Source organism: Xanthobacter pollutisoli (assembly GCF_040044995.1).
GTDB lineage: Bacteria > Pseudomonadota > Alphaproteobacteria > Rhizobiales > Xanthobacteraceae > Xanthobacter.
Genome location: NZ_JBDZDP010000005.1, coordinates 168,979 through 281,065, shown reverse-complemented (window position 1 = coordinate 281,065; position 112,087 = coordinate 168,979). Strand labels below are relative to the sequence as shown.

104 protein-coding genes, 1 other RNA gene and 2 pseudogenes (2 of these 107 running past the window's edge) are annotated in these 112,087 nt (G+C 69.1%); 56 read left to right on the top strand and 51 right to left on the bottom strand.

The window, feature by feature from the left end; all coding sequences use genetic code 11:
- Positions 1-284, top strand: partial view of a hypothetical protein gene (locus tag ABLE93_RS13600; protein WP_348840355.1) — the 3' portion only. Its footprint begins 619 nt before the window's first position; only the last 284 of its 903 coding nucleotides appear in the window; its start codon lies off the left edge, out of view; the stop codon is at positions 282-284.
- Between the two features lie 61 nt (positions 285-345).
- On the opposite strand, the gene ABLE93_RS13595 is transcribed toward ABLE93_RS13600, so the two are convergent.
- The 3 genes from ABLE93_RS13595 to clpB all read right to left on the bottom strand — a co-directional run bounded on the left by ABLE93_RS13595 (position 346) and on the right by clpB (position 5,931).
- Complete coding sequence (locus tag ABLE93_RS13595) at positions 346-1,059, bottom strand: L,D-transpeptidase (RefSeq protein WP_348840354.1); 714 nt, start codon at positions 1,057-1,059, stop codon at positions 346-348.
- Between the two features lie 279 nt (positions 1,060-1,338).
- Positions 1,339-2,964 (bottom strand): SIR2 family NAD-dependent protein deacylase, encoded by a 1,626-nt coding sequence (locus ABLE93_RS13590; protein ID WP_348840353.1) that lies wholly within the window; start codon positions 2,962-2,964, stop codon positions 1,339-1,341.
- Between the two features lie 321 nt (positions 2,965-3,285).
- The gene (gene clpB, locus ABLE93_RS13585) at positions 3,286-5,931 is read right to left on the bottom strand and encodes an ATP-dependent chaperone ClpB (RefSeq protein ID WP_348840352.1); all 2,646 of its coding nucleotides are present in this window, start codon (positions 5,929-5,931) and stop codon (positions 3,286-3,288) included.
- Positions 5,932-6,308: 377 nt separating this feature from the next.
- On the opposite strand from clpB, the gene ABLE93_RS13580 reads away from it, so the two are divergent.
- The 6 genes from ABLE93_RS13580 (at position 6,309) to ABLE93_RS13555 (ending at position 10,750) form a co-directional block, all read left to right on the top strand.
- Entirely contained in the window at positions 6,309-7,103 is a 795-nt protein-coding gene (locus ABLE93_RS13580) for an MOSC domain-containing protein (RefSeq protein ID WP_348840351.1), read from the top strand.
- A 46-nt stretch (positions 7,104-7,149) separates the two neighbouring features.
- Complete coding sequence (locus tag ABLE93_RS13575; protein ID WP_348840349.1) at positions 7,150-7,545, top strand: lysozyme inhibitor LprI family protein; 396 nt, start codon at positions 7,150-7,152, stop codon at positions 7,543-7,545.
- Positions 7,546-7,592: 47 nt separating this feature from the next.
- Positions 7,593-8,336 (top strand): pyrimidine 5'-nucleotidase, encoded by a 744-nt coding sequence (locus ABLE93_RS13570; protein WP_348840348.1) that lies wholly within the window; start codon positions 7,593-7,595, stop codon positions 8,334-8,336.
- Positions 8,337-8,377: 41 nt separating this feature from the next.
- Positions 8,378-9,211: a GNAT family N-acetyltransferase gene (locus ABLE93_RS13565; RefSeq protein ID WP_348840347.1), complete on the top strand. Its 834-nt coding sequence runs from the start codon at positions 8,378-8,380 to the stop codon at positions 9,209-9,211.
- Between the two features lie 61 nt (positions 9,212-9,272).
- Positions 9,273-9,977, top strand: a complete 705-nt coding sequence (locus tag ABLE93_RS13560) for a TerB family tellurite resistance protein (RefSeq protein WP_348840346.1) — start codon at positions 9,273-9,275, stop codon at positions 9,975-9,977.
- Positions 9,977-10,750, top strand: coding sequence for an N-acetylmuramoyl-L-alanine amidase (locus ABLE93_RS13555; RefSeq protein ID WP_348840344.1), 774 nt, complete (start codon positions 9,977-9,979; stop codon positions 10,748-10,750). Before ABLE93_RS13560 ends, ABLE93_RS13555 begins: the two co-directional genes overlap by 1 nt.
- Positions 10,751-10,803: 53 nt before the next feature.
- On the opposite strand, the gene ABLE93_RS13550 is transcribed toward ABLE93_RS13555, so the two are convergent.
- From ABLE93_RS13550 to ABLE93_RS13500, 11 genes are all read right to left on the bottom strand, one after another.
- Positions 10,804-11,838, bottom strand: coding sequence for a KpsF/GutQ family sugar-phosphate isomerase (locus tag ABLE93_RS13550; RefSeq protein ID WP_348840343.1), 1,035 nt, complete (start codon positions 11,836-11,838; stop codon positions 10,804-10,806).
- Positions 11,839-11,920: 82 nt separating this feature from the next.
- Positions 11,921-12,535 carry an LbetaH domain-containing protein gene (locus tag ABLE93_RS13545; protein WP_348840342.1) on the bottom strand — a complete coding sequence of 205 codons (615 nt, stop codon included), beginning with the start codon at positions 12,533-12,535 and terminating at the stop codon, positions 11,921-11,923.
- The gene (locus tag ABLE93_RS13540) at positions 12,532-13,239 is read right to left on the bottom strand and encodes a DUF1045 domain-containing protein (protein ID WP_348840341.1); all 708 of its coding nucleotides are present in this window, start codon (positions 13,237-13,239) and stop codon (positions 12,532-12,534) included. Before ABLE93_RS13540 ends, ABLE93_RS13545 begins: the two co-directional genes overlap by 4 nt.
- Positions 13,240-13,261: 22 nt before the next feature.
- Complete coding sequence (locus ABLE93_RS13535) at positions 13,262-13,903, bottom strand: MBL fold metallo-hydrolase (protein WP_348840340.1); 642 nt, start codon at positions 13,901-13,903, stop codon at positions 13,262-13,264.
- Positions 13,904-13,935: 32 nt separating this feature from the next.
- Positions 13,936-14,766 (bottom strand): alpha/beta hydrolase, encoded by an 831-nt coding sequence (locus ABLE93_RS13530; RefSeq protein ID WP_348840339.1) that lies wholly within the window; start codon positions 14,764-14,766, stop codon positions 13,936-13,938.
- A gap of 41 nt (positions 14,767-14,807) precedes the next feature.
- The gene (locus tag ABLE93_RS13525; protein WP_348840374.1) at positions 14,808-16,151 is read right to left on the bottom strand and encodes a DUF3422 family protein; all 1,344 of its coding nucleotides are present in this window, start codon (positions 16,149-16,151) and stop codon (positions 14,808-14,810) included.
- Between the two features lie 103 nt (positions 16,152-16,254).
- On the bottom strand, positions 16,255-16,512 hold the full coding sequence (locus tag ABLE93_RS13520) for a GCG_CRPN prefix-to-repeats domain-containing protein (RefSeq protein ID WP_348840338.1): 258 nt from the start codon (positions 16,510-16,512) through the stop codon (positions 16,255-16,257).
- A 74-nt stretch (positions 16,513-16,586) separates the two neighbouring features.
- Positions 16,587-16,895 (bottom strand): GCG_CRPN prefix-to-repeats domain-containing protein, encoded by a 309-nt coding sequence (locus tag ABLE93_RS13515; protein ID WP_510183024.1) that lies wholly within the window; start codon positions 16,893-16,895, stop codon positions 16,587-16,589.
- Between the two features lie 40 nt (positions 16,896-16,935).
- The gene (locus ABLE93_RS13510; protein ID WP_348840336.1) at positions 16,936-17,442 is read right to left on the bottom strand and encodes a Spy/CpxP family protein refolding chaperone; all 507 of its coding nucleotides are present in this window, start codon (positions 17,440-17,442) and stop codon (positions 16,936-16,938) included.
- Positions 17,443-17,628: 186 nt separating this feature from the next.
- Entirely contained in the window at positions 17,629-20,175 is a 2,547-nt protein-coding gene (locus ABLE93_RS13505; RefSeq protein ID WP_348840335.1) for an ABC transporter permease, read from the bottom strand.
- Positions 20,175-20,909 carry an ABC transporter ATP-binding protein gene (locus ABLE93_RS13500; protein WP_348840333.1) on the bottom strand — a complete coding sequence of 245 codons (735 nt, stop codon included), beginning with the start codon at positions 20,907-20,909 and terminating at the stop codon, positions 20,175-20,177. Before ABLE93_RS13500 ends, ABLE93_RS13505 begins: the two co-directional genes overlap by 1 nt.
- A 94-nt stretch (positions 20,910-21,003) precedes the next feature.
- On the opposite strand from ABLE93_RS13500, the gene ABLE93_RS13495 reads away from it, so the two are divergent.
- Positions 21,004-21,633 carry an arylesterase gene (locus ABLE93_RS13495; RefSeq protein ID WP_510183019.1) on the top strand — a complete coding sequence of 210 codons (630 nt, stop codon included), beginning with the start codon at positions 21,004-21,006 and terminating at the stop codon, positions 21,631-21,633.
- A gap of 184 nt (positions 21,634-21,817) precedes the next feature.
- Positions 21,818-22,123 carry a hypothetical protein gene (locus ABLE93_RS13490; RefSeq protein WP_348840332.1) on the top strand — a complete coding sequence of 102 codons (306 nt, stop codon included), beginning with the start codon at positions 21,818-21,820 and terminating at the stop codon, positions 22,121-22,123.
- Positions 22,124-22,232: 109 nt separating this feature from the next.
- Here ABLE93_RS13490 and ABLE93_RS13485 read toward each other — a convergent pair whose 3' ends face one another.
- Positions 22,233-24,212 (bottom strand): c-type cytochrome, encoded by a 1,980-nt coding sequence (locus ABLE93_RS13485; protein ID WP_348840331.1) that lies wholly within the window; start codon positions 24,210-24,212, stop codon positions 22,233-22,235.
- Between the two features lie 160 nt (positions 24,213-24,372).
- Here ABLE93_RS13485 and ligA point away from each other — a divergent pair, with 160 nt between their 5' ends.
- From ligA to rnpB, 3 genes and pseudogenes are all read left to right on the top strand, one after another.
- Entirely contained in the window at positions 24,373-26,811 is a 2,439-nt protein-coding gene (gene ligA / locus ABLE93_RS13480; protein WP_348840330.1) for an NAD-dependent DNA ligase LigA, read from the top strand.
- 324 nt (positions 26,812-27,135) lie between these two features.
- Positions 27,136-27,357 (top strand): annotated as a pseudogene (locus ABLE93_RS13475) (BRCT domain-containing protein); the annotation flags it as partial.
- Positions 27,358-27,404: 47 nt separating this feature from the next.
- Positions 27,405-27,784, top strand: an RNA gene (gene rnpB / locus ABLE93_RS13470) — RNase P RNA component class A.
- Between the two features lie 12 nt (positions 27,785-27,796).
- Here the strand turns inward: rnpB and ABLE93_RS13465 are convergent.
- The 4 genes from ABLE93_RS13465 to ABLE93_RS13450 all read right to left on the bottom strand — a co-directional run bounded on the left by ABLE93_RS13465 (position 27,797) and on the right by ABLE93_RS13450 (position 31,997).
- Positions 27,797-28,333, bottom strand: coding sequence for a DUF3016 domain-containing protein (locus ABLE93_RS13465; RefSeq protein ID WP_348840329.1), 537 nt, complete (start codon positions 28,331-28,333; stop codon positions 27,797-27,799).
- Positions 28,334-28,361: 28 nt separating this feature from the next.
- On the bottom strand, positions 28,362-30,788 hold the full coding sequence (gene gyrB / locus ABLE93_RS13460; protein ID WP_348840328.1) for a DNA topoisomerase (ATP-hydrolyzing) subunit B: 2,427 nt from the start codon (positions 30,786-30,788) through the stop codon (positions 28,362-28,364).
- A 120-nt stretch (positions 30,789-30,908) separates the two neighbouring features.
- Positions 30,909-31,637: a 7-cyano-7-deazaguanine synthase QueC gene (gene queC, locus ABLE93_RS13455; protein ID WP_348840326.1), complete on the bottom strand. Its 729-nt coding sequence runs from the start codon at positions 31,635-31,637 to the stop codon at positions 30,909-30,911.
- 60 nt (positions 31,638-31,697) lie between these two features.
- Positions 31,698-31,997, bottom strand: a complete 300-nt coding sequence (locus tag ABLE93_RS13450; protein WP_348840325.1) for a BolA family protein — start codon at positions 31,995-31,997, stop codon at positions 31,698-31,700.
- Between the two features lie 203 nt (positions 31,998-32,200).
- Between ABLE93_RS13450 and ABLE93_RS13445 the strand changes: the two genes are divergently transcribed.
- The 6 genes and pseudogenes from ABLE93_RS13445 (at position 32,201) to ABLE93_RS13420 (ending at position 38,546) form a co-directional block, all read left to right on the top strand.
- Positions 32,201-32,824 carry a J domain-containing protein gene (locus tag ABLE93_RS13445; RefSeq protein ID WP_348840324.1) on the top strand — a complete coding sequence of 208 codons (624 nt, stop codon included), beginning with the start codon at positions 32,201-32,203 and terminating at the stop codon, positions 32,822-32,824.
- Positions 32,825-32,930: 106 nt separating this feature from the next.
- Positions 32,931-33,914, top strand: a complete 984-nt coding sequence (gene cobS / locus ABLE93_RS13440; protein WP_348840323.1) for a cobaltochelatase subunit CobS — start codon at positions 32,931-32,933, stop codon at positions 33,912-33,914.
- 100 nt (positions 33,915-34,014) lie between these two features.
- Positions 34,015-35,901, top strand: a complete 1,887-nt coding sequence (gene cobT, locus ABLE93_RS13435; RefSeq protein ID WP_348840322.1) for a cobaltochelatase subunit CobT — start codon at positions 34,015-34,017, stop codon at positions 35,899-35,901.
- On the top strand, positions 35,898-36,920 hold the full coding sequence (locus tag ABLE93_RS13430) for an esterase-like activity of phytase family protein (RefSeq protein WP_348840321.1): 1,023 nt from the start codon (positions 35,898-35,900) through the stop codon (positions 36,918-36,920). Before cobT ends, ABLE93_RS13430 begins: the two co-directional genes overlap by 4 nt.
- 176 nt (positions 36,921-37,096) lie before the next feature.
- Positions 37,097-38,074 (top strand): annotated as a pseudogene (locus ABLE93_RS13425) (SPFH domain-containing protein); the annotation flags it as partial.
- Positions 38,075-38,099: 25 nt separating this feature from the next.
- The gene (locus ABLE93_RS13420; RefSeq protein WP_510183023.1) at positions 38,100-38,546 is read left to right on the top strand and encodes an NfeD family protein; all 447 of its coding nucleotides are present in this window, start codon (positions 38,100-38,102) and stop codon (positions 38,544-38,546) included.
- 54 nt (positions 38,547-38,600) lie between these two features.
- Here the strand turns inward: ABLE93_RS13420 and ABLE93_RS13415 are convergent, their stop codons facing one another.
- The 5 genes from ABLE93_RS13415 to ABLE93_RS13395 form a co-directional block, all read right to left on the bottom strand.
- Positions 38,601-41,219 carry a TIGR02302 family protein gene (locus tag ABLE93_RS13415; RefSeq protein WP_348840320.1) on the bottom strand — a complete coding sequence of 873 codons (2,619 nt, stop codon included), beginning with the start codon at positions 41,217-41,219 and terminating at the stop codon, positions 38,601-38,603.
- Between the two features lie 122 nt (positions 41,220-41,341).
- Positions 41,342-42,139, bottom strand: coding sequence for an RluA family pseudouridine synthase (locus ABLE93_RS13410; RefSeq protein ID WP_348840319.1), 798 nt, complete (start codon positions 42,137-42,139; stop codon positions 41,342-41,344).
- A complete protein-coding gene (locus ABLE93_RS13405) occupies positions 42,099-42,671 on the bottom strand; it encodes an O-acetyl-ADP-ribose deacetylase (RefSeq protein ID WP_348840317.1) in 573 nt (190 codons plus the stop codon). Before ABLE93_RS13405 ends, ABLE93_RS13410 begins: the two co-directional genes overlap by 41 nt.
- A gap of 39 nt (positions 42,672-42,710) precedes the next feature.
- A complete protein-coding gene (locus ABLE93_RS13400) occupies positions 42,711-43,751 on the bottom strand; it encodes a patatin-like phospholipase family protein (RefSeq protein WP_348840316.1) in 1,041 nt (346 codons plus the stop codon).
- 25 nt (positions 43,752-43,776) lie between these two features.
- Complete coding sequence (locus tag ABLE93_RS13395; protein WP_348840315.1) at positions 43,777-44,559, bottom strand: 3-hydroxybutyrate dehydrogenase; 783 nt, start codon at positions 44,557-44,559, stop codon at positions 43,777-43,779.
- A gap of 189 nt (positions 44,560-44,748) precedes the next feature.
- Between ABLE93_RS13395 and ABLE93_RS13390 the strand changes: the two genes are divergently transcribed.
- The 3 genes from ABLE93_RS13390 to ABLE93_RS13380 all read left to right on the top strand — a co-directional run bounded on the left by ABLE93_RS13390 (position 44,749) and on the right by ABLE93_RS13380 (position 47,043).
- Positions 44,749-45,264: a Fur family transcriptional regulator gene (locus ABLE93_RS13390; RefSeq protein WP_348840314.1), complete on the top strand. Its 516-nt coding sequence runs from the start codon at positions 44,749-44,751 to the stop codon at positions 45,262-45,264.
- A 259-nt stretch (positions 45,265-45,523) separates the two neighbouring features.
- Positions 45,524-46,828: a flavodoxin-dependent (E)-4-hydroxy-3-methylbut-2-enyl-diphosphate synthase gene (gene ispG, locus ABLE93_RS13385; RefSeq protein ID WP_348840313.1), complete on the top strand. Its 1,305-nt coding sequence runs from the start codon at positions 45,524-45,526 to the stop codon at positions 46,826-46,828.
- 17 nt (positions 46,829-46,845) lie between these two features.
- Entirely contained in the window at positions 46,846-47,043 is a 198-nt protein-coding gene (locus ABLE93_RS13380; RefSeq protein ID WP_348840312.1) for a DUF1674 domain-containing protein, read from the top strand.
- A gap of 35 nt (positions 47,044-47,078) precedes the next feature.
- Here the strand turns inward: ABLE93_RS13380 and ABLE93_RS13375 are convergent, their stop codons facing one another.
- The gene (locus ABLE93_RS13375; protein ID WP_348840311.1) at positions 47,079-47,885 is read right to left on the bottom strand and encodes an undecaprenyl-diphosphate phosphatase; all 807 of its coding nucleotides are present in this window, start codon (positions 47,883-47,885) and stop codon (positions 47,079-47,081) included.
- Positions 47,886-48,233: 348 nt separating this feature from the next.
- Here ABLE93_RS13375 and ABLE93_RS13370 point away from each other — a divergent pair, with 348 nt between their 5' ends.
- The 10 genes from ABLE93_RS13370 to trmB all read left to right on the top strand — a co-directional run bounded on the left by ABLE93_RS13370 (position 48,234) and on the right by trmB (position 59,027).
- Entirely contained in the window at positions 48,234-48,923 is a 690-nt protein-coding gene (locus ABLE93_RS13370) for a glutathione S-transferase family protein (protein WP_348840371.1), read from the top strand.
- The gene (queG, locus tag ABLE93_RS13365) at positions 48,920-49,981 is read left to right on the top strand and encodes a tRNA epoxyqueuosine(34) reductase QueG (RefSeq protein ID WP_348840370.1); all 1,062 of its coding nucleotides are present in this window, start codon (positions 48,920-48,922) and stop codon (positions 49,979-49,981) included. Before ABLE93_RS13370 ends, queG begins: the two co-directional genes overlap by 4 nt.
- Before the next feature lie 672 nt (positions 49,982-50,653).
- The gene (gene miaB, locus ABLE93_RS13360) at positions 50,654-52,048 is read left to right on the top strand and encodes a tRNA (N6-isopentenyl adenosine(37)-C2)-methylthiotransferase MiaB (RefSeq protein WP_348840309.1); all 1,395 of its coding nucleotides are present in this window, start codon (positions 50,654-50,656) and stop codon (positions 52,046-52,048) included.
- Positions 52,049-52,140: 92 nt separating this feature from the next.
- Positions 52,141-53,184, top strand: a complete 1,044-nt coding sequence (locus ABLE93_RS13355) for a PhoH family protein (RefSeq protein ID WP_348840369.1) — start codon at positions 52,141-52,143, stop codon at positions 53,182-53,184.
- 120 nt (positions 53,185-53,304) lie between these two features.
- Positions 53,305-53,742 carry an rRNA maturation RNase YbeY gene (ybeY, locus tag ABLE93_RS13350; RefSeq protein ID WP_348840367.1) on the top strand — a complete coding sequence of 146 codons (438 nt, stop codon included), beginning with the start codon at positions 53,305-53,307 and terminating at the stop codon, positions 53,740-53,742.
- A gap of 23 nt (positions 53,743-53,765) precedes the next feature.
- Positions 53,766-54,785 (top strand): hemolysin family protein, encoded by a 1,020-nt coding sequence (locus tag ABLE93_RS13345; protein WP_348840308.1) that lies wholly within the window; start codon positions 53,766-53,768, stop codon positions 54,783-54,785.
- Positions 54,786-54,820: 35 nt separating this feature from the next.
- On the top strand, positions 54,821-56,413 hold the full coding sequence (gene lnt, locus ABLE93_RS13340) for an apolipoprotein N-acyltransferase (RefSeq protein ID WP_510183022.1): 1,593 nt from the start codon (positions 54,821-54,823) through the stop codon (positions 56,411-56,413).
- A gap of 99 nt (positions 56,414-56,512) precedes the next feature.
- On the top strand, positions 56,513-56,920 hold the full coding sequence (locus tag ABLE93_RS13335) for a helix-turn-helix domain-containing protein (RefSeq protein ID WP_348840305.1): 408 nt from the start codon (positions 56,513-56,515) through the stop codon (positions 56,918-56,920).
- Positions 56,921-57,027: 107 nt separating this feature from the next.
- Positions 57,028-58,221, top strand: coding sequence for a methionine adenosyltransferase (gene metK, locus ABLE93_RS13330; protein WP_348840304.1), 1,194 nt, complete (start codon positions 57,028-57,030; stop codon positions 58,219-58,221).
- 83 nt (positions 58,222-58,304) lie between these two features.
- Positions 58,305-59,027: a tRNA (guanine(46)-N(7))-methyltransferase TrmB gene (gene trmB / locus ABLE93_RS13325; protein ID WP_348840366.1), complete on the top strand. Its 723-nt coding sequence runs from the start codon at positions 58,305-58,307 to the stop codon at positions 59,025-59,027.
- Here trmB and ABLE93_RS13320 read toward each other — a convergent pair.
- From ABLE93_RS13320 to hemE, 9 genes are all read right to left on the bottom strand, one after another.
- Positions 58,988-59,851: an SDR family oxidoreductase gene (locus ABLE93_RS13320; RefSeq protein WP_348840303.1), complete on the bottom strand. Its 864-nt coding sequence runs from the start codon at positions 59,849-59,851 to the stop codon at positions 58,988-58,990. The two genes, trmB and ABLE93_RS13320, sit on opposite strands and share 40 nt — an antisense overlap.
- Positions 59,848-60,774: a lyso-ornithine lipid O-acyltransferase gene (gene olsA / locus ABLE93_RS13315; RefSeq protein ID WP_348840302.1), complete on the bottom strand. Its 927-nt coding sequence runs from the start codon at positions 60,772-60,774 to the stop codon at positions 59,848-59,850. Before olsA ends, ABLE93_RS13320 begins: the two co-directional genes overlap by 4 nt.
- Positions 60,771-61,154 (bottom strand): Fur family transcriptional regulator, encoded by a 384-nt coding sequence (locus ABLE93_RS13310; protein ID WP_510183021.1) that lies wholly within the window; start codon positions 61,152-61,154, stop codon positions 60,771-60,773. Before ABLE93_RS13310 ends, olsA begins: the two co-directional genes overlap by 4 nt.
- Before the next feature lie 141 nt (positions 61,155-61,295).
- Positions 61,296-61,772: a ribosomal protein S18-alanine N-acetyltransferase gene (gene rimI, locus ABLE93_RS13305; RefSeq protein WP_348840300.1), complete on the bottom strand. Its 477-nt coding sequence runs from the start codon at positions 61,770-61,772 to the stop codon at positions 61,296-61,298.
- On the bottom strand, positions 61,769-62,452 hold the full coding sequence (tsaB, locus tag ABLE93_RS13300; RefSeq protein WP_348840299.1) for a tRNA (adenosine(37)-N6)-threonylcarbamoyltransferase complex dimerization subunit type 1 TsaB: 684 nt from the start codon (positions 62,450-62,452) through the stop codon (positions 61,769-61,771). Before tsaB ends, rimI begins: the two co-directional genes overlap by 4 nt.
- 130 nt (positions 62,453-62,582) lie before the next feature.
- Positions 62,583-63,143, bottom strand: coding sequence for a NifU family protein (locus tag ABLE93_RS13295; protein WP_348840298.1), 561 nt, complete (start codon positions 63,141-63,143; stop codon positions 62,583-62,585).
- A 254-nt stretch (positions 63,144-63,397) separates the two neighbouring features.
- The gene (rho, locus tag ABLE93_RS13290; protein ID WP_348840297.1) at positions 63,398-64,669 is read right to left on the bottom strand and encodes a transcription termination factor Rho; all 1,272 of its coding nucleotides are present in this window, start codon (positions 64,667-64,669) and stop codon (positions 63,398-63,400) included.
- 251 nt (positions 64,670-64,920) lie between these two features.
- A complete protein-coding gene (gene hemJ / locus ABLE93_RS13285) occupies positions 64,921-65,346 on the bottom strand; it encodes a protoporphyrinogen oxidase HemJ (protein ID WP_348840296.1) in 426 nt (141 codons plus the stop codon).
- A gap of 22 nt (positions 65,347-65,368) precedes the next feature.
- Positions 65,369-66,430, bottom strand: a complete 1,062-nt coding sequence (hemE, locus tag ABLE93_RS13280; RefSeq protein WP_348840295.1) for a uroporphyrinogen decarboxylase — start codon at positions 66,428-66,430, stop codon at positions 65,369-65,371.
- Positions 66,431-66,768: 338 nt separating this feature from the next.
- On the opposite strand from hemE, the gene ABLE93_RS13275 reads away from it, so the two are divergent.
- From ABLE93_RS13275 to dnaQ, 5 genes are all read left to right on the top strand, one after another.
- Positions 66,769-67,620, top strand: coding sequence for a pyruvate, water dikinase regulatory protein (locus ABLE93_RS13275; protein ID WP_348840294.1), 852 nt, complete (start codon positions 66,769-66,771; stop codon positions 67,618-67,620).
- Positions 67,621-67,706: 86 nt separating this feature from the next.
- Positions 67,707-68,312 (top strand): Maf family protein, encoded by a 606-nt coding sequence (locus tag ABLE93_RS13270; protein ID WP_348840293.1) that lies wholly within the window; start codon positions 67,707-67,709, stop codon positions 68,310-68,312.
- Complete coding sequence (locus ABLE93_RS13265; RefSeq protein WP_348840292.1) at positions 68,309-69,157, top strand: shikimate dehydrogenase; 849 nt, start codon at positions 68,309-68,311, stop codon at positions 69,155-69,157. Before ABLE93_RS13270 ends, ABLE93_RS13265 begins: the two co-directional genes overlap by 4 nt.
- Before the next feature lie 6 nt (positions 69,158-69,163).
- On the top strand, positions 69,164-69,763 hold the full coding sequence (coaE, locus tag ABLE93_RS13260) for a dephospho-CoA kinase (protein WP_348840291.1): 600 nt from the start codon (positions 69,164-69,166) through the stop codon (positions 69,761-69,763).
- Between the two features lie 30 nt (positions 69,764-69,793).
- Positions 69,794-70,516 (top strand): DNA polymerase III subunit epsilon, encoded by a 723-nt coding sequence (dnaQ, locus tag ABLE93_RS13255; protein WP_348840290.1) that lies wholly within the window; start codon positions 69,794-69,796, stop codon positions 70,514-70,516.
- A 193-nt stretch (positions 70,517-70,709) separates the two neighbouring features.
- Here dnaQ and ABLE93_RS13250 read toward each other — a convergent pair whose 3' ends face one another.
- Complete coding sequence (locus tag ABLE93_RS13250; RefSeq protein WP_348840289.1) at positions 70,710-72,722, bottom strand: thioredoxin domain-containing protein; 2,013 nt, start codon at positions 72,720-72,722, stop codon at positions 70,710-70,712.
- 134 nt (positions 72,723-72,856) lie between these two features.
- Here ABLE93_RS13250 and mnmE point away from each other — a divergent pair, with 134 nt between their 5' ends.
- From mnmE to ABLE93_RS13225, 5 genes are all read left to right on the top strand, one after another.
- A complete protein-coding gene (gene mnmE, locus ABLE93_RS13245) occupies positions 72,857-74,152 on the top strand; it encodes a tRNA uridine-5-carboxymethylaminomethyl(34) synthesis GTPase MnmE (protein WP_348840288.1) in 1,296 nt (431 codons plus the stop codon).
- A gap of 105 nt (positions 74,153-74,257) precedes the next feature.
- Positions 74,258-76,138 (top strand): tRNA uridine-5-carboxymethylaminomethyl(34) synthesis enzyme MnmG, encoded by a 1,881-nt coding sequence (gene mnmG, locus ABLE93_RS13240; RefSeq protein WP_348840287.1) that lies wholly within the window; start codon positions 74,258-74,260, stop codon positions 76,136-76,138.
- A 27-nt stretch (positions 76,139-76,165) separates the two neighbouring features.
- A complete protein-coding gene (gene rsmG, locus ABLE93_RS13235; RefSeq protein ID WP_348840286.1) occupies positions 76,166-76,909 on the top strand; it encodes a 16S rRNA (guanine(527)-N(7))-methyltransferase RsmG in 744 nt (247 codons plus the stop codon).
- Entirely contained in the window at positions 76,906-77,784 is an 879-nt protein-coding gene (locus tag ABLE93_RS13230; RefSeq protein WP_348840285.1) for a ParA family protein, read from the top strand. Before rsmG ends, ABLE93_RS13230 begins: the two co-directional genes overlap by 4 nt.
- Before the next feature lie 33 nt (positions 77,785-77,817).
- Positions 77,818-78,729 (top strand): ParB/RepB/Spo0J family partition protein, encoded by a 912-nt coding sequence (locus ABLE93_RS13225; protein WP_348840284.1) that lies wholly within the window; start codon positions 77,818-77,820, stop codon positions 78,727-78,729.
- Between the two features lie 276 nt (positions 78,730-79,005).
- Here ABLE93_RS13225 and ABLE93_RS13220 read toward each other — a convergent pair whose 3' ends face one another.
- On the bottom strand, positions 79,006-79,470 hold the full coding sequence (locus ABLE93_RS13220; RefSeq protein ID WP_348840283.1) for a Ros/MucR family transcriptional regulator: 465 nt from the start codon (positions 79,468-79,470) through the stop codon (positions 79,006-79,008).
- A 708-nt stretch (positions 79,471-80,178) separates the two neighbouring features.
- Between ABLE93_RS13220 and recR the strand changes: the two genes are divergently transcribed.
- Positions 80,179-80,784 (top strand): recombination mediator RecR, encoded by a 606-nt coding sequence (recR, locus tag ABLE93_RS13215; RefSeq protein WP_348840282.1) that lies wholly within the window; start codon positions 80,179-80,181, stop codon positions 80,782-80,784.
- Between the two features lie 16 nt (positions 80,785-80,800).
- On the opposite strand, the gene ABLE93_RS13210 is transcribed toward recR, so the two are convergent.
- The 6 genes from ABLE93_RS13210 to murD all read right to left on the bottom strand — a co-directional run bounded on the left by ABLE93_RS13210 (position 80,801) and on the right by murD (position 89,274).
- Positions 80,801-81,550, bottom strand: coding sequence for an outer-membrane lipoprotein carrier protein LolA (locus ABLE93_RS13210; protein WP_348840281.1), 750 nt, complete (start codon positions 81,548-81,550; stop codon positions 80,801-80,803).
- A 204-nt stretch (positions 81,551-81,754) separates the two neighbouring features.
- Positions 81,755-84,253, bottom strand: coding sequence for an FtsK/SpoIIIE family DNA translocase (locus tag ABLE93_RS13205; protein WP_348840280.1), 2,499 nt, complete (start codon positions 84,251-84,253; stop codon positions 81,755-81,757).
- A gap of 16 nt (positions 84,254-84,269) precedes the next feature.
- Complete coding sequence (locus tag ABLE93_RS13200) at positions 84,270-85,487, bottom strand: aminotransferase class I/II-fold pyridoxal phosphate-dependent enzyme (RefSeq protein WP_348840279.1); 1,218 nt, start codon at positions 85,485-85,487, stop codon at positions 84,270-84,272.
- Between the two features lie 94 nt (positions 85,488-85,581).
- Entirely contained in the window at positions 85,582-86,559 is a 978-nt protein-coding gene (locus tag ABLE93_RS13195) for a bifunctional riboflavin kinase/FAD synthetase (RefSeq protein ID WP_348840278.1), read from the bottom strand.
- A 98-nt stretch (positions 86,560-86,657) separates the two neighbouring features.
- Positions 86,658-87,557: a TIGR01459 family HAD-type hydrolase gene (locus ABLE93_RS13190; RefSeq protein ID WP_348840277.1), complete on the bottom strand. Its 900-nt coding sequence runs from the start codon at positions 87,555-87,557 to the stop codon at positions 86,658-86,660.
- Between the two features lie 97 nt (positions 87,558-87,654).
- Positions 87,655-89,274: a UDP-N-acetylmuramoyl-L-alanine--D-glutamate ligase gene (murD, locus tag ABLE93_RS13185; RefSeq protein WP_348840275.1), complete on the bottom strand. Its 1,620-nt coding sequence runs from the start codon at positions 89,272-89,274 to the stop codon at positions 87,655-87,657.
- A gap of 179 nt (positions 89,275-89,453) precedes the next feature.
- Between murD and ABLE93_RS13180 the strand changes: the two genes are divergently transcribed.
- Both ABLE93_RS13180 and ABLE93_RS13175 read left to right on the top strand, forming a co-directional pair.
- Positions 89,454-89,669, top strand: a complete 216-nt coding sequence (locus tag ABLE93_RS13180) for a YgaP family membrane protein (protein ID WP_348840274.1) — start codon at positions 89,454-89,456, stop codon at positions 89,667-89,669.
- 159 nt (positions 89,670-89,828) lie between these two features.
- A complete protein-coding gene (locus tag ABLE93_RS13175) occupies positions 89,829-90,464 on the top strand; it encodes an O-methyltransferase (protein WP_348840273.1) in 636 nt (211 codons plus the stop codon).
- A 4-nt stretch (positions 90,465-90,468) separates the two neighbouring features.
- Here ABLE93_RS13175 and mraY read toward each other — a convergent pair whose 3' ends face one another.
- The 7 genes from mraY to ABLE93_RS13140 form a co-directional block, all read right to left on the bottom strand.
- Positions 90,469-91,554 (bottom strand): phospho-N-acetylmuramoyl-pentapeptide-transferase, encoded by a 1,086-nt coding sequence (mraY, locus tag ABLE93_RS13170; RefSeq protein ID WP_348840272.1) that lies wholly within the window; start codon positions 91,552-91,554, stop codon positions 90,469-90,471.
- Positions 91,555-91,643: 89 nt separating this feature from the next.
- Complete coding sequence (locus tag ABLE93_RS13165) at positions 91,644-93,089, bottom strand: UDP-N-acetylmuramoylalanyl-D-glutamyl-2,6-diaminopimelate--D-alanyl-D-alanine ligase (protein WP_348840271.1); 1,446 nt, start codon at positions 93,087-93,089, stop codon at positions 91,644-91,646.
- Positions 93,086-94,564, bottom strand: coding sequence for a UDP-N-acetylmuramoyl-L-alanyl-D-glutamate--2,6-diaminopimelate ligase (locus ABLE93_RS13160; protein WP_348840270.1), 1,479 nt, complete (start codon positions 94,562-94,564; stop codon positions 93,086-93,088). The genes ABLE93_RS13165 and ABLE93_RS13160 overlap by 4 nt, the downstream gene beginning before the upstream one ends.
- Positions 94,565-94,640: 76 nt before the next feature.
- Positions 94,641-96,587 (bottom strand): peptidoglycan D,D-transpeptidase FtsI family protein, encoded by a 1,947-nt coding sequence (locus tag ABLE93_RS13155; RefSeq protein ID WP_348840269.1) that lies wholly within the window; start codon positions 96,585-96,587, stop codon positions 94,641-94,643.
- Positions 96,588-96,597: 10 nt separating this feature from the next.
- Positions 96,598-97,209, bottom strand: coding sequence for a cell division protein FtsL (gene ftsL, locus ABLE93_RS13150; RefSeq protein WP_348840268.1), 612 nt, complete (start codon positions 97,207-97,209; stop codon positions 96,598-96,600).
- Between the two features lie 5 nt (positions 97,210-97,214).
- Positions 97,215-98,252, bottom strand: a complete 1,038-nt coding sequence (gene rsmH, locus ABLE93_RS13145) for a 16S rRNA (cytosine(1402)-N(4))-methyltransferase RsmH (protein WP_348840267.1) — start codon at positions 98,250-98,252, stop codon at positions 97,215-97,217.
- A complete protein-coding gene (locus ABLE93_RS13140; protein WP_348840266.1) occupies positions 98,249-98,722 on the bottom strand; it encodes a division/cell wall cluster transcriptional repressor MraZ in 474 nt (157 codons plus the stop codon). The genes rsmH and ABLE93_RS13140 overlap by 4 nt, the downstream gene beginning before the upstream one ends.
- A gap of 249 nt (positions 98,723-98,971) precedes the next feature.
- Between ABLE93_RS13140 and ABLE93_RS13135 the strand changes: the two genes are divergently transcribed.
- From ABLE93_RS13135 to ABLE93_RS13120, 4 genes are all read left to right on the top strand, one after another.
- The gene (locus ABLE93_RS13135; RefSeq protein WP_348840265.1) at positions 98,972-101,155 is read left to right on the top strand and encodes a CHASE2 domain-containing protein; all 2,184 of its coding nucleotides are present in this window, start codon (positions 98,972-98,974) and stop codon (positions 101,153-101,155) included.
- A 63-nt stretch (positions 101,156-101,218) separates the two neighbouring features.
- Positions 101,219-103,840 carry an ABC transporter transmembrane domain-containing protein gene (locus ABLE93_RS13130; protein ID WP_348840264.1) on the top strand — a complete coding sequence of 874 codons (2,622 nt, stop codon included), beginning with the start codon at positions 101,219-101,221 and terminating at the stop codon, positions 103,838-103,840.
- 23 nt (positions 103,841-103,863) lie between these two features.
- Positions 103,864-104,307, top strand: a complete 444-nt coding sequence (locus ABLE93_RS13125; protein ID WP_348840263.1) for a Crp/Fnr family transcriptional regulator — start codon at positions 103,864-103,866, stop codon at positions 104,305-104,307.
- A gap of 81 nt (positions 104,308-104,388) precedes the next feature.
- Positions 104,389-104,883: a hypothetical protein gene (locus ABLE93_RS13120; protein ID WP_348840262.1), complete on the top strand. Its 495-nt coding sequence runs from the start codon at positions 104,389-104,391 to the stop codon at positions 104,881-104,883.
- 15 nt (positions 104,884-104,898) lie between these two features.
- Here ABLE93_RS13120 and ABLE93_RS13115 read toward each other — a convergent pair whose 3' ends face one another.
- Together ABLE93_RS13115 and ABLE93_RS13110 are read right to left on the bottom strand one after the other, a co-directional pair.
- Complete coding sequence (locus ABLE93_RS13115) at positions 104,899-105,264, bottom strand: helix-turn-helix domain-containing protein (protein ID WP_348840261.1); 366 nt, start codon at positions 105,262-105,264, stop codon at positions 104,899-104,901.
- Positions 105,265-105,534: 270 nt separating this feature from the next.
- On the bottom strand, positions 105,535-106,314 hold the full coding sequence (locus ABLE93_RS13110; protein ID WP_348840260.1) for a DUF2076 domain-containing protein: 780 nt from the start codon (positions 106,312-106,314) through the stop codon (positions 105,535-105,537).
- A gap of 209 nt (positions 106,315-106,523) precedes the next feature.
- Here ABLE93_RS13110 and secB point away from each other — a divergent pair, with 209 nt between their 5' ends.
- The 8 genes from secB to pqqE all read left to right on the top strand — a co-directional run.
- Positions 106,524-107,003, top strand: a complete 480-nt coding sequence (gene secB / locus ABLE93_RS13105) for a protein-export chaperone SecB (protein WP_348840259.1) — start codon at positions 106,524-106,526, stop codon at positions 107,001-107,003.
- A gap of 144 nt (positions 107,004-107,147) precedes the next feature.
- A complete protein-coding gene (locus tag ABLE93_RS13100) occupies positions 107,148-108,764 on the top strand; it encodes a sensor histidine kinase (RefSeq protein WP_348840258.1) in 1,617 nt (538 codons plus the stop codon).
- A gap of 79 nt (positions 108,765-108,843) precedes the next feature.
- The gene (locus tag ABLE93_RS13095) at positions 108,844-109,539 is read left to right on the top strand and encodes a response regulator transcription factor (protein WP_348840257.1); all 696 of its coding nucleotides are present in this window, start codon (positions 108,844-108,846) and stop codon (positions 109,537-109,539) included.
- Between the two features lie 157 nt (positions 109,540-109,696).
- Positions 109,697-109,774, top strand: coding sequence for a pyrroloquinoline quinone precursor peptide PqqA (gene pqqA, locus ABLE93_RS13090; RefSeq protein WP_081437156.1), 78 nt, complete (start codon positions 109,697-109,699; stop codon positions 109,772-109,774).
- A 50-nt stretch (positions 109,775-109,824) separates the two neighbouring features.
- Entirely contained in the window at positions 109,825-110,724 is a 900-nt protein-coding gene (pqqB, locus tag ABLE93_RS13085) for a pyrroloquinoline quinone biosynthesis protein PqqB (RefSeq protein ID WP_348840256.1), read from the top strand.
- Entirely contained in the window at positions 110,721-111,545 is an 825-nt protein-coding gene (gene pqqC / locus ABLE93_RS13080) for a pyrroloquinoline-quinone synthase PqqC (protein ID WP_348840254.1), read from the top strand. The genes pqqB and pqqC overlap by 4 nt, the downstream gene beginning before the upstream one ends.
- A gap of 1 nt (position 111,546) precedes the next feature.
- Entirely contained in the window at positions 111,547-111,822 is a 276-nt protein-coding gene (gene pqqD / locus ABLE93_RS13075) for a pyrroloquinoline quinone biosynthesis peptide chaperone PqqD (RefSeq protein WP_348840253.1), read from the top strand.
- Positions 111,819-112,087, top strand: partial view of a pyrroloquinoline quinone biosynthesis protein PqqE gene (pqqE, locus tag ABLE93_RS13070; RefSeq protein ID WP_348840252.1) — the 5' portion only. 907 nt of this gene lie beyond the right edge of the window; 269 of the gene's 1,176 nt are visible here — the first part of the coding sequence; it begins with the start codon at positions 111,819-111,821; the stop codon falls past the right edge of the window. Before pqqD ends, pqqE begins: the two co-directional genes overlap by 4 nt.

Genomic DNA, 112,087 nt, shown 5'->3' with positions numbered 1-112,087 from the left:
GGCGCGTGATGATCGGCTCGGCGGAGGCGCGCCTTCAGGTGCCGGCCATGCCGGCCTGCGCGGCCGCCTGGAAAGACGGCGCGGCCAAGGCCGAGGCCCTCATCGAGGCGGCGCAGAAGTCCGGCAAGGAGGACGACCCGCGCATGGAGGAGGGCTTCAAGGCCCAGGAGGACGCCGCCGCCGCCTTCCGCACCTGCTTCGCCCGCGAGGCCGCCGGCAAGCCGGTGCTGGGGGAGGCGACGAAGATGGCCGAGGGGCTGCTGGGGATCATGCGGGGACGGTGACAGGCAGCGCCCCGCCGGCGGGAGGCCGGGGCGCGCTGCGGGGCCGGAGCGGGATCGCGACTCAGGCCGGCAGGACGACCACCTTGGTCTTCACCGGGGTGCGGGAATACAGGTCGATCATGTCCTGGCTGAGCAGGCCGACGCAGCCGCTGGTGACGCCGGTGCCGATGGATTCGGGGTCGCTGCTGGCATAGATGGTGTACAGCGTGTAGTTGCCGTTCTGGTAGAGATAGAGCGTGCGCGCGCCGAGCGGGTTTTCGAGGCCGCCGGGCATCCCGTTGGCATATTTCGCCGCCTCGGGCTGGCGCTTGATCATCTCCTTGGGCGGGGTCCAGGTGGCCCATTCGGCCTTGCGGCCCACATAGGCGTCGCCGCTCCACAGGAAGCCGGCGCGGCCGACGTTGGCGCCATAGCGCGTGGCGGTGCCTTCGCCCTCGACGCGATAGACGTAATAATTGCCGGGATCGACGACGATGGTGCCGGGCGCCTCCTTGCTCTCGAAGGCCACGGTGCGGCGGAAGTATTTGGGATTGACCTTGTTGACGTCCACCGCCGGGATCGGGAACTTCTCCGTCGGCACCGGCCCGTAGACCTGCTGCGCCTCGGCGAGGCTCATGCCGTCCATGGAGGCGCAGCCGGCAAGGCCCAGCGCGCCGAAGGAAACGGCCGAGCCCACGAGGAAGGACCTCCGGCTGAGCACCCCCGGCCCGAACGCCCGCCCGCGCGCCCCGTCCTCACCCGCGCCGGCCGCGGCGATCCCATCGTCCGTCATCATGATCCCGCCGTGTCCCCTGCTGTGCCGGCCGCATCCGCGCCGACGACCCCCCATCCGCGTGCGCCGCACACTGCCGCCTTGAGGGGCGGCTGGCAAGGGTGGGGGTGGTGGGCAAAAAGACTTTCTGACTCACGCCAGCCTTCTTCGACACTCTATTGCGAACCGTCCGATTTGGGGTGGGGAGCCGACTGACGGCTTTGGTCCCGGCCGCAGCGGAGGCAGACCTTAAAATGCCAGGTACTGCCCGCGGGATGAGCTGCTAAATGCCATGAGCGGATGCTAAATTGGCTGGCCGAGTAATGCGAGAACCCCGTCGACAATGGACTTTGCAGTCTCCTTGCTCACGGGAAGGTTGGTGTGAACGGCGTCGTTGCGCACCTTGATCCACTCCGCGATGCGGCCAGGGTTTACGTTGTCGATCAGGTTCTGAGAAAGCGCCACATCTATTAGTTGGCGCAAACTCATCGGGCGAGAGACACTGTTCCAATCAGGCTTTTCAAGCCGTTTGCGTAGCGTGGCCTCAAGCAATCCCATAGCCGAAATAACCGCAGCGCGATATTCGTGCTTTTCAATGAGGCGTGCCGGCTCGAGCCTTTCTCGCTCCTCGTGCGGAACTACGCTACGAAGCGCTTCAACCAATCGCAAGATGCCCTCATCATTCTCGGCGTCGAGATCAATTCGCGTTATAAAATGCCGATTCAAGTTGACCGCCGTCGAGGAGTCTTTCATGTCGCCGACAACAATTATCCGCGGGACCCGGCTGTCGACAAGGTTAGGTTCTTTTGCGCGGCTCAAAGCAAGGCGGAGTTCGGCGGAGGTCCATGTGCTGCCAACCTCAACAACTATTGCCACGGCCCTGTCCATTAATGCGTCGATTTTCGCACTAATGGAATCTCCGGGCGAAACAACATCATCTGCCGTCACCGGAACTAGGCCAATATTGGAAACAGCAGGAAACACCCGTTCTCGATAAACTGGCAGTCGGTGCAGAGGAACGGCGAAGAAAACAAGCCTTGAACTGGACTCTTTCGGGAGTTTCAACTCTCGAAGAGGGGCTTCTTCGGTTACGGTACTGACGTCCAGAACGTTGCTGCGCCAGTGTGCCGCTAACTCGTCGAATGCAGTGGCCAGGACCTCGCCATACTGCTCCTTCTTCGTCTTCGGCAAATTAATGAGGGTAACGCCGCGCCGCGCAAACCGGGCGACGTCTGCTGGCTGTGCGCCCACTGCGATTGCATAAGCTCGCCGGCGAGTCTTGCCTAAGCGCTGCGCCACCACCTGCCATATCTGTCGGAAGTCGGGATCATCTAGGCTATATCCGATAAGTACAGCTGTCTTGGTGATCAAGAGATTGGAGAGGTAAGTTGCGATCAGCGGGTACTCGGTGAGGAAGGCGTCGTAGTCGCCCTCCGTCACAACAAGTCTCGACGGATGCCGTATGTCACCATGCAGCTTCAGTAAGATTGTCCCGTCATGCGTGATGTCGAGTGACAACTGCTCCTCATCGACTACGGGGTTCACGTACCTCGGGATGAGGTCGTATTGTTTTTCTAAGAGGAAATCGAAGTTCGTGGTGCAGACAAGATCAAATTTTATCGTGCAAAAAGCGCGATGTGCCTCCCCAGGTAAAGCATCCCGCAGATGCAGAACGTCGGAAAGTCTCTCGATGAGGCGGGCTCTGCCAAACTCATGTTCGTAGGCGGACATGGCATCGACAGGGTTGCTTGCTGAAAAATCCGCAAGGTCGTCTTCGAACGCTTTGCCAAGGTCCCTCCACAATGGCATTTTCTTACCAGTTGGCAAGACTGCATTCAGCGACATTCCTGCTCCGACAACGGGTAGCCATCGACCTTTGATCAGATCATCGAGCAACGGTCTAGGAAAGTACTGAAGATATTTCGTCATTTTGATTCCCCGTGCCGACCTTATCCCTTCGGAGGCATTTTTGAAGGAGCTGTGGAACGTCTGGGAACCAAAGGGCAGAAAGCCAAGGTTATGGCGTGGCAAAGGGACATTGCGGGGTAACGTCCGCTTTTGGGATTTGGACCGCGTGAGTGGACGGCCGATATGGGGTCGTAAGCCGTCGTCGAGATCGACCCAATTTCAATGCAATTTACCCCAACCCTCGGCACCCAAAGGCGGCGCCTTCAAGCGGCCCCCGGTGCATCGCACCGGGGGCTCCGTCCTTCCAAACCAACCCGGCGCGTTCCCGCCCCGGCCTGACCCTCACGCCGCCTGGTCGTGCTCCACCTTCGCCGCCTCGCTGGCGAAGGTCAGGTGGCCGTTCTCCAGGCCCACCTTCACCTTGGCGCCGTCGAGGATGGTGCCGGCGAGGATCTGCTCGGCCAGCGGGTCCTGCACCAGCTTCTGGATGGTGCGCTTCAGCGGGCGCGCGCCATAGGCGGGGTCGTAGCCCTTCTCGGCGAGGAAGCTGCGCGCCTCGGGGGAGAGCTCGATGGTGATCTTGCGATCCTCAAGCAGCTTGCGCAGCCGGCCCAGCTGGATGTCCACGATGTGGTCCAACTGATCCCGCTTCAGGCGGTGGAACATGACGATCTCGTCGATCCGGTTGATGAACTCCGGGCGGAAGTGACGCCGCACCGCGCCCATCACCATGTCGTAGGCCTCCTCGTCGGAGACGAGCTGCTCGCCGTCGTGGCTCGGCACCTTGAAGCCCATGGGCTGGCGGGGGTCCGACAGATATTCGGCGCCGAGGTTCGAGGTCATGACGATGAGCACGTTGCGGAAGTCCACCGTGCGGCCCTGCCCGTCCGTCAGGCGCCCGTCGTCGAGCACCTGCAGGAGGACGTTGAACACGTCCGGATGCGCCTTCTCCACCTCGTCGAACAGCACCACCTGATAGGGCCGGCGCCGCACGGCTTCGGTCAGCGCCCCGCCCTCGTCATAGCCCACATAGCCGGGAGGGGCGCCGATGAGCCGGCTCACGGAGTGCTTCTCCATGTATTCCGACATGTCGATGCGCACCATCGCCGTCTCGTCGTCGAACAGGAACTCGGCCAAAGCCTTGGTCAGCTCCGTCTTGCCGACGCCCGTGGGGCCAAGGAAGAGGAACGAGCCGATGGGCCGGTTGGGGTCCTGCAGGCCGGCGCGGGCACGGCGCACGGCGGTGGAGACGGCGGCCACCGCCTCCGCCTGCCCGACCACGCGCTTCGCCAGCTCCAGCTCCATGCGCAGGAGCTTCTCGCGCTCGCCCTCCAGCATCTTGTCCACCGGCACGCCGGTCCAGCGGGAGACGACGCCGGCGATGTGGCCGGGGGTCACCGCCTCTTCCACCATCTGGCCGGCATTGCCCGCCTTCTCGATGTCGGCGAGCTTCTTCTCCAGCTCCGGGATCACCGAATAGGTGAGCTCGCCGGCCTTCTGGTATTCGCCCTGCCGCTGCGCAGTGGCAAGGTCCGCCCGCGCCTGGTCGAGCTTCGCCTTCACGGTGGTCGCCTCGCCGAGCTTCTCCTTCTCCGCCTTCCACTTGGAGGTCAGCACGGAGGCCTTCTCCTCCAGGTCCGCCAGCTCCTTCTCGGAGCGCTTCAGGCGATCCTTGGAGGCGGTGTCGGTCTCCTTCTTGAGGGCCTCCTGCTCGATCTTGCGGCGCATGATCTCGCGGTCGAGGGTGTCGAGCTCCTCGGGCTTGGAATCCACCTGCATGCGCAGGCGCGAGGCCGCCTCGTCCACCAGGTCGATGGCCTTGTCCGGCAGGAAACGGTCGGTGATGTAGCGGTTGGAGAGCACCGCCGCCGACACCAGCGCCGAGTCGGTGATGCGCACGCCGTGGTGCAGCTCGTACTTCTCCTTCAGCCCGCGCAGGATGGAGACGGTGTCCTCCACCGTGGGCTCGGCGACGAACACCGGCTGGAAGCGGCGGGCGAGGGCCGCGTCCTTCTCCACATGCTTGCGATACTCGTCGAGCGTGGTGGCGCCGACGCAGTGCAGCTCGCCGCGCGCGAGCGCAGGCTTCAGCAGGTTGGACGCATCCATGGCGCCGTCGGTCTTGCCGGCGCCGACCAGGGTGTGCATCTCGTCGATGAACAGGATGATGCCGCCTTCCGCGCTCTCGACTTCCGAAAGCACGCTCTTCAAGCGCTCCTCGAACTCGCCGCGATACTTCGCGCCGGCGATGAGCGAGCCCATGTCGAGGGCCAGCAGGCTCTTGCCCTTCAGGCTCTCGGGCACGTCGCCATCCACGATGCGGCGGGCGAGGCCCTCCACGATGGCGGTCTTGCCGACGCCGGGCTCGCCGATGAGCACGGGATTGTTTTTGGTGCGGCGCGCCAGCACCTGGATGGTGCGGCGGATCTCCTCGTCGCGGCCGATGACCGGGTCGAGCTTGCCGTCCCGCACGGCCTGGGTGAGGTCGCGGGCGTATTTCTTCAGGGCGTCATAGGCGTTCTCGGCGGTGGCGCTGTCCGCGGTGCGGCCCTTGCGCAGCGCCTCGATGGCGGTGTTCAGGGTCTGCGGCGTCACGCCGGCCTTCGCCAGCATCTTGCCGGCGTCGGTGTCCTTCTCGATGGCGAGGGCGAGCAGCATCCGCTCGACGGTGACATAGCCGTCGCCCGCCTTCTTGGCCGCCTGCTCGGCGGTCTCGAACACCTTGGCGAGCTGCTGGGACACGTACACCTGCCCCGAGCCGCCGGACACCTTCGGCAGCTTCTTCAGCGCCGCTTCCACATCGGCGCGCACCAGCGTGGGATTGCCGCCCGCACGCTGGATGAGGCCCGAGCACAGGCCCTCAGGATCGTCCATCAGCACCTTGAGGAGGTGCTCGGGGGTGAACTGCTGGTTGCCCTCGCGCACCGCCAGCGACTGGGCGGACTGGACGAAGCCGCGCGCGCGCTCGGTATAGATCTCGAAATTCATGCGTCTCTCCTCCTTCCCGCACCCGATACCTTCTCAGGAAGCATAAGGGGTACGGCGGGACACGGTCCCGGCATCCCCGGCTACCGTCGGGCAGGCTGAACGAACCTGCGCCGTGGCTCATGTGGGTGTGGCCCCACGGCAACGGAAGGGGGTCCCCCACGATTTCGGAGCGCCCGCGCGAACGGCGCCTAGCGGGCGCCGCGGGCCGCGGGGTACTGCCCCAAGGTGCTGCGGTGGGTGGACAATCCGCCCTTGACCGCGTCGGCACGGCATGGGACGCCGATGCGGACACGGCCCCGAACCCGCGAGCGCCCATGTCCGCCTCGTCCTCAAGCTCTTCCCCTGCGCCGGCTCCCGCTGACGCCCCCTCAGCTGGGATGCCCGCCGAGGCCGCGCCCCTCTCCCCGGCGCGGGTGGCGGCGCTCTACCGCCATCCGGTGAAGGGGCTCTCGCCGGAAGCGCTCGACGCGGTGGATCTGACGGCCGGCGCCTTCTTCCCCTGCGACCGTATCTTCGCCGTGGAGAATGGCCCGAGCGGCTTTGATCCGCAGGCGCCCGCCTACCGGCAGAAGACCGCGTTCCTGATGCTGATGCGCGATGCCCGCCTCGCCGCCCTCGCCTCGCGCTACGAGGCGGCGACAACGACCCTCACTCTGGCGCTGGAGGGCGCGGAGGTGCTGCGGGTCGACCTCTCAACACATGAAGGCCGGGCCGAGCTGGAGGCCTTCCTCACCTTCTATATGGGAGAAGAAGCGCGCGGGCCGCTCAAGGTCCTCGCCGCGCCGGAGGGCTTCCGCTTCACCGACAGCCTGCGCTCGGGATTCCTGTCGCTGCTCAATCTCGCCAGCGTGGACGACCTCGCCCAGCGCATGGAGGCCGCCATCGACCCGCGTCGCTTCCGCATGAACGTGCATGCGGAGGGCTGGCCGGCAGGGGTGGAGCTGGGCCTCGCCGGGCGCCGCCTCATGCTGGGCGAGGCGGAAATCGCCATCCTCAAGCGTACCGAGCGCTGCGCGGCGGTGAACGTGAACCCCGACACGGCGCTGCGCGACCTCAATGTGGTGAAGGGTCTCGTGGCAGCCTATGGGCATGCCGACTGCGGCGTCTATGCCAAGGTCACGCGGTCGGGCCGGGTGCGCATCGGCGACCGCATCCATGTCGCATCTGTCTGATAAAGCCGCCCGAACCTTCGCACGGAGTTCCCCCAGGAGACCCGCCATGCGCTTCGCATCCCGCCTTTTGAGCCCCTTCTCTCGTCCCGTCTCTCGTACCCTCGCCAGGCACGTCGTTCTCGCCGCCGCGCTGGCGCTTCCGCTCGGGCCGGCGGGCGCGGCGAGCTTCAGCTGCTCGGGCGTGTCGGCCCCCGACGAGGTGGCGATCTGCGCCGATTGCGAGCTCGCGCAGATGGACGTGAAGATGGCGACCCTCTACGGCGTCGTCACCAAGCTCGTGGCCATGGGCCAGCGCGGACAGATCCAGGACGACCAGCGCGCCTTCCTGCGCCAGCGCGCCGCCTGCAAGGGCGACACCGGCTGCCTCACACGGGCCTACCAGACCCGTATCGGGCAGATCGAGACGGCCCTCGCCTCCATCTATTCGCGCGGCCCCTTCTGAGGCATGCTCCCCCGCCTTCCACCCGCCCGCGGGACCCCTGGCAGCCCATGACTCCCTTCCCCACGGTATCGGCCGGTCCCACCACCTTCGACGCGGTGGAGACCTGGGTGTTCGACCTCGACAACACCCTCTATCCCGCCCAGCACGATCTCTGGGGCCAGATCGACGCCCGGATGAAGGGCTATATCTCGAACCTCCTCGGCCTGCCGCCCGAGGAGGCCTTCCGCATCCAGAAGGACTATTACCGCCGCTACGGCACCTCGCTGCGCGGGCTGATGATCGAGCACGGCGTCGAGCCCGATGCCTTCCTCGCCCATGTGCACGACGTGGACCTGACGTCGCTGGACGCCTCGCCGCGCCTTGCCGCCGCCATCGAGGCGCTGCCCGGCCAGAAGCTGGTCTACACCAACGGTTCGGAGCGCCACGCCCGCAACGTGCTGGAGAAGCTGGGCATGGACGCGCACTTCGCTGCCGTCCACGACATCGTCGCCGCCGAATTCCACCCCAAGCCCACCGAGGAAGCCTACCTGCGCTTCCTGCGCGCCCACGGGGTGGACCCGGCGCGGGCCGCCATGTTCGAGGACCTCGCCCGCAATCTGGAGGTGCCGCACCGCCTCGGCATGGTGACCGTGCTTGTGGTGCCGCCGGGCGAGACGGTGGAGGCGCGGGAAAACTGGGAGTTCGAGGGCCGCGAGGACGCCTATGTGGACCATGTGACAGAGGACCTCGCCGGCTTCCTGGAGACGGTCGCCCGCGCCCTGCCGCCGCCCGCCGCGGCGGACCCGGAGTGAAGAGGACCGCCGCCATTGACCCGTCAGGGGAGACCGCCGCGATGACGCACACCATCCGCACCCTCGCCCCGGCGGAGGTCGCGACCGCCGTGGAATGGGCGGCGCAGGAGGGCTGGAATCCCGGCCTAGCCGATGCCGCGGCCTTCCTCGCACAGGATCGCAACGCCTTCTTCGGCCTGTTCCTCGGCGAAGAGCTCGCCGCGGTGATCTCCGCCACGGCCTATGCCGGGGGCTTTCATTTCGTTGGCTTCTACATCTGCCGGCCCGACCTCAGGGGCCGGGGCCTCGGCCTGGCGGTGTGGCAGGCGGCCTTCGCCGGCCTCGGCGGCACGGTGGGCCTCGACGGGGTCGTGGCGCAGCAGGACAATTATGCCCGCTCGGGCTTCGTCCTTGCCCATCGCAACATCCGTTACGGCGGCGTCGCCGCGCCCGGCGCGCCGGACGCGCGGGTGGTGGACATCGCCCCGGCGCATCACGGGGCGGTGGCGGCGCTCGACCGCGCCTGCTTCGGCTATGCCAGGGCGGACTTTCTTGCCCACTGGCTGGCGCCACCGCATGGCCGCGCGCTGGCCTTCGTGACGGACGGCCGGGTGGAGGGCTACGGCGTCATCCGCCGCTGCCGCACCGGCTTTCGCATCGGCCCCCTGTTCGCCGAGGACGCAGAGGCCGCCGGCGCGCTGTTCGCCGCCTTCGCTGCCGTCGCGGCGGGCGAGGAGATCTTCATCGACGTGCCCGAGCCCAACGCAGCGGGCGCGGCCATGGCGGCATCCGCCGGCCTCGTCCCGGTGTTCGAGACCGCCCGCATGTATCGCGGGCCGGCGCCGGAGCTGCCGCTCGGGCGCATCTTCGGCATCACCTCCCTGGAGCTCGGCTGAGCCGCCTTGAGGCCGCCTCAGGCCGGCGTTAGCTGCGACGTGACAGCGGCGGAGGGATGACGTGGCATACGGTCTGATCGGCGGGGCGGGCGTGGGATTTGCGCTGGGTGGACCGCTCGGCGCGCTGCTGGGGGCGCTGGCGGGCCATGCGCTCGACCGGCTGCTGCTTGCCCCGGCGCCGAAGCCGGCCGCCTTCTCGGTGGCGCTCATCGCCCTCTCGGCCAAGATGGCCAAGGCGGACGGGGTGGTGGTGACGGCGGAGGTGGAGGCCTTCCGCGAGGTGTTCGAGATCCCGCCCGAGGACCTCGACGCGGTGGCCCGCCTCTACAATCTCGCCAAGCAGGACACCGCCGGCTTCGAAGCCTACGCCCGGCAGGTGGCCGAGTTGTTCGCCGATGCCCCCGACACCCGCGAGGACCTTCTCGACGCCCTGTTCCACGTGGCCAAGGCCGACCACGCCCTGCACGAGAAGGAACTGGCCTTCCTCTCCGAGGTCGCCCGCATCGTCGGGTTCGAAGGGCCGGCCTACGACCGCATCGAGGCGCGCCACGTCCGCCGCCCCGGCGATCCCTACGCGGTGCTCGATCTCGATCCCGACGCCAGCGATGCGGAAGTGAAGGCCCACTGGCGCGCACTGGTGTCGAGCCACCATCCCGACCGCCTCGCCGGCCGCGGCCTGCCGCCGGCGGCCATCAAGCTGGCCAACGACCGGGTTGCGGCCCTCAACGCCGCCTATTCCACCATCGCACGGCAGCGGGGGCTGTGATGGAGACGCCCCTCGCGCCCGACACGCCGCTGGTGGACGCCGTCGTGCCCTCGCCCAATTTCGGCCCGCGCAAGGCGCAGGTGGACATGCTGGTGCTGCACTACACCGGCATGGCGAGCGCCGAGGCCGCCATCGACCTCCTGCGCACGCCGGCGTCCGAGGTCTCCTGCCATTATGTGGTGCGCGAGGACGGCAGCATCGTTCAGATGGTGGCCGAGGCCGCGCGGGCCTGGCATGCGGGCGTCTCTGCGTGGGAGGGGGTCACCGACACCAATTCCCGCTCCATCGGCATCGAGATCGTCAATGGAGGCCACGATTTCGGCCTGCCGGCCTTTCCCGACACGCAGATGGCGCGGGTGATCGCCCTGAGTGCCGATATCGTCGCCCGGCACGCCATCCGCGCGGACCGGGTGCTGGCCCATTCGGACGTCGCCCCGGCCCGCAAGCGCGATCCGGGCGAGCGCTTCCCGTGGGACCTGCTCCACGGAGCGGGCGTCGGCCATCTGGTGCCGGAGGCGCAGGTCGCCGGCGGCCGCTTCTTCATGCTGGGGGATCGGGGGGAGCCGGTGGCGGCGCTGAAGGCCATGCTCGGCTATTACGGCTACGCCATCGCCCTCGACGATGCCTATGACGCCGCCACCGCCGAAGTGGTCACGGCCTTCCAGCGCCATTTCCGCCCCTCGAAGGTGGACGGCGTGGCGGACGCCTCGACCATTCTCACCCTGCGCGAGCTGATCGCCACCCGCCCGGGAGATGCACCGGCGGTGGCCTGAGGGGATTTGGTCGCCTGCCCCGCGCAGGTTTGATCGGGACCGGCACGCCGCCGTCAGGCGAGGCCGGTCAGGAGCAGGTCGTGGATGTGCAGCGCGCCCACCGGAACCGTGCCGTCCACCACCAGAAGCGCGGTGATCTTGCGCGAGTTGAGGATATTCAGCGCCTCGGAGGCCAGCTGATCGGGCCGCACCGTGCGCGGCGCGGGGGTCATGATGTCGTCCACCGTCCGGGTGGTGAGGTCGTGGGCCATGTGGCGCCGCAGGTCGCCGTCGGTGACGATGCCCACCAGCGCACCCGCGCCATCCACCACACCGACGCAGCCGAGGCCCTTGGCGCTCATCTCCACCAAAGCACCGCCCATGTTGGTGCCGCTCGCCACCACAGGCACTGCGTCGCCCTTGCGCATCACGTCGCGGACGAACTTCAGGCTCGCCCCGAGCTTGCCGCCAGGGTGGAGCTGGCGGAAGTCGAGGGCGGTGAAGCCCCGGCTCTGCAGCAGAGCGACGGCCAGCGCATCGCCCAGCGCCAGCTGCATCACGGTGGAGGTGGTGGGCGCGAGCCCGAGGGGGCAGGCCTCCTGTGCCACCGGCAGGTTCAGCACCACGCTCGCCGAGGAGGCCAGCGCGCTCTCCGGGTTGGACGTGAAGGCGATGAGCGGCACGTCGAAGCGCCGCGAATATTCCACGATGTCGCGCAGCTCCACCGTCTCGCCCGACCAGGACAAGGCGACGATCACGTCGTCGGACGTGATCATGCCGAGGTCGCCGTGGCTCGCCTCGGCCGGATGCACGTAATGGGCGGGGGTGCCGGTGGAGGCGAGGGTGGCGGCGATCTTGCGCGCCACATGCCCGCTCTTGCCCATGCCGGTGACGATGACCCGGCCGTGGGAATTATGGATGGTCGCCACCGCCACGTCGAAGGCCGCGCCCAGCGGTCCGGCCATGGCCTGGGCCAAGGCGTCGAGGCCGGCCTTCTCCGCATCGAGGGTCGCCAGGGCCGAAACCACCGAAGCGACATGCACATGGGGCACGCCGGGGAGCTCGGGCTCGCCGTCGGCCGGAATCTTGTTCGCCGGAGAACGCATCATGGCCGATGGATAGCATTGATCGCCGGCAAAGGGGAGCCAGCCCCCCGCTCGGCCCGATCCGCCTTTGTGCCGTTCCGTCAGCTCAGGCGCCGTATTTCTCCAGAAAGGCCTCGATGGCGAGAGCGCGGAAATCCGGCAGTGCGGCTCGCAGCCGGTCGTGGCTCCAGTCCCACCAGGCAAGCGCCTGGAGCCGCGCGGCGATGGCGTCGGGAAAGCGCTGCTTCACCATCCGCGCCGGCACGCCGGCGACGATGGCGTAGGGCGGCACGTCCTTCGTCACCACGGCGCCGGCCGCCACCACCGCCCCGGTGCCGACGCTGCGGCCGGCGAGGACCACCGCCGCATGGCCGATCCACACGTCATGACCGAGGGTGAGCCCTTGCTCGCGGCGCCACTGGAAGAAGTCGTCCTCGTCCGCCTCGCCGGGGAAATAGGCCGAGGCGCGATAGGTGAAGTGGGATTGCGAGGCCCGCCAGGTGGGATGGTTGCCCGGATTGAGCCGCGTCATCGCGGCGATGGAGCAGAAGCGGCCGATGCGGGCATAGGCGATGTCCGCATCGTTCATCACATAGGAATAGTCGCCCATCTCCACTTCCAGCAGCTTGGTGCGCGGGCCGACCTCGGTGTAGCGGCCAAGCTTCGAGGCGCGCAGCTGCGCGGTGGGATCGACGAGCGGCGCCTCGCCCAGCACCTTCATGCCGCGCTCCCGAAGGCGAAGCGCCGCATCAGGCGGAAGCGCGGCGCCCCCGGCTCCTGCGCATAGAGCGCGATGCCGGTGGCGACAGCCGGCACGTCGGCGCCGCTGGCGGCGAAGGCGGCCTGGAGCGCAATCAGCGCGTGGTCGCGCTCGGGCTCGGGCAGGGGACCGGTCAGGGTCATGTGGAAGCGGAATTCGTCGAGGACATAAGGATAGCCGTAGGTTTCCAGATAGGTCAGCTGGCGCGCCGAGAGCTTCTCGGGGTTGCGGCGCGCCACCTCGGCGGGCGAGAGCGCGGCGCGCAGGCCCTCCAGCTCCGTCACGGCGGAGACGGCGAGGTCCTCGAGCTTGGGCGAAGGCACCGCCGGAACGAGGGCGATGAAGGCGCCGAGCGCCCGCACCTCCAGCGGTGGCATCTCGAAGGCGTGGTGGCCGCCGGCGCAGGCCGCCACCGCCGCTTCCAGATCCTGAACGCTGCAGCCCTCGGCGAGACGAAAGGGCGCCTTCAGGGTGCCGTGGAAACCGTAGCGCCGGGGCTCGGCCGTCACCTCGCTCCAGGTCTCCGGGTCGAAGCCGGGAAGGTCCGGCGCAGCAGGCGCGGCACCGGTCTCGGCATCGAAGCCGATCACCGCGGAGCCGAAGCGCCACAGGGGGCTTTCGGCGGGCGGAGCGAAATAGACGGCGTAGCGCTCGGCGGCGGTCACGGCAGGCTCCGTCGGCAGGGGCTCAGCGAGGCAGGAAGGGATTGCTCTTCTTCTCGTCGCCGATGCTCGTGACAGGCCCGTGACCCGGCAGGCAGACCACGTTGTCGCCGAGGGGGAGCAGCTTGTCGACGATGCCGGAGATCAGCTGGTCATGATCGCCATAGGGAAAGTCGGTTCGCCCCACCGAGCCCTTGAACAGGGTGTCGCCGACCATGGCGAGGCCGATGGGTCGGTAGACGAACACCAGATGGCCCGGGGTGTGGCCCGGCACGTGGAGGATGTCCAGTGCCAGCTCGCCGACGGTGAGGCTGTCGCCCTCGTTCAGATAGCGGTCGGGGGTGACGGCGCGGGCGCCGGCGATGCCGTACTTCTCGGCCATGGCCGGGATACCGTCCATGAGGAACTGATCGGCGGCGTGCGGCCCTTCCACCTTCACGCCCAGGCTCTCGGCCAGTTCGGCGGCCCCCGCCGCGTGGTCCACATGGCCGTGGGTGAGCAGGATCTTCTCCACGCTCGCGCCGGTCTCGGCGAGGGCGGAGCGGATGCGCTCGAGGTCGCCGCCGGGATCGATCACCGCCGCCTTCATGGTCTTGGTGCACCACACGATGGAGCAGTTCTGCGCGAACGGCGTCACCGGCACGACGGCGATCTGGATGGGCTGCATGGAAACTCCGGTCAGGCTGCGGGCGGCGGCGCTCACACGGCGATGGCGCGGGCCATCTCCACGAGGCGGCGCACCATGTGGGAGGTGGGATCGGCGAGGGCGTCCACGACGGTGAAATGGTCGGCGCCGGGCACGTCGAAATAATGCGCGATGGCGCCCTTCTCGCTCCAGCTCGCGGCAAGATCGCGGGACTGCCGCAGGAATTCCGCGCTCTCCGCTCCGCCAACGAAGGCATCGAAGCTGCGCCCCGGCGGCAGGGGCCACAGGGTTGGCGACAGCCGGAGCGCTTCCGCCGCGTCGAGCTTCAGCGCCTTGTTCATGGTGGTTGAGACCAAGGGCTCCAGCTCGTAGACGCCCGAGATGCCGAGGCCGGCGACGATGAGATCGTCCGGCGTGTCCACGTCGATCTCGCGCCAGGAGGTGGCGGCCAGCGCCGCGGCGAGGTGGCCGCCGGCGGAATGTCCGCACACCACCAGCCGCCGGCCCACGAGGCGATAGAGCGTGATGGCGGCGGCCCGCGCCTGCGCCAGGATGGTGCCCACCGGCACCATGGGCGCGAGATCGTAGCCGGCGAACGCCATGGCGACGCCGTGCTCCAGGCAGCCCTGGGCCGCGAAGGTGAAGTCGCGCGGGTGCAGCGACTGGAAATAGCCGCCATGGATGAACAGCACCACCGGCGCCTGCCGGTCGGTGGAGGGCCACACGATGTCGAGGATCTGGCGGGGGCCGGCGCCGTAGGGTGCGCCGAGGTCGGCGGCCACCGCCGCGCCGCGCATGGCGGCGGAGCTGTGGGCCCAGCGCTCGAAGATGGCCGGATGGTCCGGCACGCGGGCGCGGTTGTTGTATTCGACCTCGTGGTCCATCGGCCCTCCCCCGTCTCGCGCGTGCCGCGCGTCTTCCGCCCCTACTCGCCGTCGCCGTGGGACCGGCGGATACGGCGCACCACCGACCACACCCCCAGCAGGGCGAGGGGGACGGACGCGGCCGTCACCAGCCCCACGTCCAGACGGACGCCCAGCGTCGAGACATCGATGCCGCTCTCGTGGATGCCTTCCGCGAGATGGTGCACGAGGCTCACGACATAATAGGAAATGGCGGCGACCGACAGACCCTCGACCGTGCGCTGGAGGCGCAGCTGTAGGCGGGTGCGCTCGTTCATGGACGTGAGGAGGTCGCGGTTCTGCTGCTCAAGCTCCACGTCCACCCGCGTGCGCAGCAGGTCGGCGGCGTTGGCGAGCTTCTGCGCGATCTTGTCCTGCCGCTCCTCCAGCGAGAAACAGGTGCGCATGGCCGGCGCCATGCGGCGGTCGAGGAATTGCTGCCAGGTGGGAAAGCCCGGCACCGACATCTCGCGGATGGTGGCGAGGCGCAGGCGCACGATCTCCATATAGGCGCGGCTGGCGCCGAAGCGGAACAGGGAGGCGGTTGCCCCCGCCTCCAGCTCGGCCGCGAGGGCGACCAGCTCGTCCAGCAGCTTGTTGTTATCGCTCAAGCCCTTGGCCGAGGTCATCTCGGTCGCGGCGGCGGCAAGGCGCTGCTCGATGCGGGCCACCGCCGGCGACAGGCGCTGCGCTTCCGGCAGGCCGAGCAGCGCCAGGGTGCGGTAGGTCTCGATCTCCAGGATCCGCTGCACCAGCGCGCCGCAGGCCTCGGCGCCCAGGCCGCGGTCGCGCACGAGGATGCGCACGAAGCCGGACGGGTCGGCCATGAAATCCGTGGCGATCTCGGCGAAGCCGTCGTTCACGTCGGAGCGGGCCAGGCTCGAGCGCTCGAATACCTTGTCGAGGAAGAAGTCCTCGGCGGTGTCGCGCAGGAGGTGCAGATCCACCGCCACCAGCAGCGGACCGGACTGGGCCACCTCGCCGAACGGGCTCGCCAGCGTGGCGGCCGGCGGCTGGAACGGCAACCCCCCGGGCTGGATCTCGGTGGACGGCAAGTCCCAGGTGTAGGTGCAGAATTCGGCGTGGCTCTCCCACCGGAGCTCGGCGCCGCCGAACGAGACATGGTGGTATTTGGCGCCGGGCGCCGGGGCCGGCAGGCCGCGCGCATTGCATAATGCGGCGAGCGCCGCGCGGTCGGCCTGCGCGCCGGCGGCATCCAGCAGGAAGGCGGCGTGCAGCATGCGCCGCGGCGCTACCGCGGGCACGAAGGGGCGGGCGTGGAGCTCGCGCAGGATGGCGGCCCTGAGCGGGTGGGCGGACAAGGCCCGCCCCTCGCCGATGACGAGATCCGCCTCGCCTTTCCCCATCACGGCCGCTCCCTCCCGGTTTTTTTCCGTGCTGGCACGGCAACGGCGCCCGATCAAGCCGCCGGGGGCCGTCCTGTGGTCGCACCGGGTGGGGAGCTAAGGGTCAGCGGCAGACGCGCACCGGGCCCCACGGGCCGGGACGCCACCAGCAATAGCGGGGGCCCCAGTAGGGTCCGCCCCAATAGGGGCCGTTGGGACGGCAGCCGCCCCAGGGTCCGCGATGGAAGCCCCAGCCGCAGCCCTGCGCGACCTTCTCCACCGTCGGCACCTGTGGCTGCGCCGGCGCCGGGAAGGCGGCGGCGGCGCCCATGCCGAGGCCGAGGAAGGCGAGCGCGCCCGCAATCACCATGACCTTGCGCATCACCGATCTCTCCACCCTGGACACCTGTCGGGAGGCGGCGTCGCCGCCGCCTCCCTCAACGCGCGATCCGCGTGTCAGTTGCAGACGCGCACCGCGCCATAGGGGCCGGCGCGCCACCAGCAGCGCCGCGGCACCACCACGACGGGCGCCGGGGCGACCACCACGGGGGCCGGGGCCACGACGACGGGCCGCGGCGCGACCACCACGGCGCCATTGGGCTGGCAGCCGCCCCAGGGTCCGCGGTGGAATCCCCAGCCGCAGCCGCCGGCCACGGTCTGGACGGTCGCCACCTCGGGCGTCTGGAGCGCCGGGAAGGCCGAGGCGCCGCTGCTCAGGGCCACCGCCGAGAGCGTCGCGCCCCCGAGGGCGAGAGCGAAGGTCATCAGTCTGTGCATGGAAACCTCCTGTTGAGGGGCGAGGAGATCACTCTTCTTCCTCGAAGATCCAAAGCTCGGTGGAAGACGGCGCCTGCCCGTGGTCGTGGACGCCGAGGAAGGTGGGAATGCGGTTGACCTGGGCGGGCGTCAGCGCCGCCACGAAGGGCTTGGCGGCATCGACGAAGGTCGCGAGCGCCTTGCCGCGGGCCTGCTCGGCCGCCGCCACCTGGGCGAGGACGTCGAGTACGGTGGCCGGCGGTGGGGCGGAGGCGCGGGCCTCGCGGCGGGCGATAGCGCCCTTCACGGCGTCGCGGATGGCGGTCTCCACCGGGGGCCACAGCTTCTCCTGGTCCGGGGTGAGGCGCAGCACGGTCTTGAGCGCGGCGAGGCGCGCATCGAGGATGGCGGCGGCATCTTCGGGGGTATACGGCACGCCGGCGGAGGCCGGGCCGGGCCCCATGCCGGGGGCGGGCGCCGGCTGGGCCGCGGCGACGCCGCAGGCAAGCACCGTCCCCATCACGGAGGCGAGGGCAAAAAGGCGGAACGAGCGCATGGTCTGTTGCTCCCTGTGCGGTCCGGCGCGGGGCCGGCCGGTCTTCTTCGGGATCGGGGCGGAGGCGGCACGCCTCGGCCGCCTCGCCGACTCGCATGGCTGCGGTGGCAAGGCCGATATTGGTAACACCCCTGTCCGCACGGATGGGATTTTTGTTCCGTGCCGACTTACGGTCCGTGAACGGCGCTAAAGATGCCGCAACACGCGCGCGGGCGGGGCGGATAGCGCCCGCAGCGTGCCGAGAAGGCCGATGCCGAGCGTGACCACCAGCGCGCCGAGGATCGCGCCCAGCGCGGCGAGCGGGGCGAAGCTGAACGGGATCTCCATCACCTGCGTGACCACGCCATAGGCCGCAAGGCTTCCCGCCGCCGCGGCGATGAGGGCGGTGGCAAGCCCGAGGCCGGCATATTCCAGGCCGTAGGCCAGCGTCAGCCGGCCGCGCGTCGCGCCCAGGGTCTTCAGGATGACCGCGTCATAGATGCGCCGCTCCCGTCCCGCCGCCAGAGCGCCGGCGAGCACCAGCACCGAGGTGATGAGGGTGACGAGACTCGCCGCGCGGATGCCCAGGGACAGGTTGTCCAGCATGCGCTGGGCCTCCTCCAGCGTCTCCTTGACCCGCACGGTGGTGATGGCGGGGAAGCGGGCCGCCGCAGCCTTGAGCAGCGCCACCTCCCGCGCCGTGTCGCCGCCGTCCGGGAAGGCGAGGGTGGCGAGCACCGTGTGCGGCGCGCCGGCGAAGGTGGCCGGCGAGAACACCATGACGAAATTGATGCCGAGCCGCTCCCACTTTACCTCGCGCAGATTGGCGATGCGGGCGGTGATGGAGCGCCCCAGCACGCTCACCGTCACCGTGTCGCCGAGACCGAGGCCGAGACCCGCGGCGAGCTCGGCGTCGAACGAGACCAGCGGCTCCGTCTCGCTCGCGCTCCACCATTGGCCGGCGACCACCCGCGAGCCCTCCGGCACGGCGGCGGAGCTCGAAATGCCGCGGTCGCTCTGCAGCACCCAGGCGGCGTCGGGGCGGGGCTTCACCTCCTCGGCGGGAATGTCCTTCACGCGGGTGATGCGGCCGCGCAGCATGGGCACGGATTTCACCGCCGATCCCGGCGCGGCCTCGGCGAGGAAGGCGCGGAAGTCGGCTTCCTCGCCGCTCGGCACGTCCACGAAGAAGAAGCTCGGCGCCGCATCGCGCATGGGGCCCTGCAATTCGTGGCGCAGGCTCGCGTCGATCAGGGCGATGCCCACCAGCAGCGACAGGCCGAGGCCGAGGGAGAGCACCACCGACGGCGTCAGCGCCCCCGGCCGGTGGATGTTGCCGAGCGCGAGCCGCACCATGGCATCGCGCGGCCGCGGCGCGCGCCGCGCCAGGGCCATCAGCCCCGCCGCCACCAGACGCAGCAGCACGAACACCGCCGCCGCCGCCGCGATGAAGATGGCAGCGGCGCGCTTGTCGTCGGAGGTCGCGAGGGCGAGCGCCACCAGCGCCGCGCCGAGGAGGCCGATGAGCGCCCATCCGCCGGGGGCGATGCGCGGTCGCGCGTCGCCGATGCCGTCGCGGAACAGGGCGGAGACCCGCGCCTCCTGCGCCCGCGCCAGAGGAATGATGGAGAACAGCGCCGCCACCAGCACCCCGTAAAGCGCCGCCAGGGCCAGGGCGGCCGGATCGAGCCGCGGCTCCAGGGGGAACGGCACCAGCGCGCCAATCGCCGCCGCGGCGACGAAGGGCAAAGCCGCTCCCAGCATCAGGCCGAGAGCAATGCCCAGCAGCGCGATCAGTCCGATCTCTGCCCCGTAGGTGAGGAAGATGTCGCGGCGGGTGGCGCCCACCGCCTTCAATGTGGCGATCACCTCGCTCTTGCCGGCGAGATGGCTCGACACCGCATTGGCGACGCCCACCCCGCCCACCAGCAGCGCGGTGAGCGCCACCAGGGTGAGGAACTGGCTGATGCGGGTGACATTGCGGGCGAGCTGCGGCGTCGCGCCGTCGCGCGTGCGCACCTCGTAGCCCGCCTTGCCCAAAGGCTCGCGCACCTCGGCCATCACCGCCGCGAGGGTGTCCGGCCGCGGATCGTCCAGCAGCAGGCGGTAGCTCCAGCGCACGAGGCTGCCGGGCTGGATGAGACGGGTCGCCGGCAGCGCCGCCGTATCGACGAGGAGCCGCGCGCCGAGGCCGATGCCCGACGAGAGCTTGTCCGGCTCGCTGGTGAGCGCAGCCCGGACCTGAAGCGTCGCATCTCCGAACAGCAGCCTGTCGCCCACCTTGAGGCCGAGCCGGCCGAGCAGCACCGGATCTGCCGCCGCGCCGAAGACGCCGTCGCGCGCCGCCAGCGCGTCCGTCAGCGGGATTGGCGGGTCCAGGACCGGGCTGCCAACGAGGGGATAGGTGGCGTCCACTGCCTTCAGCTCGGCGAGGGCAGCGTCGCCGCCTTCGGTACGGGCCATGGCGCGCAGCAAGGCGACGGTGCCGAGGGTGCCGTGGCGTTCCAGGCTGGCGCGCTCCTCCGCCGTCATGTCGCGCTGGACCAGGGTGAAGGCCGCGTCGCCGCCGAGGATGGCGCGGCCCTCCCGCTCCAGCCCCTGGGTGAGGGCGCCGGCGAACGAGCCGATGCCGGCGATGGCGGTGACGCCCAGCACCAGGCAGCCGAGGAAGATGCCGAAACCGCGCTTGGCACCGCGCAATTCCCGCAGGGCGAGGCGCGCGGCCAAGGGCAGGCGCAGGGAAAGAGCCGCCATCACGACGCCTGCGCGCCGGCCGGCACGGGGGCGGCCGCGGTCAGGCGGTCGTCCTCGATCACCCCCGAGCGCAGCCGCAGCACCCGCCCGCACCGCCGGGCCAGGGCGGCATCGTGGGTGACGAGCACCAATGTGGTACCGCGCGCGCGGTGGACTGAGAAGATGAGGTCCATCACCTGCCGGCCGGTGGCCTCGTCGAGATTTCCCGTGGGTTCGTCGGCCACCAGGATGGGCGGCTCGGGGGCGAGGGCGCGAGCGAGCGCGACGCGCTGCTGCTCGCCGCCGGAGAGCTGGGCAGGATAATGCTGCGCCCGGGCACCGAGGCCCACCGCCTCCAGCTCCCGCGCGGCGCGGGCGAAGGCATCGGCCCGCCCCGCCAGCTCCAGCGGCACGGCGACGTTTTCGAGGGCGGTCATGGTGGGGATGAGATGGAAGGACTGGAAGACGATGCCGATATGCCGGCCGCGGAACCGCGCCAGCGCATCCTCGCCGAGGCGGGTGATGTCGGTGCCGGCGACGCTGACCCGCCCGCCGTCCGCCCGCTCCAGCCCGGCCATGACCATAAGCAGGGTGGACTTGCCCGAGCCGGACGGACCGACGAGGCCCACCGCCTCGCCCGCCCCGATCTCGACAGAGATATCCTTCAGGACATGGACGCGGGCCGCCCCGGTGCCGAGGGCGAGGTCCACATGCTCCAATGCGATGGTGCGGGGCGGAGAGGAAAGATCATCCATGCCGGAAATAGCCGTCGTTCCAAATCTGCGGGGCGCCAAGGCCGGAGCAGGAAGATACCTGCGCCCTGACCTATGGGAGACGGCATTTAAGGCTTTGGCGGGGCTGATCGCGGCGGTGGGGCTCTTCACGTTCGCGTCAGCCGCCGCGGCCGCGCCCGTGCGCATCGTCGCCTTCGGCGACAGCCTGACGGCCGGCTACGGCATTCCCCGCAGCGCCGCCTTCCCGGCCCGCCTTGAGGCGGCGCTGAAGGCCAAGGGGCTGGATGTGCGGGTGGAGAATGCCGGCGTCTCGGGCGAGACCGCGACACAAGGCCTCGCCCGCCTCGACTGGTCGGTGCCCCAGGGCACGGACGCGGTGATCGTCGAGCTCGGCGCCAACGACATGCTGCGCGGCCTCGATCCGGCCACCACCCGCAAGGCCCTGGCGGAGATCGTCGCCCGGCTGAAGGCCCGCGGCATCCACGTCCTGCTGGCGGGCATGAAGGCGGCGCCCAATCTCGGTCGGCCGTATCAGGAGACGTTCGACCGCATCTTCCCGGATATCGCCTCGGCCGAAGGGGTGCTGCTCTATCCCTTCTTCCTCGACGGCGTCGCCGGCAACCGCACCCTCAACCTGCAGGACGGCCTCCACCCCACCCCGGAGGGCGTGGACCGCATCGTCGCGGGCATCCTGCCCAAGGCGCAGGAGCTGGTCGCGCAGGTGGAGGCGGCGCGCGGAAAGTGACCGGACGGCAGGCGAACGGCTGAGTCGCAGCCGCATTGCACAATTGTTGGTCAGATTGCCCCGCGCGGATCAGCACTTGACCAATCGGTGGTCAGGATTCTAAATTCCGCCGCTTTTTCGCGGGTGCGCCCGCCGTTCTGTTGCGTTTTGCGTAGTTTTCAATTGTCAGCAGTGAGAATGAACAATGGTCCGCGAATTTGAGTATCAGGGAGAGACGTTCCGCGTCACCGCCCACGGTGTTCACGGCCACGAAGAGATCTTCATCGTTCATATCGAGGAAGATGGCGTGGAAGGCGCTGAGATCTCCATCGACCGCATGACCGAGGAGAACGACACCAGCGCGCCCATCGAGGCGATCCTGGTGATGCTCTGCGACAAGCTCATTCCCCAGAGCGAGATCAAGGTCCAGGACGCCAGCGCCCCGTTCGCCTGGCGGCAGGGCAATGTGGTGTTCGAGGTCCACGACGGCCTCCAGAACCACCACGACTGAGACCGGCGCACCCTCAATTCTGAAACGGAAACGGCCGGCCCGAAGCATCGGGCGCGGCCGTTTCACATGAAACATGGTTAACGCCGCCCCGCGGGGCGGCGTCCGCACTCTATTTCTTCGCCGCAGGGGCCGGCGTCGCGGCTGGCGCCTCCACCGCCACCTTGCGGGGCGGCAGCAGCTGGAGCGTCTGCACCGCCTGGCCGGCGAACTGGTTGAGCAGGGCATTCTGCTCGGCCACCGAGGTCTGCACCTGCACCACCGCCCGGCAATAGGCGAGGATCAGGGCATTGGCGACGTCGGACGGCCGCGCCTTGGGGTTCTGCTGGTAGAGCGTGGTCGCCGCCGTGGCGATGGCGTCGCCGGCGAGGGGCGGCTTCACCGGGCCGAGCAGCTTCGTCGCGGCGGCGGAGAGGTCGGCCGGCACTGCCTTCCCGTCATCCGCCGGGCAGGCGATCTTGTCGGCGAGGCTCGCCGGCTGCTGGAGCACCAGCCCCGGTCCCGCGGGCAGCGCCCAGGCGATCGGCTGGGAATCTACCGGCCCCGACACCGTCCGACGCGACACCTCCAGCGCCGCCTGCAGGGTGAAGCGCCGCAGCTCCTGCGTCTTCTGCCAGTCGGGCGCATCGCTCTTCGCCACCACGGGGCAATAAGCGGCGGTGAGCGCATCCACCACGGTGCCCGAGCTGGAAGAGCCGGAGGCCGCCTTGTAGGCGTCGACCATCATGGGAATGGAGCGTTGCCCGCCGGCCATCATGGCGGAGAGCGCCGCCACCGCCTGCGGATCCGGCCCGTCGGTGCCCGGCGCGCCGCCCACGTCTGGGCAGGTGAAACTGGAGGCCGCCTGGGTGCCGTAGTCCGGCACGTGGGCGGTGGCCCGCCAGACGGCCACCATGGATGCGGTCACGTTGGGGGCGGCCGTATTACCCCAGGAGGTGCGCACGTAATTGGCGAGGTCGGCGATCTGCTGGTCGCCGAGGCGGCCGGCGAAGGACGGCATGGCGCCGTAGGTGCCGCCGGTCGGAAGCCCGCCCAGCACCGCCATGATGATGTTGTAGGGCTCCGCCGCCACCACCGCCGGATTGCCGGCGAGGGCGGGCACCGTGTCGCCGCGGCCCGCGCCCTTGTCCATGTGGCAGACGGCGCAATTGTCGATGTAGAGCGCCGACGCGCGGGCGTAGACGTCGGCCGGCAGCGGGGAGGCCGCCTGCGGGGCCGGCTTGTCCTTCGGCGGGGGCGCGTCGAACAGATAGGTTACGAGCGCGGTGCGGTCGGCGTCCGTGAGCTTGCTCAGGGAGTCGTGCACCACCTCGCCCATGGGACCGAACACCGACGTCTTGCCCGGCGCCGAGCCGGTGGCGAAGAAGGCGGCGAGGGTCTGCGGCGTCCAGCCGGACTTGGTCAGGGCGGCGGAGGCGATGTCGGGCGCCCAGTAGCCGTCCACGTCAGCGCCGAGGAAATGCGCCTTCGGCTTGGTGGCGCCCATGATGTTGCGCGGCGTGTGGCAATCGCCGCAATGGCCGAGCGCGGTGGCGAGATAAGCGCCGCGGTTCCAGGCCTCGCTCTTGCCCGCGGTGGGGGCAAGGCGCGCGTCGGTGAAGAACAGCTCGCGCCACGCCAGCATGCCGAGGCGGATGTTGAAGGGGAATTCCAGCTGGTTGGCCGGGGGCGTGTTGGGCACGGGCGGCACCCGCCGCACATAGGCCCACAGCGCCTTCATGTCGTCGTCGGAAATGCCGGTGTAGGCATCGAACGGCATGGCCGGATAAAGATAGGCGCCGTCCTTGCGGATGCCGTTGCGCACCGCATTGACGAACTGGTCATAGGTCCACTGGCCGATGCCGGTGGAGCGGTCGGAGGTGATGTTGGGCGAGTAGATGGCACCAAACGGCGTGTTGAGGGCGAGACCGCCGGCGAAGGGCTTCGCCTTGTCCGAGGTGTGGCAGGGCATGCAGTCCGCCGCCGTGGCGAGATACTGGCCGCGCGCCACCAGCGCCGAATCATCCGCCGGCTGGGCCAGTGCCGCAGTGGAGAGCAGTGCGGCGACCGCTGCGGCCGAAAGTGTTGCGCGGGATTGGAACGCCTTGGCCATTTTTGCCCCCCAGAGAATCTGTCTAACGCCCTAGCTTGGACATCTTACAAATTCGCGACGCCGATGCAGCCGGTGTTTTCCCCGCCCCCGACGACCACCTCCGGGCGGGCCTGTTGAAGTGGGCGCCGGCCTTTGCCACAACAGCCGGCCGGAGGACCCCATGACCGTGGCCGAGCCATCTGCCCCCTTGCGTTCCATCGAGGTCGCGGCGCTTTCCCCCGCGGAGGCGGCGAGCGAGCACGCCGCCCTCGGCGCCGAGATCGCCGGCCACGACGCGGCCTATTACCGTGAGGACGCGCCCGTCGTCACCGACGCGGACTACGACGCGCTGCGCCGGCGCTACGAGGCCATCGAGGCGCGCTTCCCGGGGTTGAAGGGCGAGGACAGCCTGTCGGAGCGGGTGGGCGCGGCGCCGTTGGAGAAGTTCGGCAAGGTCCCGCACAAAGTGCCGATGCTTTCGCTGGACAACGCCTTCTCTGAGTCCGACGTGGAAGAGTTCGTGGCGCGGGTGAAGCGCTTCCTCGGCCTGGCCGCCGAGGAGGAGGTGGCCTTCACCTCGGAACCGAAGATCGACGGCCTGTCCTGCTCCCTGCGCTACGTGGGCGGCCGGTTCGAGGTCGCCGCCACCCGCGGCGATGGCGCCGAGGGCGAGGATGTGACCGCCAACGTGCGCACCATCGCCGACATTCCCGAGCGCCTCCATGGCCACGGCGTGCCCGACGTCATCGACGTGCGCGGCGAGATCTACATGGCGAAAGCCGATTTCGAGGCCCTGAACGCGCGGCAGGCGGCGGCGGAGGAAAAGGTCTTCGCCAATCCGCGCAATGCCGCGGCCGGCTCGCTGCGCCAGCTCGACCCGTCCATCACCGCATCGCGGCCGCTGAAGTTCTTTGCCTATGCCTGGGGCGAGGCGACGAGCCTGCCGGCGGAGACCCAGCACGGCATGGTGGAGGCCTTCGCCCGGTGGGGTTTCACCACCAATCCGCTGATGGTGCGTGTCACCACCGCCGCCGACCTCCTCGCCCATTACCGCTCCATCGAGGTGGAGCGGGCCACCCTGCCCTACGATATCGACGGCGTGGTCTACAAGGTGGACCGGCTCGATCTGCAACGCCGCCTCGGCTTCGTCTCCCGCTCGCCGCGCTGGGCCATCGCCCACAAATTCCCCGCCGAGCAGGCGACCACCGTGCTGGAAGCCATCGACATCCAGGTGGGGCGCACCGGCGCCCTCACCCCGGTGGCGAAGCTCACCCCCGTCACCGTGGGCGGCGTGGTGGTGGCCAATGCCACCCTGCACAATGAGGACGAGATCGCCCGCAAGGACATCCGCGTCGGCGACACGGTGGTGGTGCAGCGCGCCGGCGACGTGATCCCGCAGGTGGTGCGGGTGATCGCGGAGAAGCGGCCGGAAGGGTCAAAGCCGTACAAATTCCCTCACGTTTGCCCCGTTTGCAAATCGCATGCGGTGCGCGATGTCGATATCAAAACAGGCAAGGTGGATGTAGTGCGGCGCTGCACCGGCGGACTCATCTGCCCAGCTCAGGCTGTAGAACGCATTCGCCATTTTGTCTCGCGCAACGCCTTCGACATTGAAGGGTTGGGAGATGAAAATGTCCAGCTTCTGTTTGACGCCGGCTTGATTCACAATCCTGCTGACATATTCACCCTGCATCAGCACCGCGACGCAGTCCGGAAGGCCTTCTTTCTAAAGCGCGAGGAACGGGCGCGTCAGCGAGAGGAACAGACGGGGAGAGTCAGAAAGAAGGTCCTGTCTGAGGAGGAACGTAATTTCCTCGACATTGAGAATATGTTCATCGCAATCGATAACCGAAGGAAAATTAGCTTCGGGAGATTCCTTTTTGCCTTAGGTATCCGTGATGTGGGAGAGGTGACCGCAAAGGCGCTGGCCAAAGCATTTATCACCGTGGATGCCTTTTCAGCTGCTGTATCTGCCGCGGTGCCTGGAAGGCCAGGCGAAGCATGGTTCCGCCTTCTCAGCATCAAGAAAATTGGAACTATCAGTGCCGAGGCCCTTGCAGACGCCATTTCTGATAGGACGCGGACGATAGGAAGCCCAGAGACCATTCTTCGCCGTGTCTTTGAAGCGGCAAAACTGAATTCCGGTCAGCGCACCGAGCTACGCTTGGAGCATAAGGGCGACATTGAAATCATCGCCTTCCTCAACAGCGCAGCGGCTAATCGACCAAGCCCCGAGTTCCAAACCCTTGCTAACGTCCCGGACGTAGGACCGGTAGCTGCAGCATCCCTTTGCGAGTTCGTTGCGGAAGATCACAATTGGCTTCTCTTTCAAAAGCTTCTAGGTCAAGTTCAGATCGTACCGGAAGAGGCTCAAACCGCTTTGATGGAAAGCCCAGTAGCAGGCAAGATCATCGTCTTTACGGGATCATTGCAGAAAATGAGTCGTAATGAGGCAAAGGCTGTGGCCGAACGCCTCGGCGCCAAAGTCGGGAGTTCTGTGTCCCGAAAGACGGATTTGGTCGTAGCGGGTGCTGAAGCCGGGTCAAAATTGGATGACGCTCGAAAAATCGGGGTTAAAGTGATTAGTGAGGAGGAGTGGTTATCGATGATAACTGAATAGGGGGGCGGCATGTGGCTGGTGGTCAGGGGCTCTACTGGCAAGGAGTATGAGGTCGTTCGATTCTTACGAGACGGCTTCAAAGGGCTTTTGTGTAGTTGCAAAGGTGGCTTAAATCGTAGGCTGTGCCGGCACGTATCCGCCTTATTGGACGGCATTCCGGACAACATAGTTCGTGGAGATGATTCCGTTCTTACCGAATGGCGATTTTATCGCGAAACTGATGATTACAAGAATTTTTATCGACATCCAAATTGGACGCCTAATCCGACAGCTAAGAAGCGCATTAATAATACAACATTCGCGCAATTGTTGATTAAAGAAGATGTCTCCGGAAAGACCGTCGTCTTCACTGGATCGCTGGAAAAGATGACCCGCGACGAGGCGAAAGCCATGGCCGAGCGGCTGGGCGCGAAGGTGGCGGGCTCGGTCTCCGCCAAGACAGACCTCGTGGTGGCCGGGCCAGGCGCGGGCTCGAAGCTTGAGAAGGCGCGGGCGCTGGGGGTGACGGTCATCACCGAGGACGAGTGGTTCGAGGCGGTGGGGTAGGGAGGAAGTTCTTGACGCACCGCCCGCGAGCGCCCATTGCTCGCCCACCAGCCGGCCGGGCGGCCGCGGCATTTCGGTGTCGAGGAAAGTCCGGGCTCCACGGAGACACGGTGCCGGATAACGTCCGGCGGGGGCGACCCTAGGGAAAGTGCCACAGAAATCAGACCACCCGTGCAGGTCTTCGGGCTTCACGGGCCAGGGTGAAACGGTGGGGTAAGAGCCCACCGCGCGACCGGCAACGGAAGCGGCACGGCAAACCCCACCGGGAGCAAAGTCGAATAGGGACGGCACGGGAAACCACCCCCGCCTCCGGGGCGCCGTCCGGGTTGACTGCTAGAGGCGCCGGGCAACCGGCGTCCCAGAGGAATGGTCGCCACGCGGGCGCAAGCCCGCCGTACAGAACCCGGCTTACAGGCCGGCTGGTATTTCCCCGAGAGGCCTACTGGGTCGCGCGTGGCGGCTCCAGACGCACGAAGCGGCGGCGGAACCAGTCTTCCAGCATGGCCTTCTCGAAGGCGAAGCGGCCGCCGTCGCGGGCGGCGGGATTCATCATGTAATTGATGTCGGTGACGGTCTCGGTGGCGGCGAGCACCACCTTGCCGTTCTGCCGCAAGCTGTAGCGCACGCGGATGCGCGGCGGAGTGACGTTGCGCAGGATGCGCACCTCGCCCCAGCCGCCGCGGCGCCACGGCTCGGTGTCGCCGGCGAGCTCCATGTCGAGCACCTCCAGCTTCAGCGCCTCGCCGGCCTTCAGATAGCGGGTGCCGAGGCGGGAGAAGAAACTGGAGAAGTCGGCAACGATGGACGCACGGACCGCCGGGACGCGGAAATCGTCGTCCGAGAAGCGGTCGGGATCGACGAAGCCCACCTCGACGCCGGTCGCGGCTGCCGCGGGCAGGGGGGCGGACAACGCAAAGGCAGAGACGGCAAGGGCAACGGCGAAGAAGGCCGCAGCGCAGTGTCGCTTTCCTCCCATCGCCCGAACCTCCCGCCGCGCCGATGCCTCACACGTCCACGCTGGCGCGGAGCGCGTTCTCCTGGATGAACTCGCGCCGCGGCTCCACCGTGTCGCCCATGAGGCGGTTGAAGAGGTCGTCGGCGGCGTCCACTTCCTTCACCCTCACCTGGAGGAGGGAGCGGGCGTTCTTGTCGAGGGTGGTTTCCCACAGCTGCTCGGGGTTCATCTCGCCGAGGCCTTTGTAGCGCTGGAGCGACAGACCCTTGCGGCCGGCGTCGGTGACGGCGTCGAACAGGTCCACCGCGCCGAACAGCACCTGCTCGTCGCTGCGCCGCTTCAGGGTGGCGGCGGCGGCGAAGACGCCGTCGAGGTCGCGGGCCAGATTGTCGAGGCGCCGGGCCTCGGGGGAGGCGATGAAGGCGTGGTCGAGCCGCGCCACCTCGGCGACACCGCGCACGGTGCGCGAGAAGGTGTAGCCGCTCTCGTCGAGGATGCCGGTCCAGCCGCGCTCGGTGTCGTCCGCCAGGGCATCGAGCCGGCGCGCCACCTCGGCCGCGGCGGCGTGGCCCGCCGCCTCGTTTTCCAGGGCGCCTGCGCCGAAGGCGCCGGCGAGGGCCGCCTGCTCCGCCACCGCACGGTTGTAGCGCGGGTGCAGGGCGCCGAGCGCCGCCCGCAGCTGGCGCGACACCTCCACCACATGGGCGAGGTCGGCGCCGGTGCGCACCTCGCCCGAGGCGAGGGACAGCGCCGCCTCGTCGAGGCCGGCGGTGATGAGATAGTCCTCCAGCGCCTTCTCGTCCTTGAGGTAGGTCTCGGACTTGCCGCGCGCCACCTTGTAGAGCGGCGGCTGGGCGATGAAGAGGTGCCCCGCGTCAACGATCTCCGGCATCTGCCGGAAGAAGAAGGTGAGCAGCAGGGTGCGGATATGGGCGCCGTCCACGTCGGCGTCCGTCATGATGATGATCTTATGGTAGCGCAGCTTGGAGATGTCGAAATCGTCCCGGCCGATGCCGGTGCCGAGCGCGGTGATGAGCGTGCCGATCTGCTCGGACGACAGCATCTTGTCGAAGCGCGCCCGCTCCACGTTCAGGATCTTGCCGCGCAGCGGCAGCACGGCCTGGAAGGCGCGGTCGCGGCCCTGCTTGGCGGAGCCGCCGGCCGAGTCGCCCTCGACGATGAAGATCTCGGACTTGGCCGGGTCCTTCTCCTGGCAGTCGGCGAGCTTGCCGGGGAGCGAGGCCACGTCCAGCGGGCTCTTGCGGCGGGTAAGGTCGCGCGCCTTGCGGGCCGCCTCGCGGGCGGCGGCAGCCTCCACCACCTTGCCGATGACGTTCCTCGCCTCGGCGGGGTTCTCCTCGAACCACACGGAGAGCGCCTCGCCCACGAGGTTTTCCACCACCGGCCGGACTTCGGAGGAGACCAGCTTGTCCTTGGTCTGGGATGAGAATTTCGGGTCCGGCACCTTCACCGAGAGCACCGCGGTGAGGCCCTCGCGGCAGTCCTCGCCGGTGGGATCCACCTTCTCCTTCTTGGCGATGCCGGAGGCGTTGGCATAGCCGATCACCTGGCGGGTGAGGGCGGCGGCAAAACCGGTGAAATGGGTGCCGCGGTCCCGCTGGGGGATGTTGTTGGTGAAGCAGAGCACGTTCTCGTGGTAGCCGTCGTTCCACGCGAGCGCGGCTTCCACCGTGATGCCGTCCTTCTCGGCGCGGATCACCACGGGCTTCTGCAACAGGGCGGCCTTGTTGCGGTCGAGATATTTCACGAAGGCCTCGACGCCGCCCTCGTAGTGCAGCTCCTCGCGCTTGGCCTCGGGGCCGCGCGCGTCGGTGAGCACGATGAGCACACCGGAATTGAGGAAGGCCAGCTCGCGCAGCCGGTGCTCCAGCGTCGCGTAGTCGAACTCGATCTTGGTGAAGGTCTCGGGGCTCGGCGTGAACGTCACCTTGGTGCCGCGCTTGCCCGCTGGCGCCGGGCCCACCACCTTCAGCGGGGCCTCCGCATCGCCGTGGCGGAAGCGCATGAAATGCTCCTTACCGTCGCGCCAGACGGTGAGGTCCAGCGTGGTGGAGAGGGCATTCACCACCGACACGCCCACGCCGTGCAGGCCGCCGGAGACCTTGTAGGAATTCTGGTTGAACTTACCGCCGGCGTGCAGCTGGGTCATGATGACCTCGGCGGCGGAAACCCCTTCCTCGGAATGGATGTCGGTGGGGATGCCGCGGCCGTCGTCCGTGACCGTGACCGAGCCGTCGGCGTTGAGCGTGACGGTGACTTCCTTGGCCCAGCCGGCGAGCGCCTCGTCGATGGCGTTGTCCACCACCTCGTAGACCATGTGGTGCAGGCCCGAGCCGTCGTCCGTGTCGCCGATGTACATGCCGGGGCGCTTGCGGACCGCGTCGAGGCCCTTCAGCACCTGGATGGACTGGGCGCCGTAATCGTCAGGCGATGCGGCGGGCACGGGTTCGGCCATGGGGACTTCCGATTCGGTTCTGGTACGTGGTGCGAAGCTAGCGCAAAGCGGCGGCTATTTGGTGGCGGTGACGCTTGTTTTCCTGCGTTTTCCAAGGCTCGGCGACGGTTTGACGACGATTCAGGCGGCCGAGTAGCGTGCAAAGCCATCCGCCCGCAACCGGCAGGCGGGGCATCCGCCGCAACCGTAGCCCCAGGCATGGCGCTGGCCCCGGTCCCCGAGGTAGCAGGTGTGGGTCTCTTCCACCACGAGATCCACCAGCGCGCGCCCGCCCAGCGCCTCGGCGAGGGCCCAGGTCTCGGCCTTGTCGATCCACATGAGGGGCGTGTGGAGGACGAAGCGCTGCTCCATGCCGAGGTTAAGCGCCACCTGCATGGCCTTGACCGTATCGTCGCGGCAGTCGGGATAGCCGGAGAAATCCGTCTCGCACATGCCGCCCACGATGTGGCGCAGCCCGCGCCGGTAGGCCAGCGCCGCGGCGAAGGTGAGGAACACGAGGTTGCGGCCCGGCACGAAGGTGTTGGGCAGCCCGCCCTCCTCCATCGCCACCGCCACGTCGCGGGTCAGCGCCGTCTCGGAGATCTGGCCCAGCACGGGCATGTCCAGCACGTGGTCCTCACCGAGGCGCTCGGCCCAATGCGGCTTCAGCCGGGCGAAGGCGGCGCGCAGCACGGGGCGGCGCTCCAGCTCCACCGCGTGGCGCTGGCCGTAATGGAAGCCCAGGGTCTCCACCCGGCCGAAGCGCTCCAGCGCCCAGGCGAGGCAGGTGGCGGAATCCTGCCCGCCGGAGAACAGCACCAGCGCGCCCTCGGCGGCGTGCTGGCCCGCAGGCGTGACGGCGTCAGTCATGAAGGCGTCGGTCCTGAAAGAGCGAGTCCTGGCGCACCGACGCGCGTCCCAAGGCAAGGCTCATTCGCCGGGGGCCTTGGCCTCGATGGCGATGGCATGCAGGCCGCGGGCGATCTCGCCCTGGAGCAGGCCGTTGATGATGCGATGCCGTTCGACCCGGCTCTTGCCGGCGAAATCGGGGGAGACGGCGCGCACCCGCAGGTGGGTGATGCCGCCGTCGCCACGGTTGGCGCCCTTGTGGTCATGCATCACGCCGGCATGGCCGGCATGCTTGTGGCTTTCATCCTCAAGCTCGAGCGCAACCGAGCTGAGGCCGGCCTCCAGGGTCTGGCGGATGGAGGAAAGGGAGGTTTCGGACATGATGAAACGGGTCTCTGAAAAGGATGGGGCAGGGAACGCGACGGCGCTTATGGCGCTCGCGCGGGGAGGCCATTATATGTGGCTTGTCGCGGCCCGCCTATCCTCGGGCGCGCGGCGCGCCGGCTCAGCCTCGCGCGCCTCCCGATTCCGCCGCATCTCAATTCCTTGCCGCGCCGCGGGACGGCGCTCATAATCGCTCCGCCATGAAACTCGACTCCCCCTTCTTCGACCGCATCCGGGTGAAGCCCGGCGACGACCGGCAGCGCAGCCGGCCGTTGCTGACGGGCTGCCAGTGGCCGGGGTGCAGCGCGGAAGGCACGCACAGGGCGCCGAAGGGCCGCCACCAGGAGGGCCAGTACTGGAGCTACTGCCTGGATCACGTGCGGGAATACAACCAGTCGTACAACTATTTCGCCGGCATGACCGACGATGCGGTCTACGCCTACCAGAAGGATGCGCTGACCGGCCACCGCCCCACCTGGAAGATGGGCGTCAAGGGCACCGGCCAGCCGGGCGACCCGCGCGGCGGCGGTGCCCACGCGTCCGACGGCATGCGCGACCCCTTCGGCTTCACCGCCGAGATGGGCGGCACCTTTCGCGCCGACCGGCCGGAGCCGGACGGGCGCATCGTGCGCACCACCGAGCGGCGCGCGCTGGAGGTGATGGGGCTGGAGATGTCGGCCGGCGCAGCCGAGATCAAGTCCCGCTACAAGGAGCTGGTGAAGCTGCACCACCCGGACGCCAACGGCGGGGACCGTTCGTCCGAGGATCGGCTGCGCAGCGTCATCCAGGCCTACAACAGCCTCAAGCAGGCAGGGTTCTGCTGACCGGTCCGAAGGATCGCCGGCTCTATGCGGCTGCGGACCGCCGAAAGGCATCGCGTGCCGGACGCACACAGGAAACGGGCGCGCGGGTCGCGCCGACGGAGGAGTTATGAGCGGTTTGGAGATCACTGCCCCCACCCCGGACATGAAGGTGTCGGTCCGCCAGACGTTCGGCATCGACATCGACATGGAGGTTCCCGCCTTCTCCGAGAGCGACCCGCACGTCCCCGAGCTCGACCCGGACTATCTGTTCGATCGGCCCACCACCCTCGCCATCCTCGCCGGCTTCTCCCGCAATCGCCGCGTGATGGTTACGGGATACCACGGTACCGGCAAGTCCACGCACATCGAGCAGGTGGCGGCGCGGCTGAACTGGCCGTGCGTGCGCATCAATCTCGACAGCCACATCTCGCGTATCGATCTCATCGGCAAGGATGCGATCGTGGTGAAGGACGGCATGCAGGTGACCGAGTTCCGCGACGGCATTCTGCCCTGGGCCTACCAGAACAACGTCGCCCTCGTGTTCGACGAATATGACGCTGGCCGCCCGGACGTGATGTTCGTCATCCAGCGCGTGCTTGAGTCCTCCGGCCGCCTCACCCTGCTCGACCAGAGCCGTGTGATCCGCCCGCACGCCGCGTTCCGCCTGTTCGCCACCGCCAACACCATCGGCCTCGGCGACACCACCGGCCTCTATCACGGCACCCAGCAGATCAACCAGGCGCAGATGGACCGCTGGTCCATCGTCACCGCGCTCAATTATCTCGCCCACGACAAGGAAGTGGACATCGTGCTGGCCAAGGCCAAGCACTTCCAGACCCCGGAAGGCCGCGACCAGGTCAACCGCATGGTGCGCCTCGCCGATCTGACCCGGCAGGCGTTCATCAACGGCGACCTCTCCACCGTGATGAGCCCGCGCACGGTCATCACCTGGGCGGAGAATGCGGACATCTTCCGCGACATGGCTTTCGCCCTCCGGGTCACCTTCCTCAACAAGTGCGACGAGCTGGAGCGCCCGCTGGTGGCGGAGTTCTACCAGCGCTGCTTCGGCCAGGAGCTGACCGAGAGCACGGTGAACGTCGCCCTGTCCTGAGGGTTCAGCCGCGGCGGGCGCCCTTCCGGGCGTCCGGCAGGCGGCTCCGGCACTCGGCGCGCGCGCCCCGCATCCGCACAGCAGAAGACCAGACACAGCCATGGCCACCAACCGCAGCTCCGGCAAGACCCCGAAGGAAGCCCCCTCCGAGCCCTTCAAGCGGGCCGTGACCGGCTGCTTCAAGGCGATTGCCGGCGTGTCCGAGTTCGAGGTGACCTTCGCTTCCGAGCGGCCCTCCCTCGGGCCAGACCGGGTGCGCCTGCCCGAGCCGCCGCGCCGCTTCACCTTGCAGGATGCCGCCATCGTGCGCGGGCACGCGGATTCCCTCGCCCTGCGCCGCGCCTGCCACGACCCCGCCGTGCATCGCAAGATGCTGCCCCAGGGCGACACCGCCCGCGCGGTCTTCGAGGCGGTGGAGCAGGCGCGGGTGGAGGCCATCGGCGGCAACCGCATGCCGGGGGTGAAGCGCAACCTCGCCGCCATGCTGCAGGACCGCTACCACCGCGCCAACTACGCCGACATCACCGAGCGCGCCGACGCCCCCATCTCGGATGCCATCGCCCTGATGGTGCGCGAGCGCCTGACCGGCGAGGCGCCGCCGCCCGACGCGCGCAAGGTGGTGGACCTGTGGCGCAGCTTCATCGAGGAGCGCGCCTCCGGCGACCTCTCCCGCCTCGTCGACAGCCTGGAGAACCAGAAGCGCTTCGGCGAGATCGCCCGCGACCTCCTCGCCTCCCTCGACATGGGCGAGGAAAGCGGCCTCGACACCGAGCAGGAGCCCGAGGACGCCGACAACCAGGGCGGCGCCGAGGACGAAGCGAACGAGAACGGCCAGTCCCGCGAGGACGACAGCCAGCAGGGCGCCACCGAGATGGAGGCCGAGCTCTCCGAGGAGGAGCTGCCCGACAGCGCCGCCGAGAGCGATGCCGCCCCGCCCGCCGAGGTGCCCGACGGCACCGAGATGGGCGACAGCGAGGAGCCGGCCGAGCCCTGGTCGCCGCGCCCGCCGGTGACGCACGACAACCGCGGGCCGGAATACCACGCCTACAGCATGAAGTTCGACGAGGAGACTTCGGCCGAGGATCTGTGCGACCCCGAGGAGCTGACCCGGCTCAGGTCATATCTCGACAAGCAGCTCGCCCATCTCCAGGGCGTGGTGGCGCGCCTCGCCAACCGCCTGCAGCGCAAGCTGCTGGCGCAGCAGAACCGCGCCTGGGAATTCGACCTGGAAGAGGGCGTGCTCGATCCCGCACGCCTGCCGCGGGTCATCATGGACCCCATGGCCGCGCTCTCCTTCAAGCGCGAGCGCGACACCGACTTCCGCGACACAGTGGTGACGCTGCTTATCGACAATTCCGGCTCCATGCGCGGGCGGCCCATCACGGTTGCCGCCACCTGCGCCGACATCCTCGCGCGCACGCTGGAACGCTGCGGCGTGAAGGTGGAGGTGCTGGGCTTCACCACCAAGGCGTGGAAGGGCGGCCAGTCGCGCGAGGCATGGCTCGCCGCCGGCAAGCCGGCCGCCCCCGGCCGCCTCAACGATCTGCGGCACATCATCTACAAGTCCGCGGACGCCCCGTGGCGCCGCGCCCGGCGCAACCTCGGCCTGATGATGCGCGAGGGCCTGCTGAAGGAGAATATCGACGGCGAGGCGCTGGACTGGGCGCACAAGCGCCTTCTGGCCCGCACCGAGGCCCGCCGCATCCTGATGATGATCTCCGACGGCGCGCCGGTGGACGATTCCACCCTCTCGGTGAATGCCGGCAATTATCTGGAACGGCACCTGCGCCACATCATCTCGGAGATCGAGACGCGCTCGCCGGTGGAGCTCATCGCCATCGGCATCGGCCACGACGTGACGCGCTACTATCGCCGCGCCGTCACCATCGTGGATGCCGAGGAGCTGGGCGGCGTGATGACCGAGAAGCTCGCCGAGCTGTTCGAGGAGAAGGCCGGCGCCGGCGGACGGGGCGGGCGGCTGCATTGAGCCGCACGGCCCGCGTCGCCCGCACCGCAACGGCGCTCGCCGCCGGCGCGGCGCTGTGCGCCGCCGCGCTCTCCCTCGCCTTCTCCAAGCCCGGCGCCCTGCCGGTGGAGCCGGAGGCGATCGCGGTGGCGGCGCGGCCCATCGCCACCTTCCGCATCGGCGACGAAGGAACCCGCTTCGGGCCGCTGGCCTTCCGCGGCGGGCTGGTGCTCACCTCGCCCTTTCCCGGCTTCGGCGGCATCTCGGGCTTCACGCTCGGACCCGACGGCCGCTTCCTCGCGGTCACCGATGCAGGCCTGTTCCTCTCCGGCCAGCTCGACACGGACGGAGACCGCCCCACCGGCCTGTCCGACGTGACGGCGGCCGCCTTGCTCGACGCGCAGGGCCGGGTGCAGGCGCAGCGCGGGCGGGAGGATGTGGAATCCCTCACCCTCGCCCCCGACGCGGCCTATGTGGCCATGGAAGGGGTCAACGAGATCTGGCGCTATCCGCGCGATCCCCTCGGCAAGCCGGGCAAGCCCGTTCCCGCACCGGCCGTGCGCGAACTGCGCGGCAACAGCGGGCTGGAGAGCCTCGTCTTCGTACCCGCCGGGGCGCTGGCCGGCGCCCTCGTCGCCATCGGCGAGGAAGGCGCGAAGGCACAGGACGATCTGCCCGGCTTCATCCTCGGGGGACGCACGCCCGGCACCTTCACCATCGCCAAGAGCGGGCGCTTCGATGCCACCGATCTCGCGCTCGGGCCGGACGGCAATTTCTACCTGCTGGAGCGCCATTACGCGCCGCTGGAGGGCGTGAGCCTGCAGATCCGCCGCTTCCCCGCGGCCGAGGTACGGCCGGGTGCCCATATCTCCGGCGAGGTGCTCGGCCGCTTCGACATGGGCTACGAGATCGACAATATGGAGGGTCTCGCCGTGACGCGCGGCGCCGCCGGCGAGATCCTGCTGACCCTCATCTCCGACGACAATTTCAACCCGCTCCAGCGCACCATCCTGCTGCGCTTCGCCGTGGCGGGCGACTGAGCCGCCCCGTCCCGATCCGGCACGCCCGCCCACGCCCTGCGCGAACGCCGGGGGAACGAAGCGGGGCCGAATCGCGGACCGGCGGAACCGGCATGCGGGTGTCCCCCGGCTTGCCGCCACCCCGCCCCCATGCCCATATGCGGCTTGGCCGTGCTGGCCGTGCCTTGGGGACAGACATGATCGAGATCGGTCCGAACCTGTTCGTGCTCGTGCTGCTGGTGCTGGCGGTGGCGGTGGTTTTCGCCGGCGTGAAGACGGTGCCGCAGGGCTACCAGTACACGGTGGAGCGCTTCCGCCGCTACACGCGCACCCTCCAGCCGGGCCTCAACCTCATCGTCCCGTTCATCGACCGCATCGGCAACCGGGTGAACGTGATGGAGCAGGTGCTCGACGTGCCCACCCAGGAGGTCATCACCAAGGACAATGCCACCGTCTCGGTGGACGGCGTCGCCTTCTTTCAGGTGTTCGACGCGGCCCGGGCGTCCTACGAGGTGGCCCGTCTCGACACCGCCATCCTCGCCTTGACCATGACCAACATCCGCACGGTCATGGGCGCCATGGACCTCGACCAGCTGCTCTCCCACCGCGACGAAATCAACGAGCGGCTGCTGCGCGTGGTGGATGCCGCCGCCTCGCCCTGGGGCATCAAGATCACCCGCATCGAGATCAAGGACATCGTGCCGCCGCAGGATCTGGTGAACGCCATGGGGCGGCAGATGAAGGCGGAGCGCGAGAAGCGCGCCATCATCCTGGAGGCCGAGGGCCAGAGGCAGTCGGAGATCCTGAAGGCGGAAGGCCAGAAGCAGGGCCAGATCCTGCAGGCCGAGGGCCGGCGCGAGGCCGCCTTCCGCGACGCCGAGGCCCGCGAGCGCCTCGCCGAGGCCGACGCCAAGGCGACGCAGATGCTCTCCGCCGCGGTGGCCACCGGCGATCCGGCGGCGCTCAACTACTACATCGCCGAGAAATACGTGAAGGCGTTCGAGACCATGGGCGCCGCGCCCAACCAGAAAGTGGTGCTGATGCCCTATGAGGGCACGGCGCTGCTCTCCTCCCTCGCCGGCATCGGCGAGATCGCCCGGAGTGCCTTCGGCGGCGAGAGCCCCATGCCGCCGAAGCCGCCCCGCCGCCCCGCCGCCCCACCGGTCCGGCCACCGTGCCGTCGCGGGAAGGCTGACGGCCATGCCGCTGATCGCCGATCTCGGGCCATGGGCGTGGTTCGTCCTCGGCGGGGTGCTGCTGGTGGCGGAGATCGCCGTTCCCGGCGCCTTCCTGCTGTGGCTGGGCCTCGCTGCGCTCATCACCGGCGCGCTCGCCTATGTGGTGGACCTCTCCTGGCAGATCGAGGTGCTGCTGTTCGCCGCCCTGGCGGTGATGGCGGTGATGGTGGGCCGGCGCATCAGCCCGGCCCCGGGCAAGGCCTCCGACCGGCCGTTCCTGAACCGGCGCGCCGAAGGGCTGGTGGGGCGGGTCTTCACCCTCGACGAGCCGGTGGTGGGCGGCGTCGGGCGCATCCGCGTGGACGACACGGTGTGGCGGGTGGAAGGCCCCGACCTTGCCGCCGGCTCCGACGTGCGGGTCGTGTCGGCCGACGGCGCGACGCTCACGGTGGCGCCGGCAAACGCCTGAGGCCCACCGGCGGGAGGACGCTCAGCACCCGCTGACGTGGAACCGCTGCGGGGCTCAGTTCAGTCCGCGCAGCAGGCGCTCCAGATAATCGAGCTCCAATTGCGGCCGCTCCGGCTGCTCGAGGCGGCGGCGCAATTCCTCCAGCACGCGGCGGGCACGCTGGGCGTCCACCTCGTCCGGCACCTTGACGGTAAAATCGTCGCCGTAATCCTGGCTGCGCAACGGCCGGCCGAGGGGGTCGGTGCGCTGCGCGCTCTCCTCTCCGGGGCCGCCGGGGCCCTGCCCGTCCTGATTGCCGCGCTGGGCCTCGGCCATGGCCTGGGCGCCCTGGCGCAGGGATTGGAGCGCCCGGCCCTCGGCATCGAGCGCCCCCTGGCCCTCGCCGCGGCCGAGGGCTTCCTCGGCCTCGCGCATGGCCTGCTCCGCCCGGCCGAGGGCATCGCCGGCGCGGCCCATGGCGTCGCCGCCCTCGCCGCCTTCGCCGTTCTGGCCCTGCTGCTGGCCCTGTCCGCCCTGCTGGCCTTCCTGCATGCGGCGCATCTGGTCCAGCATCTTGCCGAGCCGGCGGCGCAGCTCCTGCTGGCCCTGCTGGAGGTCGCCGAAGCCCTGCTCGCCCTGCTGGCCTTCACCCTGCTGGCCCTGCTGGCCTTGCTGACCCTGTTGTCCGCGCTGGCCTTGCTGGCCCTGCTGACCCTGGCGGTTCTGGCGATAGGTGCGGTCGCGCAGGCGCTGCTGCTCCTGGATCATCTTGCCCAGCTCGCCCTGCTGCTGCTGGCCCTGCTGGCGTCCGGCCTGGCGATTGCCCGGGCGCATGTTCTCCATCATCGCCTGGAGCTGGTCGAGCAGCTCGCGGGCGGCATCCTTGTTGCCCGAACGGGCGAGGTTCTCGATACGGTCCAGCATGCGCTGGAGATCCTGCGGCCGCACGATGCGGGCGTTGGGATCGAGCGGCCGGGCGTCGGTGCCGCTGTCGCGGCGCGCCTCCTCGGCCAGCTGCCGCATCATCTTCTCCATGGCGGCGCGCAGATCCTGGGTGAGGCGCTTGATCTCCTCGTCGCTGGCGCCGCGCTCCAGCGCCTCGCGCAGCGCCTCCTGGGCGGCGCGCAGCTCGCGCTCGGCGTCGCTCAGCGTGCCGTCCTCGATGAGGACCGCCACCTCCCAGAGATAGTCCACCAGTGCGCGCAGGTCGTCGTCGTTGCGGGCGTTCTTGGCCCGCGCCAGCGCCGTGCGCAGGCCGAGATACTCGCCGGCGCCGGGGGCGAACTGGTTGGGGGCGAGCGTCAGCGCCTCCAGCACCATCACCAGCCGGCGGCGATTGGCAGCGTCGAAGGCCAAGCGCCGGCGCTCGTCGATCAGGGCCTTGGCCACCGGCTTGGAGAAGGCACGGGCGGGCAGGCGCACCGCCTTGGTGTCGCTCACGCCCTCGTTGCCGGCCTCGTCGCGGGCCCTCAGCTTCACCTCGACGCGGGCACCCGCCCACGGATGGGCCATGAGGTCCTTGGAGGTCTGCGCCGCCCCCGAGCGGCCGCCCGACGGCAAGCTGAGCTTGAAGTCGGGGGCCGCCACCAGAGGCTGCGCTACCTTGCGCGGCTCGGCGCCGGGGCGGGGAAACAGCGGCGGCTCCGGCGCCAGGGGGCTGAACAGGGCATCGGCCTCCTTCACCCCGTAGTCGTCCTCCATTCGGTAGGCGAGCACCAGCGTGTTGCGCGGCCCGCTCTGCGGGTCCTTGGCGAAGCTGACGACGGGCTTCTGGTCCGCCTGCACCTTGAAGTGCCAGGCGAGACGCCGCTGGTCGGGGCCGAGGAAAGTGACGTCGGCATCCTCGCGGATGAGATAGCGCTTCTCGCCGGCCTGAACCGGGGCATCGGCGGCGGGCGCCACCTCGGCCACCCCACCCTCCAGCTTGAGCGCGCCGGCGTCGATGCCGGCCCCGCGCACCACCAGCGTGCTGCCCGCCGGCACCTGGAGGGCGGCGGCGTTGAGCGAGGTGGGATCATCGGAGCGCAGGCCCGGCAACACCACGGGCGGGCGGCCGGTATAGCCGGGCGGGTCCACCCAGGCGTCGAGCCGGTAAGGCGGCGGCGGGGTCAGCGCTTTCCAGTCGAACGCTGCGCCGATGCGGGCGAGATGCTGGCCGGGCGCCATGAAGAAGGTGGCGGCGAGGGCCAGCACCGCCAGCGCCCGGAAGGCCCGCGGGTCCAGCCGGGCGAGGCCGGGTGCGGGCGGCCCGGCGCGCAGGGTGCGGGCGGCGGCGAGCGCCCGGGCAAGGTGCGCCCGCCACAGGGCCGCGCCCACCGGATCGTCGGGGCGGGTGGCGAGGCTGTCGGAAATGGCGGTGGCGGGACGATGGGCGATGGTGCTGCGCTGGTCGAGGCGAGCGACCGCCTCCTCCCGGCCGGGCCAGCGCAAGGCCAAGAGCGGCCGCGCGGCGAAGGCGAGCAGCAGCGCAAAAAGGGCGACGCCTGCGATGCGGGCATAGACCGGGGCGGCCATGAAGACCCCGGCGAAGGCGAGCGCGAGGAAAATCGCGGCAACGACGCCCACCCGCGCCAGCGCCGGCCAGACCCGTTCCCAGAACAGGGCCAGGCGGGCCCGGCCGACCGCGCGATCCAGAAGGAAGCGCGCATCGCCGTCCGGCGTGCGCGGGCGCTTGGGGTCGCGAGATGCGCTCACACTCTCTCCCTTTCCCGCGGTGGCCGCTTGCGGGACAAGCCCGGCGGCGGCCATGAAGGGTCAGCTTAACACGCAGCAAGTTTCGGGCCAGAGCCCCCCGCGGCGGCGGCTTCACATCTCGGTCACGGCCGGGCGGACCGGGGTGAAAGGTCGAGCTTGGCGAACGCCACCGCGTCCGCGGCGGCACCGATGGCGAGCGGGTCGAGACCGAGGGACGAAAGCGTCTCGCACATATGCGGCGGCAAAGGGGCACTTACGTCAACCGGCGGCGCATCCCGCTTCAGCGGCACCACCACCCGGCGCGCGTGGAGGTGCAATTTCGGCCCGCCCGGCAGCCGCGAGGCGCCGCCATAGATGGCATCGCCAAGGATCGGCGTGCCGAGATGGGCGAGGTGGGCCCGCAATTGATGGGTGCGGCCCGTCACCGGCGAGAGCGCCAGCACCGCGAGGCTGCCGGCGCGCGCCAGAACGCGGAAGTCGGTGATCGCCTCCTGGGCGCCCGGCGTGCCTTTGGCCACCGCCTGCATCCACCAGCCGCGATGCGGCGAGCGCTTGGCGAGAGGCTGGTCGATGCGCCCCTCTTCCTGCGCCGGCGCGCCGAGGGTGAGCGCCACGTAGGTCTTGCCCACCTGCCCGCTGGCAAACAGCTTCCCCAGCAGCGCCAGCGCCTTGGCGTGGCGGCCGAGCACCAGGCAGCCGGAGGTGTCCTTGTCCAGCCGGTGCGCCAGCTCCGGCGCGCGCGGAAGGCCGAAGCGCAAGACGTCGAGATGATCGGCCAGCGTCTCCCCGCCCTTCGGACCGGCGTGGACCGGCAGACCGCAGGGCTTGTCGATGATGAGCATCAGCCCGTCGCGATGGAGGATCGCAAGCTCGCCTGCCTCAGGGGCGAGGGGCGAGGCCGTGGGCGCGGAAGGCGTCATGGTGGAGATCGGCGGACCCTCTGGAGAAGCAGCAGAACACCACGTGGGCCACGCTGCCGGGGGATGCAAGATGAGCGAGGACGGCGCCGACCGCCAGCGGGGCGGCGTCTTGCGGCGGATAACCGTAGACGCCCGTGGAGATGGCGGGAAAGGCGATGGAGGCGAGCCCCGCCCCGTCGGCAAGGGTCAGGCTCTCGCGGTAGCAGGACGCGAGCAGGTCCGCCTCGCCAGCCGCCCCGCCCTGCCAGACCGGGCCCACGGTATGGATCACGTGGCGGGCCGGCAGGCGGAACCCCGGCGTCAGGCGGGCCTCGCCCGTGGGGCAGCCGCCGAGGGTGCGGCAGAAGGCGACGAGCTCCGGCCCGGCGGCGCGATGAATGGCCCCGTCGACGCCGCCACCGCCCAGAAGGGAGGAATTGGCCGCATTCACGATCGCGTCAGTCGCGAGGGCGGTGATGTCGCCCACCATGATCTCCAGCCGCGCCGCGCGGACGCCGGGAGCCGGGACGGAGGTGGAAGGAGCGCTGGCCATGGGTGCGATCCTACACCATCGGGCGCCGCCAAACGCCCCTCAGTCCGCCAGCTCCAGCTTGAGATCGAGGGTGGAGCGCCGGCCGAGGTCGTCGAAATGCTCGCCGAGGAAGCTCTCCGCCGCCGCCCGGCCGAGGTCGCGCAGATGCTGGAGGAAGGACCATTCCGCGTTGAGCTTGGAGGTGGCGTCGAGGGCCGCAAGCTGATGCTCGCCGCCGATGCGGTGCAGGCGCACCCGGCGGAAGGGCGAGCCGCCCAGCGTCCAGCGCGACAGCAGCCCCTGCTCGATCAGCTTGCCCGCATGGTCGATGGCGCGCAGCTGGGCGAGAAGCGAGGCATTGAAGGTGATCTCGTTGATGCGGTTCTGGATCTCCGACGCGGAGCGCGGCGTGGTCTCGCGCACCACCGGATTGATCTGCACCAGGATGATGTCGTCGGCGTCCGCCTTCTCGTAGAGCGGAAACAGCGGCGGATTGCCCATGTAGCCGCCATCCCAATAGGGCACGCCGTCGATCTCCACCGCCTGGAACAGGAACGGCAGGCAGGCCGAGGCCATCACCGCATCGGCCGTCATCTCCTCATGCCCGAAGATGCGCGCCCGCCCGGTGTGGACGTTGGTGGCGGAGATGTAGACCTTCACCTGCGAGCGCCGCAGCGCCTCGAAATCCACGTGGGCCTCGAGGATCTCGCGCAGGGGATTGATGTTCAGGGGGTTGAAATCGTAGGGCGAGAAGAAGCGCGAGGCCACCTCGAAGGCGAGATAGGCCGGGTTGCGCGCCAGCGACCAGTTGCCCAGCAGCCGGTCGAAGGCGGTGCGCTGGAGGGGCGACATGCGCCCGTCCCGCGACACATCGCGCCAGAACTGGGTGAGGGCGTGGCGCGCCTCCTCCGGGTCGCCCTTGGCGAGGCCGGCCGCCAGCACCACCGCATTCATGGCGCCGGCACTGGTGCCGGTGATGCCGGCGATGGCGATGCGCTCGTCCTGCAGCAGGCGGTCCAGCACGCCCCAGGTGAAGGCGCCGTGGGCGCCTCCCCCCTGGAGCGCCAGGCTCACCGGCTTCGCGCCGTCGCGTGGGCTCATGGCCGGCAACCCGGCGGCCGCCGCCTCACTCCGCCACCCAGCCGCCGTCGATCTGCTGCATGGAGCCGGTGATGGAGCGGGCGTTGTCGGAGGCGAGGAACACCGCGAGGGCCGCCACCTCCTCCACCGTCACGAACTCCTTGGTGGGCTGGGCGGCGAGCAGCACGTTCTTCTTCACTTCTTCCTCGGTCATGCCGCGGGCCTTGGCGGTGTCCGGGATCTGCTTCTCCACCAGGGGGGTCCACACGTAGCCGGGGCAGATGGCGTTCACGGTGATGCCGAAGGTCGCGGTCTCCAGCGCCGCGGTCTTGGTCAGGCCGGCGATGCCGTGCTTGGCGGAGACGTAGGCCGACTTGAAGGGCGAGGCGACGAGGGCGTGGGCGGAGGCAGTGTTGATGATGCGGCCCCACTTCTTCGCCTTCATGCCGGGAATGGCCGCGCGCATGGCGAAGAAGGCCGCCGACAGGTTGATGGCGATGATGGTGTTCCAGGTGTCGATGGGGAATTCCTCGATGGGCGCCACATGCTGGATGCCGGCGTTGTTCACGAGGATGTCGCAGGCGCCAAGGTCGGTCTCGGCGAGCTTGACCATGTCGGCGATCTCGTCCGCCTTCAGCATGTTGGCCGGCGAATAGAGGCATTTCACGCCGAAGTCGCTCTCGATGGCGGAGCGTTCCTTCTCGATCGCGGCAGCGTCCCCGAGGCCGTTGAGGACGATGGCGGCCCCCTCCTTGGCGAACGCGCGCGCATAGGCGAGCCCGATTCCGCTGGTGGACCCGGTGACGACGGCGACCTTACCCTTGAGCATGGCAATTCCCCAAAGCGGCTCAGCGTGGGCCGGCGGGTGGCCGGAGCCCACGGTGTAGCGGAGCGGTGTGACGGTGCTGTCACGCGCAGGCGGACCCTGCGGGCGGCAGATTGCAACGCTCCATGCGGCGGCGCAATGCGCCCGGCGAACCGCAGAGGGCGTTCCCGCAAGCTGGCGGTAGGGCATGTCATGCCCTACATTCGGCTGGTGACGATCCCCGCGCCCCATACGGATGACCATGACCACGGCCAATGCGTGGCGGGCGCCCTGGCGCGCGTCGAGCAATGCTGCGCCGAGAAGGGGCTGCGCCTGACGCCGCTCAGGCGCACGGTCATGACCATGCTGGCGCAAAGCCACGTGCCCCTCGGCGCCTACGAGATCGTGCAGCGCCTGGCCGAGGCGGGTGAGGCTTCGCCGCCCATGTCGGTCTACCGGGTGCTCGACTTTCTGGTGGCGGAGGGCCTCGCCCACCGCATCGAAAGCCGTAACGCCTTCCTTGCCTGCGCCCATCCGCACGAGGGCGACGACGTGGTGGTCTTCCTCATCTGCGACCGCTGCGGCCTGACGCGGGAGGTGGCCTCCCACGCGGTGGGGCGCGATCTCGCCTGGGCGGCGCGGGCCGCCGGCTTCGAGCCACGCCAGAGGGTGCTGGAGGTGGCGGGCACCTGCGCCCGCTGCCGCGAGGCCTCCTCGCCGGGCGGTTGACGCTCGCGGCGGGCGGGCCTAGAGCGTTTCGCGCGAGCGGGGCCCGGCTCGCGCGACCAACAATGCGCCTCCGCAGGGTTCGGGCGGGGGCGCCACCGCCTCGCGCGCCGGGTCACCAGGTCTTGAACCAGGATCTTGAACTGGGATCTTGAACACAAGGTCTTGATCGCGGACCGATTTTTTACGGATGCCCCCGCGGGCGCCGCGGCCCGAACCGGGCCCGGTGGCGCGAGCCGCGACAGCCGAGGATGCCCCACCGATGACCAGCGCCCTGCCCGTGGTTCCGACCGAGCTGCTGGAAGCCGGCCCCGCCCCGCGGCGGCGCACGGTGGGCGTCCCCGTCGGCCGCGTGATGGTGGGCGGCGGCGCGCCGGTGGTGGTGCAGTCCATGACCAACACCGACACCGCCGACATCGCCGGCACGGTGCGCCAGGTGGCGGCTCTGGCCCGCGCCGGCTCGGAGATCGTGCGCATCACGGTGGATCGCGACGAGGCGGCCGCCGCCGTGCCCCACATCAAGGAGAAGCTGCTGGCGATGGGCATCGACGCCCCGCTGGTGGGCGACTTCCATTACATCGGCCACAAGCTCCTCGCCGAGCATCCGGCCTGTGCCGAGGCGCTGGACAAATACCGCATCAATCCCGGCAATGTGGGCTTTGGCGACAAGAAGGACCGCCAGTTCGCCGCCATTGTCGAGACCGCCATCAAGCACGACAAGCCCGTGCGCATCGGCGCCAACTGGGGCTCCCTCGACGGCGAGCTGCTCACCCGCCTCATGGACGAGAACGCCCGCCTGCCCCAGCCGGCCGAGGCGCGCGCCGTCACCCGCGAGGCGCTGGTGCGCTCGGCGCTGCTGTCGGCGGGACTGGCGGAGGAGATCGGGCTTGGCCGGGACCGCATCATCCTGTCCGCAAAGGTGTCGGCGGTGCAGGATCTCGTGGCCGTATACAGCGAGCTGGCGCGGCGCTCGGACTATGCCCTGCACCTCGGCCTCACCGAGGCGGGCATGGGATCGAAGGGCATCGTCGCCTCCACCGCCGCCATGGGCGTGGTGCTCCAGCAGGGCATCGGCGACACCATCCGCGTGTCGCTGACCCCCGAGCCCAACGGTGACCGCACCCGCGAAGTTCAGGTGGCGCAGGAGATCCTGCAGACCATGGGGCTTCGCACCTTCGTGCCGCTGGTGGCGGCCTGCCCCGGCTGCGGGCGCACCACCTCCACCGTGTTCCAGGAGCTGGCGCAGAGCGTGCAGGACATGATCCGCACCCGCATGCCGGAGTGGAAGGCGAAATTCCCCGGGGTAGAGACCCTCAACGTGGCGGTCATGGGCTGCATCGTGAACGGGCCGGGCGAGAGCAAGCATGCCGATATCGGCATTTCGCTCCCCGGCACCGGCGAGACGCCGTCCGCCCCCGTGTTCATCGACGGCAAGAAGGTGGCGACGCTGCGCGGCGCCAACATCCAGGACGAGTTCCGCCAGATGGTGGAGGCCTATGTGGCCCGCCGCTTCGGCGTCGGCGCTCAGCCGGCGGACGTGCCCGCGGCCGGCGCGGCCGCGGAATAGGCAAGAGGGAGAGGACCATGGACGAGACCGAGGCTACCCCGCCCCGCAAGCCCCTCACCGACGCGGCGAAGCGCGCCCTCGCCGAGGCCGAGGCCCGCCGCGCCGCCATGGACGCCGCCCAGAAGGACCGACCGAAGGAGATTGACGGCCGCGACGGGCCGGAGCCGGTGCGCTACGGCGACTGGGAAGTCGGCGGCATCGCCACCGACTTCTGACGCCGCGCCCTGCGCCTTCAGCCCACGCGCGACCTTCAGCCCACCAAAGCGAGCCCGGCAAGGCCCGCAAGGCCCACCGCGATGCGCCACCAGCCGAACGGCGCGTAGCCGTGCTTGGCGACGAAATCGAGCAGCGTGCGCACCACCACTACCGCCGCGCAGAAGGCGGCGACGAAGCCGATGACGATGAGCAGCCCATCGTCGAAGGTCAGGTTGTTGCGGTTCTTGTAGAGGTCGTAGACGAACGCCCCGAGCATGGTGGGCAAGGCGAGGAAGAAGGAGAATTCCGCCGCCGCCCTTTTATCCACGCCCATCAGCATGGCGCCGACGATGGTGGAGCCCGAGCGCGACATGCCCGGAATCATCGCGAGGCACTGGAAGAAGCCGATGATGAGCGCGATATGCCACGGCAGGCCCATGGCGTTGTTGTAGCGCGGCTCCGGCACCACCTTGTCGATGAACAGCAGGATGATGCCGCCGAAGATCAGCGTGCCGCAGATCAGCACCGGCGTCTCGAACAGCACGCTCTTGATGAAGCCGTGGGCCAGCGCGCCGATCACCGCCGCCGGCAGGAAGGCGATGATAATGCCGATGACAAAGCGCCGCGCGCCCGGATTGGTGGGCAGTTGCTGGGCCACATGCAGGAACCGCTGGAAATAGACGGTGAGGATGGCGAGCACGGCGCCGAGCTGGATCAGCACCTCGAAGGTGTGGCCGTTGCTCTCGAACCCGAGGAAGTGGCCGGCGAGCAGGATGTGGGCGGTGGAGGAGACGGGGATGAATTCCGTCAGACCCTCCAAAAGGCCGAGAACGAGCGCTTCGAGCATGTCGCCGAGAGTCATGATGTATCCGGGAGGCGGGGTTCGGAACGGGCCGCCATCCTGTTCGCTTGCCTTCGCAGGTGCAATCGCGCCCGCCCGAGACCGAGCCTGGGGCAAGCGCCGGCCAAGCGGTTTCCGCCCCGCCTGTGGCCCACCCGCCACAGGCGCCACCTGACGTTGCGGGAGGTTACTCGGGGGTTTGCCTATCCCGGTAAGGTTTCATTCACCATGTTCGCGCGCCGGCCGAAGCGCCCCGCGGGGCGGCGTCGTGCTGCAGCGCGATGGAACCAATCGGAAAGAATCCGCATCTAAACATGGACGTGCCGGGTGACTGGCCTTCCCCTTTCGACCCCCGGCGAAAAGCGGCTCATGTATCTGCATCATCATCCCTTCTGCCCGCATTCGCGTTTCGTCCGCCTGCTGCTCGCGGAATACGGGCTCGAACCGGAGCTCGTGGAAGAGCGGGTGTGGGAGCGCCGTCCCGGCTTTCTCGCGCTCAATCCCGCGGGGGACACGCCGGTGATCGTGGAGGAGATGGCCGCCTCGGTGCCGGGCGCCACCATCATCGCCGAATATCTGGACGAGACGCGTGGCCTTGCGCTGGGCACCCATCGCCTGCTGCCGGAGGACCCGGCCGGGCGGGTGGAGGTGCGGCGCCTCACCCACTGGTTCCACGAGAAGATGTATGTGGAGGCGAGCGAGCCCCTGGTCCGCGAGCGCATCCACAAGCGCTACATGAGCCGCGAGCAGGGCGGCGGCTCGCCGGACGCCACCTCGCTGCGGGTGGCGCGCGCCAATCTGCGCTATCATCTCAAATATATCGGCTGGCTGGCCAAGGCCCGCAAATGGCTGGCCGGCGAGAAGCTGAGCCAGGCCGACCTTGCCGCCGCCGCGCATCTGTCGGTGGCCGACTATCTGGGCGACGTGCCGTGGGACGAGGACGATCACGCGAGGGACTGGTACGCGCGGATCAAGTCGCGGCCGACCTTCCGCGCCTTGCTGAACGAGAGCATCCCGGGGATGCCGCCCTCCAAGACCTACGCCGACCTCGACTTCTGACCGCCGCCGGGGCGCCCCCGCTCGAGGCCCTTGTCTGCGACCTCGCGGCCGCCGAGGGCTTCGATGCGGTCGGCATCACCCGACCCGACGCCATCCCGGTTGCCGGCGCACGGCTGAAGGACTGGGTCGCCACCGGCGCCCATGGCGACATGGGCTGGTTGGCCGAGACCCTGGAGCGGCGCGCCGACCCCGCAACGCTCTGGCCGGCCATCCGCAGCGTCATCCTCCTCGGCCTCAATTACGGACCGCAGGAGGACCCCCGCGCGGTGCTGGCCGAGCGGAGCGCGGGCGCCATCTCGGTCTATGCCCGGGCGGAGGACTATCACGACATCATCAAGCCGAAGCTGAAGCGCGTCGCCCGCGCGCTGCTGGCCGAGGCGACCCGCCGCGGCATCGCCGGCGACGTCAAGGTGTTCGTGGATACTGCGCCGCTGATGGAGAAGCCGCTGGCCGCCGCCGCCGGGCTGGGCTGGCAGGGGCGGCACACCAATCTGGTGTCGCGGGACTTCGGCTCCTGGCTGTTCCTCGGCGCCATCGCCACCACGCTGGAGCTTGAGCCGGACGCGCCGGAGGCCGACCATTGCGGCTCCTGCCGTGCCTGCCTCGACGCCTGTCCGACCGCGGCCTTCCCCGCCCCCTATGTCATCGACGCGCGCCGCTGCATCTCCTACCTCACCATCGAGCACAAGGGGCCCATCCCCGAAGAGCTGCGCCCGCTCATGGGCAACCGCATCTATGGCTGCGACGATTGCCTCGCCGCCTGCCCCTGGAACAAGTTCGCCCAGGAGGGGCACGAGGCGAAGCTCGCCGCGCGGGCCGAGAATGACGCGCCTCCGCTGGCTGAATTGGTGGAGCTGGACGACGCCGCCTTCCGCGCGCGCTTCCCCAAGAGCCCCATCAAGCGCATCGGCCGCGACCGCTTCGTCCGCAACGTGCTGATCGCCATCGGCAATTCGGGAGATGCCGCGCTCGTGTCGCAGGTGGAGGCGCGGCTGGACGATCCCTCCGCGCTGGTGCGCGAGGCGGCGGTGTGGGCGCTCGGGCGGCTGGCGATGTGATGTTAGGCAGAACTCCTTGAAAGCCGAAAACTCCTCCCTATATGAAACGATAGGTGTTTTTTGCACCTAATTCCACATATTTTAAATGGAGATTTAAATGAGCATGTTACTTCCTAGTGAGGTTTTTCCGGGATTAGTCGCTTACGTCGATGTCTCAGTCCTCCAGCTTGAGCCCAAGGCTCTAACTAACGTTCCGAATGGGGCTCTGATCCCGAACAGGCCCGGCCCCTTTCTAATTCTCGCAAGGGACCTCATCGAAGAGGGTTTCCTGTCCGTCCCGCTTTATTCGCACGCAGGGACAGATCGCATGCTCTTGGATCAAGCATCCAAACATGGGCACATTGGTTGGACCGCGCGCGAGAGTTACTGGCATCTCAAGCAGTTCTGGATCGCGCCCGCTATCAGCTTTAGCCGAGCATCGCACGCAGAGTTAAGCGTTTACGGGCGACGCAATTATTACGCCCAGGATAAGCTTCAGGAGATCATTCTTCACCGAGACGATTCGCCCACGCCGTTCCGCTCAATTACAGCGGTATGCCAACCGCCCATTTCCAATCCAAGCGTTTGCCGGTAGGATTGCAGCCTCACGGAACCATGAAGGGGGCGACAAGAGCTGGCGTCACGATCGCGTCGCGCCCACACGCGAAGATTGACGACGACAGAACAGGCGACATGCACGAGCCCCGCAAGCTTTATGTGAAGTCCTTCGGCTGCCAGATGAACGTCTACGATTCCCATCGTATGGCGGACACGCTGGCGCGGGAGGGCTATGTGGAGACGCAGGACCCGGCCGAGGCCGATCTCGTCATCCTCAACACCTGCCACATCCGCGAGAAGGCCGCCGAGAAGGTCTATTCCGAGCTCGGGCGCCTCAGGAAGCAGAAGCAGGAGGCGGGCTCCGACACGCTGATCGCCGTCGCCGGCTGCGTCGCCCAGGCCGAGGGCGCCGAGATCATGCGCCGCGCCCCGGTGGTGGACATCGTGGTCGGCCCCCAGAGCTATCACCGCCTGCCCGAGCTGCTGGCCGACGCCAAAGGCGGCAAGCGCGTGGTGGACACCGAATTTCCCGCCGAGGACAAATTCGACCACCTGCCCGCCCCGACCCGCGCCGCCACCCGCTCGCGCGGCCCGGCCGCCTTCGTGACGGTGCAGGAGGGCTGCGACAAGTTCTGCACCTTCTGCGTGGTGCCCTATACCCGCGGCGCCGAGGTCTCCCGTCCGGTGGCCAAGATCCTGGACGAGGCGGCGCGCCTCGTGGACCAGGGGGTGCGCGAGATCACCCTCATCGGCCAGAACGTCAACGCCTTCCACGGCGAGGGGCCGGACGGCGCGGCGTGGAGCCTCGCCCGCCTCATGGAGCGCCTCGCACGGATCGAGGGGCTGGCGCGGCTGCGCTACACCACCTCGCACCCCCGCGACATGGGCGACGACCTCATCGCCGCCCACCGCGACCTGCCGCAATTGATGCCCTACCTGCACCTGCCGGTGCAGTCCGGGTCCGACCGCATCCTCGCCGCCATGAACCGCAGGCACGGGCGCGACCTGTTCCTCTCGCTCATCGAGAAGATGCGTAACGCGCGGCCGGACCTTGCCCTCTCCTCCGATTTCATCGTCGGATTCCCGGGCGAGACGGACCGCGATTTCGAGGACACGCTCGATCTGGTCCGCGAGGTGGGCTTCGCCAGCGCCTATTCCTTCAAATACAGCTCCCGCCCCGGCACGCCCGCCGCCGAGCATGAGGCGCAGGTGGCGGAAGAGGTGAAGTCCGAGCGCCTCGCCGAGCTGCAGAAGCTGCTGGAAGCCTCCAAGGCGGCCTTCGACGCCTCCTGCCGCGGCCGCACCTTCGACATCCTGCTGGAGAAGCCGGGCCGCCAGCCGGGCCAGCTCATCGGCCGCTCGCCCTACCTCCAGAGCGTGGTGGTGAACGATCCGCCCGCCGGTGTCGGCGAGATGCTCACCGTCACCATCACCGACGTGGGTCCGAACAGCCTCGCCGGCGTCCCGGCCCCGTCCGCACTTCTCCCGTTCCCCGCTTCGTCCCGGCCGCTTGCGGCCATGGAGGCCTGAGCTTGCGCAGATCCGGCAGCGACCACCGTGATCGTCCGGCCGACCGACCGGTCGACCGCCCTCTCGCGCCCGCCGGGCCGGCCCGCGCGGCCGTGACCGCGCCGTGGGCCAATCCCGATGACGACGCGGCCGCCCACGTGGTGCTGGCCTTCGACGACAACCGGCTCGCCACCCAGCTGTTCGGCCACTACGGGCGGAACCTTGCGCTGCTGGAGCGCAAGCTCGGCGTGAAAGCGGATTCGCGCGGCAACCATGTGACCCTGGAAGGCGCCCGCGATGCCTGCGAGCAGGCGCGCGCCGTTCTGGAGCACCTGTACGAGGCGCTGCGCAAGGGCCGTGACATCGGCCAGGGCGACGTGGAAGGCGCCATCCGCGAGGTCACGTCCCAGGGCTCCCTGTTCGACTTCGACCCGGCCGAGCAGCGCCAGTCGTTCGACGAGATCCACCTGCGCCGCCGTCCCGTGCGCGCCCGCACCGCCGCGCAGGATGCCTATATCCGCGCCCTGAAGCGCCACACTCTGGTGTTCGGCAACGGCCCCGCCGGCACCGGCAAGACCTGGCTCGCGGTGGCCTATGCCGTCCATCTGCTGGAGCGGCGGATGGTGGACAAGATCATCCTCTCCCGCCCGGCCGTCGAGGCCGGCGAGCGCCTCGGCTTCCTGCCGGGCGACATGAAGGAGAAGGTGGACCCTTACCTGCGCCCCATCTATGACGCGCTGTACGACCTGATGGACCGCCCCTTCGTGGAGCGGGCGCTGCAATCGGGCGAGATCGAGATCGCGCCGCTGGCCTTCATGCGCGGGCGCACGCTCTCCAACGCCGCGGTGATCCTGGACGAGGCGCAGAACGCCACCTCCATGCAGATGAAGATGTTCCTGACCCGCCTGGGCGAGAACTCGCACATGATCGTCACCGGCGATCCGAGCCAGACCGACCTTCCCGGCGGGCAGGTGTCCGGCCTTGCCGAGGCGGTGCGGCTGCTGGACGGGGTCGAGGGCGTCGGCATCTGCCATTTCAAGGCCGAGGACGTGGTGCGCCACGAGCTGGTGCAGCGCATCGTCTCCGCCTACGAGAAGCTCGACGCGGCCAAGATCGAGGCCGCCTCCGCCCGCCTCGCCAGCAAGGCGGGAGGCTGAGCCGTGAGCGCACGAGCCAAGCTCGCGGCGGTCCCGTCCGCAACGGCGCCTTCCGCGCCCGTCCCTGCCGACCCGGCCGTCGCCATCGACGTGCTGGTGGAGGCGGACGGCTGGGCGGGCATGCCGCAGGCGGAAGCCGTGGCGGTGAAGGCCTGTGAGGCCGCATTGGCGGCCCTCGGCGAGGCGGTGCCCGTCCCCTGCGAGGTGGCCATCACCCTCACCGACGACGCGCGCATTCGCGTGCTCAACCGCGACTGGCGCGGCATGGACAAGCCGACCAACGTCCTGTCCTTTCCGCAGCCGGACCTGCCCGAGGGCGCCGACGCGCCCCAGCCGCTCGGCGACATCATCGTCGCGCTTCAGACCCTCGCCGCGGAAGCCGCGGCCGAGGGCAAGGCGGCGGAAAACCATCTCGCCCATCTGGTGGTGCACGGCACGTTGCACCTCATGGGCTACGACCACATCGAAGACCACGAAGCAGAGGAAATGGAAGCGCTGGAACGTGAGATCCTCGCGGGCCTCGGGATCGCCGATCCCTATGGCCTGCCGCAGGACTGACGGGCCACCGCCCTAGACCGGCCATGTCTCACATCGACCAAGCGACCGAGACCAGCTCTTCGGAGCCGCAAAGTTTTCTCGATCGATTGCGTGCCCTCCTCGGCACGTTTCGTCCGCACGGCTCACTCCGCACCGACCTTGTGGAGGTGCTGGACGCGGCCCAGGCGCCCGAGGAGGAGGGGGAGTTCACCCCGTCCGAGCGCAAGATGCTGCGCAACATCCTCCACCTCAAGGAGGTGGGCATCGGCGACATCATGGTGCCGCGCGCCGAGATCGTCGCCGTACGCAAGGACAGCTCGCTGGGCGAGCTCCTGAAGGTGTTCGTCAGCGTCGGTCACTCGCGCCTTGTGGTCTATGGCGACACGCTGGACGACCCGGTGGGCATGGTCCACATCCGCGACCTCATCGCCTTCCTCGCCGGCGATCAGACCAGCGACCCCTCGGCCAAGCTCGACCTCGGCAAGGTCAATCTGGACGTGTCGCTGGAGGATGCCGGCCTCATTCGCCGCCTGCTCTACGTGCCGCCGTCCATGCCGGCGGTGGACCTGCTGGTGGCCATGCAGGCGGCCCGTACCCATCTCGCGCTGGTCATCGACGAATATGGCGGCACCGACGGCCTCGTCTCCATCGAGGACGTGGTGGAGGAGATCGTCGGCGAGATCGAGGACGAGCACGACGAGGCGGCCGAGACCATGCTCACCCGTCAGTCCGACGGCAGCTTCCTCGCCGATGCGCGCACGCCGCTGGAGGCGGCGGTGGAAGTGCTCGGCACCGACTTCGCCTCCCCCGAGGCCATGGAGGAGGTGGACAGCGTCGGTGGTCTGGTGGTGCGCGTCGCCGCCCGGGTGCCCAAGACCGGCGAGGTGATCTCCCTGCCCGGCGGCTACGACGTGGACGTGGTGGATGCCGATCCGCGCCGCCTCAAGAAGCTGCGCATCATTCCGCCGCGCGACCTGACCCGCGATGACGCACGGGACCAGACGCGCGTTCCGGCGCCCGAGACCGGCGAGCTTGCCGGCGGGCGCACCCCGCCCGAAGCCTGACCCAGCGCGTGCCTCGCCCCGTCACGGCCGCGTCCCTGCGCGGGCGGCTCCTTGCATTGCGGTTTCTCTCCGGCTGGCGTCGGCGGTTTGCCGCCGCCCTCGCCGGGGCGCTGAGCGCCCTCGCCATGCCGCCGTTCGGCCTGTGGCCGGTTCTGGCACTGAGCTTTCCCCTGCTCGTGCTGCTCATCGACGGCTGCCGCGGCGACCTCAGAGCCCGCCTCGCCGCCGCCGCCGGGGTGGGATGGTGGTTCGGCTTCGGCTATTTCCTCGCCTCCCTGTGGTGGATCGGCGCCGCCTTCCTGGTGGAAGCGGACGTGTTCGGCTGGCTGCTGCCCTTCGCGGTGGTGGCCATGCCGGCGGGGCTCGCCTTGTTCACCGCCCTCGGCACGGCGGTGGCGCGGGCGCTGTGGTCGCGCGGGGCGCTGCGCCTGTTTGCCCTCGCCTTCGGCCTCACCTGCGCCGAATGGCTGCGCGGGCACGTGCTGACCGGCTTTCCTTGGAACACCTACGGCTATGCCTTTTCCGATTCACTGGTGCTGATGCAGGGCGCGGCGCTGGTGGGGGTATGGGGGCTCACCTTCGCGGCGGTGCTGCTGCTGGCGACGCCGGTGCTGCTCCTCGGCCCCCGCCGCACCGGCCTTGCCGCGGTCGGCGCCGCGACGCTGGTGCTCGCCGGCGCCGCGGCCTGGGGCAGCCACCGTCTCGCCACGACGCCCCTCGCCACCGTGCCGGGCGTGACGCTCCGCGTGATGCAGCCCGACCTGCCGCAGGACAAGAAATTCGCCTACGACCGGCGGCGCCAGATCCTTGCCGACTATCTGGCGCTCAGCGCCCGCCCGAGCCCCGCCTATCCCCGCGGCCTCTCCGACGTGAGCGTGCTGATCTGGCCTGAATCGGCCTTCCCCTTCATTTACGAGCGCGAGCCGTGGGCGGCGCAGGACATCGCCGCCGCATTGCCGGAGAACGTGACGCTGGTGACGGGCGCGATCCGCTACGACCAGCCGCCGCCCGGCCAGAGGTCGCCGTTCTTCAACGCCATCCGGGTCATGAACGCCCGTGGCGAGGTGCTGCACAGCACGGATAAGGTGCACCTCGTCCCGTTCGGCGAGTACCTGCCGCTTCAGGCAGAGCTTGAGGCTCTCGGCATCGAACAACTTACGCGTGTACGAGGGGGATTCTCCTCCGGCAGTGCGCTCGCGCCCCTCGTGATCCCCGGCCTGCCCCTCGCCGCACCGCTGGTATGTTACGAAATTATCTTTCCTGGAAAGGTAGTTCCAGAAGGTGTCCGCCCCGGCTGGCTGCTCAATCTGACCAATGACGCATGGTTCGGAATGACCCCCGGGCCCTATCAGCACTTCGCCCAGGCCCGGATGCGCGCGGTGGAGGAGGGGCTTCCCCTGGTGCGCGCAGCCAATACCGGCATCTCTGCCATCGTCGATCCGGTAGGACGTATTGTCGCATGGCTTCCGTTGGGTCGGGAAGGGGTGGTGGACGGCCCACTTCCTCAACCCCTGGAAACGGTTTCCCCAACTGCCAAGCTTGGCAGCCTCCCGCTCCTGGTGATGCTCTCGACCGCTCTCGGCCTAGCGCTTGCGCCGCTTTGCGGTTGCATTACACGCAAAGGTTGATCGACGCTCACAGATTGTGTGCCTATGTTCGCCGGCAATCAGGGCAGCCTTCGCTTTGCGAAGTATCGAACAATCTTTTCCGACATAGCCGGAGAGACCATGGTCAAGAAGGCGCCGAACCCTATCGATAAACACGTCGGCTCACGCGTCCGCATGCGGCGGATGATGGTGGGAATGAGCCAGGAAAAGCTGGGCGAGCACCTCGGAATCACCTTCCAGCAGATTCAGAAGTACGAGAAGGGCACGAACCGCATCGGCGCGAGCCGTCTGCAGCAGATCTCCATCGTGCTTGGTGTTCCCGTTGCTTTCTTCTTCGAGGGCGCGCCCGTGGTCGGTCCGGAGGGCGAAGGCTTCTCCGAGGAACAGTCCCCGGCCTACGTCTCCGACTTCCTCGCGACTTCCGACGGCCTGACCCTGACGCGGAACTTCATGCGCATTTCCGACGCCCGCGTGCGCCGGCGCATCGTGGATCTGGTGATCGCCATCGCCGGAGAGACCGAAACCTGAACGTTCGTTTTGTCGAACGATTTCGCAATGCCAACCTTGACCGCCCGCTGCTGCGTTGCCACAAAAGGGGAGACCGCAACGCGGCGCGGGCGTACGGGGACCGAGACATGGCGCGTCAGTCGTATCTTTTTACCAGCGAATCCGTCTCCGAAGGCCATCCGGACAAGGTTTGCGACCGGATCTCGGATGAGGTCGTGGACACTTTCTTCCGCACGGCGGAGACCGAAGGCTGGGACCCCAGCCAGATCCGCGTCGCGTGCGAGACCCTCGCCACCACCAACAAGGTGGTGATCGCCGGCGAGACCCGCGGCCCCTCCTCCATCACCAAGGACCTGCTGTCCCACGCCGCGCGCCTTGCCATCAAGGACATCGGCTACGAGCAGGACGGCTTCCACTGGGAGAATGCGGACATCAACGTGCTGCTGCACGCCCAGTCCGCCGACATCGCCCAGGGCGTGGACATCGCCGGCAACAAGGATGAAGGCGCGGGCGACCAGGGCATCATGTTCGGCTACGCCGTGCGCGAGACGCCAGAGCTGATGCCGGCGCCGATCTATTACGCCCACAAGATCCTCAAGACCCTCGCCGACGCCCGCCATTCGGGCGAGACCCGCGCCCTCGGCCCCGACGCCAAGAGCCAGGTCACCGTGCAGTATGAGGACGGCAAGCCGGTGGGCGTCACCCAGATCGTGCTGTCCACCCAGCACCTGGACGAGAACCTCACCTCGCGCGACGTGCAGGCCCTCGTCGAGCCCTACATCAAGAAGACCCTGCCCGAGGGCTGGGTGTCCGACGCCACCATCTGGCACGTGAACCCGACCGGCAAGTTCGTCATCGGCGGTCCCGACGGCGACTGCGGCCTCACCGGCCGCAAGATCATCGTGGACACCTACGGCGGCGCGGCGCCCCACGGCGGCGGCGCCTTCTCCGGCAAGGATCCCACCAAGGTGGACCGCTCGGCCGCCTATGCCGCGCGCTACCTCGCCAAGAACGTGGTCGCCGCCGGCCTTGCCGACCGCGCCACCATCCAGCTCGCCTACGCCATCGGCGTGTCCGATCCGCTCGCGGTCTATGTGGACCTGCACGGCACCGGCCACGTGGAAGAGGCGAAGCTCGAGAAGGTGCTGCGCGAGGTGATGAACCTGCGTCCCCGCGGCATCCGCGAGCACCTCGGCCTCACCAAGCCCATCTACGCCCGCACCTCCGCCTACGGCCATTTCGGCCGCGCCCCGGAAGCGGACGGCGGCTTCTCCTGGGAGAAGACCGACCTCGTGGACGCGCTGAAGGCCGCCTGCGCCTGACGCGCCGGCCACCGGAAACGGCACCGGCGTCCCATGACGCCGGGCCAGCGGCCGAGGGCCGCGATCTCGCCCCCATGCTGTCCATGACCGAAGACCCCGAGCGGCGCGGCGCCTTCTACGGCCGCCGCATCGGCAAGACGCTGCGCGGCCTCCAGCAGGACGCGCTGGCGCGTCTCCTGCCCGCCCGGCGCTTCGACCTCGCCGAAGCCGCCGCCCCCCAAGACCTGTTCCCCCATCCCGTCGACGGCCTGTGGCTGGAGATCGGCTTCGGCTGCGGCGAGCACCTGCTGTCCCACGCGGCGGCGCGGCCGAACATCGGCTTCATCGGGGTCGAGCCATTCCTGAACGGCCTAGCCCGCATGCTGGTGGACCTCGACGCCAGCGGGCTCTCCAACATCCGCCTGTTCGACCAGGACGCGGCGCTGCTGCTCGACCGGCTGCCGCAGGGGTGCCTCGACGGCGCGGACCTGTTCTATCCCGATCCCTGGCCGAAGAAGCGGCACTGGAAGCGTCGCTTCGTGCGGCCGGACAATCTCGACCGCCTCGCCCGCGCCATCCGGCCCGGCGGCACCTTCCGCTTCGCGTCCGACGTGCCGCATTATGTGGGCTGGACGCTGGCGCAGGTGCGCACCCACGGCGCCTTCCGCTGGACCGCCACCCGCGCCGACGACTGGCGCCAGCCCTTTCCCGGCTGGCCCGGCACCCGCTACGAGGCGAAGGCGGTCGCCGAGGGGCGCATCCCCACCTATCTCACCTTCGAGCGTGTTCAGGCGGAGGCGGCGAGCGCCGCCAGCCCCTCGCGATAGGTGGGATAGCGCAGGATCACGCCCAGTTCGCCCTTGAGGCGGGCGTTGCTGACCCGCTTGTTTCCCGACCAGAAGGTGAGCGCCATGGGGCTCATCTCGCGCGCCGCCTCCTCGAACGGCACGAGCGGCGGCGGCGCGCGGCCGAGCAGCTCCGCCGCATAGGCGATGGGATCGCCGGGCGGAGCGGGCAGATCGTCGGTGACGTTCAGGATGCCGTTGAAGCGCAGGGCGGCGGCGGCCCGGATGGCGTTCGAGATATCGTCCACATGGATGCGGTTGAACACCTGTCCCGGCTTGTCGATGCGCCGTGCCGTGCCGGCCCGCACCTGCTCCAGGGCGTTGCGCCCGGGCCCGTAGATGCCGGCGAGGCGCAGCACCGACACCGCGACGCCCCGCGCCTTGCCGAAAGCGAGCCAGTCGGCCTCCGCCTGCAGCCGCCGCTCCAGCCGGGCGCTGCCGCCGCGCGGGGGCGTGGTCTCATCCACCCACCCCCCGTCGTGGTTGCCGTAGACGCCGAGGGTGGTGAGATAGACGACCTGTCGGAGCCGGCCCTGCTCCAGCACGGCGCGGGCGCAGCGCAGCACCGGGTCGCCGCGGGCATCGGGCGGGGCCGAGACGATGAGAAGCTGGGTCTCGCGCAGGACCGCGGCGAGTTCATCGCTGAGCTGTTCCCCGTCGAACAGCATGGCCTCGACGTTCGCCGGCAGGGCGGCGACGCGGTCCGCCGTGCGGGCGGTGCCGACGATGCGGCTGAAAGCGCTGTGATCCTCCGCAACGAGGCGGGCAACGCAATAGCCGAAGCCGAGCGCGGTCAGCGAGGTCATGGCGCAGGGATGGCCGAACCGCCGGCGGCCGGCAAGAGGGGGGCACTGGGGCGGCCGGCGAGGGCGGAGGCGCAGAGCCGCCGCACCGTCTCCTCGCTCGCCCGGGTCACGCTCTTGCGGTCGTGCGCGGCATCAAGGCGCACCGGCGCGCCGAACACTACCTCCACGTCGATGGCGCCCTGGCGCAGCACGTCCATGAGATGCGGCGCGAGGTCCATGTCGCCGAACCAGGCGGCCACCGCCCGGTGACGGCGGCCCATGGGCAGGCCCTGGAGGCGCACATAAGCGACGGCGAGGGGCTGGACGGTCACCTCGGCACCGGCGGCGAAGGCCTCCCGCGCCGCGCCGACCAGCGCCGTGCGGAACGGCAGCACGCGGTTGCCATCGCTCGACGTGCCCTCGGCGAACAGCACCACCGGATCGCCGGCGCCGAGCCGCTCGGCGATCTCGCGGTTGACCGCGCCGGTGGCGTGGCGGCGCTGGCGGTCAACGAACACCGTGCGCTGGAACCGGGCGAGGAGGCCGATCAGCGGCCAGCCGGCCACCTCGCTCTTGGCCACGAAGAACAGCGGCGTGAGCGATCCCACCACCGGAATGTCGAGCCAGGAGGAATGATTGGCGAGGAGCAGCAGCGGCCGGTCGGCGGCCGGGGCCCCGTGCACGCGCACCCTCACGCCGATGAGGCGCAGCAGGATGCGGTGATAGAGGGTCGGGATGTGGCGCTGCGTGTCCAGCCCGAGCTTGAGCGAAACCCATTGCAGCGGAATGCCGACGAGGGTGACCACCGCCACCACCGCCAGAATGGCGCCGATCCGCAGCCGGTCGAGGAGGCGCGACAGGGCCGGCCGCTCGGGGCCGAGATCGGCGATGCCCTCGCCGTCGCCGGGAGCCGGCGCGCCGGGTGGCCCGCCGGCCTCGCTCACGGCTTCTCGTCCTCGTCGAGGGGAACGGCGTAGAGCTCCAGCCGGTGGCCGCGCAGCCGGAAGCCGAGACGGCGGGCGATGGCCTCCTGCAGCGCCTCGATCTCCTCCGAGCGGAATTCGATGACCCGGCCGGACCTCAGGTCGATGAGGTGGTCGTGGTGCTCGTCGGGCATCTGCTCGTAGCGGGCGCGGCCGTCGCCGAAATCATGGCGCTCGATGATGCCGGCATCTTCCAGCATCTTCACCGTGCGATAGACCGTGGAAATGGAAATGTTGTCGTCGATCGCCACCGCGCGGCGGTGCAGTTCCTCCACGTCGGGATGGTCCTGCGCCCCGGACAAGACGCGGGCGATGATTCGCCGCTGCTCCGTCATCCTCATGCCCTTGGCGAGGCAGGCTTCTTCGATGACGCTGATCTTGCCGCTCAAGCGGGACCCTCCGCGACGACCCGACGGGAATGGGAAGCCTTATCGCGCCCCCGCCGGTGGACCGCAAGGGGCGACGGCGCCTCAGGCCCCTGCTCAGAAATCGCGCCGCATCACCAGCGCGTCGCCACCGCCGGCATAATAGCCCCGCCGCCGGCCCACCTCGCGATAGCCCATCCGCGTGTAGAGGGTGCGGGCCGCCGCGTTGCCGGCCTCCACCTCCAGGAAGGAGGTGGTGACGCCCTCGCTGGCGAGGCGGGCGAGATGAAAGCCCACCAGCGCGCGGCCGATGCCGCGGCGGCGCCGGTCGGTCACCACCGCCACGGTCAGGATCTCCGCCTCGGGGGGCACAACGTGGGAGAGGATGAAACCCACCGGTCCCCGGCGCGGCCCGGCGGCGGCAACGTGCGCGCGCACCGCGCGGTCGGCCAAAAGGCGCTCGAACTCGTCTACTTCCCACCCGCGGGCGAAGGCACGGGCGTGGATGGCGGCGAGATGGGGGATGTCCGCCGCCGTCGCCGCCCGCAGCAGCGGCGGCCGGGGCGGGAAGAGGCGTTCGAGAAGGCGCTTCATCGGCGGGCGATGCGGGCCTTGTCCTGCGGCTTGGCATCGGGCGGGCGCAGGTAGAGCGGCCGGGGCTCGGCCGCTTCGGGGTCCGCCACGGCGCCGAGCCGCGCCACCCAGGCGACGTCGGGGGCCGGTGTGTCGTCCACCAATTGGGGCGGCTGCTCGGAGGAGGGCCAGGCCTCGGCCACCAGATTGGCGCCCGAGCCCACGAGCCGCACCGCGCCGATGGCCACCGAGCGGGCGGCCTCGCGCACGCTGGTGATGCGCGGCGCGATGAGGGTGCGCCCGCCCACGCCGAACATCTGCAGGAAAACGTGGCCGTGACGGGCGTCGATGGTGCTCACCACCGGCACCGCATCGTCCTGCGCCAGATAGGGCGCGGCGAGGGAGGCGAGGGTGGTCACGCCCACCACCGGCCGGTTGGCGGTGAGGCCAAAGCCGCGCGCGGCGGAAAGCCCGACCCTGAGCCCGGTGAAGCTGCCGGGACCGATGGTGACGGCAATGCGCGCGAGATGCTCGAAATCCAGCCCTGCCGCGGCCATCACCTGCTCGACGAGCGGGATGAGCGTCTCGGCGTGGCCGCGCTCCATAAGGAGCGAATCACCGGAAACGATGCTGTCCGTATCGGTGTCGAGCACCGCGGTAGAGCAGGCGGCAAGCGCCGTGTCGATGGCAAGGACGTACATGAACGCGGAGGCCCCAGTTCCCGCCACGATCAACCGAAACCGCGGCGGGGGGAAGCAACCGGGCGCGCTCACCTTTCGGAAAGGTTAATCCCGCCGTAGCACGGTAACGGGCGGACCTTCCGGCTACCGCTCAGACGGCCTGCACCTCGAGCACTTCGGGCACGAAATGCTTCAGCAGGTTCTCGATGCCGTTCTTCAGCGTGGCGGTGGAAGACGGGCAGCCCGAGCACGAGCCCTTCATGTTGAGGAAGACCGTGCCGTCCTTGAAGCCGCGGAAGGTGATGTCGCCGCCGTCATTGGCCACCGCCGGGCGCACGCGCGTCTCCAGCAGCTCCTTGATGGTGGCGACGATCTCGGCATCCTTCTCCTCGAAGAATTCGTCGGCGTCGGTCACGTCGGGCTTCACGCCCTCGGACAGGACCGGAGCGCCGGACATGTAATGCTCCATGATCGCGCCGAGGATGGCCGGCTTGATCTGCGGCCATTCGGCTTCCGACTTGGTCACCGTCACGAAATCCGAGCCGAGGAACACCGCAGCCACGCCGCGCACATCGAACAGCCGCTGGGCGAGGGGAGAAAGATCGCTTTCCTCCGACGAGCGCAGGTCGAGCGTGCCTTCGCCGAGCACCGAACGGCCGGGAAGGAACTTCAGCGTCGCCGGGTTCGGCGTGGTTTCCGTCTGAATGAACATGGCCAATCCTCAAAAGAAACCGTGCGGGCCGCGCCCGCCGTTTCCTTGAAGATAAGATCACCGCCCGCAAACGCAAAGGCCGGCCTCAGGAACTGTCCTGAATTGACACGGTGGACGCACCGCGCGGAACGCCCGAGGAACGGGTGCGGGGCGAATCGCGGCGGCGGCGCCGTTGCCCTTTTGTCCTGGAAACGGTTGCGCCGGCCGGGACGGGCCCGGCCGGCGCAGATCCAGCTGCTGATCGCAGATCCCGATCAGGTGTTCATGGAATCGAAGAAATCGCCGTTGGTCTTGGTCTGGCGCAGCTTGTCCAGCAGGAACTCGATGGCGTCCACCGTGCCCATGGGATTGAGGATGCGGCGCAGGACGTACATCTTCTTGAGCGTGTCGGAGGGGACCAGCAGCTCTTCCTTGCGGGTGCCGGAGCGCGTGATGTCGATGGCCGGGAACACCCGCTTGTCGGACACCTTGCGGTCGAGGATGACCTCCGAATTGCCGGTGCCCTTGAACTCCTCGAAGATCACCTCGTCCATGCGCGAGCCGGTCTCAATGAGGGCGGTGGCGATGATGGTGAGCGAGCCGCCTTCCTCGATGTTGCGCGCCGCGCCGAAGAAGCGCTTGGGCCGCTGGAGGGCGTTGGCGTCCACGCCGCCGGTCAGAACCTTGCCGGAGGACGGCACCACGGTGTTGTAGGCGCGGCCGAGGCGGGTGATGGAATCCAGCAGGATGACCACGTCGCGGCCATGCTCCACCAGGCGCTTGGCCTTCTCTATGACCATCTCGGCCACCTGCACGTGGCGGGCGGCCGGCTCGTCGAAGGTGGAGGAGACCACCTCGCCCTTCACCGAGCGCTGCATGTCGGTGACTTCCTCGGGCCGCTCGTCGATGAGCAGCACGATCAGGAAGCACTCCGGATGGTTGGCGGTGATGGACTTGGCGATGTTCTGGAGCAGCACCGTCTTGCCGGTACGGGGCGGGGCGACGATGAGGCCGCGCTGGCCTTTGCCGATGGGCGCCACGATGTCGATGATGCGCGGCGAGAAATCCTTCTTGGAGCCCGCCGGCTCGTCGTGCTCCAGCTTCAGCCGCTCGTCGGGATAGAGCGGCGTCAGGTTGTCGAAATTGATCTTGTGGCGCGTCTTCTCGGGGTCTTCGAAATTGATCGTGTTGACCTTGAGCAGCGCGAAATAGCGTTCGCCTTCCTTGGGCGAGCGGATCTGGCCCTCGACCGTGTCGCCGGTCCGAAGACCGAAGCGGCGGATCTGGGAGGGGGAGACGTAGATGTCGTCCGGACCGGGCAGATAATTGGCCTCGGGCGAGCGCAGGAAGCCGAAGCCGTCCTGCAGCACCTCGACGACGCCTTCGCCGATGATTTCGGTTTCGCTCGCCGCCAGCTGCTTGAGGATGGCGAACATCAGCTCCTGCTTGCGAAGCGTGCTGGCGTTTTCCACCTCGTTCTCCTCGGCAAAGGCGAGGAGCTCGACGGGGGTCTTGGACTTGAGGTCTTGGAGTTTCACTTCCCGCATAAGGGAAAGCCTCGATGGATCTTGAGAGCGCCGGTACCGATCTCAGGCGATCGGATTCGGCTGGTGGAGGGAGGGACGGGATCGCAGGTCTTCAGGGGAAGCCGGGGCACGCAGCCTGCCGCCTGACGCGCCGGCCGGACCCATGACGGCACCGGACATGAAGGAGCGCGTTCGCCTGCGTTCGGGAAAGCACCGGCAAGATAGGCGCGCGGGCAATGCCGCGCAAGTCCTCCTTGCGGATGAGGCGGCGATCAAAACGGTTTGACCACCACAAGAATGACGATGCCGATCATGAGAACCGTCGGCACCTCGTTGGCGATGCGGTAGAATCGGGCGGAGCGCACATTGCGGTCCTCGGCGAACTGCCGCACCCAGCCGGACATCATGCCGTGCACGGCCGACATGGCGATCACCAGCGCGAACTTGGCGTGAAACCAGCCGGCGCGGTACCAGCCGCCCTCATAGACCAGCCACAGGCCGGCGAGCCAGGTCACCGCCATGGCCGGGTTGATGATGGCCTTGAGCAGCCGCCGCTCCATCACCTTGAAGGTCTCGGACTGCACCGAGCCCACCGGCGCGGCGCAGTGGTAGACCATCAGGCGGGGCAGATAGAGCATGCCCGCCATCCAGGCGATGACGGCGATGACGTGCAGCGCCTTGATCCAGTCGTAGAGCATGGCCTTCGCCTTCCCGCGCCGCTCAGCGGCTCCGGCGGACGGCGTCCACCAAAGCCTCCACATGGGCGAGCGGCGTCTCGGGACGGATGCCATGGCCCAGATTGAAGATATGCCGCGCGCCAGCGAAATCCGCACGGATGCGCGCCACCTCCTCCTCCAGCGCCGCCCCGCCGGCGATCAGGCGCAGCGGATCGAGATTGCCCTGGAGCGCCACCTTGGCGGAGAGGCGCCGCCGCGCCGCGACCCGGTCCGCCGACCAGTCGAGGCCGATGGCGTTGATGCCGCAATCGGCGAGCTGCTCCAGCGCCTCCAGCGTCGCGCCCTTCGGGAAGGCGATCACCGGCACGTCCGGGTGGATCGCCCGCAGCCCCGCGACGATGCGGCGCAGCGGCTCGGCGCACCAGCGGCCGAAGGAGTGGGGGTCGAGCACGCCGGACCAGGTGTCGAAGATCTGCACCGCATCCGCGCCTGCCGCCACCTGCCCGGCGAGATGGGTGATGGAGGCCTCCACCAGGCGGTCGATGAGGGTCTGGAACAGCGCCTCCTCCCGCAGCGCCATGAGGCGGGCGGGGGCCTGGTCGTCGGTACCGCGGCCGGCGACCATGTAGGTCGCCACCGTCCAGGGGGCGCCGCAGAAGCCGATGAGAGCGGTCTCGGCCGGCAGCACGGCCCGCACCTGCGCGATCGCGGCATAGACCGGGTCCACCTTGGCGGGATCGAGCCGGTCGGCGAGGGCCGCGACCCCGGCGGCATCGGTCACCGGCGAGAGGCGTGGGCCTTCCCCGGCCTCGAAGGTGAGGCCGACGCCGAGGGCGTGGGGCACCACGAGGATGTCGGAGAAGATGATGGCGGCATCGAAGCCGTAGCGGCGGATGGGCTGGAGCGTCACCTCGGCGGCGAGCTTCGGCGTGTAGCACAGGGTGAGGAAATCGCCCGCCTCCGCCCGCACCTGCCGATATTCGGGCAGATAGCGGCCGGCCTGCCGCATCATCCAGAACGGCGGCGGGTCGACCACGGCGCCGTCGAGCACCGCGAGGAAAGGCGATTGGCGGAAAGGCGATCGCGTCGCCACAGAGCGGTCCATCCCGTCCCTTCAATAAAGAAGATAATTTTTAAATGTAGGGAGTCTTTAGTGTCTTAACGGTTGATTAACCAGTTGCCGGCTCCTCGACAACCGATCCACAGGCACGCCCCTCCGAGGGCGCGCACTTGCCGCGGATGCGAAGCCGACGAAATGCCGGTTAACAAAGGATTAATGACGGTCCCCGAATCCCCCGTCCACATCGACGCACAGGAGGCGCCCGAAAGCTCTCCCGCAGGGTCATCGTGTGGATGGATTTCGGACTTGTCCCAAGGCTGCCCTTGCGCAGCGTCGCAGCGCGTGCCTTCCTCAACAGCCTTCCACAGGAGCGGTGGACAAACGTGAGTGCGTCGAAACCGGGCGAGAGCTACTTCCACCTGCACCTTGTTTCCGATGCCACGGGCGAGACCCTCATCAACGTGGGGCGGGCCGCCTGCGCGCAATATGCCAACGTCCTGCCCATCGAACACGTCTACCCCCTCATTCGTTCCATGAAGCAGCTGGAGCGGGTGCTGAACGAGGTGGAGAACAACCCCGGCATCCTGCTCTACACCCTGGTGGACAAGGAACTGCGCGACCGGCTGCGGCAGCGCTGCGAGGCGCTGGGGGTGCCGCACATGTCGGTGCTGGCGCCGGTGGTACGGCTGTTCCAATCCTATCTCGGCGGCGAGCCGACGCCGCGCATCGGCGGCCAGCACTCCCTCGACGCCAGCTATTTCAAGCGCATCGACGCGCTGAACTTCACCGTGATGCACGACGACGGGCATCTCACGGATGATCTGGAGCACGCGGACGTGGTGCTGCTCGGCGTGTCGCGCACGTCGAAGACGCCCACGTCCATCTATCTCGCCAACCGCGGCATCAAGACCGCCAACATTCCCCTCGTGCCCAACGTGCCGCTGCCGCCGGGTGTGGAGAAGCTGAAGAAGCCGCTGGTGGTGGGGCTGGTGGCGAGCCCCGAGCGCATCGTCGAAATCCGCCAGAACCGCCTCTTGGGGCTGAACGCCGGCGATACCGGCACCTCCTATACCGATCGCGAGGCGGTGTCCGAGGAGCTCGCCTTTTCCCGCCGCCTGTGCGCGCGTAACGGTTGGCCCCTGATCGACGTGACCCGCCGCTCCATCGAGGAGACCGCCGCGACGATCCTCGGCCTTTATGCCGAACGTAAGCGTCGCACCATAGCCGAGACGTAACAGTCGGCTTGAGCCGGCGGCGGCTTTGCGCCAAACCGGTGGATGAGTTCTGCGCGCCCCGCGGGGCCTGCGCGAGACATGGAGAGATGATCGTGTGGCGTGGCGAACAGCCGCTCGTGCTCGCGTCCAAGAGCGCGACGCGGTTGACCCTTCTCGTTCACGCGGGCGTGCCGGTGGAAACGGTAGCAGCCGACGTGGACGAGCGCGCGCTCCAGGCGGACGCCGGGGATGTGGATCCCGCAGGCATTGCCTTGCTGCTGGCGCGGGCCAAAGCGCTGTCCGGTTCCCGGGCCGCGCCGGGCCGCATGGTGCTCGGAGCCGACCAGACCCTCGCGCTCGGCCCGCGCCTGTTCCACAAGCCCGAGACGGTGGAGGTGGCGCGCCGCCAGCTGCTGGAGCTTGCCGGTCAGACCCACGCCCTGCATTCGGCCGTCGCGGTCTCGTGTGACGGGGAGATCCTGTTCGAGACCGTGGTGAGCGCCTTCCTCACCATGCGGCCGCTCACCGACGATACGCTCAGTGCCTATCTTACGGCGGCGGGCGCGCGGGTGCTGACGTCGGTCGGTGCCTACCAGCTCGAATCGGTGGGGGTCCATCTGTTCACGCGGGTGGATGGCGACCATTTCACCATCCTCGGCCTGCCGCTGCTGCAGCTGCTGCCCTTCTTCCGCGAGCAGGGGCTTCTGCCGTGACGGTGCGGGTGTGCATCACCGGTCAGCCGGTGTCCTATTCCCGCTCGCCGCTTCTGCACGGCTACTGGCTGAAGGCCTATGGCATCGATGGCGCCTATGCGCGCGAGGAGGTGCCTGCCGCTGAGGCGGCGGACTTCTACCGTAGCCTCGCCGCCCGCGGCTATGCCGGCTGCAACGTCACCGCGCCCAACAAGGAGATCGCCTTTTCCGTGCTGGATGAGGCGGACGAGAGCGCGGCCGCCCTCGGCGCGGCCAACACCCTGTGGCTGGAGGACGGCCGGCTGTGCGGTGCCAGCACCGACGGCTACGGCTTCACCGCCAATCTCGACGCCACCGCGCCAGGCTGGGACGCCGAGCGCCGCACCGCTCTGGTGCTGGGCGCGGGCGGCGCCTCGCGCGCGGTGGTGCATGCGCTGGTGGGCCGCGGCTTCGGCCGCGTCGTGCTGGCCAACCGCACCCTGGAGCGGGCCGAGGTGCTCGCCCGCCTCTTCGGTCCCTCCGTCCGGCCCCTTGCCTTCGATCAGGTCGAGACGGTGATGGGGGATGCGGACATTCTGGTGAACTGCACCTCGCTTGGCATGAAGGGGTCGGCGCCCCTCGACCTCGATCTTGGCAAGCTGCGCGCCGAGTCGGTGGTGAGCGACATCGTCTATGTGCCGCTGGTGACGCCGCTTCTGAAGGCGGCAGCTGCCCACGGCTTCCGGACGGTCGACGGGCTCGGCATGCTGCTGCATCAGGGCGTGCCCGGCTTTCGCCGCTGGTTCGGCGTGACGCCCGAGGTCACCGCCGACCTGCGGGACGTGCTGGTGGAGGACCTGCGCGCCAAGGGCCAGCTGGAGGCCTGAAGACCCATGTGGATCCTCGGCCTCACCGGCTCCATCGGCATGGGCAAGTCGGCCACCGCCGGCCTGTTCCGCAGCCTGGGCGTGCCGGTGCACGACGCCGATGCGACCGTCCATGCCCTCTACCGGGGCGACGCAGTGGCTCCGGTGGAAGCGGCCTTTCCCGGCGTTGCCCGCGACGGCGCTATCGACCGCGCCCTGTTGGGCGCGCGCGTGCTGAACGATGCGGCGGCGCTCAAGCGCCTGGAGGCCATCGTCCATCCCCTGGTGCGGGGCGCGGAGAAGGCCTTTCTCGCCCGCGCGCGGCAGGACGGGGCGCGGCTCGCCGTTCTGGACATCCCGCTGCTGTTCGAGACCGGTTCCGAGGGCCGGGTGGATGCGGTGGCGGTGGTGAGCGCGCCGAAAGCTGTGCAGCATTCGCGCGTGATGGCGCGGCCGGGCATGACGGAAGAGAAATTCGCCGCCATTCTGGCGAAGCAGATTCCCGATGCGGACAAGCGCCGCCGCGCGCATTTCGTGATCGACACCGGCCGCGGCTTTCCCGCCGCCGCCCACCAGGTGGCAAGCATCGTGCGGGCGCTGGCGGGACCGGGACGGCGCACCCGGTGACGGGGCGGTGAGGCGAGGAAAGAGGACCTGATGCGCGAGATCGTGCTCGACACCGAGACCACCGGCCTGGAGGCCTATGGCGGCGACCGCCTCGTGGAGATCGGCTGCGTGGAGATGGTCAACCGCATCCTCACCGGCAACGTGTTTCACGTCTATATCAACCCTCAGCGGGACATGCCGGTGGAGGCGTTCAACGTCCACGGCCTCTCCGCGGAATTTCTTTCCGACAAGCCGGTCTTCGCGCATGTCGCCGACGATTTTCTGAACTTCATCCTCGACGATACTTTGGTCATCCATAACGCCGCGTTCGACATCGGCTTCCTGAACGCCGAGCTGGAGCGCCTCGGCCGGCCGGCCATCGCCCGCGACCGGGTGGTGGACACGCTCGCCCTCGCACGCCGCAAGCATCCCGGCGGCGGCAACCGGCTCGACGATTTGATGAACCGCTACGGCATCGATTCGTCGCGACGGGTGAAGCACGGCGCCCTGCTCGACGCCGAGCTTCTCGCCGAGGTGTACGGCGAGCTGCTCGGTGGGCGTCAGGCGAGCCTCATCGGCTTGGTGGAAAATGCCAGCGAGGCGCCCCGCCTGGTCACCGCTGCCCGCGCCGCCCATCCGCGTCCGGCGCCGCTCGCTCCCCGGCTCAGCGGCGACGAGGAAGCGGCCCACGCGGCGTTCATCGATTCTCTCGGCGACAAGGCCATCTGGCTGAAATATGCCCCGCCCGCTCCGGTGGAGCAGACCGGGAGCTGAGCGCTCTGCCGTGCACGTTTTGCGCGCAGTTACAACCATAGATCAATCAGAAGTTGATCGATTGGGAAGGTCGCTGGCGGCGATTTCGCCATCGAGCCGAGCTTCGCATCGTCCGTTTTCTTTCTGCCGTCAGTGACTCTCTGGCGCGATCTGAGCGGGGGGTGGTCTTTCCCCATGGCGCGCCAGAGGTCCATCAGGCCAGAAGCGCCGACACGGCCGCCTTGAGGGCCTCCGGGTCCGTCACGGGCAAGGAGCAGCGCTCGCCCACGCATACAAAGGCCGCTCCACCCTCCGGGGCCGAGGCGATTCGCGCCGCGGTGACGCTGCCGGGCGCGACTTGCAGGCCATCCGCGCGCACCACCACCCGCAGCGGGAAGGGCACCTTCAGTGCGGCGGCGGCGAGCGCCGCGCTGTTGGCGCCGGTGGCGACGATCTCGGCGAGGCCGAGGCGGGTGTCTATGGCGTTCAGCACCGCGCCATGGGCGAGCACGTTGCGCGCCGCCGCGCCGGAGAGGCCGGCGAGGATGCGGTCGGCCCGGCCCCGCAGCGCGTCGTCGCCGGTGAGGGCGGACAGGCGGATGAGCGCATCCGCCGCCACCGCATTGTAGTTCGGAACCGCCTCGTCATGGGTGGCGGCGGGCCGCATGATGAGGCTGCCGCCGTCGTCCGCCGTGAGGAAATAGGTGCCTGTGGCGGGGTCGAGATGGTGCTGCTCCAGCAGGTCGAGGAAGCGCGCCGCCCAGGCGAGACCCTCACCCTCCCCGGTCGCCTCGTGCAGCGCGATGCCGGCGCGCGCCATGGCCGCAAGGTCGGAGGCAAGGCCCGGCGCCACCATCTTGTCGCCGCACCAGGAATGGGCGAGCCGGCCGTCGATCACCATGTGGCGGGTCACCGCCGTGAAGGCGCCGCGGGCGAGCGCCACCCACTCCTCCTCGCCGAGGAAGGCGCCGGCGCGGGCCAGCGCCGCGATCATCAGGCCGTTCCAGTCGGCGAGCACCTTGTCGTCCCGCCCCGGCCGCACCCGTCCCGCCCGGGCGTCCAGCAGCTTGGCCCGAAGCGGGGCAAGGCGCGCCTCGTCCTCGGCGCTCACCACGCCGGCATCGGTGCGGTTGAGGATGTTGCCCGCCTCCCAGTTGCCGGCCTTGGTGACGTCGTAGATGCGGGCGAAGACGGCCGCATCCTGCGGCCCGAGCACCGCCTCCACCTCCGCCAGGGTCCACACGTAGAAGCGCCCTTCGTGGCCCTCGCTGTCGGCATCGAGGCTTGCCGCGAAGGCGCCGTCCTGCGTCAGCATCTCCCGCTTCAGCCACCCCACCGTCTCGCGCGCCCGCTGGAGGAACAGCGCGTCGCCGGTGTCGGCATGCGCCAGCGCCAGGAGCTCGATGAGCAGCGAATTGTCGTAGAGCATCTTCTCGAAGTGGGGGACGAACCAGATCTCGTCCACCGAATAGCGCGCGAAGCCGCCTCCCAGATGGTCGTAGATGCCCCCCTCGCACATGCGGTTGAGGGTGAGGGCGACGAGCGCCTTCATGGCGCCATCCCCCGTCCGCGTCCCGGTGCGCCAGAGAAATTCCATGAGCCCGGACTGGGGAAATTTCGGCGCCCCCTTCAGCCCGCCGTGGACCGGGTCGATGAGGGGGATGAGGCGCTTTGCGGCGTCGTCCAGTTCCTCCCGTCCGATGGCCACCCCGTCCGCCGGCTGCGCCGCCTTGCGCAGGCGGGCGAGAATGGCAGTGGCATTCTTCTCTACCTTGTCCGGATTCTCCGAAAACACGGTGGAAACCTGCTGAAGCACGTCCGAAAACCCGGGGCGACCATAACGGGCAGTGGGCGGAAAATAGGTGCCGCCCCAGAACGGCCGACCCTCGGGATCGAGGAACATGGTCAGCGGCCACCCCCCGCTCTGCCCCAGCTGCTGGAGCGCGGACATGTAGATCTGGTCCACGTCCGGCCGCTCCTCCCGGTCCACTTTTATGTTTACGAACAAGGCGTTCATCAGTCCCGCCACCTGCGGATCCTCGAAGCTTTCATGGGCCATCACATGGCACCAGTGGCAGGCGGCATAGCCGACGGAGAGCAGGATCGGCTTGCCCAGGGCCCTAGCCTCCGCAAACGCCTCCTCTCCCCAGGCCCACCAATGGACGGGATTATCCTTGTGCTGCAACAGGTAAGGGCTCGTTTCCAGGGAGAGGCGGTTCTCGCTCATGTCGGAAATCCTTCGGCGTGCGGCCGGCTTTGAAGGCAATGCGTTCGGGACTAAAGAGTTCAAGGCAATCGCTGGCGCATGCTCCGCCATTCGCCCGCGCCGTGCAATTCCGCCGCCATCTGCCGGGGGCCGTCATGACCGACACCATCTACGCCCTGTCCTCCGGCCGCCCTCCCGCGGGCGTCGCAGTGGTGCGGCTCTCCGGTCCGCAAGCCGGCGCGGCCGCCCTTGCTCTGTGCGGCACTCTGCCCCCGCCCCGCATCGCGCACTACACGGCGCTGCGCCATCCGGCGAGCGGGGAAGTGCTGGACCGGGGACTGCTCATCTTCTTTGCCGGTCCCGCCAGCGCCACCGGAGAGGATGTGGCCGAGCTGCACCTGCACGGCGGGCGGGCGGTGGTGTCGGCGGTGCTCGAGGCGCTGGGCGCCCTGCCCGGCCTGCGGGCGGCCGATGCAGGTGAATTCACCCGCCGCGCCCATGCCAACGGCAAGCTGGACCTTGCCGAGGTGGAAGGGCTCTCCGATCTCGTGGCCGCTGAGACCGAGGCGCAGCGCCGACAGGCGCTCGCGCTTGCCTCAGGTGCCCTGTCCCGCCGGGTGGAGGGCTGGCGAGCCGGCCTCGTCTCCGCCCTCGCTCTGATCGAGGCCGGGATCGATTTTTCCGACGAAAGCGATGTTTCCGACGATGTCGCGCGCCGGGCGGAAGCAATTCTGCGGCCGCTGAAGGCGGAGCTGCTGGAGGTTCTTACCGACGCCGCGCGGGGCGAGCGGGTGCGGGACGGACTGGTGGTGGCCATCGCGGGACCGCCGAACGCCGGAAAATCCACTTTGCTCAATCGGCTGGCGGGACGCGAGGCGGCCATAGTTTCGGACAGGCCCGGAACGACGCGCGACGTTTTGGAACTGCATCTCGACCTCGCCGGACAGGCGGTGACCCTGCTCGACACGGCCGGCCTGCGTGAGACCGCCGACGTGGTGGAAGCCGAAGGGGTACGCCGGGCCCTCGCCCGTGCCGAGACGGCGGATGTTGTGCTTTGGCTGAGCGAAGACCTGGCGCCGCCGCCCGCCACCCTCTCCGCTTCCCTTCTTGTGCGCACGAAGATCGACCGCGGCGGGGCCGTGCCCGAAGGCGTTTTTGGCGTTTCGGCCGCTACGGGCGAGGGCATCGACGACCTTGTTGCGGCGCTCGCCGAGCGGGCCGGAATGCTGGATGGCCGCGAGCCAGCCCTCGTCACACGCGCGCGCCAGCGACAGGCGCTGGAGCGCGCGTGTCTCCATCTCGAGCGAGGACTTGCTGCCTTTGGGGGGCCTGAGGAACTGGCGGCGGAGGATGTGCGCCTCGCTGTCCGCGCCCTCGACCAGACCATCGGCCGGGTGGATGTGGAGGACGTGCTGGATGCGCTCTTCAAGACGTTCTGCATCGGAAAATAGGCGCGTCTGGCGCCGTGTTTCACGTGAAACATCCCGCCGCGCTTGACGCCGGCGGCCAGGAGGCGTTTCCAGTGGGGCAAGATCCTTCTTCTTCGCCGGAGATCCATGAACGCGTCCCCTCCTTCCTTCTCCTATGACGTGATCGTCGTGGGTGGCGGCCATGCCGGATGCGAGGCCGCCGCCGCCGCCGCGCGCCTCGGTGCGCGCACGGCGCTTGTGACTCACGCGCGGGCGACCATCGGTGCCATGTCCTGCAACCCCGCCATCGGTGGTTTGGGGAAGGGCCATCTTGTGCGGGAGATCGACGCCCTGGACGGGTTGATGGGGCGGGTGGCGGATCAGGGCGGCATTCAGTTTCGCGTTCTCAACCGCCGCAAGGGCCCGGCCGTGCGCGGGCCGCGGGCGCAGGCCGACCGGAAGCTCTATGCCGCGGCCATGCAGCAGGCGCTAGCGGAGCAGGCGGGTCTCCACATTCTGGAAGGAGAGGCCGACGACATCTGTGTCGCCGACCGGCGCGTCACGGGCGTGCGGCTGGCTGATGGTCGCTCGTTCGCGTGCGGGGCGCTGGTGCTCACCACGGGCACGTTTCTCAACGGCCTCATCCATCTCGGCGACGAGAGCTATCCCGCCGGGCGCATGGGCGAGAAGCCGGCCCTGGGTCTTTCTCCCGCTTTGGTGCGCTTGGGCCTGCCCCTCGGTCGGCTGAAGACCGGAACGCCCGCCCGCCTCGATGGGCGCACCATCGACTGGGCGAGCCTGGAGATGCAGGCGGGTGACGATCCCCCCGAGCCGTTTTCCACCCTCACCACGCGTCTGCCCAACCCGCAGGTGGAATGCGGCATTACCCGCACCACGGATGCGACCCACGCGGTGATCCGGCAGAACCTCTCACGCTCCGCCATGTATTCGGGACGCATCGAGAGCACCGGTCCGCGCTACTGCCCCTCCATCGAGGACAAGATCGTCCGCTTCGGTGACCGCGACGGCCATCAAATATTCCTCGAGCCGGAAGGCCTGGATGATCCGACCGTCTATCCCAACGGCCTTTCGACCTCGCTTCCGGCAGACGTGCAGGTGGCCTTCCTGCGCACCATTCCCGGCCTCGAGAAGGTGACGGTGCTGCGCCCGGGGTATGCCATCGAATACGATCATGTGGATCCTCGTGCCCTTGGCCCGTCCTTGGAAGCAAAGGGCGTCTCCGGACTGTTTCTCGCGGGGCAGATCAACGGCACGACGGGATATGAAGAAGCAGCGGCGCAGGGCCTGCTCGCCGGCCTCAACGCAGCGCGGCGAGCCGGCGGCAGCGCGGGCATCGTGCTCGACCGGGCCGAGGCTTATCTCGGGGTAATGGCAGACGATCTCGTGACCCGCGGGGTGAGCGAGCCCTATCGCATGTTCACCTCGCGCGCCGAATATCGATTGACCCTCAGGGCGGACAATGCGGACCAGCGGCTCACCGCCCGTGGCATCGCGCTCGGTCTTGTAGGCAGCACCCGGGCGGTACATTTCGCTGCGCGGACGCAGGCCCTCGCCGCCGCCCGCGACCTGACTCTCCGTTTGGGCGTGACGCCGACGGAAGGCGCGCGCCACGGCCTCACGCTCAATCGTGACGGCCAGCGCCGGACGGCTTTCGATCTTCTTGCCTATCCGGACGTCGACATGGCGCGTCTCGGCGCCATCTGGCCGGAACTGCGGGCTTTGCCGGCGGATATCGCCGCACAGGTGGAGATCGACGCGAAATATGCGGTCTATCTCGATCGCCAGGCCGCGGACATTCAACTCCTCCGCAAGGACGAGGCCCTCGCTCTGCCGGACGATCTCGCCTATGGCGATCTACCGGGACTTTCCAGCGAGCTGAAACAGAAGCTCGCCCGCGTGCGGCCGCGCACCGTGGGGCAGGCCAGCCGCATGGAGGGCATGACTCCGGCGGCCCTCACCCTCATCGCGACCCACGCCCGGCGTGCCGGCGCCGGTCGGGCGGGCTGAGGCGCTGTGGATCATGGGGATGGCGCCATGACCGCGACAGGTAGCGACCGGGAGGCTCAGCGCGCAGTCGAGGCGGCAGTTTCACGTGAAACATTCGCGCGCCTGGAAACGATCGCCGAGCTTCTGGCAAAGTGGCAGAAGACCATCAATCTGGTTGCGCCTGCGACCCTGCCCGAGCTGTGGGGTCGGCATATCGCCGATTCGCTGCAATTGATTAACCATGTTCCCAAGACGCCCTTGCGTTGGGTGGATCTCGGCTCGGGCGGAGGATTTCCCGGCCTCGTGGTGGGCGCCGCTTTGGCCGAGCGGCCCGACGCCCATATGCATCTGGTGGAAAGCGACACACGCAAGGCCGCATTCCTGCGCGAGGCGGCGCGCGCCGCCGGGCTTCCGGCAACGGTTCATCCGCGGCGGATAGAGGCGGTCGCTCAAGGACTTGCGGCGGGTACAGACGTGGTCTCGGCGCGCGCCTTGGCGCCATTGGCCAAGCTTCTCGACCTCGCCGAACCGTTCCTTATGGCTGGGGCTCTGGGTGTGTTTCCCAAGGGGCGCGACGCCGAACGCGAATTGACCGACGCACGCAAAGGCTGGACACTCGATTGCGAGCTGCGCCCCAGCGTGAGCGACCCGCACGCGCGGGTCCTGCTGGTGAACGGGGCAAGGCGCGCGGCCGATCGCTTCATTGGTTCGGGTGGGCGCGCTTCCGACGAGGAGGCTGGCGTCGCCGGCGAACCGTCCGCATCCGACGCGTCGAGGACCAAGGCGCCATGACCCAAGCCGACCTTCCCGAAGGCGAACATCCCGACACCGACATTCCCGGTGCGGGGACCTCCCCGGCCGGCGCGCCGCGGGTGCTTGCCCTTGCCAACCAGAAAGGCGGCGTAGGCAAGACAACCACGGCCATCAATCTCGGCACCGCCCTTGCCGCCATCGGCGAGACTGTGCTGGTGGTGGATCTCGACCCGCAAGGCAACGCCTCCACCGGGCTCGGCATTGACCGCCGCTCGCGCAATGTGTCGACCTATGACGTGCTGTCGGGTGAGGCCACCATGCGGCAGACGGTGATGCCCACCGGCGTGCCCCAGCTCTATGTGGCACCCTCCACCCTCGACCTCTCGGGACTGGAGCTGGAGATCGCTGCCGAACGTGACCGGGCCTTCCGCCTGCGCGCCGCGCTGCGCGAGCTCGCGGCCGACGCGGCGGCGCCGCGCTTCACCTATGTGCTGGTGGACTGCCCGCCCTCGCTCTCGCTGCTCACGGTGAATGCCATGGCGGCGGCTGACGCCATCGTGGTGCCGCTGCAATGCGAATTCTTTGCCCTTGAAGGGCTCTCGCAGCTGATGAAGACGGTGGAGCAGGTGCGGGTGGGCCTCAATCCGAGCCTCACCATCCATGGCATCGTGCTCACCATGTATGACGGCCGCAACAACCTGTCCGAGCAGGTGGTTCAGGACGTGCGCCAGTTCATGGGCGACAAGGTCTATGACACGGTCATTCCGCGCAACGTGCGGGTGTCAGAGGCGCCGTCCTACGGCAAGCCCGTGCTGCTCTACGACCTCAAGTGCGTGGGCTCGCAGGCCTATCTGCGGCTCGCCTCGGAGGTGATCCAGCGCGAGCGGGCGGCGCGCGCGGCTGCGGCGGCCTGAGGCCGGCAGGACAGAATGGGGACAGGGACGAAGATGGCGGACGAACAGCGCTCCCGACTGGGTCGGGGCCTTGCAGCGCTCATCGGCGAGATGGGAGAGCCCCCGCAGGCTCCGGCAGCACGCTCCGGCGGGGCGCGCGGCGGTCCGCGTCGCGTCCCCATCGAGCAGGTGAAGCCCAATCCGCGCAATCCGCGCCGTGCCTTCCTGGAAGAGGGGCTGGAGGATCTCACCGCGTCCATCCGTGAGAAGGGCATCATCCAGCCCATCGTGGTGCGGCCGCTGAAGGGGGCTGACAGCTTCGAGATCGTCGCCGGTGAACGCCGCTGGCGGGCCGCCCAGCGGGCCAGCCTGCATGACGTGCCGGTCGTGGTGCTGGAGCTGACTGATCGGGAAGCGCTGGAAATCGCCATCATCGAGAACGTACAGCGCGCCGACCTCAACGCAGTGGAGGAAGCCCAGGGCTACGAGGCGCTGATGGGCGAATTCTCTTACAATCAGAATGATTTGGCGAAGGTCATCGGCAAGAGTCGCAGCCATATCGCCAATACGCTGCGCCTTCTGAAACTGCCGGCGAGCGTGAAGACCTATCTCGCCGATGGACGCCTCAGCGCCGGCCACGCCCGCGCGCTCCTCGCCTGCCCGGACCCGGAGCGTGTCGCGCGGGACGTGATCGCCAAGGGCCTAACGGTGCGCGACGTGGAAGCGCTATCGAAGGCCCGCGCGCCGGAGCCGGCACCCGCATCGGGCAAGGTGCAGGCGGGGAAGGGCCGTAACACGCCTCAAGATCGCAAAAGTGCGGACAGCCGGGCGCTGGAGAAGCGCCTGTCGGATGCCCTCGGCCTTGCGGTGTCCCTCGATGGCGAGGGTGAGGCGGGGGAGATGCGCATTCGCTATGCGAGCCTGGACCAGCTCGACGAGATCTGTCGCCGGCTCGGCCTCGACTAGAGATGCCGACGTTGACGCGTGCAGACCTGCACGCGGGTCGTGCCGACCGTGCGTCTGGCAGAGCGGGCACGGCGTATCGCCTGGCGGAGCGAGGTTCGGCCTGGAGCAGCACTGGCAAGAAGAAGCGAAGATAAGGCGCCGGTTGAGCTGCGGGTGCCGGGCGTAGCGGTTGTTCGCGCGTTGGGCGCAAGAAAAACGGCTTCAGCACACCACTTCAAGCATTTCCCCGCCCGGAGGCTGGGGAAATGCTCTGCATCAGACCGTCTGAACTGAAGATCAGGCGGCGGCCTTGCGGCGGGTGGTCTTCTTGGCCGGCGCGGCGGGCGCCTTCTTGCGGGTCTGGCCGAGGCCCATGTTCTTGGCAAGTTCGGAGCGCGCGGCAGCATAGGCCGGGGCCACCATGGGATAATCCTTCGGCAGGCCCCACTTCTCGCGGTATGCCTCGGGGGTCATGCCATAGCTGGTGCGCAGATGCCGCTTCAGAGACTTGAACTTCTTCCCGTCCTCAAGGCAGATGATGTATTCCGGCGTCACCGACTTCTTGAGGGGAACGGCCGGCTTCTGCTCTTCCACCTGCGGGGCGGCCGGCGTGCCGAGCTGGCCGAGGGCGCGGTAGACGGACTCGATGAGCGCCGGAAGCTCAGCCGCCGAAACGCTGTTGTTGCTGACATAGGCAGCCACGATATCCGCCGTGAAGTCGATGAAGCTCGGCGACGGAGTATTGGAGGCGGAATCGCTCACGGGAGTCCCTTTCTGCATGTTCGTCGCGATGGGCGGGCAAGGAGCGCCACATGAGGGCTGACGCCGCATCGTCATATTAACTTTCGCAAATAATCTATAACACCTCATCGAACAAATACAATCGGGGTCGTGAAAACTCTTCGAAATCGAGCAATAGTGCCGATTTGCGCCTGACGCTGCGGCCATTGCGCCAGCTCCGGGCTGCCGAGATGATCCTTCGCAGAACAGCGAATCGACGCGCGCACAGTTGAAAACATCGGGCGAGGGAAGTGTTGGCAGGGGTACGGCCATTCTCCGCCGGATGCCGCGGCATACGAGATACTGGTCCAATGCCCGCCAAAGGATTTCATCTTGTCCTCAAGGGAGAAGTACAGGCCGGTAATCGCGCAACCCTTAGATGCGTTGCGGCCAGCTTGGCCATTTGCTAGTTGCGATTTTTCGATCCGGCCATGCAGGTCCACGACAGGTGCAAGAGTAGGTTCGCGGAAAGCTGGAGGTTGAGCGCCGGTGCGCCGGGGCGCTATTGCGGAGCGGAGGCGAGCAGGTCGCTGACCTGATAGCCGCATGCGTCAGCTTACTCAGAACAATGCACATCATGTTTCCATTGATCGGGCCGCGCTCTAGGACCAAACAAGGTCAATGGCGCCGGGATGAGACGCGCGTGATTTGCGTCGTTGCGTCGCTCCATGCCTGAAGCGGAAAGAAGTCATGCCCCGTGCCGTTGCCGGCCCCGAGATCGAACGCCTGATCCAGCTCATCGCCCGACTGCCGGGCCTTGGACCGCGCTCGGCGCGGCGCGTGGCATTGCATCTCATCAAGAAGCGCGAAGCCCTGATGGCCCCGCTGGCGTCGGCCATGAGCGAAGCGTTGGGCAAGATCGTCGAATGCCGGCGGTGCGGCAATGTGGATGTGTGCGATCCCTGTACCATCTGCACCGATGCGAGCCGCGACGGCCGGGTGCTGGTGGTGGTCAGCGACGTGGGTGATCTCTGGGCACTGGAGCGCGCCGGCGTTCTGAACGCGCGCTACCACGTGCTCGGCGGTGTCCTCTCACCCCTTGATGGAGTCGGACCAGAAGATCTCAATTTGGGAAAATTGGTCGCGCGGGTGCATGACGAGGGTATTGGCGAGGTGATCCTCGCCCTTGGCGCGACCGTGGACGGCCAGACCACCGCCCACTACATCACCGACCTTCTGCGCGACAGCGGCGCCCGCATCACCCGCCTCGCCCAGGGCGTGCCCGTAGGCGGCGAGCTCGACTATCTGGATGAAGGAACTCTCTCCGCTGCCATCCGCGCACGCACGCAGATGTGATCGCCCGAACGGGCGATCACTGGAGCATGCGCTCGAAATTGATGACGAAGAGCTTGGGATCGGGCCGCTTGTTGACCTGAAGATTCGAAAGCGAAACCTGGGTGTCGTAGCCCTGCGGGTCGGTGACCACCCACTGCTTCAGCGCCGACGTCTTGGCGTCGAACATGATGAGCAGGCGATAGGTGCCCATCATCGGCACCTGCTCCTGCATCACCACGGTGACGAACCGGTCGTCCTGGAAGATGCCGGTCACGTGGGGGTCTGTGGCGAGGTCGATCTGCTCGGCGAGAAGGAAGCGCAGTGGCGTCTGGGAGAGGGGCGTCACGTCCTGGGTGTTGAGCTTGCGATCGCGCACCGCCACCGACTGGCCGTTGGCGATGAGCTCCACCGGGCTCGGCGCGTCATATTCGAAACGCACCCGGCCGGGCTTCTGCATGTAGAAATCGCCGGTCCGCTTGGATCCGTCGGGGTCAATCTGCGTGAAGCTGCCGCTCAGCGCCTGCACGGAATTGTAGTAAGCGGTAACCCGATCCACCGTCGCGCGCGGCGCGCGGCCGTCGTTCTGCGCCGCCAAAACCACGGGCTGGCCGGGCTTCGCGGGCGGCATGGGGGCGGCCTGGCTCTGCCCTGGGCGCATCAGGTCGCCGGGCGGCTGGAGCGCCTGGGCACCCGCCGGGGCGCTTGCCAGAAGGCCGAGCGCCGTCAGAAGGCCGGCGGCGCCGGAGATGCGGAAGCTGGGGCGAAGGGAGGAGGAGCTCGGGATCATCGGCATCTCTGGCGCAGGGTGTTCGCTGGGCGGGAGGGGCATCCCGAAAGACGCTCCGATCAAACCCCCGCGCGGGCCGATCGGATCAACGCGGTTCGCGTCAACGCGGTGTAGCACAGTCTGCGGCCGGCCTGTGGCGAAGCTGTGGCCCTGCCGCTGATCCACAAAACCCTGCCGGGGCGGTCCTGTTCCCCGGCCGGGTAGCTATTCGGCGGCCTCCTCGGGCAGAAGGATCTCGCGCTTACCGGCGTGATTGGGGGAGCCGACGAGGCCCTCCTTCTCCATCCGCTCCACCAGCGAAGCCGCCCGATTGTAGCCGATCTGGAGCCGGCGCTGGATATAGGAGGTGGAGCATTTGCGGTCGCGCATTACCACGGCCACCGCCTGCGAGTAGAGGTCCTGCCCCTCCTCGCCGAAGCCGCCCTTGTCGAAGACGGCCCCGTCATCGTCGTCGCCGTCATTCTCCGCGGTCACCGCCTCCACGTAGGAGGGGGCGCCCTGGGCCTTCAGATGCTTCACCACGCTCTCCACCTCCTCGTCGGCGACGAAGGGGCCGTGGACGCGGGAGATGCGACCGCCACCGGCCATGTAGAGCATGTCGCCCTGGCCCAGCAGCTGCTCGGCCCCCTGCTCGCCGAGGATGGTGCGGCTGTCGATCTTGCTGGTCACCTGGAAGGAGATGCGGGTCGGGAAGTTGGCCTTGATGGTGCCGGTGATGACGTCCACCGACGGGCGCTGGGTGGCCATCACCAGATGGATGCCGGCGGCGCGGGCCATCTGGGCGAGGCGCTGGATGGCGCCCTCGATCTCCTTGCCCGCCACAAGCATCAGATCGGCCATCTCGTCGACGATGACGACGATGTAGGGCAGGGGCTCGAGGTTCATCTCCTCGCGCTCGTAGATGGCGTCGCCGGTCTCGTGGTCGAATCCGGTCTGCACCGTGCGGGCGATGGATTCGCCCTTCTCGGCGGCGTCCTTCACGCGGGCGTTGAAGCCGTCGATGTTGCGCACACCCAGCTTCGACATCTTCTTGTAGCGGTCCTCCATCTCCCGGACCGCCCATTTCAGGGCCACCACCGCCTTCTTGGGATCTGTGACCACCGGAGCAAGAAGATGCGGGATGCCGTCATAGACGGAGAGCTCCAGCATCTTGGGATCGACCATGATGAGCCGGCACTGTTCCGGCTTCAGCCGGTAGAGCAGGCTCAGGATCATGGTATTGATGGCCACCGACTTGCCCGAGCCGGTGGTGCCGGCGACCAGCAGGTGCGGCATCCGGGCAAGGTCGACGATCACCGGGTCGCCGCCGATGGTCTTGCCCAGCGCGATGGCGAGCTTGTGCCCGGTGTCGCCGAAGTCCTTCGTGGCGAGCAGCTCGCGCAGCAGCACTTTCTCGCGCTTCTGGTTGGGCAGCTCGATGCCGATGGCGTTGCGGCCCGGAACCACGGCGACGCGGGCCGAGATGGCGCTCATGGAGCGGGCGATGTCGTCGGCGAGGCCGATGACGCGGGACGACTTGATGCCCGGCGCCGGCTCCAGCTCGTACAGCGTCACCACCGGGCCGGGGCGCACCTGGCCGATCTCGCCGCGTACGCCGAAATCCTGCAGCGTGACCTCCAGCTCCTTGGCGGTCTCCGACAGCGCCTCCGGGCTCATGGCCGGCGCCTTGGTGGGGATGGGCGGGGCAAGAAGGTCAAGGGCGGGGTGCTGGTATCCGCCGCGCCGTCCGCCGCGCTTGCTTCCGTCCCGTCGCGCCGCCCTGGCCCGGGCGGGGATGGGCTCGCCGGAAAGGCCGGTATCGGTTGCAGGCTCGGTGCCGAGACGGGGCTCGACGAGGTGGTCCGCGCCGGACAATTGGGGTTCCAGGCGCCCGCCGGTGGGGGCGGGGGCAACCGCACCGGCAGACGCACTGCGCGCCGCAGACCCGCGCCGCGCGAGGCCGGCCCCGCCGAGCCGCGCCTTCCACGACAGGAAAGTGTGGGTGAGCGCGCCGAGGGAGATGGAGGTGCCATCGTCCTCCTCGTCCTCGTCGCCCACCTCGCCGGGAAGCTCGGCGTTGGGCGCCGGCTTGAGGGGGGTGCGGCGTCCGCCGCTCACGGCGAAGAACAGGCCGCAGGTGCCCACAGCGAGGCCGGCTACGCCGATGAGCGCCGCATCGACCAGGGAGGCTACCCCGCCGCGCATCACCCCGAACGCGCGGGGAAAGAGGTCGCCCAGGGCGCCGCCGAGGCCGGTGAGTCCCGGCCAGTGCTCCGGCTGGGGCAGGGCGCCGAGGAAAGCGGTGGTGCCGAGCACGCCCAGGAGCCACGCGGTGATGCGCATCCGCTCGCGGATGAAAGGTCGGTGGGTGACGAGCCGCCAGCCGGCATAGAGCGGCGGCAGCAGCACCGCGAGCGCCGCGAGGCCGAACAATTGGACCAGGAGGTCCGCCACCACCGCGCCGGGCCAGCCGAGAAGGTTGGCGACCGGCGTATCGGTGGCGTTGGAGAGGCTCGGATCGGTGGCCGACCACGTGCCCAGCGCCACGAAGGAGGTGAGCGTCGCAACGATGAGGCCCGAGCCGACGATCTCCCGGCCACGCCGACGCACCGCCAGCCGCAGGCTCTCGGGAATGATGTCGAGGCGCGGCACATGGTGCGCCTGCGGCTGCAGGCGGGTGTGCAGCACGGCGTCGGCCTGAGGGCGTCGGCGGGCCATGGGCATCGGCTCAGCGTCTCCTTCAGAGCGCGGCGACGAGGCGCCTCAGCACCTCCTCGCAGGTCGGGATGTCCTGGACGAGCGCGACGCGCAGGAAGTCGCCGCAGGGGTTGTCGCCGGCGAAGTCGCGACGGGCGAGATAGCCGCCGGGTACGGTGCGCAGGCCCTCCTCGCGCCACAGCTTCACCGCGGCCGCCTCGCCGCCGGTCATGCCGTCGCCGGCAAGGTGGGAGACGTCGAGCCAGAGGAAGAAGCCGCCGCCCGGGCGGACATAGCCGAAGCGCCCCGCCAGCATGCGGTCGGCGAGGTCGAACTTCGCCTTGTAGAGGTCGCGTGACGCCGTCACGTGGGTCTCGTCCTCCAGCGCCGCCACCGCCACTGCCTGCAGCGGCTCGGGCACCTGGGGCGCGGCGACCCAGCGGAAGGCAAGGAAATCCTTGAGAAAGGCTGGATCGCCGGCGCAGAAGCCGCAGCGCAGGCCCGGAAGGGACGAGCGCTTGGAGAGGGAATTGAAGGCGAGGGCTCGGGAGAGGTCGCCGCCCGCCACCTCCAGGATGCCTGCCGGCTTTTCGGCGCCGAGATAGATCTCCGAATAGCATTCGTCGGAGAAGAGAAAGGCGCCGTACCGCCGCGCAAGCTCCAGCGCCCGCCCGAGATAGTCGGGGGAGGCGATGGCACCCTGCGGATTGGCGGGGGAGGCGATGTAGATCGCGACCGTGCGCTGGAGCAGCTGCGGGTCGAGGGCATCGAGATCGGGCAGCCAGCCGCTCTCCTTGGTGGTGGGCACCACCACCGCCTCGCAACCCGCTGCCTCGGCGCCGGCCGCATAGGCGGCGTAGAAGGGATTGGGCAGCAGCATGGCGGGACTCCCGCCCGCGCCCTTGGCCGGGTCGGCAAGGCGGCGGGCGACGATGGCCGCGGAGAACAGGCCCTCGCGCGAGCCGTTGAGCGCCAGCACCTCGCGCTCGGCGTCCAGCGGCCGCGCCAGGTGATAGCGCTGGGCGAGCCAGCGTGCCGCGGCGGCGCGGAAGGTCGGCGCGCCTTCGGCGCGCGGATAGCGGCCGAAGCCCGCGAGATTGCTGTTGAGGGCCGGCCCGACGAAGTCCGGCATGGCGTGCTGCGGCTCGCCGACCGCGGCGCTGAGCGGCTGGCGGCCGGGCGCGATCCCTGCCAGCAGATCGGCAAGGCGGATGAAGGGCGAACGGCGGTCTTCAGGGGGCGCAGCGGGAGCTGATGGCACGATGCGGTCTTTTCTGGCGGCTGTCGTCATCCGCCCCAGAATGGGACCAGCCGGTTAAGGTGCGGCTAACTTAAGTGCGAAGATCGCGCATCAGTTACAGAGGGGCATCGCGATAGGCGCCGTCGCCCTGCGCCAGCACTTCTCGGGCTTGCCGTGCATCGGCGCCGATCTGCGCCACCAGCGCGTCGAGGCCGTCGAATTTCAGCTCCGGCCGCAGATAGGCGATGAACGCCACCTCCAGCGTGGCGCCGTAGAGGTCGCCGGAGAAGTCGAACAGGTGCACCTCCAGCAGCGGCCGGCCGTTGTCGAAGGTGGGCCTGCGGCCGTAATTGGCGACCCCGTCGAAGGGGCCGGCCGCGCACACCACCCGCACCGCATAGATGCCGAACGCCAGCTCCAGGTCCTGCGGCAAGGCGAGGTTGGCGGTCGGATAGCCGATGGTGCGGCCGCGCTTCTCGCCGTGGATCACCTCGGCCGAGACGGTGAAGGGGCGGCCCAGCATGTGGGCTGCGTGCCCCACCTGCCCCGAGGCCAGCGCCTGCCGGATGGCGGTGGAAGAGATGGCGTCGCCCTCATCGCGCATGGGCTCCACCACCTTAACCGCGAAGCCGTGGCGGCGGCCGGCCTCTTCGAGGAAGGCGGGGGAGCCGGCCCGCCCACGGCCGAAATGGAAGTCGAAGCCCACCGCTACGCCGGCGACGCCATAGCGCCCCACCAGGACCTCGCGCACGAAGGCCTCGGCTTCCAGCGCGGCGAGGGCGGCGTCGAACGGCAGCACAATGGCGCCTTTCAGCCCGCTGTCGGCGATGTAGCGCAGCTTTTCGGCCTCCGGGGTCAGCCGGTAGGGGGCGGTGGCGGGATTGAAGAAGGCGCGGGGATGCGGCTCGAAGGTCAAGGCCAGCGCAGGCCCGCCGGCCGCTTCGGCCATGGCGCGCGCGGTAGCGAACACCGCCTGATGGCCGCGGTGCACGCCGTCGAAATTGCCGATCGCCACCACCGGGCGCACCAGCGCGGGCGGCAGGGGATCGTTGCCGCGCACCAGCACGAAGTCGGAAGGGAGAGGGGCTGTCATCGGCGGGCGGGGGCCTTGCCTTGTCGTCGTCGGGACGCGCGGTGCGGCTCTAGGCTTCCCGGCCGTCGGCCGTCAAGGGCGAGAGCCGGCACGAGCGTCTACCAGGCGAGCCGGGGCATGACGCCACGCGGATGGGCATGGCCGGTGAAAAGCTCGGCCAGGGATTCGGTGTCGGGCACCGCGCCGTCGATGGACTTCAGCTCCTGCGCATGGATGCCGCCGGAGATGAAGAGGCTGTCGAAGCCGGCCTCATTGGCGCCGGTGATGTCGGTGCGCAGCGCGTCGCCGATGCCCAGCACCCGGGCGCGCTCGATGACGCCGCCCCGAATCACCTCTGCCCGGGCGAAGGCGGTGTCGTAGATCGGCCGGTAGGGCTTGCCGCACCAGAAGGCCTTGCCGCCGATCTCCTCATAGGCGAGGGCGATGGCGCCGGCACAGAAGATGAGCTTGTCGCCCCGCTCCACCACCAGATCGGGGTTGGCGCAGATCAGAGGCAACGCCCGGGCCTTCATGGCCGCGAGGGTGTCGCGATAGTCGTCAGGCGTCTCCACGTCGTCGTCGAGCAGGCCGGTGCAGACCACGAGGTCGGCCTCCTCCAGCGGGACGAGAGTCATGTCCAGCCCCTCGAAGGTGCCGACGTCGCGCGGCGGACCGAGGTGGAAGACGAGGGCGCCGGGCCGCGCCTCGAGCATATCGCGCGTGACGTCGCCCGAGGTGACGATGGCGTCGTAGGCGGTGCGCGGCACGCCGAGGCCGTCCAGCATCCCCATGATGAAGCGGTTGGGGCGCGGGGCGTTGGAGACCAGCACCACGCTCGCGCCGCCGGCCCGGACCTGTTCCAGCGCATCGCAGGCGGAGGGAAAGGCGGCGACGCCATTGTGGATGACGCCCCATACATCGCAGAGGATGAGGTCGTACTGGCCGGCGAACGTGGAAAGGCCGCCCACCATGGGTGGGGCATGCAGCTTCGTCCGCGTTCCGTTCCGGGTTTCGCCCATTCATCCTCTCCTCTTGTGCAGTGCACAGGTGCCACGGCGGGGCCGGATCGGCAAGCGCGGGCCTGCGCGCCGCGATGCCCTATGCCTTCCGTCCCGCTTAGGACTGGCCCTTGCCAGGGGGGCCGCCGGGATGTCCCCCCGGATGCCCCATTCCCGGATGTCCGCCGGGATGACCCGCCCCGTGCGGAGCGTGGGGGCTGCCGCCGTGAGGGTTGCCGTGCGGAGCGGCGTGGGGATTGCCCATGCCGGCCATGCCCGGCGGCATGCCGGGGTGGCCGCCCTTGGGCTGCTCCTTCTGGGCCACCGGCTCGGTGGAGCGGGTGCGCGGCTCGATGCCGGGAAGCGCCTTCACCAGCGATCGGAACGCGTCGCCACGCACCTCGAAATTGGGATACTGGTCGAAGCTGGCGCAGGCCGGGGAGAGCAGCACGACAGCCTCCTCCCGCCCGGACGCCTCGGCGTCGCGGGTGGCGGCGTCCACCGCCTTGTCGAGGGTGCTGACGATCTCGTGGGGCACCGCGTCGCCCAGGGTGCGGGCGAAATCCTCGGCGGCCTCGCCGATGAGATAGGCCTTGGCGATGCGATCAAACCAGGGCTGCAGCGGCGTGATCCCCCCGGCCTTGGGGCGGCCGCCGGCGATCCAGAAGATGTCCTTGAAGCTCGACAAGGCGCGCTCAGCGGCGTCGGCGTTGGTCGCCTTGGAATCGTTGACGAACAGCACCTTGCCCTTGTTCGCCACTTCTTCCATGCGGTGGGCGAGGCCGGGAAAGCGCTTCATGGCGACGGCGATGACCTCCGGCGCCATGCCCACCGAGCGGCAGGCGGCGAAGGCGGCGGCGGCGTTCTGGGCATTGTGGGCACCCCGCAGCGCGCCGATTCCACCGAGCGGCAGGCGAAAGCGCTCGGCCCCGCCTTCGCTCACCACCAGCGTCTCGCCGTCCAGCCAGATTCCGTCGGGGAGCGGGCGCTTCACCGAGATGCGAACCACCTGCTTGCCAGACTGCTCGGCCCGGTCGGCCATGGCGGCGGAGAAGTCATCGTCCACGCCCACCACGGCGGTACCGGTGTGTTCGACGCCGGTAACGAGGCGTTCCTTCACGGCGGCGTAGTTCTCGATGCTGCCGTGGCGGTCGAGATGGTCCGGGGTGATGTTGAGCATCACGCCCACGGACGGATCGAGCGAGGGCGCAAGGTCGATCTGATAGGAGGAGCACTCCACCACGTGGACCCGGGCCTGCTTGGGCGGGGCCAGCGAGAGGATGGCGGTGCCGATGTTGCCGCCCATCTGCACGTCGCGCCCGGCCACCCGCAGCAGGTGGGTGATGAGTGCCGTGGTGGTGGACTTGCCGTTGGTGCCGGTGATGGCGATGAAGGCCGATCGCCGGGCGATGGCCTGCCGCTCCCGGCAGAACAGCTCGATGTCGCCGATGATCTCCACACCCGCGGCCTGCGCCAGCTTCACCGACCAGTGCGGCTGGGGGTGGGTCAGCGGCACGCCGGGAGCAAGCACGAGCGCCTGAACGATGGTCCAGTCGATGTCGTGGAGGTCCTGGACGAGGATGCCGGCCTCGCCGGCCTTGCGGCGGGAGGCTTCTGAATCGTCAAAGGCGACGACCGTGGCGCCTCCAGCCTTGAGCGCCTCGGCGGTGGCGAGGCCTGAACCGCCGAGCCCGAAAAGGGCGACGGTCGCATCCTTGAAGACGGTGACGGGGATCATGGCGGTAATAACGTCCGTGCGGCAATGGCAATCCGTTTTCCCGTCTAGAGCAAGATCTGGAAAAGTGCGAACGCCTTTCGCATCCCACAACCGCGCTCCGGAGAATCTCGGACTTGACGGTTCTCATACATTCAGATCATTGAATGTTGGTGTGCGGAGCCTTTGGCCGGGAGGAAGACATGATTGCGAATGTGGGTGGTATCGACCGGATCCTACGGTTCTTGGCGGGGGCGCTGCTGCTCCTTGTGCCGTTCCTCGCCCCGTCGACGCCGGCGCTGGCGGCTCTGGGCCATTGGGCGTGGCTCATCGGCGCCTGGGGACTGGCGATGTTGCTGACGGCGATCTTCCGATTCTGCCCAGCCTACGCGCTGCTCGGCGTGCGGACCTGCAGGTAGGCTTTAAATGCAGGTAGGCCAACACCATAAATGGGCCAAGATCACGGAACGACTTCACAGATGAGGTGGTTCTATGTAACGCTGGCTGAACAGCTGAAAATAAGTTGGCAGCTCTCCAAAGGTAAAGCTGTCATATAAGATGAGCGGTGGGAGCGTTCGATGAACCTTGCTCGCCTCAAAGAGTCACGTCGGCTGCTTCATCCTTCCACTTGGCGTTGGTTCTTATTAACAGCAACCAACGGTGCATACGCACCTCTTTTCCAATCCTTGGCGGTATCCAACCGCGACCGGTTCAAGGATCCGGTGCCATGGTTCGCATGGCACAGCTTTCCGGTGCTCGCAGAAGAGGTAAAGGCCCGCACAGGGGGTAAGTTGCTGGAATGGGGCTCGGGAGCGTCTACCGCCTACTACGTCAGCAACGGCTTGAAGGTAACGGCGTTCGAGCACATTCCCGGCTGGGCTGACATGCTTCGCGACGCACTGAAGGCAAAAGGGCTTGAGGCGGATATCCGCGTTACCGCTCCGGAAGCCTATGCGAGACCTGACCTCGACCCCGGGGAATTCTCCATCTTCGTCATAGACGGCCGCGAGCGCTCCGCCTGCGCCGGATGGCTTGCCGAGGCGATCCAGGCCGGGCGTGTTGGTCCGGGAACACTCATCATTTTCGACGATTCCCAGCGGCCGCGCTATGCGGAGGCCATCGCGCTGCTGGCGCGCCTGTGCAAGCGGCAGGCGACCTATACCGGGCCGACCTCCCTCGACCTCGACAAGGCCACCACCTTCTTCTGGGTGTGAGGGCTTACCGCAGCTTCAGCGTGGCGAGACCGGCGAGAGCCAGCACCACGGCGACGATCCAGAATCGGATGACCACTTGCGGCTCGGTCCAGCCGAGCTGCTCGAAGTGGTGGTGGATGGGCGCCATCTTGAACACGCGCTTGCCGGTGAGCTTGTAGGATGCCACCTGCACGATCACCGAGACCGCCTCCAGCACGAACAGCCCGCCCACGACGGCCAGGACGATCTCGTGCTTGGTGGCGACCGCCACCGTGCCGAGCAGCCCGCCCAGCGCCAGCGATCCGGTGTCGCCCATGAACACCTGCGCCGGCGGCGCATTGAACCAAAGGAAGCCGAGGCCGGCCCCCATCACGGCGCCGCAGATCACCGCCAGCTCGCCCGCGCCAGCGACGTAATGGATCTGCAGATAGTCGGCGAACACCACGTTGCCGGCGAGATAGGCGATGAAGCCGAAGGAGCCGGCGGCGATCATCACCGGCACGATGGCGAGGCCGTCGAGGCCGTCGGTGAGGTTCACCGCATTGCCGGCGGCGACGATGACGAACATGCCGAAGATGGCGAAGAACATGCCGAGGTTCAGCAGCAGATCCTTGAAGAAGGGAAAGGCCACGGACGTGGAGAGCACCGGCTTGCCCACGTTCATGATGACCGCGACGGCGATGCCGGCGATCACCGCCTCGATAGCGAGGCGTGCCTTGCCCGACAGGCCGTTGTGGGTCTGCTTCGTCACCTTCAGGTAATCGTCGTAGAAACCGATCATGCCGAAGCCGAGGGTGACCAGCAGCACCATCCACACATAGGCGTTGGACAGGTTGGCCCACAGCAGCGTCGCCACCACGATGCCGGCGAGGATCATCAGCCCGCCCATGGTGGGCGTGCCCTTCTTGGTGAGAAGGTGGGACTGCGGCCCGTCGGTGCGGATGGGCTGGCCCTTGCCCTGCTTCAGCCGCAGCATCGAGATCATGGCCGGGCCGAACAGGAATACGAACAGGAGCGCCGTGACGACTGCGCCGCCGGTGCGGAAGGTGATGTAGCGGAAGACGTTGAAGGCCGGAAAGGACTGGTGAAATTCGGCAAGCCATTGGAGCATCGGAACGTCATCCCTGGGGCGTCTCCGAGCGCAGCGGATCCCCGGCTCGCGAGAGAAAAAGAAATCAGCGGGCGAGCCGAGGGCCGGCACTAGAGCATCGCGTCCTCGGCGGCACGGAAGCGTTCGGTGAGCGTCTTCACCAAAGGACCCATGCGGCTGCCGTTGGAGCCCTTCACCATCAGCGTGTCTCCGGCGCGGATGGCGGAGGCCACCATTGGCTCCAGATGGGTCGCATGGATGGCATAGCCGCCACGCCGCTCGGCCGGCAACGCCTGCCACAGAGCGTGCATCTGCGGGCCGCAGCAATAGACCTGGTCGATGCGCGCGGTCTTGACCGCATCGGCGAGGTCGGCGTGGTGCGCCTCGCCGTCGGGGCCCAGCTCCAGCATGTCGCCGAGCACGGCGATGCGCCGCCCGCGCGGTCCCACCGGGGTGCGGCTCAGCACGTCGAGGGCGGCGCGCATGGAGGCGGGGTTGGCGTTGTAGCTTTCGTCCAGAAGGGTTGCCTGCCCGCCCTTCACCTGAAGGCGGATGGGCACGCCGCGGCCCGGCGGCGGCTTCATGCGCGAGAGCGCGAGGGCGGCCAGGGCGAGGTCGGCGCCGAGCAGCTTCGCTGCCGCGAGCACCGCCAGCATGTTCTGCACGATGTGTCGGCCGGGCATGCCCACCTTGAAGGTCACCGGCGTGCCCATCACGTCCGCCACCGCCACCGAGCAGAAGGACTGGAGCGCCGCCTCTTGCAGCCGCACGTCGGCGCCTTCGGTCTCGCCGAACGAAACGATGTGCGAGATGCCGCGCGCCTCTGCGGCGGCCTTCAGCCGCGCGAAGTGGGGATTGTCGAGATTGAGCACCGCCGCCCCGCCTGGCTCGACCCCGTCGAAGATCTCGGCCTTGGCGTCGGCGATCTCCTCGATGGAGGAGAACTGGGCGATATGGACAGGCTCCACGGTGGTGACGATGGCCACCTGCGGGCGGACCATCCGCACCAGCGGCGTGATCTCGCCGGGATGGTTCATGCCGATCTCGAACACGCCGTAGCGGGCCTCGCGGGGAAAGCGGGCGAGGGAGAGGGGCACGCCCCAGTGATTATTGTAGGAGGCCGCGGAAGCGTGGGTCTCGCCGTCGGCGCCGAGGGCGATGCGCAGGGCTTCCTTGGTGGTGGTCTTGCCCACCGACCCGGTGACCGCGACGATCCCGGCTTGGGAGCGCGCACGGCTGGTGCGGCCGAGGTCGGCGAGGCCGCCGAGCACGTCATCCACCACCAGAGCGGGGGCGCCCGCCGGCAGTAACGCCAGCTTGTCGCGGGCGACCACACAGAGCGAGGCACCCGCCTCCAGCGCCTTGCCTACATAAGCATGGCCGTCGCTGTTCTCGCCGGCGATGGCGAAGAAGGCGTCGCCGGGGGAGAGGGTGCGGGTGTCGATGGAAATGCCCGTGGCATCGCGCGGCGCGCCCTGCACATCCGCACCCATGGCGGCCGCCAGCTCGGCGGCGGTGTGGAGGATCCGGCTGCCTGCTTCCCCGCTGCTGCTCATGCCGCTGTCTCCTTCAGTACGGCGAGGACTTCCGCCGCGTCCGAGAACGGATATGTCCGGTCGCCGATGATTTGGCCGGTTTCGTGACCCTTGCCGGCAACAAGCAGCGCGTCTCCCGGCTGGAGCATATCAATACCGGCGCGGATGGCCGCGGCCCGGTCGCCGATCTCGCGCACCGCGGTGCTGCCCGAGCCATGGGCGCCGGCCAGGACCTCGGCGCGAATCACCGCCGGGTCCTCGCTGCGGGGATTGTCGTCGGTGACGATGACGAGGTCCGCCTTGGCTCCGGCAATGGCGCCCATGATGGGCCGCTTGCCCTTGTCGCGATCGCCGCCGCAGCCGAACACGACGACCAGCCGGCCGGGAATGGCCGCCCTGAGGGTGTCGAGCACCGTGGCGAGGGCTTCCGGCTTATGGGCATAGTCCACGAACACCGGCCGACGGGGATCGTCACCGATGCGCTCCAGTCGCCCCGGCACACCCTTGAGGTTGGCGAGCGCCGCAAGGGCCGCCGAGCGATCGGCGCCGCAGGCGATGGCGAGGCCGGCGGCGAGCAGGGCATTGTCCAGTTGGAAGCGGCCGACGAGCGGCACGATGGCGGCGCTGCCGTCGGCGAACATCACCTTCTGCCCGCCCGGCGCCCCGGTGACCGCGAAGACGTCGATACCGTCCGCTCGGCCTTCGCCGATGGGCAGGGTCTTCAGCCCGCGCGTCTCGGCCCAGGCGAGGGCGGTGGCGGCGAACGGCGCGCCGGTGACGGTGACGGCGGTGCCCTCCGCCGGCATCACCTCGGTGAAGAGCCGCAGCTTGGCACGGAAATAGGCATCGATGGTGGGATGATAGTCGAGGTGGTCGCGGCCGAGATTGGTGAAGCCGCCGGCGGTGATGCGCACGCCGTCGAGGCGCTTCTGGTCGAGCCCGTGGGAGGACGCCTCCAGCGCCATATGGGTCACGCCCTCGCCGGCCAGCCGGTCGAGGGTCTTGTGAAGCTCCACCGGATCGGGGGTGGTCAGGCTGCCGTAGGTGGCGCCGTCCGGGGCCACCAGGCCGATGGTGCCGAGATACGCGGCGCGATGCCCGAGCTGCTGCCAGATCTGTCGCAGGAAGAAGGCGACGGACGTCTTGCCGGCCGTGCCGGTCACCGCGGCGACCGTTTCTGGCTGGCGCGGATGCATGCGGGCTGCGGCGAGCGCCAGAGAGCGGCGGGCATCGAGCGTGAAGGCGAGCGCCACCTGCGGCGGGAGCAGCGGCGCGGGGGCGGCGGGCTCCATGAGCACCGCGGCTGCGCCGCGCGCGACGGCGTCGGCGATGAAGCGGCTGCCGTCGGCATGGGTGCCGGGAATGGCGACGAAGAGATCGCCCGGTCTGATCTTCCGGCTGTCGGCCGCGACGCCCGTGATCGCTTCGTCCGCGCCGCCCGGCGTGCGGATGCTGGCATGGCCGTCGAGGAGGTGTCCGAGGGGGAGTGTGGTCATCGGCCCTCTTGTTGCATCCGCCCGCCCCGGTTGTCACCCCGCCGGATGCGACGGGAGGTATCCCTCGGCCGGGGCGCTAGTTGCGGTCGGCCACCTTCAGCGGCATGCGCAGGAGCTGCTCCGCGTTGGGCAGGTTCTGCCGCGGCGCGATGTTCAGCATGGGGGCGATGCGCTCCACGATCTTGCCGGCGGTGGGCGCCGCGTTCCAGCCCGAGGTGGCGAAGCCATAGGTCTCAGAGGTGGCCTTGGGCTCGTCCAGCATCACCAGGACGAGGTAGCGCGGCCTGTCCATGGGGAAGACGGCAGTGAAGGAGGTGAGCAACTTGTTCTTGGCGTAGCGCCCGCCCACCACTTTCTCGGCGGTGCCGGTTTTGCCGCCCACCATATAGCCGGGCACCTCGGCTTTGGTGGCCGTCCCCTTCTCGGCATTGAGGCGCATGATGTAGCGCATCTTGTCGGAGGTCTCGGGCTTGAGCACCCGCACCGCCACCTTCTGGGCGTCCTCCTCGGACCGCTTGAGGAACGTCGGCGGAATGAGCAGGCCGCCGTTGACCATGGAGTTCACCGCCATCACCGCCTGCAGCGGCGCGACGGACAGGCCGTGGCCGAAGGCGATGGTGGCCGAATTCAGCTCGCCCCAGCGCCGGGGCACGATGGGCTCGGAGCTCTCCGGCAGCTCGGTCCGCAGGCGGTCGAGCTGGCCCATCTTCTTCAGGAAGGCCTTGTGCGCTTCGACGCCCAGGGACAGCACCATCTTGGCCGTGCCCACGTTCGACGAGACGAGGAAGATCTCGGGCACGGTGAGGACGCGGTTCTCCGCGTGGTAGTCGGAAATCTTGAAGCGGCCGAAATGCATGGCGCCGCGGGCGTCGAAGGTGGAGTTGAGCCCGATCTTGCCGCTGTCGAGCGCCATGGCGAAGGACAGGGCCTTGAAGGTGGAGCCCATCTCGAACACGCCGGTGGTGAGGCGGTTGAGGTAGGCGTCATCCTTGGGGTTGCCGGGATTGTTGGGGTCGAAGTCGGGCAGCGAGACCATGGAGATGATCTCGCCCGTGCGCACGTCCGTCACCACGGCCATGGCGTGCAGAGCCGAGAACTTGTTCTTGGCGCGCACCAGCTCGTCGCGCACCGCGTGCTGCACCCGCGCGTCCATGGAGAGCTGCACCGGCTCCTGCTGGCGGTCGGTGGCAAAGCCCGCGAGATGGAGCTCGGCAAGGCCGCGGCCGTCGATCCACTTCTCGATGCCGGAGATGCCCTGGTTGTCCACATTCACGCCGCCCATCACGTGGGAGATGATGGGACCGTCGGGATAGATGCGGCGGTTTTCCTTGAGGAAGCCGATGCCCGGGATGCCGAGGCGGTGGATGGCGCGCATCTGCGCCGGCGTGATCTCGCGCTTCAGCCAGGCGAAGCCCTTGCCGGAGTTGAGGCGCTTGCGCGTCTCCTCCACATCGAGGTCTGGCAGAACCTTGAGCAGCCCCTCCAGCGCCTCGTCCGGGTCGATCAGCCGTCGCGGCTCGGCGAAGAGGGAGGGGGATTTCACGTCGATGGCGACGATGTCGCCGTTGCGGTCGATGATGTCGGGCCGCGCCGAGGCGATGGCGTCCGAACCGCGCCCGCGGGACGCTCCCGTGTCGGCGGTGAGCGCGAGATGGGCGAGCTGCGCGGCGATGGCGAGGAACACGCCGCAGAAGGCGACCATCACCAGCCGGATGCGGCTGCGCGCGATGCTGTCGGCGTCGCCCCGGTCGAGGCCGAGGAGCCCGCGCACCACGTGGCGTGCGCCGCGCCAGACGAGGAGGGCGAGGCCCGTCGTGAGGGGCCACACCACGTTCCAGGTGGCGCGGGCGCCGCGGGCGCCGCCACGGGCGGAGGCCCGCCCGGCCGCTCCGGCCTGACGGCCGAGGCTTTCCAGCAGAACGGCGCAGGCGGCATCGGCCTGCCGCAGGGTCGGGCCGATGGCCGCGGCGACGGCGGACGCGGTGCGGGTGATGCGATCGGTGAGGGAGATCATGTCGGGCATGGCGGCCTCGTCAGCGGAAGCCGGCCAGGAAGCCGGGGGGCAGCAGGCGCTCGAGGGGATTGGTGGGCTCGGGCGGCGGCGCGGGCTCGGGCGCCGCGGCCGGCGCCTGCTGGATCGCCGGTGCGGCGCGCGGCGCCGGTGGGCGGGGGGTGGCGGACGCCGCTGCCGGCGGCTTCGACACCGGCGCATTGGCCGGGCGCAGCGCCGAATTGGCGGGCACGGTGGCGCCGCCGGAGCTGGTGGGCGCGGTGGTGGAGGCGGACGGCTTCGTCCCGGCCGAGGAGGTGACGAGGGGCGCGTCCACCAGCGCCTCGATCATACCGCCGATGCCGTCCGGTCCGGACGCTGGCTTTTCTGGCAGGTCGTCGAGGCTGGAGATGGAATCCACGTCGAGCCGCTTCATGTCTAGATGCCGCTCGGCGAGGCCCTGGATGTAGATGGGCGAGGTGCGCCGGGCCCATTCCGCCCGCATCTGGGCGATGGAATCGCGCTCCTTGCGGATTTGGGTGCGCAGGCTTGCGAGGCGCTCGGCCTCGGCGGTCGAGGCGACCTTGAGCTGGTAGACCACCGCCGCGGTCACCAGAAGCGCGACGACCATCACGACATTGGCGACCCGGAACATGTTTTCTAGCGTCTCCGCCCTTGGCGTTGCGGTGAAGGGGGTGGAAGCAACCCCATCAGGTCACCGCCCGGATGCGCCGGGGCGTCCGTGCGTTCGGCCGCGCGAAGCTTCGCGGACCTTGCGCGTGGATTGCCTGCCACTTCGTCGGGACCGGGCTCCACCGCGCCTTTCGCCACGAGGCGGAAGGACGGCTCCGGCCCTTCCGCTTGCGGCTGATGGCGCGAGGCGGACGGTGCCTTCGACCGGTGTGACAGAAAAGTCTTAACGATCCTGTCCTCGAGGGAATGGAAGGTGACGATCACCAGCCGTCCCCCCGGCTTCAGCGCCCGCTCGGCGGCGGCGAGGGCCTCCACCAGCTCCGACAATTCCTCGTTCACCGCGATGCGCAACGCCTGGAAGGTGCGCGTGGCAGGATGGATCTCGCCGGGCTTGGCCCACACCACGCGGGAGATGATCTCGGCGAGCTGGGCGGTGCGGGTGATGGGGGCCTCCTCCCGCGCCTTGACGATGGCCTTGGCGATGGCGCGGGAGTGCCGCTCCTCGCCGAAGGTCCAGATGATGTGGGCGAGGCGCACCTCGTCGAGGGCAGCGCAAAGGTCCGCGGCCGAGAGCCCGTCGCCCCCCATGCGCATGTCCAGCGGGCCATCGCGGCGGAAGGAGAAGCCGCGCTCCGCCTCGTCGATCTGCATGGAGGAAACGCCGATGTCGAGCACCACGCCGTCGAGCGGGAGTGCATGCTGTTCGGCGGCGATGTCGTCGAGGCGGGAAAAGCGATCCTGAACCAGCGTGAGCCGCCCGCCCGAAGCCTCCACCAGCGCACGGCCCGCGGCGATGGCGGTCGGGTCGCGGTCGATGGCGATGACGCGGCAGTCGGCGGCGGCGAGAATCGCGCTGGTATAACCTCCCGCGCCGAAGGTGCCGTCCACGTAATGGCCGGCGTCCTTCGGCGCGAGGTGCGTGAGAACCTCGGCGAGCAGCACGGGCAGATGACGGGCCGGTCCGCCAGCGGCGTCGGCGGGGCCGACTCCGTGGCCCGTCGTCATGTCCTCGTGCTCCCCGGGTTCTCCGCTCGGGAGCCGATGGCCCGGCGCAGCTCGCGCACCTTTTGGGTGGCCTCCGCGAGATGCGCCTTCAGCCGCTCCGGTTCCCAGATGCGGAACTTGTGCCCCAGCCCCACGAAGGCCACCTGATCGGCGATGGCGGCGTGGGCCTTCAGCGTCTCGGTCAGCATCACCCGGCCCTCCGGGTCGATGCGCAGGGTCTCGCTGGTGCCGTAGAGGGCGGCGGCCAGCTCCTCGCGCGCCTCGGAATAGGGCGGATAGCTCTCGATCAGCGCGTCGATCTCGCCGATCAGCCGGTTTCCGCCCGCATCCAGCGCGGGCTCGGCAAGGCTCGGATGGCAATAGAGGCCGTCCGCGCCGTCCTTCGCCAGCACCATGCGGTAGGGCGCGGGAATGGAGACCCGGCCCTTGGCGTCGAGGCGCATCGTGTAGGTGGACACGAAGCGGTCCATGGCGCCCGGGTGCCCTCGTGTTGCGGCGGGCGCCATCGCGAGCGGCCCGCGTGACGGCACAGGCCGTCCAAACTGGTCATGGGTAAAAATGGGTTATCATGGGATAGCATGGGCCGTCAATGAATTGGCGTGGGCGACAGCGCTCAACGTCTGCTTGCGGCACCACTGTCCGCGGCGCGCACCCCGCCGCTTCCGCCGCGCTTGCCGCCGCGCTAGGCTCCGGCCGTTGCAACGGAAATCGCCAGCCGCATGTGGTCCCGCCTCTACTGGCTCGCCGTGGGCGGCCCCCTCGCCGCCGGCCTCCTGCTCATGGCGGTGGACCCGGCGCCGCTTGCGGATGCGCGCAACCGCCTGTTCGACCTCTACCAGCGCGCCGCGCCGCGCCTTTACGACCCCGACCTTCCGGTGCGCGTGGTGGACGTGGACGACGCGTCCCTCGCCCGAATCGGCCAATGGCCCTGGCCGCGCACCACCATTGCCGCCTTGCTGGAGAAGCTCGCCGGCCTGGGGGCGGCGGCGGTGGCGTTCGACATGGTGTTCTCCGAGCCCGACCGGCTCGATCCCGCCGCCGTCGTGAAGCTGCTGCCCGAGGCGGCCCGCGCCCCCGCCGAGGCGGCGCTGGCCGGTCGCGACAGTTCCGACCGCCAGCTGGCGGCGACGCTCGGCGCGACCCCCTCGGTGCTGGGCGCGATCCTCACCCACGGGAGTGGCGGCAGCTATCCGGCCAAATGGGGCATCGCCAGCGCCGGCGATGACCCCCTCGCCTTCGTGCCGCGTTTTTCCGGCGCGGTGGTGCCGCTGCCGGAATTGGCCGCGGCGGCGCGGGGCATCGGCACGCTCAACTGGCTGCCGGACCGCGATCAGGTGGTGCGGCGCGTCCCGCTGCTCCTGTCCGTGGACGGGCGCTTGGTGCCGAGCCTCGCCGCCGAGGCGCTGCGCGTGGGGCAGGGTGCCTCCACCTATGTGGTGCGCGCCTCCAACGCCAGCGGCGACCAGGCCTTCGGCACGCAGTCGGGCATCACCGCGGTTAAGATCGGCGCCCTCGACGTGCCGACTGACGCCTCCGGCGAAGTGCGCGTGCGCTTCTCCGCCACCGACCCGCGCCGCTTCCTCTCCGCCGCCGCCGTGCTGGACGGCACCGTGCCCGCCGCCGACGTGGAGGGGCGGATCATCCTGATCGGCTCCAGCGCGCCGGGGCTGATGGACACGCGGGCGACCCCGCTCGATGCCGCGGTCGCCGGGGTGGAGGTGCAGGCCCAGCTCATCGAGCACATCGTGACCGGCGCGCGCCTCGTGCGGCCGGATTGGGCACGGGGCGCTGAGATCCTCCTGGCGGCCGTGCTGGGCCTCGCACTCGCCCTCGTGCTGCCGCGCATTCCGGCGCTGGCGGCTGGCGTCGCGGGGGCTGTGGTTCTGGCGGCACTTGGCGCCGGTACGTGGCTCGCATTCCGCCAGTTCGACCTTCTGCTCGATCCCATGGGGCCCGGCGCGGCGGTGCTCGCCACCTATGTGCTGGGCGTCCTCGCCCTCTATCGCGAGGAACAGCGGCAGAAGAAATGGGTGCGCTCGGTGTTTGGCCGCTTCGTCTCGCCCAAAGTGGTGGACCGCCTCGCCGCTCAGCCGGACCGCCTCGTTCTCGGCGGCGAGACGCGCGAGATCACCATCCTGTTCTGCGACCTGCGTGACTTCACATCTTTGTCCGAAACCATGGACGCGCAGGCGCTCACCCGTTTCATGAACGCCTATCTCACGCCCATGACCGAGGTCGTGCTGGCCCATGGCGGCACCATCGACAAATACATCGGCGACGCCATCATGGCCTTCTGGAACGCGCCGATGCACGATCCCGCCCACGCCCGCAACGCCGCTTTGTGCGCCCTTGCCATGTCGCGCCGGCTGGATGTCCTCAACGGCGAATGGCGGCGCGCCGCCGAGGCGGAGGGCCGGCCGTGGCAGGACGTGCGCTGCGGCATCGGTCTTGCCACCGGGCCGTGCTGCGTCGGCAATCTCGGCTCGGCCCAGCGGCTCGAATATTCCTGCCTCGGCGACGACGTGAACCTCGCCTCCCGTATCGAGGGCGCCACCAAGTCGCTCCGGGTGGACATTCTGGTGTCCGAGGCGACCCGGGACGCCTGTCCCGACCTCGCCTTCCTGGAGGCGGACCTGCTGATGCTGAAGGGCAAGTCCCGGGCGAGCCAGCTCTATTTGCTCGCGGGCGATGCCGCCTTCGCCGCGTCGCAGGATTTCGAGCGGCTGGGGCGGCGGCATGCGGCGCTGATGTCGTCCTTCGGCGCCGGCGCGATGGCCGAGGCGTGCGGGCTCGCGGGCGATCTGGCGGGGGAAGCACCGCCTCGCCTCGCCCGCTTCTACGGCCTCTATACGGAGCGGTGCCTGGGTGCGAACGGCGCGACGGCGCCGGCCGGAAGTGCCTGAGGCGGCGCCGTTTCCCTTGCTTTCGCCCTTGCCAAGGCGGGCTGGCGCCCGCAAGAAGAATTCATGAGCGGCGCGGACCCACCCCCCCCTTCCGGGCGAACGGACCAGACGGCGCGCGGCCCCGCACCGCGCGATCTGCTCACCTTTCTCTGGCGGTTCGAGCCGCTCGCCCACATCAAGCTGTTCGCCCTCGTCCTCCTGCTGCTGCCGTTCAACTACGCCTCGCTGGAGCTGCCGCGGCTGATCGTCAACGGCGTCACCGATGCCCTCGGCGGCACGGTTCCGCGGCTGCTTGCCATGGATATCGCCTTGCCGGACGTGCTGGGCGGGGCCGTGCTGGTGCGCTTTCCGGGTTTCGAGGTTTCCGCCTTCGGCCTCCTGGCCGGATTGGCGGCGGTGCTGTTCGCGCTGCAACTGATCCAGCAGCACATCTCGCGGCTGATCGAGATGGCGAAGGCCCGGCTCGGCGAACGCACCCTCGTCAGCCTGCGCCGCCAATTGTTCGACGTCATCCAGCGCCTGCGGCCGGAAGCGCCGATGAAAAGCAAGGCGATGGAAGTGGGTAACATGCTGCGGTTCGAGGTGGGGCCCATCTCCCCCTTCGCCGGCATGGCCTTCGCCCAGCCGTTGAAATCCGCCGGGCTGATCGGCTCGGCGACGCTGCTCATCTTCACCCAGAACGCGGCGCTTGGGGCCTGCGCCATCGGCATCCTGGCGCTCAATTACGTGCTGCTCGGGGTGCAGCGGCGGGACAATGCCACCAAGCTGCAGATCTACCAGCGGGAGGCGGTGGCGCTGGGCAAGCGGGTGATGGCGGGGATCGAGCGGCTGCCCCTCGTCCATGGCTTCGCCACCAGCCCGTGGGAACGCGCGGCGGTGGATGCGCGGCTCGCCGTGGTCTCCGAGGCCAACCTCGATCTGAAGCGGCAGAACTTTACCGACCGGGTGCTGAACCTGCTGATGTCGGATGTGCCCACCCTGGTTTTCTACTTCGTCGGTGGGTGGCTGGCGCTGACCGGCGCCATCAACATCGGCCAGCTGGTGGCGGTGGTAGCGGCATACGCCCAGATTCCCGAGCCGCTGAAGGAGCTGATCGACTGGGACGAGAAGCGCGTCATCGCCCAGGTGCGCTACGATTTCGCCCGCTATTACCTCGACACCAAGGAGGTCTGGCCGGAGGGCTCGCAGGATGACCAGGCGAGCGCGAGCGTGCCGTTCGACGGCTCGATCCGGGTCGCCGACCTCGGGGTGGTGGACCCCGCCGGCAGCCAGCTTCTCGACGGGGTGAGCTTCGATGTGCGGCCCGCCACGGCGGTGGCGCTCAAGGGGCCGGATGCCGGCGGCAAGCATGCCGTGGCGCGGGTGTGCAGCCGCGCCATCTCGCTCTACAGCGGCAGCGTCCGGCTGGGCGGGCACGATCTCGCCAGCGTGTCGGAGGCGGTGCTGGGACGTCACGTGGCCTATGCCGGCGGCGACCCGGTGGTGCTCACCGGATCGCTGCGCGAGAATCTGCTGTGCGCCCTCCAGCGCGGCGTCCCTGCGACGGGGAGCGCATCCGACGCGGGCGAAGCCCTCGATCGCGCCGCCCTCGCCGCCCTCGACCTCGCGGGGCTCGGCGATCTCGTGGTCCGGCTGGGGCTGGAACGCCGGCTCGATCCCGACGCCAGCCCCCACCTTGCGGAGAGCATCGTCGCGCTGCGCGCCGCCGTCACCGATGCGGTGGCCCGGCGGCAGGCGGAGACCGGGCGCACCCTGATCGAGCCGTTCCGCTTCGCCGCCTTCAACCGCTGGATGACGCTGGCCGAGAACATCCTGTTCGCCACCCCGCTCAACGACACCCGCGGCGCCGCCTCCCTCCTGGCCGATCCCGGCCTGCTGCCGCAGCTGGAGCGGATGGCGATGGCGCAGGATCTGACCGCCCTCGGCCTCTCGGCGCTGCGCACCCTCGCCGAGCTGGCCGGCGGGTCGGAGGAGCTGGCCGGCATCGACACCAAGGGCCTGCTGCGGACCGACGAGATGGCGGCCGCCCGCGCCCTCCTCGCCCGCGCCGGTGGCAGCCTGCCGGGGCAGGACCGCGCCTTGCTGCTGCGCATCGCCGGGCGCTACTGCGAGCCGCGCCATCGCTTCGGCCTCATCGACGCGGTCTGGCAGCAGCGCGCCCTCGAGGCCCGTGCCCAGCTTGCCCACCTGAAGGATGTGTCCGGAACGCCGCTGGCGCGCTACCAGCCGGACAGCTATTGCCGCGCTTTGACGGTGCGGGACAATCTGCTGTTCGGCCGCATTGCTGCCGACCGGGCGGGCGCGGCGGCCATGGTGGACGAGGTGGTGCGGGGGTGCCTGGAACAGGACGGCTTCATCGGCGAGGTGGAGCGCCTCAGCCTCGACGTAGCCCTGGGCGACGGCGGGCTCCCCCTGTCGGCGGCGGAGCGCGGCAAGCTCACCCTCGCCCGCTGCCTGATGGCCGATCCCACCATCCTCATCATCGACGACGCGCTGGTGCCGCTCGCGCCGGCCGACCAGAGCCGGCTGATCGAGACGGTCCTGGCCCGGCGCGCCGGGCGCACCACCCTGGTGGTGCTGGACGCAGCCGAGCCGCTGGACTTGTTCACGCAGGTGATCGTCCTCGAGCACGGGCAGGTGGAGCGCGTGGAGACGGGGCCGGCGCTGGCCGCCACCGGCAGCTGAAGGCGGGGCACGACGGAGGTTTCATGAGCATCGAAGACGAGGCCCGCACCCTAGCCCGCATCCCCATGTTCCGCGATCTGGAGCCGAGCCAGCTGCGCCTGCTCGCTTTCTCGGCGACGCGGCTGGACGTGGCGGCGGGGGACGCCCTGTTCCATCAGGGCGAGGCCTCCGATGCGGCCTATGTGGTGCTGGACGGCACCGCGGTGATCGAGGTGGTGGCGGGGGGCGTGACCCATGAGATCGCCCGCCTCGGCCGCGATACGGTGGTGGGAGAAATGGGCGTCCTCACCGGCGAGGCGCGCAGCGCCACGGTGCGCGCCGGCGGCCCCATGAGCGTGCTGCGCATGGAGAGCGATCTGTTCCTCGAGCTGCTGGACAAGACCCCGTCCCTCGCCCGCTCGGTGCTGCGCGATCTGGCGCTCCGCCTGCAGGAGACGACGCGCGCCCTGGTGAAGGCCCGAGGCTAGCCAAACTCTTGAGCCGGATGACTTTTGCTGGCACGTCCGCGGCCCTTCCGACCCTTGCGTTGCGCTAGGTCAGGCGCCACCATGGCGTACCGCACAGCGCGGTTCATCGGGGGAATGGAGATGCGATTCGTAAAGGTTGTGGTGGGTCTTGCCCTGGCGTTCAGCCTGACCGCCTGCTTTGAGGGCGCCCAGGGACCGGCCGGTCCCCAGGGCCCGGCGGGCGCGGTCGGCGCGGCCGGACCGCAGGGGCCGGCGGGCGTGGCGGGTCCGGTGGGGCCGGCCGGGGCGCCGGGGCCCGCAGGTCCCCAGGGTGCCACGGGTCCGGCAGGTCCCGCCGGTCCGGCGGGTGCGCCCGGCGCGGCTGGCTCGGCCGGAATCACCGTGCGCGCGGCGGACTGCCCGGCCGCCGGCTGCCTCGCCGGGTGCGAGACCGGCGAGAGCGTGGTGGGGGGCTATTGCGTCAACACCGACCGCGGCATGCAGCACATCGCCGTCTTCTCGTCCCGCGAAGGCAAGACCGAGGTGGAGTGCCTCAGCCCGGTGAAGCAGGTGGTTGCGGTATGCCTCAAGCCCTGAGCGCGCGTCGCCGTCTCAGCCCCGACGCCGCAGGATCTTGAGGCGGCCCAAGAGCTCGGCCACCGCCTCCGGCGGCAGGTGGCCGATCTCGCGGGCGAGGAGATTGGCGAGCTCGGTGGCCTGCGGCGACAGGCCCGCGGTGTCCACCACCACACGGGGGCGGGAGATTTCGGCCAGGCGCTGGAGGTCTTCCGCCTCGTCCCAGATCACATTGAAATAGGCGATAATGCGCTGGACCAGCGCCCAGGTGGGCCGGCCGCGCTTTCCCGTCTCCAAGGCCGAGAGATAGGTGGGCGTGACCCCGATGGCCCGCGCCATCTCGGTGAGGGTCACACCCCGTTGGGCGCGCAGGTCGCGCACCCGCCGTCCGAAGGGCGTCATCGAAAGTCCCACTGTCCCGCGCGGCCCGGCCCGCCGGGTCCGGGGCAGCCCCACCCACGCTAGAGCATTTCCCGATGGGACGGAATCCGGCGGCACGGGACGCCGGCTTTGGCTTGCGCTCGCGTGGGCGGTCTCGCGGTGTCCGTTTCCCCGATGGCTGGACCGCGAACTGTCGCGCCGCGCGATCAAGCAGACAAACGTGGGCTGGACGCGAAAACGGCGGCGCAAGCGCCGCCGTTTCAATTCTTTATGGGACGAGAGGCGCGAGCCTCAGGTCCAGCTGCTGTCGTCGCCGCCGCCGTCGCCACCCCAGTCGCCGCCATCGTCGAAGCTGGCGTCCTGCGGATCGGCATTCCAGAAATTGTCCTGTCCGGCGTCCTGTCCAGCATCACCGCCCAGGGCATTCTGGGCGTCCTGCCCAAGCGCACCAGGCGCGGTGTGGCCGAGCTCGGCCGCGGCGGCCTGGGCGACGGCGCCTTCGCCGCCGCTCATCATGTTCTTGATGCCGTCATAGAGCAGCGCGCCGCCGGCGACGCCCGCAGCAGTGGCGAGCGCCCCCTGGAGGAAGCCGCCGCCGCCGAAGCCGCCGCGCTGAGGCGCGGCCTGCTGCTGGCCCCACGGGCCGCCCTGCGGGGCATAGCCGCCCTGCTGCTGTCCGTAGCCTTGGTTGGCATAGCCCTGCTGCTGGCCATAGCCCTGCGGCAGGCCCATGGGCGCGCCGGCCGCGCGGGACCCGGTGGAGGGCACCGACGAGCGGCCGCCGCCGAACAGGCCGCCCAGGAAGCCGCCGCCGGACGAGCGCGACTGTGAGTCGGCCGCCCGGGTCTCGGCGTCCTGCAGCTGGGCTTCCAGCTCCTGCACGCGGGCGTAGGCCTGCTGGAGCGCGTGCTCCTGCACCAGCACGCTCTGCGCCAGGGCATAGGTGGCAAAGGGTGCCTCGGCGACGCGGCGCGCGATGAGCGCCTCGGCCTCCGCATCGCGCGGCTGATGGGCGACGCCACGCATGCGATCGAACAGGCCGTCGATCAGGGCACGTTCCTCGGGGGTCATCTCCGCCTCCGGTGGGTTGGACCGAGCCGGATATGAGCAGACGAGGATGGCCGAGGAAGGGCCGGGCCGGATGAATTTTTCGTAACGTAAGGGAAGCTGTCCTGACCGGAGCCGCCCGTCCTTGCACCTCCAAGGTAAAGCGTGGTAGCAGCGCGCGCCTTTCGCGCTGGCCCGTCCGGGCCAGCCAACAACCCAGGATGGAGATGCGCATGGCCACGCAGAATGGCGGCCCCACCCCGAATGCGGCGCCGTCGCTGAACGTGCTCGCGCAGTACACCAAGGATTTCTCGTTCGAGAATCCGAACGCGCCGCGCTCGCTGGCGGCTCCCCCCAGCCAGCCCGACGTCAACATCCAGATCCACGTCAACGCCAAGCCCGGCGGCAACGGCGAGTTCGAGGTGGAGCTGAAGATCGACGGCGGCGCCAGCGTCGACGGCAACACCCTGTTCGCCTTCGAGCTGGTCTATGCCGGCGTGTTCCGCATTCTCAACATCCCCGAGCAGAGCCTCCAGCCCGTGGTGCTCATCGAGTGCCCGCGCCTGCTCTTCCCCTTCGCCCGGCAGATCATCGCCGACGCGGTGCGCAACGGCGGCTTCCCGCCCCTGATGATCGACCCGGTCGATTTCGCCGCTTTGTACCAGCAGCGCATGCAGGCCGAGGCGCAGAAGCTCCAGCCCGGCCAGGCCTGAGCCTTCCGGCAGCACCGAGGACCAATCCGCCGCCGCAGGCGCCAGGCGCCTGCGGCGGCGGACTTTTTCAGCCGCCGCCGCTGTGGCAGGCTGGCCGCGCCGGCGGTGCCCTGAGGCCCCGCCGGGGGAGGACGCCCGGCGGCGATGAGATCCATCCGCTTCAAGCTGGCCGCGCTGGCCGCCACCGCCGCGCTCCTCGCGCTGCTCGCCGCCGCCGGCGTGCTGCTGGCGGTCCGCGCCGCCGACGAGGCGCTGGAGGCGACGGTCAGCGCCCAGCAGCGGCTCGACGTGCTCACCGAGATTTCCGCCCGCCTGTCCGACTACGGCCTCGCCGCCGTGGCCGCCACCGAGAGCCCGGCCGCCGGCCGCGACCGGCTCGCCGATGCCCGGGCCGGCATCTCCGCCGTGCTCGAGGCCGCCATGGTGCGCGCGGTGGGCACCGAGCCCATGCCCGGCACCGGCGTGCGCCCGCGCGAGCGCATGCTGGCGCACCTGCGCGCCGACTTCATCCTGCTCGACCGCCAGATCTCCGATGCCTCGGCCGACCCGGACGCCGGCGCCCGGGGCGACCGGGTCCGCGGCGCGCTGAACGGCTTTGCCGCCTCCGCAGGGCCGACCCTCTCCCTGCTGGTGGAAAGCGAGCGCCGGCAGGTGACCACCGCCCGCGAGGAGGCGCTCGCCTTGTCCCTGCGCCTGCGCATCGGCGCGGTGGTGCTGGCGGGGCTGGTTCTGGCCGCCGCCGTGGGGCTCTACCGGGCGCTCGCCCGCCCGCTGCTCGCCCGCCTCGCGGAGATCGACCGTGCCGCCGCGGCTATCGGCCGCGGCGATCTTTCCGCTCGCCTCGCCATCGGCGCGCGCGACGAGCTCGGCATCCTGATGGCCCGCTTCAACCGCATGGCCGGCCGCCTCGCCCGGCGCGAGCGGCAGGTGCGCGAGGACCGCGCCGCGCTGGAGCGCACGGTGGCCGAGCGCACCGCCGATCTCACCGCGGCCAACGCCCGCCTCGCCGCCATCGACGCCTCCCGCCGCCGCTTCTTCGCCGACGTGAGCCACGAGCTGCGCACCCCGCTCACCGTCATCATCGGTGAATGCGACGTCACCCAGCGCGCCCCGGCCATTCCCGAGGAGCTGAGCCGCTCGGTGCTCGCCACCATCCGCAAACGGGCCGGCATGCTGCACCGGCGGGTGGAGGATCTGCTGCGGGTGGCGCGCTCGGAAAGCGGCGAGATCCAGCTGGTCTTCCACGATTTCCCTTTGGTGCCGCTGCTCGCCGACGCGGTCTCGGGCCTTGGCAACGTCGCCCGCCGCCACGGCGTCGCTCTGGTGCTGGACGCCGGGCCGCCGGGTCCTCTCGTCCATGCCGACCGCGAATGGCTGCGGCAGGTGGTGGAGGGGCTCATCGACAATGCGCTGCGCCACGGCGGCACCCTCACCCGCATCACCGTCTCCGCCCGCTCGCTGCGCGACGGCGCCGGGGCGCGGTGGGAGGAGATCAGCGTCAGCGACGACGGCCGCGGCATTCCGCCCGAGGCGCGGGCCCGCCTGTTCGAGCGCTTCGCCCGCGGCGAGCGCTTCGGCGACGGCTCCGGATTCGGCCTCGGCCTGGCCCTCGCCGAATGGGTGGTGACGCGGCACGGCGGACGTATCACACTGGAGGACGGGGAGAGCGGCGGCACCCGGGTGGTGATCGTGCTGCCCGAGACCGTGGCCTCGGACGCCGCGCCGGCGCCGGACGAGCCGGCGGCACCAGCCGGCGCGTGAGGCCTCCCGCCCCGAACGATACGTCCCGCCGCCCCTCGACCGCCGAGCCGGGGGACCGCCGGCGGGCACAGGAGGAGCCATGAACATCCTGGTGGTGGAAGACGACAGCGACATCGGCGCCATCCTCAGCCGCGGCTTGTCGGCCGAGGGCTTCGACGTGACCGTGGTGGGCCGCGCCGACGCGGCGCTGGACACGGCGCGGCAGTACAATCCCTGCGCCGTGGTGCTCGACATCATGCTCCCCGACGGCTCCGGCATTGACGTCTGCCGGGAATTGCGCGCCACCGGCCATTCCGGCCCAATCCTCTTCCTCAGCGCCAAGGACGAGGTGCACGACCGCGCCGAAGGGCTCGGCGCCGGGGCGGACGACTACATCGTGAAGCCCTTCGTGTTCGGCGAGTTGCTGGCGCGGCTGCGGGCCCATCTGCTGCATCGTCTGGGGGAGGGCCATTCCGGCCGCGTCGTCGCCGGGCGTCTCGTGCTCGACCCCTCCACCCGCACCGCCATGTTCGGCGAGGTGCACGTGCGCCTCACCGAGCGCGAGGCGGAACTCCTCGCCCTGCTCATGGCGAACCCCAACCGGCCGGTGCCGCGCGGCGAGATCTTCGACCGGCTGTGGGCCAGCCAGGGCGGCGCTTCGCTCAATGTGGTGGATGTCTATGTGGGCTACCTGCGCACCAAGCTCGCGCCGGTGAGCCGCGCCGGCGGACCGCAGGTTTCCACGGTGCGCGGACGGGGATTCATGCTGGATCTTTCCGCCCCCGCGGCCCACTGACGGGCTTTAAATCCCCGCAGTGCAGTGCAGCATCATATTTTGCTTGCGGGAACCAGATCGAGCGACAATATTTGTACTCGTGTAGTGAAATTCCTCATTACATCAACTTCTTATGATCTTCTTAGAAGGATCGTGAGAGTAATCTGGAGGATCCATCATGCGCTGGAACAAGCCTCAGGTCTGCGAAGTCTGCGTCGGCATGGAAGTCACCGCGTATCTGCCGGCCGATTTCTGATCCAGGGCGGTCGGCGGCCGGGAGCGATTGGCAGGAGCGTTTGACGCATCATGCAGGTGATCGTTCTCGGTTCAGCGGCCGGCGGCGGCGTTCCCCAGTGGAACTGCCGCTGTCCGGTTTGTCGCCTTGCCTGGTCCAAGGACCCCCGGGTCGAGCCACGGACCCAGTCCAGCATCGCCGTCTCGCCGGACGGCTCGGCTTGGGTCCTCCTGAATGCCTCGCCTGACCTTCGGGCGCAGATTACCGCCACGCCCGCGCTTCAGCCGCGGGTCGACGGCCGCGACAGCCCGATCCGCGCCGTCGTCCTCACCAACGGGGACGTGGACCACATCGCCGGCCTTCTCTCCCTGCGCGAGCAGCAGCCCTTCGAGCTTTACGGCACCGCCGACACCTTGGCGCTGATCGGCGAGAACCAGGTGTTCGAGGTGGTGGCGCGGCAGATGGTGCCGCGCGAGCCGGTGGCCTTCGGCGCGGCCTTTTCGCCGGCGCCCGGCCTTCACATGGAATTCTTCACCGTGCCCGGAAAGGTGCCTTTGTGGCGCGAGGACGCCGCCCTCGTCATCGGCGAGGAGAGCGGCTCCACGGTGGGCGTCACCGTCACCTGCGGTGGCAAGCGCCTCGTCTATGTGCCCGGCTGCGCGGCGGTGACCGATGCGCTGCGCCAACGCATCGGCGGCGCCGATCTGTTGTTCTTCGACGGCACCCTCTATCGCGACGACGAGATGATCGAGGCCGGCGTCGGCACCAAGACGGGCGCCCGCATGGGGCACCTCTCCATGTCGGGCGCGGACGGCACGCTGGCGCTTCTGGCGGATCTCCCGGTGACGCGACGGGTGTTCATCCACATCAACAACACCAATCCCGCCCTCGTCGACGGCTCGGACGAGCGCCGCGCGGTGGAAGCGGCCGGCTGGGCCGTGGCCCGGGACGGAATGGAGTTCATCCTATGACCGCGCAAGCCGTGTCCGCGCAGCCCTTCGCCCGCCCCGTGGAAGCCGCCGAGGCGTTTCCGCCGCTGCCCTGCCCGCAGGAGGCGCTCTCCCCCGAGGGCCTGGAGGCGGCGCTGCGCGAGGTTGGCGCCACGCGCTACCACAACCTCCATCCGTTCCATAAGCTGCTGCATTCCGGCAAGCTGAACCGGGACCAGGTGCGGGCCTGGGCGCTCAACCGCTATTGCTACCAGTCGGCCATCCCGCGCAAGGACGCGGCGCTCATGAGCCGCTGCGACGACCGCGAGCTGCGCCGCGAATGGCTGCATCGCATCACCGATCATGACGGCTTCGGCGGCGACGGCGGCGGCATCGAGCGCTGGCTGGTCTTGACCGACGGGCTCGGCCTCGACCGCGACTATGTGATCTCCCGGGAGGGCGCGCTGCCGGCGACCAAGTTCGCGGTGGAGGCCTATGTGCGCTTCGTCGCCGAGCATCCGCTGCTGGAGGCGGTGGCCTCGTCTTTGACCGAGCTGTTCGCGCCCGGCATCCATGCCGAGCGCATCTCCGGCATGCTGGAGAATTACGACTTCATCACCGAGACCGTGGTCGCCTATTTCCGCCGTCGCCTCGACCAGGCGCCGAAGGATGCCGACTTCGCCCTCGATTATGTGAAGAAGAACGCCCGCACCGCCGCCGAGCAGCGCGCGGTGATCCGCGCCTTGACCTTCAAGACCGAGGTTCTGTGGGCGCAGCTCGATGCGCTTTACTTGGCCTATGTCGAGCCCGGCTGGCCCGCGCCGGGCGCGTGGCGCCCCGGCGTCGCGATCGTTGGATCGTGATATGCGCGCCGAGGAAACCGACGTGCCGCGCCTGCCCCGCGGCGTCAAACTGAAGTACGATCAGGTCCGTGCCCGCCACGTGCTGCTGGCGCCCGAGCGGGCGTTCGACATCGACGCGACGGCGGCCGCGGTGCTGGAGCTGGTGGACGGCGCGCGCACCTGCGGCGAAATCGTGGATGCGCTCGCCACGCGCTACAACGAGGCGCGCGAGGTGATCGCCGACGATGTCAGGGACATGATCGGCGATCTGATCGCGCGGCGGGTGATCGAGCGATGAGCGAGACCGTGGCCGAGATCGACACCGCGTCGGCGGCCCGCCCGGCCGTCGCCCCGCCGGTGGGGCATCCCATCGGCATCCTGTGCGAGCTGACCCATCGCTGCCCGCTGCGCTGCCCCTATTGCTCCAATCCGCTGGAGCTGGAGCGCCGCGAGGCGGAGCTGGACACCGCCACCTGGAAGCGCGTGCTGAGCGAGGCCGCGGCCCTCGGAATCCTCCACGTCCACCTCTCCGGCGGCGAGCCCACCGCGCGGGCGGATCTGGT

Coding starts and splice junctions, on each gene's coding strand:
- pqqB (WP_348840256.1), top strand. CDS start 109,825: ATGCAGGTGATCGTTCTCGGTTCAGCGGCCGGCGGCGGCGTTCCCCAG.
- ABLE93_RS13120 (WP_348840262.1), top strand. CDS start 104,389: ATGGCGTACCGCACAGCGCGGTTCATCGGGGGAATGGAGATGCGATTC.
- rsmG (WP_348840286.1), top strand. CDS start 76,166: ATGACCGCGACAGGTAGCGACCGGGAGGCTCAGCGCGCAGTCGAGGCG.
- ABLE93_RS13160 (WP_348840270.1), bottom strand. CDS start 94,564: ATGACCACACTCCCCCTCGGACACCTCCTCGACGGCCATGCCAGCATC.
- mnmG (WP_348840287.1), top strand. CDS start 74,258: ATGAACGCGTCCCCTCCTTCCTTCTCCTATGACGTGATCGTCGTGGGT.
- ispG (WP_348840313.1), top strand. CDS start 45,524: ATGACCAGCGCCCTGCCCGTGGTTCCGACCGAGCTGCTGGAAGCCGGC.
- ABLE93_RS13270 (WP_348840293.1), top strand. CDS start 67,707: ATGATCGTGTGGCGTGGCGAACAGCCGCTCGTGCTCGCGTCCAAGAGC.
- hemJ (WP_348840296.1), bottom strand. CDS start 65,346: ATGCTCTACGACTGGATCAAGGCGCTGCACGTCATCGCCGTCATCGCC.
- ABLE93_RS13295 (WP_348840298.1), bottom strand. CDS start 63,143: ATGTTCATTCAGACGGAAACCACGCCGAACCCGGCGACGCTGAAGTTC.
- ABLE93_RS13115 (WP_348840261.1), bottom strand. CDS start 105,264: ATGACGCCCTTCGGACGGCGGGTGCGCGACCTGCGCGCCCAACGGGGT.
- ABLE93_RS13205 (WP_348840280.1), bottom strand. CDS start 84,253: ATGCCCATGGCCCGCCGACGCCCTCAGGCCGACGCCGTGCTGCACACC.
- queC (WP_348840326.1), bottom strand. CDS start 31,637: ATGACTGACGCCGTCACGCCTGCGGGCCAGCACGCCGCCGAGGGCGCG.
- cobS (WP_348840323.1), top strand. CDS start 32,931: ATGAGCGGTTTGGAGATCACTGCCCCCACCCCGGACATGAAGGTGTCG.
- ABLE93_RS13595 (WP_348840354.1), bottom strand. CDS start 1,059: ATGATGACGGACGATGGGATCGCCGCGGCCGGCGCGGGTGAGGACGGG.
- ABLE93_RS13535 (WP_348840340.1), bottom strand. CDS start 13,903: ATGCAGCCCATCCAGATCGCCGTCGTGCCGGTGACGCCGTTCGCGCAG.
- recR (WP_348840282.1), top strand. CDS start 80,179: ATGCCCCGTGCCGTTGCCGGCCCCGAGATCGAACGCCTGATCCAGCTC.
- ABLE93_RS13190 (WP_348840277.1), bottom strand. CDS start 87,557: ATGGGCGAAACCCGGAACGGAACGCGGACGAAGCTGCATGCCCCACCC.
- coaE (WP_348840291.1), top strand. CDS start 69,164: ATGTGGATCCTCGGCCTCACCGGCTCCATCGGCATGGGCAAGTCGGCC.
- ABLE93_RS13465 (WP_348840329.1), bottom strand. CDS start 28,333: ATGGGAGGAAAGCGACACTGCGCTGCGGCCTTCTTCGCCGTTGCCCTT.
- trmB (WP_348840366.1), top strand. CDS start 58,305: ATGACCGAAGACCCCGAGCGGCGCGGCGCCTTCTACGGCCGCCGCATC.
- ABLE93_RS13500 (WP_348840333.1), bottom strand. CDS start 20,909: ATGGATGATCTTTCCTCTCCGCCCCGCACCATCGCATTGGAGCATGTG.
- mnmE (WP_348840288.1), top strand. CDS start 72,857: ATGACCGACACCATCTACGCCCTGTCCTCCGGCCGCCCTCCCGCGGGC.
- hemE (WP_348840295.1), bottom strand. CDS start 66,430: ATGGACCGCTCTGTGGCGACGCGATCGCCTTTCCGCCAATCGCCTTTC.
- ABLE93_RS13345 (WP_348840308.1), top strand. CDS start 53,766: ATGTCTCACATCGACCAAGCGACCGAGACCAGCTCTTCGGAGCCGCAA.
- rho (WP_348840297.1), bottom strand. CDS start 64,669: ATGCGGGAAGTGAAACTCCAAGACCTCAAGTCCAAGACCCCCGTCGAG.
- ftsL (WP_348840268.1), bottom strand. CDS start 97,209: ATGTTCCGGGTCGCCAATGTCGTGATGGTCGTCGCGCTTCTGGTGACC.
- ABLE93_RS13130 (WP_348840264.1), top strand. CDS start 101,219: ATGAGCGGCGCGGACCCACCCCCCCCTTCCGGGCGAACGGACCAGACG.
- ABLE93_RS13575 (WP_348840349.1), top strand. CDS start 7,150: ATGCGCTTCGCATCCCGCCTTTTGAGCCCCTTCTCTCGTCCCGTCTCT.
- ABLE93_RS13510 (WP_348840336.1), bottom strand. CDS start 17,442: ATGCGCTCGTTCCGCCTTTTTGCCCTCGCCTCCGTGATGGGGACGGTG.
- ABLE93_RS13110 (WP_348840260.1), bottom strand. CDS start 106,314: ATGACCCCCGAGGAACGTGCCCTGATCGACGGCCTGTTCGATCGCATG.
- cobT (WP_348840322.1), top strand. CDS start 34,015: ATGGCCACCAACCGCAGCTCCGGCAAGACCCCGAAGGAAGCCCCCTCC.
- ABLE93_RS13590 (WP_348840353.1), bottom strand. CDS start 2,964: ATGACGAAATATCTTCAGTACTTTCCTAGACCGTTGCTCGATGATCTG.
- ABLE93_RS13405 (WP_348840317.1), bottom strand. CDS start 42,671: ATGGCCAGCGCTCCTTCCACCTCCGTCCCGGCTCCCGGCGTCCGCGCG.
- ABLE93_RS13565 (WP_348840347.1), top strand. CDS start 8,378: ATGACGCACACCATCCGCACCCTCGCCCCGGCGGAGGTCGCGACCGCC.
- rimI (WP_348840300.1), bottom strand. CDS start 61,772: ATGAAGCGCCTTCTCGAACGCCTCTTCCCGCCCCGGCCGCCGCTGCTG.
- mraY (WP_348840272.1), bottom strand. CDS start 91,554: ATGCTCCAATGGCTTGCCGAATTTCACCAGTCCTTTCCGGCCTTCAAC.
- ABLE93_RS13225 (WP_348840284.1), top strand. CDS start 77,818: ATGGCGGACGAACAGCGCTCCCGACTGGGTCGGGGCCTTGCAGCGCTC.
- murD (WP_348840275.1), bottom strand. CDS start 89,274: ATGATCCCCGTCACCGTCTTCAAGGATGCGACCGTCGCCCTTTTCGGG.
- ABLE93_RS13580 (WP_348840351.1), top strand. CDS start 6,309: ATGCCCGCCGAGGCCGCGCCCCTCTCCCCGGCGCGGGTGGCGGCGCTC.
- ABLE93_RS13530 (WP_348840339.1), bottom strand. CDS start 14,766: ATGGACCACGAGGTCGAATACAACAACCGCGCCCGCGTGCCGGACCAT.
- ABLE93_RS13195 (WP_348840278.1), bottom strand. CDS start 86,559: ATGACAGCCCCTCTCCCTTCCGACTTCGTGCTGGTGCGCGGCAACGAT.
- ABLE93_RS13180 (WP_348840274.1), top strand. CDS start 89,454: ATGATTGCGAATGTGGGTGGTATCGACCGGATCCTACGGTTCTTGGCG.
- ABLE93_RS13395 (WP_348840315.1), bottom strand. CDS start 44,559: ATGCTCAAGGGTAAGGTCGCCGTCGTCACCGGGTCCACCAGCGGAATC.
- ABLE93_RS13310 (WP_510183021.1), bottom strand. CDS start 61,154: ATGAGGATGACGGAGCAGCGGCGAATCATCGCCCGCGTCTTGTCCGGG.
- ABLE93_RS13505 (WP_348840335.1), bottom strand. CDS start 20,175: ATGGCGGCTCTTTCCCTGCGCCTGCCCTTGGCCGCGCGCCTCGCCCTG.
- ABLE93_RS13545 (WP_348840342.1), bottom strand. CDS start 12,535: ATGAAGGTGCTGGGCGAGGCGCCGCTCGTCGATCCCACCGCGCAGCTG.
- secB (WP_348840259.1), top strand. CDS start 106,524: ATGGCCACGCAGAATGGCGGCCCCACCCCGAATGCGGCGCCGTCGCTG.
- ABLE93_RS13485 (WP_348840331.1), bottom strand. CDS start 24,212: ATGGCCAAGGCGTTCCAATCCCGCGCAACACTTTCGGCCGCAGCGGTC.
- ABLE93_RS13320 (WP_348840303.1), bottom strand. CDS start 59,851: ATGACCTCGCTGACCGCGCTCGGCTTCGGCTATTGCGTTGCCCGCCTC.
- ABLE93_RS13335 (WP_348840305.1), top strand. CDS start 56,513: ATGGTCAAGAAGGCGCCGAACCCTATCGATAAACACGTCGGCTCACGC.
- gyrB (WP_348840328.1), bottom strand. CDS start 30,788: ATGGCCGAACCCGTGCCCGCCGCATCGCCTGACGATTACGGCGCCCAG.
- ABLE93_RS13140 (WP_348840266.1), bottom strand. CDS start 98,722: ATGGACCGCTTCGTGTCCACCTACACGATGCGCCTCGACGCCAAGGGC.
- ABLE93_RS13570 (WP_348840348.1), top strand. CDS start 7,593: ATGACTCCCTTCCCCACGGTATCGGCCGGTCCCACCACCTTCGACGCG.
- ABLE93_RS13520 (WP_348840338.1), bottom strand. CDS start 16,512: ATGCGCAAGGTCATGGTGATTGCGGGCGCGCTCGCCTTCCTCGGCCTC.
- ABLE93_RS13490 (WP_348840332.1), top strand. CDS start 21,818: ATGGTCCGCGAATTTGAGTATCAGGGAGAGACGTTCCGCGTCACCGCC.
- tsaB (WP_348840299.1), bottom strand. CDS start 62,452: ATGTACGTCCTTGCCATCGACACGGCGCTTGCCGCCTGCTCTACCGCG.
- ABLE93_RS13550 (WP_348840343.1), bottom strand. CDS start 11,838: ATGATGCGTTCTCCGGCGAACAAGATTCCGGCCGACGGCGAGCCCGAG.
- ABLE93_RS13100 (WP_348840258.1), top strand. CDS start 107,148: ATGAGATCCATCCGCTTCAAGCTGGCCGCGCTGGCCGCCACCGCCGCG.
- metK (WP_348840304.1), top strand. CDS start 57,028: ATGGCGCGTCAGTCGTATCTTTTTACCAGCGAATCCGTCTCCGAAGGC.
- ABLE93_RS13125 (WP_348840263.1), top strand. CDS start 103,864: ATGAGCATCGAAGACGAGGCCCGCACCCTAGCCCGCATCCCCATGTTC.
- ABLE93_RS13230 (WP_348840285.1), top strand. CDS start 76,906: ATGACCCAAGCCGACCTTCCCGAAGGCGAACATCCCGACACCGACATT.
- ABLE93_RS13420 (WP_510183023.1), top strand. CDS start 38,100: ATGCCGCTGATCGCCGATCTCGGGCCATGGGCGTGGTTCGTCCTCGGC.
- pqqD (WP_348840253.1), top strand. CDS start 111,547: ATGCGCGCCGAGGAAACCGACGTGCCGCGCCTGCCCCGCGGCGTCAAA.
- ABLE93_RS13445 (WP_348840324.1), top strand. CDS start 32,201: ATGAAACTCGACTCCCCCTTCTTCGACCGCATCCGGGTGAAGCCCGGC.
- ABLE93_RS13250 (WP_348840289.1), bottom strand. CDS start 72,722: ATGAGCGAGAACCGCCTCTCCCTGGAAACGAGCCCTTACCTGTTGCAG.
- ABLE93_RS13400 (WP_348840316.1), bottom strand. CDS start 43,751: ATGAGCCCACGCGACGGCGCGAAGCCGGTGAGCCTGGCGCTCCAGGGG.
- ABLE93_RS13380 (WP_348840312.1), top strand. CDS start 46,846: ATGGACGAGACCGAGGCTACCCCGCCCCGCAAGCCCCTCACCGACGCG.
- ABLE93_RS13450 (WP_348840325.1), bottom strand. CDS start 31,997: ATGTCCGAAACCTCCCTTTCCTCCATCCGCCAGACCCTGGAGGCCGGC.
- ABLE93_RS13390 (WP_348840314.1), top strand. CDS start 44,749: ATGCCCTACATTCGGCTGGTGACGATCCCCGCGCCCCATACGGATGAC.
- ABLE93_RS13410 (WP_348840319.1), bottom strand. CDS start 42,139: ATGACGCCTTCCGCGCCCACGGCCTCGCCCCTCGCCCCTGAGGCAGGC.
- ABLE93_RS13095 (WP_348840257.1), top strand. CDS start 108,844: ATGAACATCCTGGTGGTGGAAGACGACAGCGACATCGGCGCCATCCTC.
- rsmH (WP_348840267.1), bottom strand. CDS start 98,252: ATGACGACGGGCCACGGAGTCGGCCCCGCCGACGCCGCTGGCGGACCG.
- ABLE93_RS13370 (WP_348840371.1), top strand. CDS start 48,234: ATGTATCTGCATCATCATCCCTTCTGCCCGCATTCGCGTTTCGTCCGC.
- ABLE93_RS13210 (WP_348840281.1), bottom strand. CDS start 81,550: ATGATCCCGAGCTCCTCCTCCCTTCGCCCCAGCTTCCGCATCTCCGGC.
- ABLE93_RS13375 (WP_348840311.1), bottom strand. CDS start 47,885: ATGACTCTCGGCGACATGCTCGAAGCGCTCGTTCTCGGCCTTTTGGAG.
- ybeY (WP_348840367.1), top strand. CDS start 53,305: ATGCCGCAGGCGGAAGCCGTGGCGGTGAAGGCCTGTGAGGCCGCATTG.
- ABLE93_RS13175 (WP_348840273.1), top strand. CDS start 89,829: ATGAACCTTGCTCGCCTCAAAGAGTCACGTCGGCTGCTTCATCCTTCC.
- ABLE93_RS13525 (WP_348840374.1), bottom strand. CDS start 16,151: ATGGGGAAAGGCGAGGCGGATCTCGTCATCGGCGAGGGGCGGGCCTTG.
- ligA (WP_348840330.1), top strand. CDS start 24,373: ATGACCGTGGCCGAGCCATCTGCCCCCTTGCGTTCCATCGAGGTCGCG.
- ABLE93_RS13135 (WP_348840265.1), top strand. CDS start 98,972: ATGTGGTCCCGCCTCTACTGGCTCGCCGTGGGCGGCCCCCTCGCCGCC.
- clpB (WP_348840352.1), bottom strand. CDS start 5,931: ATGAATTTCGAGATCTATACCGAGCGCGCGCGCGGCTTCGTCCAGTCC.
- ABLE93_RS13555 (WP_348840344.1), top strand. CDS start 9,977: ATGGAGACGCCCCTCGCGCCCGACACGCCGCTGGTGGACGCCGTCGTG.
- ABLE93_RS13515 (WP_510183024.1), bottom strand. CDS start 16,895: ATGACCTTCGCTCTCGCCCTCGGGGGCGCGACGCTCTCGGCGGTGGCC.
- pqqA (WP_081437156.1), top strand. CDS start 109,697: ATGCGCTGGAACAAGCCTCAGGTCTGCGAAGTCTGCGTCGGCATGGAA.
- miaB (WP_348840309.1), top strand. CDS start 50,654: ATGCACGAGCCCCGCAAGCTTTATGTGAAGTCCTTCGGCTGCCAGATG.
- ABLE93_RS13165 (WP_348840271.1), bottom strand. CDS start 93,089: ATGAGCAGCAGCGGGGAAGCAGGCAGCCGGATCCTCCACACCGCCGCC.
- pqqC (WP_348840254.1), top strand. CDS start 110,721: ATGACCGCGCAAGCCGTGTCCGCGCAGCCCTTCGCCCGCCCCGTGGAA.
- ABLE93_RS13155 (WP_348840269.1), bottom strand. CDS start 96,587: ATGCCCGACATGATCTCCCTCACCGATCGCATCACCCGCACCGCGTCC.
- dnaQ (WP_348840290.1), top strand. CDS start 69,794: ATGCGCGAGATCGTGCTCGACACCGAGACCACCGGCCTGGAGGCCTAT.